Source organism: Dactylosporangium sp. NPDC048998, assembly GCF_043197855.1.
Lineage (GTDB): Bacteria > Actinomycetota > Actinomycetes > Mycobacteriales > Micromonosporaceae > Dactylosporangium.
Genome location: NZ_JBICTV010000006.1, coordinates 165931 through 279193, shown reverse-complemented (window position 1 = coordinate 279193; position 113263 = coordinate 165931). Strand labels below are relative to the sequence as shown.

Genomic DNA, 113263 nt, shown 5'->3' with positions numbered 1-113263 from the left:
ATCGCGCGTAGGCCGAAGTGGACGTTGTCCGGGCACCGGAGACGGCCTCGAGTGATTTGCCGCTGGGTGCCCTTGGCGGGCGTCGGCGCCGACTGGGCGCGGGTCACCGCGACGGGGACCAGGGCGGCTGCTGGGCACAACAGTCGATAGCATGGCCCGTCGTGGACGGATGGCGGCTCGCGATCGACTACGGCTCCTCGCACACGGTGGCGGTCCTCGAACGCCCGGACGGCGGGGTGCGCCCCCTGACCTTCGACGGCTCGCCGCTGCTGCAGTCCGCCGTCTACGCCGAGCCCGGCGGCGCGCTGCTGACGGGCTCCGACGCGGTCGCCGCAGCCCAGGCCGACCCGGCCCGGTTCGAGCCGCACCCCAAGCGGCAGATCGACGCGGGCGCGGTGCTGCTCGGCGACCGGGAGGTGCCGGTCGCCGACATGATCACGGCGACGCTGCGCCGGGTCGCCGAGGAGGCGGCCCGGGTGACCGGCGGCGCCGGCACCGAGACGGTGCTCACCCATCCCGCCGGCTGGGGCCCGCGCGCCGGGCGACGCTGCGCAGCGCCGCCCACGACGCCGGGTTCGCCGCACCGGCGATGCTGGCCGAGCCGGTCGCGGCCGCCAGGTACCACCTCGACGCGGTCACGCCGCCCGGCGCGCCGGCGGTCGTCTTCGACCTCGGCGGCGGCACGTTCGACGTGTGCCTGGTCCGCAGCGGCGGCGAGGAGTTCGAGATCCTGGCCAGCGACGGGCTGGCCGACCTGGGCGGGGTCGACCTGGACGCGATCGTCGTCGACCTCGTCGCGGAGTCCGCGAAGGCCGCCGACCCCGAGGCGTGGGCGCGCCTGCTGGCACCGTCGACGCCGCCGGAGCGCCGGCACTTCCGCGCCCTGTGGGACCGCGCCCGGCAGGCCAAGGAGAGCCTGTCCCGGCGGTCGTCGGTGACCGTCGCGGTGCCGCTGCTGGATCGCGAGGCACCGGTGACCCGCGAGCAGTTCGAACGCGCCGCCGCGCCGATGCTGAGCCTCGCCGTCGACCAGACCCTCGGCCTGCTACGGCGGGCCGGCCTGGACCCCGCCGCGCTGGGCGGCATCTTCCTGGTCGGTGGCGCCACCCGGACCCCGCTCGTCGGCACGTTGCTCCACCGAGCGACGGGCCGGCCCCCGACCGTGCTGGACCAGCCCGAACTGGTCGTGGCGGAGGGAGCGCTGCGGACCGGTCCGCGTCCCGCGGCCGCTCCGCCGGATATTGAACAGCCGTCCCCCGAGCAGGCGCCGTGGCTGTCGGCACAGCCGGCTTCGTCGCAGGGGGAGGACGGGGCGAGACCTGAGGGCGCGCCGGTGCAGGTCCGGTGGCAGAGGTCACGCGGGCGGGCGCTCGCCGGTGCCGCCTTCTGGGCCGCGTTCGTCGTGTGCGGCCTGTGGTACGCCATCGCGAACAGCGGGACGCTGGACCAGCAGACGACGGCAGCCAAGGTCATCGGCATCGGACTGCTGGTCGCGTGCTTCGTGTTCTCGATGGGCGACCTGGCCCGGGCGGCGGCCCCCGACACCCTCGTCGTCGACGGCGACGGCATCCACCTCCAGCGCCTGCGCCCCGGGCGCGGCATCCAGCGCCTCAGCCTGCCGTGGGCGCAGATCGCCGAGGCGTCCGTGGCGCAGGTCGACATGCTGCCGCACCTGGTGGTACGCACCAAGGCCGGTCCGGTCGACGGCGCGGCACTGACCGGCACGCGCTACCGCACGGACGTCTCCGGGTTCGCACTGTGCCGGCTCACCGAGGTCGGCGCCCCGGCGGAGGATCTCCGCAAGGCCCTCGCCGCGTTCAGCGGCGAAACACCCGGCGATACGCCGCCGGCCTGACGCCGGTCGTGCCGGACGAAGCGAGCCGCGCAGCCGACCCGACCGGAGCTGAACCGAGTGTCAGGCGATGGCGTCGGCGAGGACGTTCGCGATCGCCACCCGCGTCGGATCGGGGTTGGCCCAGCTCCAGTTCGGGTGGGCGCGGTTGGTCAGCAGCACGAGCACGAGCCGGCGGCGCGGCTCCACGACCAGCTCGCAGCCGGTGAAACCGGTGTGACCGAACGTGCGCGGCGACGCGAGCCGGCCCATGAACCACGGCTGGTCGAGCTCCAGACCCAGCCCGTGGGTGGCGGTGCGGTTCGGCCGGTCGACGTCGGTGGCGGGCAGCCCGGCGTTGTAGTTGGCGAGCATCCGCTGGACGGTCGCCTCGGAGATGATCCGCTTGCCGTTGGCCTGCCCGCCGCCGAGCAGCATCCGGCCGATCACGGCCAGGTCCGCCGCGGTAGTGAACATCCCGGCCGACCCCGCCACGCCGCCGAGCACGTTGCAGATGTCGTCGTGGACGATACCGCGCAGCAGCCCGCGGGACGTTCGGGCGTCGGTGGCCACGAGCCGGTTGGCCTTGTCGGCCGCGCTGAGCCACCCGAGCGGCTTGAACCCGGTGTCGCGCAGCCCCAGCGGCCCGGTGATCTCGGACTTGACCTGCTGGTCGAGGGGTTTGCCGGTGAGCTTCTCCAGGATCTGCTGGGTGAGCAGCAGGCCCAGGCTGGTGTACCGGAAGAGGCTGCCCGGCGCCACCCCGTCCGCCAGCGGCGTCGACAGGATGTACGCCCACCGCGCCGCGACGTCGGGCTTCTTCGACGTCTCCGGGATCGACGGCCCGACCGGCAGGCCGCTGGTGTGGGTGAGCAGCATCCGCACCGTGACCGCGGACTTGCCCGGCCCGTCGAACGCCGGCAGGTACTGCGCCACCGGTGCGCCGAGGTCCAGCTTCCCCCGGTCGACCTGCTGCATCGCCAGGATCGTGGTGTACACCTTGGTCACCGACGCGACATCGAAGATCGAGTCGGGCCGCATGAGCACCCGCGAACTCTCCGCCAGTTCGACCGGGCCCGAGCCGTAGCGCAGCGCATAGCCCACCGAGGCGTGCGTGGTGACCTTGCCGTCGACGTCCACCAGCACCACGGCGCCGGCGTAGCCCGGGTGCTTCGGGTTGTCGGCCGTCGGCACGAGGTACCGCTTCATGGTCTCGACGAGCTTGGCGCTGTACGGCGCCGCGAGCACCTGCTGCCCCGCCGCCGACGGGCTGGCGCTCGCCGCCCCGAGCGCCGCGGCCCCCTCGTCGCCGGCGACCGCCGGCTCCCCCGCGGCCGGGGCCGAGTCCGTGTCCGAGCCCGACGGTCCACCCGTCGCGGTGGTCCCGGGGTCGCTGCCGCACCCGGCGAGCGCGGCGACGGAGGCGGCGAACCCGGCGCCGAGCACGCCGCGCCGGCCGAGGTGACGATCAAGGGGCATGCGCGACATTCTCACACCTCCGGGTGCTGCCGGAAGACCCGTAACGGGCCGTCCGGCACCGCCACCCGTATCAAGAACGCGTCAAGATCCGGCCGATCGGCGCTAAGGACGCATATGCACCGCGGCCGGGGCCGCCGCCGAGGGGGTTGGATGGCGGCGTGGTCACCTGGCTCAAGCGGCTGGTGGTCGGGCGGCCGCTCCGCAGCGACCGGCTCGGCGAGACGCTGCTGCCCAAGCGGCTCGCGCTGCCGATCTTCGCCAGTGACCCGCTGTCGTCCGTGGCGTACGCGACGCAGGAGATCCTGCTCGTGCTCGCGATCGGCGGGCTGGCCTACCTCTACCTCACCCCCTGGATCGCGCTCGCCGTCTCGGTGCTGCTGGCCGTCGTGACGCTGTCCTACCGGCAGGTCGTGCGGGCGTACCCCAGCGGCGGCGGCTCCTACGAGGTCGCCTCGCGCAACCTCGGGCGCTCCGCCGGCCTGGTCGTCGCCGCGGCCCTGCTGGTGGACTACGTGATGACGGTCGCGGTGTCGGTGGCGGCCGGCGTGGACAACATCATCTCCGCGGCGCCCGGGCTGAACCCGTACCGGGTCGGGCTGAACCTGCTGTTCGTGGCGGCGCTGACCGCGATGAACCTGCGCGGCGTGCGCGAGTCGGGGCGGGCGTTCGCGGTACCGACGTACCTGTTCATCGCCGGCGTGCTGGCGATGGTCGTCGCCGGGCTCGCCGAGGCCGCGCTCGGGCACCGCCCGGTCGCAGAGTCGGCGGGCTGGCAGGTGAGCGCCCAGCACGCCGGGCTGACCGGGCTCGCGGTGCTGCTGCTCGCGCTGCGCGCGTTCGCCTCCGGCTGCACCGCGCTCACCGGCGTCGAGGCGATCTCCAACGGCGTGCCCGCGTTCCGGCCGCCGAAGAGCGAGAACGCCGCCCGGACCCTCGCGGCGATGGGCACGCTGGCGATCACCATGTTCGCCGGGCTGACCGCGGTCGCGCTGATCGCCCGCGTGCACGTGGCGGAGAACACCTGCGACCTGGCCGGCTTCCCCGGCGACTGCGCCACCGGCGCGCAGCGCACCGTCATCGCGCAGGTCGCCGCCGCGGTGTTCGGCGGGCCGCACTCGATCGGCTTCTACTTCGTGCAGGCGACCACAGCGCTGATCCTCATCCTCGCCGCGAACACCGCGTTCAACGGCTTCCCGCTGCTCGGCGCGATCCTCGCCGAGGAGCGGTTCCTGCCGCGGCAGCTGCACACCCGCGGCGACCGGCTCGCCTACTCCAACGGGATCCTGCTGCTGGCGCTGGTGGCGGGCGCGCTGATCTGGGCGTTCGAGGGCTCGGTGACGCGGCTGATCCAGCTGTACATCCTGGGGGTCTTCACCTCCTTCACGCTCAGCCAGGCGGGCATGGTCCGGCACTGGAACCAGCTGCTGGAGCACGAGCGGGACCCGGTCGCGCGCCGCCGGCTGCACCGCGCCCGGGCGATCAACGGCCTCGGCGCGCTCTGCACCGCCGTGGTGCTCGTGGTCGTCCTCGCCACCAAGTTCACCCACGGCGCATACCTCGTGGTCATCGCGATGCCGCTGCTGTACCTCATGATGAGCGCGATCCGCCGGCACTACGACCACGTGAGCGCCGAGCTGGAGCCGGAGCCGCACGGCGAGGTGCTGCCCGCCCGGGTGCACGCGGTCGTCCTCGTCTCCCGCCTGCACCGCCCGGCGCTGCGGGCGCTCGCCTTCGCCCGGGCCGCCCGGCCGGACTCGCTGACCGCGGTGACCGTGGCCACGTCGCCAGACGAGGCGCGGGCGCTGCAGGCCCGCTGGGCGGAGCGCGGCATCCCGGTGCCGCTGGCCGTGCTCGACTCGCCGTACCGGGAGATCACCGGCCCGGTGCTGGAGTACGTCCACGAGCTGCGCGAAGGCGCGCCGCGCGACGCGGTGGCCGTGTACATCCCGGAGTACGTGGTGGGTCACTGGTGGGAGAACCTGCTGCACAACCAGAGCGCGCTGCGGCTCAAGGCGCGGCTGCTCTTCCAGCCCCAGGTGATGGTGATCAGCGTGCCGTGGCAGCTGCGCTCCAGCGCGGGTCACTCCAGGGCCGACACGGAGTCACTCGCTGCGACAATGACGAGGTGAGCGTCGATCACCCCGGCGGCCGGGCGCGGCGCACCCGCACGGGCCTGCTCGTGGCGGCGGCCGGGCTGGCCGCGGCCACCGGCGTGCTGGAGCCGCTGCGCGGGCACCTGTCGCTGGCGTCGGTGACGCTGCTGTTCCTGGTGCCGGTGGCCGTCACGGCGGTCGCGGGCGGGCTGTGGCCCGCGCTCGGCGCCGCCGTGGCCGCCGACGCGCTGGTCAACTTCTTCTTTGTCCCGCCGTACCGCACCCTGCGCGTCGGCAGCGCCGACAACGTGATCGTGCTGGTGGTGTACGTGCTGGTCGCCGCGGCGGTGGCGGTCGCCATGGACGTGGTGGCCCGTCAGCGCGCCGCGGTCGCCCGCCGCGAGGTCGAGTCGTGGCTGCTGGCCCAGATCGGCGCCGCGCCCGCGGCCGGCGACGCGCTGGCCGGGATCCTGGCGCAGGTCCGCGACGCCTACCGGATGGACGCGGTCGCGCTCGTCGACCACGGCGAACGGGTGGCGGCCGTCGGCGAGGTGCCCGGCGGCGATCCCGCGCTCAGCGTCGAGGCCGCCGCGGGGGTACGCCTGGACGCCTGGGGCCCCGCGGTGTTCGCCGAGGACCGCCGCACCCTGGGCCGGCTCGCCGCCGCGGCCGCCCGCCTGCACGAGCGGCAGCACCTCGCCGACGAGGCGGCGCGGGCCCGCGAGCTGGCCGAGGTGGACCGGCTGCGCACCGCGCTGCTCGACGCGGTCAGCCACGACCTGCGCACCCCGCTGGCCGGGATCAAGGCGGCCGCCTCCAGCCTGCGCCAGCACGACGTCCACTGGACCGCCCAGGACCGCGACGACCTGCTCGAGACCGTCGAGGACGCCACCGACCGGATGACCGCGCTGGTGGAAAACCTGCTGTCGCTGAGCCGGCTGCGGGCCGGGGTGCTGTCGGCCACCCCGGAGCCGACCGCGCTGGACGCCGTCGTCGCCGAGGTGATGCTGCACCTGCCCGACCCCGATCACGTGCGGGACCGGGTGGCGGTGGAGGTCCCCGACGACCTGCCGCTCGCGCTGGCCGACCCGGGGCTGCTGGAGCGGGTGGTGGCCAACCTGCTCGCCAACGCGCTGGCCGCCGCGCCGCGGGTGCGCATCACGGGCGAGCCGGCCGGCGGGCGGGTCCGGCTGCTCGTCGCCGACGACGGCCCGGGCGTGCCGGCCGCCGACCGGCCCGGGATGTTCGAGCCGTTCCAGCGCCGCGGCGACCACGGCGGGCAGGGCCTCGGGCTGGGCCTCGCGATCGTGCGCGGCTTCACCGAGGCGATGGGCGGGACGGTGACCCCCTCGGAGAGCCCGGGCGGCGGCCTGACGATGACGGTCGAGCTACCGGTAGCGTGAACGGGAAGCGACAATGACGAAAGTACTGATCGTCGACGACGACGAACCCCTGCTGCGCGCGCTGCGGCTCAACTTCGCCGCGCGCGGCTACCAGGTGCAGACGGCCACGAGCGCCGCCGCCGGCCTCGCCGCGGCCGCGCACCGCCCGCCGGACCTCGTCGTGGTCGACCTCGGCCTGCCCGACATGGACGGTCTGAGCGTGGTGACGGGCATCCGGGGGTACAGCACCGTACCGATCATCGTGCTGTCCGCCCGGCACGGCGGCCCGTCGAAGGTGGCCGCCCTCGACGCCGGCGCCGACGACTACGTCACCAAGCCGTTCGGCATGGACGAGCTGCTGGCCCGCATGCGCGCCGCGCTGCGCCGGGCCGCGCCCGCGCCGGCCGCCCCCGTCGTCGAGGGGTCGTCGTTCCGCCTCGACCTGTCCACGAAACAGGCGACCGGCCCGGACGGCGCGCCCGTGCGGCTCACCCCGACGGAGTGGCACCTGCTCGAGGTCCTCGTCCGGCACGCGGGGAAGCTGGTCGAGCACCGGCAGTTGCTGCGCGAGGTGTGGGGCCCGCGGTACGAGACGGAGACCAACTACCTGCGGGTGCACTTCGCGAACCTGCGCCGCAAGCTGGAGGCCGACCCGTCACGGCCGCGCCACCTCATCACCGAGCCCGGCATCGGCTACCGGCTGCAGGTCACGCCCGGGGAAGGGTCAGCGTCATCGTGAGGCCGCCGCCCGGGGTGGGCTCCGGGACCAGGGTGCCGCCCATGGCCTCGGCCAGGCCGCGGGACAGGGCCAGGCCCAGGCCCACGCCGGTGGCGTTGTCGCGGTCGCCGAGGCGCTGAAAGGGCTGGAAGACCCGGTCGTGGTCCTCGGCCGGGATGCCGGGGCCGTGGTCGACGACGCGGATGTCGACCAGGCCGGCGTGCTCGCTCGCGCCGATCGTCGGCGGTTGGTCCGGCGGGCTGTAGCGCAGCGCGTTGCCGAGCAGGTTGACCAGGATCCGCTCCAGCAGGGCCGGGTCGGCGAGCACCTCGGGCAGCTCCTCGGGCACGCTGACGACGACCGCCGCGTCGAGGTCGTCGGCGGCGCGGGGCAGCGCGTCGGCCAGGTCGACCGCCTGCAGCGTCAGGGCGAGGGCGCCGGCCTGCAGGCGGGACATGTCCAGCAGGTTCTCCACGAGCCGGGTGAGCTTGTCCAGCGACTCCTCCGCGGTGGCCAGCAGCTCGGCCTCGTCCTCGGCGCAGAAGTGCACGTCGGGGCTGCGCAGGCTGCCGACCGCGGCCTTGGCGGAGGCGAGCGGGGTGCGCAGGTCGTGGCTGACCGCGGACAGCAGCGCGGTGCGCAGCCGGTCGACCTCCGCGAGGGTGCCGGCCGCGGCGGCCCGCTCGGCGAGGCGCTGCTGGCGCAGGGCGATCGCGGCGTGCGCGGCGAACGCCTCGACGAGCCGGCGGGCCTCGGCCGGCAGCGGGTGGCCGCGCAGCACCAGCGACACGTTTTCCTCGACCGGCACCTCGGTCTCGCCGTCGGCCGGGGTCATGCACGGCGTGCCGCCGACCGAGGCTGCGGGCCGCCACGGGTCGTGCTCCGAGTCGCGCTCCAGCAGCGTGACGCAGGTGAGGCCGAACGACTCGCGGACCCGCTCCAGCAGCGCGGCGAGGGGGTTGTCGCCGTGCAGGACGCTGCCGGCGAGGGTGGACAGGGTCTGTGCCTCGGCGGAGGCGCGGGCGGCGTCGCGGGCGCGGCGGGCGGCACGGTCGACGACGCTGGCCACGGCGACGGCGACGAAGACGAACGCGACGAGGGCGAAGACGTTCTCGCGTTCGGCGATGGTGAACTGGTCCAGCGGGGGCGTGAAGTACCAGTTGAGCAGCAGGAAGCCGCCGATGGCGCAGATCAGGGCGGGCAGCAGGCCGCCGACGAGCGCGGTGGCGACGGCGAGGACGAGGTAGGCGAGGATGTCGCTGGGCAGCGCCATGTCGGCGCGCGCGGCGTCGAGCCCGAGGGTCAGGGTGGGCAGGCCGGCCAGGGCGAGGGCGAGGCCGGCCAGGCGGCGCTCGGGGGTCAGGGCGGCGGTGCGCCGGGACCGCCACGCGAACCGGCGGGCCTGCTCGTGGGTGACGAGGTGGACGTCGATGGAGCCGGATTCGGCGGTGGTGGTGACGCCGACGCCGGGTGAGAGGATCTGGGCGAGGCGGCCGCGGCGGCTGGCGCCGAGGACCAGCTGGGTGGCGTTGACGCCGCGGGCGAAGTCCAGCAGGGCGCGCGGCACGTCGGCGCCGAGGACCTGGTGGTAGGTGCCGCCGAGGCTCTCCACGAGCAGCCGTTGGCGGGTGAGGTTGGCGGGATCGGCGCCGGCGAGGCCGTCGCCGCGCACGACGTGCACGGCGAGGAGGTCGGCGCCTTTGGTGCGGGCGGCGACGCGGGCGGCGCGGCGGATGAGGGTGTCGCCCTCGGGGCCGCCGGTGAGGGCGACGACGACGCGTTCGCGGGTCTCCCAGGTCTTGTCGATGTCGTGGGCGGCGCGGTAGCGGTCGAGCTGTTCGTCGACCTTGTCGGCCAGCCAGAGCAGGGCGAGTTCGCGCAGGGCGGTGAGGTTGCCGACGCGGAAGTAGTTGCCCAGCGCGGCGTCGATCTTCTCGGGCCGGTAGACGTTGCCGTGGGCCATGCGCCGGCGCAGGGCTTCGGGGGTCATGTCGACGAGCTCGATCTGCTCGGCGCGGCGCACGACGGCGTCGGGGACGGTCTCGCGCTGGGGGACGCCGGTGATGCGTTCGACGACGTCGTTGAGCGACTCCAGGTGCTGGATGTTGACGGTGGTGAGCACGTCGATGCCGGCGTCGAGGAGCACGTCGACGTCCCGCCAGCGCTTGGCGTGCTCGCTGCCGGGCACGTTGGTGTGCGCGAGCTCGTCGACCAGCGCCACCTCGGGGCGGCGGGCGAGCAGCGCGTCGAGGTCGAGTTCGGTGAAGGCGGCGCCGCGGTAGGTCAGGTCCCGGCGGGGTACGACCTCGAGGCCGTCGAGCATGGCCTGGGTGAAGGGGCGGCCGTGGGTCTCGACGAACCCGACAACCACGTCGGTGCCCCGGTCGAGGCGGCGGCGCCCCTCCTCCAGCATCTTGTAGGTCTTGCCGACGCCGGGCGCCGCGCCCAGGTAGACCCGCAGCGTCCCGCGCGTCGTCATGTCAGCTCCGGTCCAGAGCGAGGTTGAGTTCCAGGACGTTGACCGCCGGTTCTCCCACGAAGCCGAGGGTACGGCCGTCGGTGTGTTCCTGGACGAGCCGGCGCACCTGCGCCTGGGACAGGCCGCGGGCCGCGGCGACCCGGGGGATCTGCAGGTCGGCGTAGGCGACGCTGATGTCCGGGTCGAGGCCGCTGGCGCTGGCCGTGACCGCGTCGGCGGGCACCGCCGGCCTGGCCGGGGCGTTGCCGCGCACCGGCGTGGTGACGCCGGTGCTGTAGTTCTCGCCGGGCTTGGCGCACTCGACCGGCCGGCCCTCGTACCGGGTGATGAACGGCGTGGCCGGGCACGCCTCGTTGACGCTGACGGCGTGGTCGGGGTACACGGCCAGGACCGCGCCGACGCCGCCCGGCGTGCAGTAGGGCCGGGCCCCGTCGACGTGCTCGAACTCCCCGATCGCCTTGCTGCGGCCGCAGACCTGGGTCAGCAGGCTGGGCTTGCCGGGCTGGTCGACGATGTTCTCCGGGCCGAGGTTGCTCGCCGACGTGGAGGTCGGGTCGTAGCCCTTGCCGGCCGCGGACGGGCGGGACTGGAAGTACTGCTTGAGGGGGTTGCCCTGGGCGTCGGTGAACGACTGCCCGATGAGGGCACTGCCGACGTGCTTGCCGTCGCGGGCGACGAGCGAGCCGTCGGCGTGCCCGGACAGGCCCGGGATGCGGGCGACGGCGACCATGAGCAGCGGGTAGGCCAGGCCGAGCACGATGGTCAGGACGACCAGGGCGCGCAGGGCGGCGAGGTGCTGGGCGAGCCAGGTGGGCAGACGCATCAGGAGATCCCCGGGATGGACATGATGATGAGGTCGATGATCTTGATGCCGATGAACGGCACGATGATCCCGCCGATGCCGTAGACCAGCAGGTTGCGGCGCAGCATCGACGCCGCGCTGGAGGGCCGGTACCGCACGCCGCGCAGCGCCAGCGGGATCAGCGCCACGATGACCAGGGCGTTGAAGATGACCGCGGACAGGATCGCCGAGGTCGGCGAGTGCAGCCGCATGACGTTCAGCGTGTCCAAGCCCGGGTAGATCGCGGCGAACATCGCCGGGATGATCGCGAAGTACTTGGCGATGTCGTTGGCGATCGAAAACGTGGTCAACGCGCCCCGGGTGATGAGCAGCTGCTTGCCGATCTCGACGATCTCGATCAGCTTCGTCGGGTCGGAGTCCAGGTCGACCATGTTGCCGGCCTCCTTGGCCGCCGACGTGCCGGTGTTCATCGCCACACCCACGTCGGCCTGGGCCAGCGCCGGGGCGTCGTTGGTGCCATCCCCGGTCATCGCGACCAGCTTGCCGCCCTGCTGCTCCTTCTTGATCAGGGCCATCTTGTCCTCGGGCGTGGCCTCGGCCAGGAAGTCGTCGACGCCGGCCTCCTCGGCGATGGCCTTCGCGGTCAGCGGGTTGTCACCGGTGATCATCACGGTGCGGATGCCCATCCGGCGCATCTCGTCGAACCGCTCCCGCATCCCCTGCTTCACCACGTCCTTCAGGTGGATCACGCCCAGGGTCCGGGCCGGCTGCCCCGCCAGGTGCTCGGCCACGACCAGCGGCGTGCCGCCGGAGGACGACACCGCGTCCACGATCGACCCGACCTCCTCGGTCGGGCGGCCGCCGTTGTCGCGGACCCATTTCATGACCGCGATCGCGGCGCCCTTGCGCACCTCCCGCCCGTCGACGTCGACGCCGGACATGCGGGTCTGCGCGGTGAACGGCACCCAGACCGCGCCGGCGACCTCGCGCTCGCGCAGGCCGTGGTGTTCCTTGGCGTACACCACGATGCTGCGCCCCTCCGGGGTGGCGTCGGCCAGGCTGGACAGCTGCGCCGCCTCCGCCAGCTCGTCGACGCTCACCCCCTCGACCGGCATCAGGTTCCCGGCCTGCCGGTTGCCCAGCGTGATGGTGCCGGTCTTGTCCAGCAGCAGGGTGTTGACGTCGCCGGCGGCCTCCACCGCCCGGCCGGACATCGCCAGGACGTTGCGCTGCACCAGCCGGTCCATCCCGGCGATGCCGATCGCCGACAGCAGCGCCCCGATCGTGGTCGGGATGAGACAGACCAGCAGTGACACCAGCACGATCCCGGTGACGCCCTCGGCGTTGAGCGCCGCGCTGTCCGGCGCGAACGCCTGCACCGCCTTCGAGTAGATGGCCAGCGGCTGCAGCGTGGCCACCGCGAGCAGGAAGATGATCGTCAGGCTCGCCAGCAGGATGTTCAGCGCGATCTCGTTCGGGGTCTTCTGCCGGTTGGCCCCCTCGACCAGGGCGATCATCCGGTCGATGAACGACTCCCCCGGCTTCTGCGTGATCCGCACGACGATCCGGTCGGACAACACCCGGGTGCCGCCCGTGACCGCGCTGCGGTCGCCGCCGGACTCGCGGATGACCGGCGCGGACTCGCCGGTGATCGCGGACTCGTCGACCGAGGCGATGCCCTCGATGACGTCACCGTCGCCGGGGATGACCTGGCCGGCCTCGACCACCACGACGTCGCCCAGCTTGAGCTCGCTGGCCTGGACCGTGGTCCCGTCGGCCAGGTATGCCACGGTGTCCTGCTTGGCGCGGCGCAGCGTGGCGGCCTGGGCCTTGCCGCGGCCCTCGGCGACGGCCTCGGCGAGGTTGGCGAACAGCACCGTCAGCCACAGCCACGCGGCGATCGCCCACGCGAACACGGCGGGGTGGATGACGGCGAGGACGGTGGTGAAGACCGAGCCGATCTCCACGATGAACATGACCGGGTTGCGCCACAGCGTGGCCGGGTTGAGCTTGCGCAGCGCGTCGGGAATCGACTTCCACAGCTGCTTGGGATCCAACAGACCCGCGGCAATCATGAGTTGCCGAGTCCTTCCGCGAGAGGGCCGAGCGCGACGGCCGGCAGGTAGGTGAGCAGCACGACGATGACCGTGACGCCCACGACCATGCCGATGAACAGGGGTTGGTACGTCCGCAGCGTCCCCGACGACGCCGGCACCGGCTGCTGCCGGGCAAGCGAGCCGGCCAGGCCCAGGACGAAGATCATGGGCAGGAAGCGGCCCAGCAGCATGCACAGGCCCAGCGCGGTGTTGTAGAACTCCGTGTTGGCGCTGATGCCGGCGAACGCTGAGCCGTTGTTGTTCGGCGTCGAGGTGAAGGCGTAGAGCACCTCCGACAGGCCGTGCGCGCCCGGGTTGGCCATCGACGCCCGCGCCGTGGCCGACCCCATCGCGATCGCCGTGCCGACCAGCACCAGCGCCGGGGTGGTCAGCAGGTACAGCGACGCGAACTTGATCTCCCGCGAGCCGATCTTCTTGCCGAGGTACTCCGGGGTGCGCCCCACCATGAGCCCGGCCACGAAGACCGTGATGATGGCGAGGATGAGCATGCCGTACAGCCCGGAACCCACACCACCGGGCGCGACCTCGCCGAGCATCATGTTCAACATCGTCATCATGCCGCCCAGCGCCGTGTAGGAGTCGTGGGCCGAGTCCACCGCACCGGTCGACGTCAGCGTGGTCGCCGTCGCGAACGTCGCCGACTGCGGCACGCCGAACCGGGTCTCGATGCCCTCGGTGGCGGCGCCGACCGCGGTCGGGACCGTGCCGCCGTGGTGCAGCTGCAGCGCGTTGAGCGCGATCACGCTGCCGATCGCCAGGATCGCCATGATGCCGGCGATCGCCAGGCCCTGGCGCTTGTCGCCGACCATCCGGCCGAACACCCGCGGCAGGCTGAACGGGATGAGCAGGATCAGGAAGACCTGCAGCCAGTTCGTCCAGCTCGTCGGGTTCTCGAACGGATGCGCGCTGTTGGCGTTGTAGAACCCGCCGCCGTTCGTGCCCAGCTCCTTGATCACCTCCTGCGAGGCCACCGGCCCGCCGGTGATGTGCTGCGCCCCACCCGCCAGGGTGGTCACGTCGGTGCCGGCGGACAGGTTCTGCACCATGCCAGCGGCGACGAACACGATCGTGCCCAGCACCGCGATCGGCAGCAGGATCCGCACGCAGACGCGGACCAGGTCGACCCAGAAGTTGCCGAGCTGATCGGTCCTCGACCGGGCGAACCCTCGCACCAGCGCCACCGCCACGGCGACCCCGACGGCCGCGGAGGTGAAGTTCTGCACCGCCAACCCCGCCATCTGCACCAGGTGACCCATCGTCGACTCACCCGAGTACGACTGCCAGTTCGTGTTCGTCACGAAGCTGACCGCGGTGTTCCACGCCTGGTCCGGCTTGACCGGGGCGAACCCGAGGCTGAGCCACAGATGGTTCTGCACCCGCTGGAACAGGTACAACGCCAGGATCGACACCGCCGAGAACGCCAGCACACTGCGCGCGTAGACGCCCCACGACTGCTCGCCGGCGGGGTTGACGCCGACCGCGCGGTAGAGGACCTTCTCCGCGCGCAGGTGGCGGGTCGTGGTGATCGCCCGGTACATGTAGTCGCCGAAGGGGCGATGCACCAGCACCAGCACCACGATCAGCGAGAGGATGAACAGCACACCGGCTGCCGTCTGGCTCATCAGAACCGTTCCGGGAAGAGTAGGGCGACGATCAGGAACGCGGCCAGCGCGATCGCGAGGATGAGGCCGACGAGGTTCTCGACGCTCACAGCCGCTCCACCGCCCGCACCGCCAGGCCGAGGACCGCGAACGCCACGATCGTCAGCAGCACGAAGACCACATCAGCCACCGGAGTGCCTCCTTCAGCTCTGCGGCCCTGCCACCAGGGCCCACGGAAAGTCAAGGTCGACGCCGCAGGACTGCCCAGGCGCGTTGACGAAATCCCTACGCCGCCGCCGCGTTTCTTGACGCGTTCTTCACGCGACTACGCTTCCGGCGTGACCCCGGCGCGCACGCCACCGTGACCGCCGCCGGCCTGCTCGGCTACGCCGCCGCCGCGCTGGACACCGCCGCCGCGCTCGGCGAGGAGACCGGGGTCGTCGGCGTCTCCGCCGGGGCGGTGCTGGCCACGTGGCTGGCCGCCTACCGGCCGGGTGTCGTGCGCCGGCTGCTCGTGCTCGCGCCGCTCTACGGCCCGCACGCCGGGCAGGTGCCCGCCGCGGTGCGGGTGCCGATGCAGGTGCTCTACGGCCTGGGCGCGCTGCCGGACCGGCGCAACGCCCGCGGCTACTCCTATCGCGCCGTCGCGCAGTACCTGCGAATCGTGGCCAACTACCCGGCGGCGTTCCCGGCCGCCGGCCCGCGACGCGTCGCGGCGGTCCTGGCGCCGGGCGACACGACCGTGGACGAGCGACTGGCCTTCGCGGTGCCGGCAAGCCTGGCCCGCGCCGCCGGCGCCTCACTCCACCTCGACACCCTGCCGTCCGACCTGGGGCTGGGGCACGACATCATCTCGCCGCACCGGCTCGGCCCGCACGCGGAGACGCTCAACGAGCGCTACGTCACGCTCTATGAGGGTTCCTGACCGCTCCGCGCCGCCAGCCATGGAAAATCCGTGGTGGTGCGCCGAACCGGGCTGCTATCAACGTCGCGTGAGCGCCGTTGAGCCGTAGTCTGCACACCGATCCGTACCGCCTGCGCGCCGCCCGCCGGGCCGGTGGCCCGGTTGCCGTGCGGGCCCGCCCGCCGCGGCCCGGGTTCGTTCACCCGGCCGAGCCCGCCGACGTCACCCGGGTCCTCGAGTTCTTCGGGCCGGCCGCCACCTACGGGCTGCGCCGCGTCGAGTTGCGCCAGCGGCCGGCCGGCGCCGGGCCGGTCGTGGCGCGCTGCGGGTGCCGGGGGTGATACTGCTGTTCGAGCAGCCGGAGCCGCCGTGGGTGCTGCCCGGCCGGCTCACCGGCGCCGCCGCCCGGCGGCTGGAGCGCGCCGGGGCCCGCGTCGCCGAGGGCGCGGCCGCGACCCGGGTCGACTGGCCGGGCGGGGCGCTGCGCGACTTCGTGCTCTTCGACGGGCTCATGCACGAGATCGGCCATCACGCAGTACAGCACGCCGCGAACAAGCGCACGCCCGCGATGCGCACCGCCGACCACGAGCGGCGCGCCGACGCGTTCGCCGCGCGGGCGCGGGCCTCCTGGGCGGCGCGTTGACTCGGCTGATCGGGGACGGTCTGGAGAACCCGGCCAACGCCCGGGCGCTGATCGCGGCGGCGGAGATGTTCTCGGTACGGTGCGGCTTCCGCGACGGCCGGGGCCTGCCCCTCGGACTGTCCACCGTGGACACTGCTGAGCTGCTCGGCGCACCGCTCGTCGCCGTGGACAACGCGCCGGGGGCCGAGTCGGTGTACCGCGCGGCGCCGGTCCGCGGCGCGGCGTCGGTCGTGGTCGGCAACGAACGCCGCGGCATCCGGCCCGACCTGCTGCGCGCCGCGACCCGCACGGTGCAGATTCCGATGCCGGGGCGCGGGGTGAACACGCTCAACGTCGCCACCGCCGCGGCCGTGGCGCTGTACTACCTGCTCGGCGCGGCCGGGCGGCGCGTCGTGCGCGGGCCGCGGCCGGAGTCGCAGCGACCCGGGGTGCTGCTGGCCGCGCCCGGCGACCACGTCGAGGCCGGCAGCTCGCTGCGCTCGGCGGCCGCGTTCGGCTGGCCGTCCGTCGCTGTCGAGGACCGCGACAAGGTGTGGTTCGGCACCCCGCGGCCGGTGCGGGCCGAGGGGCGCGCCGCCGCCCGCAGCCACCGCAACCCGCTGCGGGTCGTGCCCGCGCCGGGCGGGCCGGATCCGGCGTATACCAGGATCGTCGTCTGCTCGCCGGGCGCGGACGGCCCGCCGGTGCACCGGGCCGACCTCACCGGGGCCGGCACGCTGCTCGTCATCCCCGACACCGGCTGGGAGCCGCCGCCGGGCGCCGAGTTCGCCCGGGTCGACGCGCCGGGCGCGGCCGGCCGGTATCGCTTCGTCACCGGCATCGTGCTCGCCGAGGCGGCCCGTCAGCTCGGCCCGCGCCCGACCGGCGCCGCGCCCCGCCCGCCGCGCCGCGGGCTGTCCTACGGCAGCGGCCTCGTCCTGGACGCACCCGCCGACGCGGACGTGGTCGAGCCGTGGGAGCTGCTGCGGTACTGAACCACGCGCCACCGTGACCCGGCGCCGGGGTGTGACCGAAACCCGGAGCCGTCTGGCCGTCATCAACCAGCTCAGGTCGTCGTCGCTGCTAATCGCGCAGGCGCTGCAGGACGACGGTGCCAAACCACTCGCAGCGCTGCTCGATCATCTCGTCGTAGCCGGAGCGGGCGCAGGCATGCAGGGCCGGCTCGCCCGGGAGCGGGTCGCCGCGGTCGTCGAAGAGCATGTGGCCGAACTCGTGGCCGATGATCTGGGTGCGGCGCAGCGGCGGGGCGGACTCGTCGACGAAGACGTAGTCGGCGGTCTCCCCCATCACCCACAGGCCATGCGGGCCCTCCGGCGGCATCGGGTGGTGGCGGATCTCGATCGGGCGGCCGCGGCGCCGCTCGATCCCCGTGTGCAGCTCGGCGAGCGTGAACGTGCCGGCCAGGCCGAGACCGTCGAGGACCGCCCCGGCCTCCCGGACCAGGGTCAGCACGAGCGCGTCGTCGCTGTACCGGGACATCTCCTGCCTCAGCCGGGAACGTCGTGCGCGCCGGACCTCCGGCGACGCTGGGCCGCCTCGAGCCGGGCCACCTCGTCGATGATGCGGATGACCGCCGCCGCGCCCTCCGGGGACAGCCGCCGCTCGACCATGCGCAGCGCGACCTGCGAGACGCCGGGCTGGCGCAGCGCGGCGGCGAGCGCGGCGCTGTGCTCGTCCGGCGCCGGGGCGTCGCGCCGGCCGCCGGTGACGAAGTGGTCGATCGGCACGCCGAAGAAGCGGGCCAGGGCCTCCATCTCCGACCAGCGCGGGTCGCTGGCCGTGCCGGAGCGCAGCTTGCTGAGGTGGGTGTGGGACAGCCCGCACGCGGCGGCGACGTGCCGGACGCTGTAGGGCTTCCCCGTCTGGGGGCTGCACACCGTCCAGAACAGCTGGTCGAGCCGCTCCGCGAACGAGGCCATGGGCTGAGGCTAGCATGGGAACACATCAATCGGGGGTGAGCTTGGCGCGCATCCGGTCCGGCCGGCGCGAGCTCGGCACCCGGGGCCTGACGATGATCCTCATCAGCGCCTCCGGGCCGATGACCGTGCTCGTCGGCGGCCTGGAGACCACGTTCGCGGTCAGCGGCAACGTCGGCACGCCGCTGGCGTATCCCGTGCTGGCCGCCGTCCTCGCGCTGTTCTCCGCCGGCTACGCCGCGATGAGCCGGCTGGTGCGCAGCGCCGGCGGCTTCTACCCGTACGTCGTGCTGGGCCTCGGCCGCGGCTGGGGCATCGCGGCGTCGTTCGTCGCGGTGGTCGCCTACAGCGCCGTGCAGACCGCGCTGTTCGGCCTCTTCGGCGCCGTCGCCCGCGCGTTCGCCGCCGCGCACCTCGGCGTCGCCCTGCCGTGGTGGGCGTGGTCCGCGGCCGCGCTCGCCGTCATCGGCGCGCTCGGCGTGCGCGGCATCGACCTCAACGCCAGGGTCCTGGCCGTCCTGCTGGGCCTGGAGATCGGCGCGGTACTGCTGTTCGACGCCGCCGCGCTCACCCACCCGGCCGGCGGGGCGGCGAGCCTGGCCGGGCTGGCGCCGCAGCACCTGCTGCAACCGGGCCTCGGCGTCGTGTTCGCCTTCGCCGTCGCCGGCTACCTCGGCTTCGAGCAGGGCGCGGTGTACAGCGAGGAGGTCCGCGACCCCGCCGGCACGGTCGCACGGGCCACCTACCTGGCGCTGGCGGTCACCGGCGTGCTGTACACGATCACGGCCTGGGCGATGACCGTCGGCGCCGGCCCGGACAAGGTGGTGGCGCTCGCCAGCTCCGGCCTGCCGTTCTCGATCATCGCCGCCGCGTTCGGCGACCCGCTCGCGACGGTCGCGAACGGGCTCCTCGTCACCAGCGTCTTCGCGTGCCTGCTGAGCGTCCACAACTGCGTGGCCCGGTACGTGTTCGCGATGGCCCGCGACCGGCTGCTACCCGGCCCGCTCGCGCGCACCGGGCGCCGCTACGCCGCGCCGGCGACCGGGTCGCTGGCGCAGAGCGGGGCGTCGGCGGTGACGCTCGTCGCGTTCGCCGTCTTCGGCCTGGATCCGATGCTCGACCTGTTCGTCTGGCTGTCGTACCTCGGCGCGCTGGGCGTCCTGCTGCTGCTCGCGCTCACCTCGGCCGCGGTGATCGGCTTCTTCCGGCGCCGGCCGGGCGCGCCGCGCTGGAGCACCCGCTTCGCGCCCGCGCTCGCCGTCGCCGGCCTGGCCCCGATCGTCGGCGTCACGGGCGCGGGCGCGGGCGCGGTCTTCGGCGCCGGCCCCGGCTCGCCGGCCACCTGGGTGCTGACCGGGCTGGTGGCGGCGGGCGCCGTGGCCGGGCTCCGCTACGCGACGGCGTTGCGACGGGGCAACCCGGCCGCCTACGCCGATCTCGGTGCCAACGCGCTGCGCCGCGCCGGCGCGGGCGCTCCGCTCGTCGTCGCCGGGGGCACCCGCCCCGACGCCGCCCGCCCGCAACGCCCGATCCGGCTTGGCCGGCTTCGCGACGCCGACCCGGACCGGTCGCCCCGCCCCGCCGGTGACCGGCGGCCGCCGTGCCGGCTGCGGGCGCTCTACACCGTCGCCCGGCTCTGGCCGCTGTGGCGCCGTGTCCGGGCGGCCGTGCCCGAGGTCGCGCTCCTGCCGCGGTACCGCGGACCGGCCGCCCTGCGCTCGCTGGCCCGCCACGCCCCGCTCGCCGCGCTGCGCATGCCGGTGGAGATCCTCGACGCCTGCGCGGTGCTCGCCCCTTGGGTGCCGCCGCGCGCCTGGGCCGTCGCCCGCGACGAGGCGCGGCGGCGCTGCCCACGCCCGGCGGACCGGCCGATCCACGTCGAGGCGGCGGTGCTGGCCGTGGCCCTGCGCGCCCGGACCGGCCCGGTGGCGGCGGCACTGCCCGACGCGCCCGCGGAGCCCCTGTTCCCGGCCGATCTCGCGCCTTCGGCGACGGTGCGGCATCTCGTACTCGTGGCTCGCGCCCTGCGCCGGTCGGGCGTCGTGCGGGCCACCCTGCGCGGGGTAGCCCCCGGGCCGGCCCCGGCCCCCGCGCGGTAGTCGCCGTGCCGCCGCGGCGATCCCTGCACGCCGAGTACTTCCTGCTGGCGCACGACGGGTACTCCGGCCGCCCGCACATCGACGCCGCGCTGCTCGGCGCCGGCGTCGCGGGCGCTCTGCTGGGCGAGCTCACCCTCGCCGGCCACCTCGCGCTCGACGGCGGCGTGCCGCGGGTCACCGGCCTGCCCGCCGACGCGGTCGCAGCGTCCACAGTGGACATCCTGCGCCGCGGCCGGCACGGCGTGGAGCGCTGGATCGAGCTGCTGGCCGGGGCGGCGTACGCGATGGTCGGCGACGACCTGGTCCGCTCGGGCGTGGTCCACCGGCCGCCGGCCGGGCGGCTGGCGCGGCTGGGCCGCGCGCGGGCGCGGTACGTGGCCACGGACGCGCTGGCCGGCGCGGCGCCCCGGGTGCTGCTGCGGCACGCGGCCGACGCGGGGACCACCGACGAGCGCATCGGGACGCTGGCCGCCCTGGCGCTCGCCACCGGCCTCGAGGGTGTGGTCGCCGACGGGGCGAACCGCGCGGCGCTCGGCCGGCTGCGCGCCATGGCGGCCGAGGTGTCGGGCGACGCGGGCACAGTCGTCGAGGCCGTGAGGGCGGCCGCGGCGGCGATCGCCCTGACCCCGCGCCGCGGCCAGTGACGGCCGACGCCTCACCCGCCTCCGCGTGCGGACCAGCTCATCGGATGCTGAACCCGGTCAGCCCCTCCGGCGGCCCGTCGCGCACCTCGACGCCGGTGACGTGGGCCGACTCGGGCCCGCGGCCGGCCCACGCCACGAGCGCGTCAACCGCCTCGTCGTCACCCTCGAACACGGCCTCCACCCGGCCGTCGGGCAGGTTGCGCACCCAGCCGGCGACCCCGCGCGTCTCGGCGGCGCGTCGGCACGTGTCGCGGAAGAACACGCCCTGCACCCGGCCGGAGACGAGCACCCGTTTGCGGATCATTGTCCGACGGTACCGCCGCTAGACTACGCAGGCGTGACGTTCGATGCCGGCCGCGAGGTGCTCTACCGGGACTTCCGCGGCGACGGGGAGCTGGTCCTGGTGATGCCGCAGCGCGTAGTGTCCGACGACGAGCGTGGGCTGCTGACCTGGCGGCCGATCGGCACGCCGTGGCTGTTCCGGCGCACGGCCGACGGCCGCGACCGGCGCGAGGTCCCGTTCCGCGAGCGGCACACCGTCCAGTGGCGGCTCGCGCCGATGGTCTGGGGCGGGCTGCACGTGCTGCACCTGTTCCGGCCGGGTCGCGCGCACTCGGTGTGGTGGATGTTCGACCCGGACTTCATCCTCCGCCGTTGGTACGTCAACCTCGAGGCCCCGCCGGCCCGCTGGGACGACGGCGCGGACGGGACCGCCGGCGTCGACACGTTCGACCACGCCCTCGACATCGTCGTGGAGCCGGACCGCGCGTGGCGGTGGAAGGACGAGGGCGAGTACCTCGAGCGGGTGGGGCACCCCGCCTACTGGACCTCCGCGCAGGCCGCCGGCATCCGCGCCGAGGGCGAGCGGGTCGCCGCGGACGTCGAGGCGGGCGCGTTCCCGTTCGACGGCACGTGGCGCGACTTCCGGCCCGGCCCGTCGTGGCCGGTACCGCGGCTACCGGAGCGCGGCTGGGACCGCAGGCGGGTCCTCACCGGACCGGCGTCCTGACACCGCGGCCCCGCGTGCCCGCGCTTGGCTGCCTGATCAACGATACGGTTCGGGAGTGCTTCCTGGCATCGCGCGACAACCGTTGATCTTCCTCGACGTGGACGGCGTGCTCATCCCGTTCCGGGCCCGGCCGGCCGGCACGGATCGCCCCTCGACCGGGCACGCGACAGACGCCCACGACGGCGCCGGCAATCCTCTCCTCGATCGGCTCGATCCCGGGGATGGACGACACCTCCTCGCCCTGCTGGGCGAACTGGTCTGGGCGACCACGTGGATGGCGGAGGCGAACGACGTTGTTTCGCCGCGGCTCGGTCTTCCGGCACTGCCCGTCGTCGACTGGCCGGACACCGACGAGGAAGCCCCACGCGGCGTGCACTGGAAGACGGTGTCCCTCACTCGATGGGCAGCGGGACGTCCGTTCGTCTGGCTCGACGACGAGACAACCGATGCCGACCGGCGCTGGGTCGCCGCACACCACCCCCAGCCGGCGCTGCTGCACCGCGTCGACCCATATCTGGGACTTACCGACGCAGACTTCTCGGCGGTGCGGCATTGGCTCGCACAGCGCAACGAATCCGCTTGATCAGCTGCGCGCTGATGCCGCGAGTCGCGGGCTGCGAAACGTCATGGCGACGTGCCGAGCCGGCTTGCGGTGGTAGCCGAGGAGAGCGCGGGCGCTGAATACCAGATCCTCCGCTTGCGCGGAGGTCCCGAATCGAACGGAATAGTAGGAAGCGCCCCCATGGCCTCGGCTGTCGCCGCTACGCAGGGATCAGCTCGCTGAGCCGATCCAGTGTATATGCCTCCGATTCGTCCGGCAGGTCCTCGGGCGCCTCGATGCCGATGAACGTGATCGGCTCGTCCGGCAGCCGGCCGTTCCACGTCATCACCTCGGCCCGTGCGCGCCACCGGTCGACAAGGTAGGACACGGTGAGGTAACGCCGCTCCATCAGTGCTCGTACCCGGTCGGCCGTGTTGAACGTGTTCTCCTCCACCCGGTTGAACGACGGCATGCCCCGCAGGTACAGGTGCAGCCACACGGCCTGCCAGCCACGCTCGCCCTTGGCGAACACCATCGGCAGCGCGACCCGGCCCTGGCCGCGCATGTGCGAACGCGCCCGCACGGTCCGTGCGTCGAACGGGGCGCCGCGCTGGTCTCGTGTGCGGGTCTGATACCCGAACATCGACTCGGCGACCTCATCGAACGACTCACCCACATAGATGTAGACCTGCGGAACCACATAGTGCCCGCGGACCGTCAACGGCACGTCGATGAACTCGGTCGCACCGTTCGTCGCGTCGGTGAGGTCGCCGGAGTGCACCACGCCGTCATGGTGATAGTTCGTCCAGGACACCTGGCCCGTGGTGTGGAAGTTGTCGTCGAGCAGCAGCATCGACAGGTCGTAGTCGGTGCGACGACTGGTCTGGCGCCAGTATGTGAAGAAGCGCAGCAGCTCACCGGAGACCGATGTCCGCGAGCCCCTCGGCAGCACCGCAAACCCGCCTTCGCCAGCCTTGCCGGACAGCGGCAGCGCGACATCGAGCACCTCCGGGTCCACCACCAGCGGTCGCTGCGGCTCCGGCAGCCGGGCGCTGATCTCCGCGTCGAGCAGGGCCGACAACTCGGCCACCAGCCCGGCCGGCAGCGGTGGCCGCTCGTCCGGCCCGATCCACGCGCGCCGCGAGCGGTTCGCGTACATCCGGGCCGACGCGGGCGTCAGCCGGTTGTCGACATGCTCCCGCAGCGAGCAGAGCACCCGGCCCGACGCCGAGCCGAGCGCGCCCGTGACTGCTTCCACCACAACGGATCGCTCCGATGCCGACGCCAGCCGCAGCAGCCGGTCCGCTGAGCGCAGGAGCAGACCCGGCGCAGCCGACAGCACCGACGCGGCCGGGCCGACGGCTCCGGCGCGGATCGCCGCCTCCGCGCGGCCGGCGAGGTTGCGTACCCGCCGCTCGCCACGCGCGACTGCGAACACCTCCCGCGCGTGCGGCCACTCGGCGTACTCGTGCGGGTGCAGACGCTCCCCGAGCCGCTTCCACCGCTGCGCGTAACGCACGACGTCACCGAGCTTGTCCGGGCTCGCCCCGACGACCTCGTTCAGCGCGCCCAGCAGGACCCGCCGCTCCCGGCGCCGGAAGGCACGAAATCGCGTGGGCGTCACGAGCGAGGCATCCCCGCCGGAGACCTGGCAGGCAAGGCGCAGCACGTCGGTCGTAGTGTTCACGGCGACCAGCGGCCGGCCGAGGACGAGCCGGACCCCGTTGAGCACGGCACGGTTCTCCCGCATCGGGATCTGCGCCGGCTGCGTGCCGTCCACGCAGGCGACTGCGAGCTGACTGAGGATCGCGAGGTCCGCCTCGCCGTGCGGCGTCGAACTACCGGCCAGGGCCAGATAGAGCCGCTCTGCCTCCACGTCGGCGGTGTCGCCGAGCCGCAGCAGGGTCACCCGGTCACCGGCCGCGGTGATCAGCGCGTCGTGCGCGGCCAGCAGGTCGGCGTAGGTGTGCTGGTAGGTGCCGTAGCCCGGCAAGTCGAGCAGGTTCACCCCGCCCGAGACGACCGCGTCCCGCAGTTGCGCGTCGGTCGCCGTGCCGCCGCCGGTGAGTACGGCCGCACGCAGCCGCTCCGTCCAGAACTCGACGGTGTCCGGCACGTCGTGCGGGAAGCCGATGAAATAGGCGTTGTGCTGAACATGGTCGCCGACCAGCTCGCGCACCGCGGACACGACCGCGGCGGCGAGATCCAGCGCCGGCCCGGGGGCCAGCGCGCCGATGTGTTCCAGCAGAGCCCGCGACGCCGAAAACCCGACATCGAGCAGCGCCGCATCCAATTGCCGGGCCACCGGCGTGCCGTCGCCGGCCGCGCCAGTGCTCGCCGGCACGCGCAATGTCTTCTGGATGATCAGCTTCTCGAGCACACGGTCCTCCGTTTCCGCCGGTTGTGCCCGCGACAAGGGGTCAGGCCGGACGCCGACCCGGGAGTCAGCTCCGGCAGTTGCCGGCTTGCGGCAGCGGCACAGTGGGTCGCCGGGGACTCGAACCCCGAACACTTCGATCCAGAAGGAAGCGCTCCCATGACCGCACAGGCGGGGAGCGGACGCGCTACACAGCCGAATGCTCTACCAGTTGAGCTAGCGACCCACGGGCCGATCATCGCACGGGCCGAATCGACGAGGCTATCGAGTTACGGCGTCGCCGCCGTCATACGCACGATGTTCCGTGCTGGTGAGCAGCTACGACGAGGACAAGAGGTTCGATCTGTGTGTCGAACCGGAAGGCATGTCGTACACCTTCCCGCCTGAGCGGCAGATCGTCTTGCTGTTCGTGGAGGACTCCATGGACTTCGAGGTGAGCCATACCCCGGACGCGCTCGTCATTTGGCGCCCCGCCAACACGGAGGTAAGGGCTGGCCCGGTCGGCGGACCGATGGAGCGGATTGGCGGCCGGCGCGAGAATCCCTCCTGGATGGACGACGGAGGTAGCAAGAGCCTCCGATCTTTGTGCCCTGAAAAGAACTGGTGATCGGGAGTGTCCGCTTGCTCAGCTGACCGCTCATGCCGTGGCCCGCGCGCATGTCACTGCAGCGACGGCGTCAGGTCGTCGGCTGCCGGCCGTCCTCCCACCGGGCGGACGCCCACGCCCGCTCGAACTCGTCGCGGTGTATCTCCTGGTCCGGAAGCTGTGGATCGAAGAGATCTACCAGGGGCGGGTTGAAGGGCCAGTCCTGCGGGTCCGTCTTGATCGCGGTCCCGTCCTCGGCCACCTCCACCTGTCGGATACGGCGGCCGTCAGGCCCGACCTCCGTCAGGTACGTCGCCGGATCGTCGCCGTCCCACTCCTGACGCAGATAGACAACCTGCCGGTCGGCGAGTGCACCGAAGCCGGGGAGGGCGCGCTGGGCGTCGCGCTTGGAGCGTAGCGCGTCCAGGCCGGCGCGCGGCCCGCTCGCGTTTGCGGTCGGCACACCGTGATGTTGATCAGAATTGTCCGGGGCCGGCCATGCGGTAGAAGAAGGGTCCGAGCCCGGCAGAGGCGACGGCTTGGATGAGCGGAAGATGGTCTTCCAGCATGCGGGCGTGCTCCAGGTCCCCGACGAAGACGGGGTCGAAGCCGGCGTCGACGATCAATTGCTCGGCGACCTGCCGGGCGTCTGGGTCGGCAGCGAATAGGTTGCTCGGCCGGACCCGTTGCTGTCCGATCTGGTCGTAGATCACCGCCCAGTTGGTGTTGAAGCTCTTGGCGGTCGGACCACCGATGATGGACTTGACCTCGTGCGCCTGCGACACGAACTGGGCGGAGCGTTGCCCGTAGGCGTTGGTCGCATCGATGGTCACCTTGCCGCCGATGCCGGTCACGTTCGCCAACGCCGCCGCGATTGCCTGCCCGGGCACGGCGACCAGGACCACGTCGGCCGCCGATCCGTCACCGCCGTCACGTCCCAATGTGATGACCTCGTGCCCGGCCTTCGACCAGATCCCGGCCAGCCCGCCGCCGATTCGGCCCCTACCCACCGTGACGATCTTCATGTGTGCCCCTCACTGGTTGCCTGACCACGACCTTGGGCGGTGTTTCAGATCTTTCCACGGTGCCCGCGACCGGAGCACGATACCCGAACGCGAAGCCGTCAGGTCCCGTCGAGGCCAAGGTGGCGGTGTCCAGGTCAAGATTGCGGACGATCTTGCGGCGTCCGAAGCCAAGATCCACCGAATCCGCCAGCAAGACTTGGACACCCGGCACCCGAATCGTCCACGTCTACATGGCGGACTCCTGCTCACGGCTCGCCGAGCTCGTCATCTCTTCTTCCGCGCCCGGCTTCGAGGACGGGCCGCGTCGGCGGCGTTGGAGTTCGGCGACTCGCTGGTGCTGCTGGACGTTGCTGGGCCGGTACCGGCCGAGGCATGGGATTCCTGGATCGAGCTGGCGGTGCCGTCCGACCAGGTCGAGGTCTACCCCCTGTGACCTGTCGTCGGTTGCGGAGGAGGTCGAACTTGGCTCGGCCGTACATCTGCCGCTTGATCATTTTGATGCGGTTGGCGTTGCCCTCGACCGGGCCGGAGCTGAAGGGCAGGCTCAATCCAGCGGTTCCCGCCAGAGCCCTGTTCTCGCGGACGTTACCAGACGTGTCACTCGAACAGGTGCCGGTTGGCGCGGCTCCAGCTGATCCGTTCCGCCGCCGCGTCGAGAACTCCGCTCTCCCGCCACGCGACCTGCGGCTGTCGCCCCTGCGTCGCGAGCTGGCGGGCCCGCTCCCACACTGCCCGCTGCTGAGCGATGACCTCATCGACCAGGCCCGCGGTCGAGCTGAGACCGTACGCCTCGGCGAACAACTCCAATCTGCGTCGCCGGTCCGGCGGTACGGAATATCCCAGCCACCGCAGGCAGGTGCGGTCGTCGCGAAATGGCGCGACGTACTCCAACGCGTAGGCGACATCGTGGATCGGTCGGGCCGGCCAGGCATAGTCCCAGTCCAGGATGCCCACGGGCCGACTGCCGCGCCATACCAGGTTCCACGGACCGAAGTCACCGTGACAGATCAGCTCACCCGCGCCGACGGCGCCGACGTGGGCTGCCCACCCCGCCTCGGCGGCCGGACGGAACCCACGCACCGCCTCGTGGTAATCGCGCAGGAGACGAGCCATCGCCACCAGGCCCTCGTCGTCGACGACCTTGGCCCACCCCTCACGACCGGACTCCCCATCGATGTAACTGAGAACCTCCCGGCCGTCGTCATCGATGCCGAGCAGCCGAGGAGCGTGCCGAAAACCGATCTCCTCGAGATACCGCAGCAGTTCGTGGATGGTCGTGGACGGCGCGGGGTCTCAACGATCTCGTCGCCACCGGGCGTTCTCCCGCATGATCCTGGACCAGGATCGCCGATCGACCCATGTCCTCAGCAGCCAGAGACCGATCACGGCGAGCAGCACGAGGACCGTCTCACGCCACCACCACGTCCACGGAAAGTCCGAGGTGCCGAACACCGTGGGATGCGGACGCCCGGCCAACGCCTCCGACGCCCAGACCAGGCATTCGCTGTTCAGTCGTGACTCGACGACGATCATCGGCGTGATCGCCCCGTTCACGACGAGCCCGGTGCCTGCGGTCTTGGTGTCCCGGTCGTACAGCGACACGACCGGCGTTGACCCCGCCCAGTCGGATCCGCATTCGCTGGTCCAGCCGGGCACCCGGACGGGATCTCCGGTCTGACTGCCGTCGGCAAGCGAGAACCGGCGCAGCCATCTGTCGGCGGTCCCATCCTCACGCACCAGCAGACTCGTCCCGTCCGGCGAGACCGGCCCGATGCCGACCGCGCGGATCTCCTCCCGCCACGGCGAGGACGGCCGCAGGGTCACCGTGCGGGTCACCTGGCCGTCGAGCCGGGTCACCTCGGCTACGACGGGCCCGGCTGGCGGCCCGCCGTCATCCAGCATGCGCAGCCACACCATGCTGTCGGGGCCGGCCCATCCGGCCAGCACCGACCGTTGGCCGGAAGGCTGCTCGACGAAGGTGACCTGCCCGTCGGGCCCGAGCACGGCCGCCCCGCTGTGCGTGGCTCGGATCGTGCCGTCGCGCATGTCGACCCGCTCCGCGGGAAGGCCGAGGCGCAGCCCGTCCGGGGACCAGCGTCCGACCAAGTGGGGGTTGATGCTGTAGTACGAGTAGGACGGGCCGAGCGGGGCATTTTCGAACTGTGGGTACCGCGTTCGTTCGCCGGTGACGAGGTTGTGCACGACGTATGCCGCCCCGGCGTCCGGCTGGTATCCGACCCGACGCCCGTCGGGTGCGAGCACCGGAGTCGGCAGGTTCCCGATGCCGGCGCCGATCGGGAGTCGCCAGCGATGCCCGCTCTCGGTGACGACGTACCACCGTTCCGGGTCGCTGACCAACGCCGCGATCGGGCCGGGTCGATCCGGTAGGTCACGCACCCACCACTGATGGCCGATCCGTTGCGGGCGGCCCGTGACACCGGGACCGTCTTCTGCATGGGACGGGCCGATGCTGGGCACGCCGCCGACCAACGGAACGGCCACGACCGCGCTCACCGCCAGCATGGCCGCGACGATCACGCCGCCGGCCAGACGGCCGCGGATTCGTCGGCGCCGCCCGGCGATCCGTGCCCTGGTCGCGAGATCATTCCGTACGACATGTGGCGCGACCTCGGCGACGAGCTCGTCGAACGCGTCGCGAAGTGAACCCGTCATCGCCCCTCCATCGATGTGTCGACCAGGACCGAACCCAGCTCCGGGGCGAGTTCGCGCAGCCGCGCCAGGGCATGCCTGGTCTGCGATTTGACCGTGTTCACAGAACAGCCGAGCACATCGGCGGCCTGGCTCTCGGTCAGGTCCTCATAGAAGCGCAGGACGAGGACGGCCCGTTGCCGGTGAGTCAGCCGGGCCAGCGCGTCACGCAGGACAAGCCGCCGTGTCACGGTCTCCGCGTCGTCGTCAGCGCCGCGCAGTTCCGGCCGCTGCTCCGTCGCGGTCTGCTCCACCCTGCGCCGGCGAACATGTCTGCGCCAACCGTCCACCGCGCACGTGTACAGCACACGCCGCACATACGGCTCGGGGTCACCGAGCCGCGCCACCGACGCCCACCGCCCGGCGACACGGGCGAGCGCATCCTGGAGCAGGTCCTCGGCCAACTGCCGGTCCCCGGTCAACAAATATGCGGTGCGCGCCAGCGCCGCCGAACGCGCACGCACGAACACCTCGAAGTCATCCACCGACACCTCCCTGCCACGTACACGTTCGCCGGCCCCGGATTGGGTGGAAGCGCAGCAACCGCGTGCGCTCCCTACCGCCCGCGGACGCCCTTGGATCGCGGCGGTGATGGCCTACGGAACGTCACGACGAACTGGATCGCTCAGCTCGCGGACATGCTGATATGAACGGTCAGCGCGCCCGGCCGAGCGTGGTCCATGCGGAGGCGACGATGTCGATAGGCCCCTCCCGGGGAAGCAGCGCCGCCCACCGACCACGCAGCGCATCACGTCGCCTCGCGTCCAGCCCTTTGACGTATTCGCCCGCTGGGCCCACTCCGAGCGTGAACGGCTCCCACCACTCGTCGAAACTCGCGAAACTCGCCCGAACCGTCAGCACAGTGGACTCGATGTCGCGCAACCCGGCCGCGGCGAACAACTCGGCAAGATGCCCCTCCCGGGCGCCGGCGTGTGTTGACTCGTCGCGTGCGTGCGGATCGAGGTCCAGGACAGCTTTCCAGAACGCCGTCAGTGGACCACCGCCACCGGCGTGATCCCACACGCAGGCGGCGACCACATCCCCGCGACGCGTGACCCGGGCCATTTCCCGCAGCCCGGCCACCGGGTCGTCCATGAAGGGCACGACCAATTGAGCAAACGCGTAGCCGAATACACCGTCGGGGAACGGCAGCCGCTCCGCGGCGGCGCGGCGGATGTCGACCGCGGGAAAGCGGGAACGGGCCGCCGTGACAAATGCACCCGACGGGTCGACCGCGGACACGGCTCCGGCCCCGAGGCGCCCGACGAGCTCCGCCGTCAACGCTCCGGTCCCGCAACCGACGTCCAACGCCTGTCGCCCCTCCGTGAGGCGGGCGAATTCCACAAACTTCGCTGCCAACGGCTCGGAATACCGACCCATGAACCGGCCGTAAGCGTCTGCGGCAACCTCGAAGCTCACTCCGCGCATCCTAGTCGTGGCCATTGATCAACCGCTGCGGAGTCCGCTCAGGCGCCGATCGTGCACGCGAGGCCGTGTTACGTTGGTCGATGCAGGGGCGAGGTGATCAGGACGATCAGGGCACCGGCGCTGCCCGCTGACTCGCCGGCCCCGTCATCGGAGACGGAGCTCACCGAGCCGGGCCGGCGTCCAGGTCGGTCACGGGAGCGCCCAGACGAACAGGGCGCCGGCCGCGACGCAGGCCAGGCGGGAGTCCGTGGCGGCGCACCGCGCGTCGCGGTTGAAGTCGTGCGTCCGACCGATCACCCGCACCGTGCCGTCGGCCGGGTCGAGGCGGCCGATCACGGCATCGCCGAGGTTCGTCGTCCGCCAGACGAACGGCCCTGACCCCGTGGAGCCGAAAATCGGGAGCCAGCCCTTCAGGCGCCACCGGACCGCGCCGGTGTCGCCGGCGAACGCCACGAGGCCGTTGGGCGCGTCCCGGGCCTGGGGATGCGCGACGAGCACCAGACCGCCGGCCGGATACAAGACCCCGGAGCCGTAGCCGTCGGCCTGCCACAGCCGGGCGCCCGTCGCCGCGTCGAGCACGTCGGTACCTTCCCCGGTGAGGACGCAGTACCGGCCGTCCAGGCACGGGTACGGCCCGTTGTGGGCCGCGTCGCCCGCCCAGTGCCACAGCAGCCGCCCGGAGACACGGTCGTACACGTCGGCGCCCCGGCCGCCGGCCCGGTACACCACCTGCTGCCCGGACACGCCGTCCTCGTGCCGGGCGACCGGGCCGGACCAGTCCAGCCGGTAGGTGGCCGCGAGCGCACCGGTACGCACGTCATGGACCCGCAGCACACCGCCGGCGTCCAGGTCGGTCAGGCCCGTGAGGACCGGGTAGGTGGTCATGGACAGGCTCGGCACCGTGCCCGGCGGCATCTCGACGGACCACACGACCCGGCCGGTATCCGGCTCGACCGCGACGTACCGCTCGTCATTGGGCACCATCGGCAGCGCCACCGCCGGGTCCTCCGGGTCGCCGTAGGACGTGTCCAGCCCCTCCGCCAGGCTCCGCCACACGCGATCGTTGAGCAGCACCAGGCGTCCGGGCGGGTCAGCCAGCCCGACCACCCACCCCTCCGCCCGCTCCCAGCGCACCGCCCCGGTAGCGGCGTCGAGCGCGAAGATCCGCCGAGTGCCCTCGCCGGCATGCTCCTCCTGCAGCAACACGATTCGGTCGGTGGCCACGACCGGCTCGGCCCGGTCCAGCGACCGGCGCCACAGCAGCCCGCCGCCGGCCGCATCGACCGCCTCGATGACCGTCCCCGCCTCGACGACCGTCCCGTCCCGGCTGAGCTGGGGGCGGACCAGGTAGAGCTGGCCGCCGCCGGCCAGGACGGTGATCACCTGGAGGCCGGGCCCGTACAGCGGTGCCAGGTCGCGCCGCGCGCCGGCCCCGGACAGCAGCCCGACCACGAGCGCCAGCACGACGGCCAGCCGGAGCGGACGCCGCCGACGACGCGGCGGGGGCTGCCCGGGCGGCGGCTCCCAGGGTGTCGTGATGTCGAGCTCGATCATCGCGTCCGGCACGGATCCCTCCCTCACCCGAGAGCATTTCACGACCGGGTCGCCACGCGGCAGACAGACCTTCACCGACGGCCCGCGCGGCTGCCGTAGTGTTCGCCGTCGCCCCCCCGCAGGGCGGTGTCGCGCCACCCCGATCCGTGCTGTAGGGCCAATCTGCCCGGTAAGTCGGCTGACGGGGCTCGGGCAGATGCGTAGGCTTCCGGTCATCTCGCCAATATCTGGAACAGTCGCGGCAGGGTGACGGCCAGGATCGTGCGTCCCGCCGCGATGTCCCAGATGCGCAGGACCCGGTCGGCGCAGCTGGTCGCTACGACAGGATGGCTTCAGTAGCGGCTGGCTTGTCGGTCATTTCACGGCAGACGGCCGAGCGCCTGCTGGGCGCGACGACGGATGGTGTCTCGTTCGTGGTCCAGTAGGCGCTCCAACGCCGGGCGGGCATTGGCGGCCCGAATCCTGCGAACCGCTGAAATCGCGTGCAGCACGACGTCATCGTCGGAGAGTAGGTCGACGAGGATTTCGATTACGGTGCTCCGGTTCGCGCGACCGCCGATGCGCGGCAGCGCATCGACCGGCATCTGGCGGGCAGTGCCGTAGGACGGCTCACGGACAAGGTCGACGACGTCGGCGAACACCGTGCTGTCGGCGACGATGGCGATCGCGTTGCCGACCGCCCAGCGCACGGGGTCGAGGGAGACAGTCCGGAACTGCCGCACCATGAGGGGTCCCGCCACCGGACGGGCGTCACGGGTACTCAGCGAACGGATCAGCCCTTCGCGCAGCCGCTCTCGGGCGTCGTCGGACGGCAGTTCGTCGACCCGGTTCAGCCACGCCATCAGGATCGGTATCGCGGCGGGGTACCGCTCGGTGGTGTTTACCAGGTCCCAGACGTCGCTGATCACAATTCCGGCGTCTTCCAGGTCCTGGACGAGGCCTCGCTCCAGTTCGGGAACCGGACGCCTGCGCGCCAGCCGGCGGTCGATCATGAACCTGGTCACGGCTCGGCCCTCTTTGCGGATGCCGGCAGCGGCACTGTCGTCGTCGACCACGGTGGCGATCATCGCATTTGCGCCACATCCGTTACTCGAATACAGAACGCGGCGTTCATGCCATCCGCTCGGGGCGGATGGCCACGTGCGAGCTTCGCTGTCCTGAGTCAACCGCTCGTCGACTTCGGCCCATGGGTCAGCCGATGATCAGTCTGCCGATGACTCCGGTGGCGGAGAGCAGGCCGATGACTGTCAGCGCGCCGGTTGCCGCCAGGGCGCTGCCGACCCAGGCTCGCCGCGCTCGCCCCGGCCCCAGCGTGATCCAGGCGAGAGCGGCGAAGCCGAGTCCTTCCAGCATGAACCAGGGCTCGTTGAAGAACAGGTCCTGCAGGTCGGCGGTGCGGGTGTCGATCGAGGCCCACACCGCCTCGGGGTAGCGAACGTCGAGCAGTCCGGCCAGGCTGAGCACCCGTTGTACGGCATCGATGATTCCGTGCATGCCGCAGCCGACGGCGATCACCCAGCACACGGCGAGCAGGACGGGTCCCACCCGGCGCCGTGGCCACAGCGGCAGCATCGCGATCGGCAGCACCGCAGCGATGAGCAGAATGATCGTCGCCGCCATGTTGAGCATTCTGAAGGCGCTTGGGTTCGCAGGCCGGCCGGGCAGGAACGCAGTGCCGCCAACCGCGTAGTAGCCCCGGTACAGCGCGTAGCAGAGCCCCCAGCCGGCGACCGCGGCACTGGCCCACGCCAGCCGGGACGGCTTCGCATCGGCACGCGGGCTCGCACCCCGCCGGGTGCGCGCGGCACTGTCCACTGTCGACCCTCCTGATCGGTTGGCGTCCTTCACCGGCCGACCCCGGCGCGGCATCCGCGCGGCGTCGGAACGGGCGCAACGCATCCTAACCAGAGTTGATCAGAGCTGGGTCGTCCAACATCAACAGACCCGCCGCACGGCCCCGTTCGGCCAACTCCTCATCCGCGTCGACAAAACGAGTGGTTGACCCGACGTCGTAATGTCCGTCTGTGACGCGCATCATCGTGCCGCTGCTGGCGACGGTACTGTTCGGTGGACTGGCCGCCCTACTGATATGGGGGCGTCCGCACGGCCGAGCGGAAGAGCGACGCCGTCGGCGCGAGAACGAAAGGCACAAGTCCCCTATCGGGACCGTGTTGGCGACACTGCTTGGTCCGCTTGGTTCACCGGCCTGGTGTGCGCCGCCTGCGCGGTCGCCACACTCATCATGACGGTGGCCGCGATCGTTCGCTGAAGACGGTTGTCACCGTCACCGTGCACCAGGTGGTGCGGGAGTTTGAGATTGACGATGGCGCCGTCGTCGGTGCGGTGCGTGGCGATCGCGACGTGGTTGGCCAGCAGCATGCGCTCGGCGGCTGGATTCAGGTGGCGAGGTATCCGGAGGCTTGGAGTCGGAACAATTCGGCGTAGCGGCCGCCGGCGGCCATGAGCGTGTCGTGGGTGCCGTCTTCGACGATCCGGCCGTGGTGCAGCACGTAGATGTGGTCGGCGTGGCGGACATTGGCCAGCCGGTGGGTGATCAGCAGCGTGGTGGTGCGGCCTTGGCGGTCGCGGATGGCCTGGAACAGGGTGTCCTCGGCACGCGGATCGAGGGCCGAGGAGGGTTCGTCCATGATGAGCAGGTCGGCGGTGCGCAGGAAGCCGCGGGCTGCGGTGATGCGCTGCCACTGCCCGCCGGAGAGGTCCTGACCGTTGGCGAACTGGCGGTCCAGCAGCGTCTCGTAGCCGTGCGGCAGCTCGATGATCATGTCGTGGGCGGCGGCCCGTGCGGCGGCGGCCTCGATACGGGCCCGGTCAGGTTCGGCGGCGCTGTCACCGATGGCGATGTTCGTGGCGGCGGTGAACGGCCACTTGTGGTACTCCTGCGTCACCACCGCGATCCGGGTATGCAGCGCCTCGGGGTCCCATTCGTTGACGGGACGGCCGTTCCAGGCGATGACGCCCATGTCGGGGCTGCGGAGCCCGGCGATCATCGAGGCGAGGGTGGTCTTGCCGGAGCCGTTCTCACCGACGAACGCGACGGTCTGCCCCGCATGGACGGTGAGCGTGACGTTGTCGACCGCGGGGGTGGCGCGTTCGGGGTAGGCGAGGCTGACGCCGCGCACGTCGATTCGCTGTAGCGGTCCGGGCATGTCCCGAGCCGCCGCGTCGGCGGCCGCGGGCAGGTAGTCGGCGGCTCGGGCCATGAAGCCCGTGTAATCACTGAAGTGTTGTCCGTCGGTGTAGATCCGGTCGATCTGCAAGGTCACGGTCGTCAGCGAGCGCTGCGCGGTCTGTACCGCGATGACGCACGTCGCCGCGGCGGCGATCGGGATCTGGCCACGCAGCAGCAGGATGCCGAGCATGGCGTAGACGCCGACGGTGGCCAGGCCGCCGATAACGGAGCCGACGCTCGTGGTCGTGGTGACCCGGCGCGCCAGCGCCAGCTGGATGTCGGTCTCGGCACCCATGACCCGGTCGTACTGGTCGAGCAGGAACCGGCGCAGCCCGTAGGAGCGCAGCTCGGCCGCGGAGTCGCGTTCGGCCATGAGCCGATGCAGCAGCCACAGCCGGCGGCGGCGCACCGACCCGGCGATGAACGTCTGGTAGCGCTGGTGGCCGGCGCGCAGCGACGCCCACGCGTTCGGCAGGGTCGCCACCAGCAACGCCAGCAGGAGCAGCGGGTGGATGATCACGACGGCCGCGGCGACGGCGAGCAGGCCGGCGAGCCCCGCGAGCAGGTTCATCGCGCCCTGCACGAGTCCGACGGCCGAGTCCGTACCGCGGGACGCGCGCTCCATGTCGTCGGCGAACGCGTCCGCGTCGAACGCGTCGAGCCGAACAGCGGTGGTGACCTCGAACAGCGAGCGCTCCACCTCCCGGTCCACCCGCGGGGTGAGGCCGTTCTGCGCGTAGCCACTGGCGATGCCCAGCCCGGCCCGCAGCCCGGTGATCGCGGCGAGCGCCGTGAGCGCGGGCAGCGCCGCGGTGACCCGCTGCGGTGTCGGCCCGCCGGCGAACAGCTCGACCAGGACCTCCCGGGTGGCGAGCAGCCCAAACGAGGCGAGGGCACCGCCGCCGATAGTGGCCACCGTGACGAGCACGGTGCGCGTCCGATCCGCTCGCCAGCTCAGCCGCACGGCCGCGGCAAGGAGCCGTGGCAATTCGGCGAACACGGCGAGCATGCCGGCCTTGGCCCGGGCCCGCACGCCGCTTTCCCACCACATCTCGCGCAGCTCCGGCAGGATCGACTCGGCGTCGCCTGGTTGGCCTTGCCGCGGGATCTTGCGCTCGTTCCTGGTAGTGCTGACCGGCTCGTCGACGCTGGATGTTGCCAACGGGTACGTCCTTTCTCGCACAGTTCTTTCAGGCGGCTGGTCCTGGCGATGGAGTGCGGAGCGGGCTGTCGGCGGGCGGGGTCGGTTCCGGGACAGGCATGACACTCACCCACCCCAGACAGGAAGACACATGGAAATGTATCGGCACATCACGGCCGCGGTCATCGCGGCGGCGGTGCTGGTTCTCGGCGCCGGCTGCGCCGACACCGCCGCGGAGGAGACCGCGGCCGGCGCCTCGGCGTGCGCCGCCGCACTCGAACCCGTCGCCGGTCAGGCGCAAGGCTCGGAGCTGCGCGCCTCGCTCGCGAGCCTCGTCGCCGCGCTCAAGCAGTACAACGCCGGCGACGGCTACGACCACGTCGACACGGTGCTGAAGGCAAGCCGGGAGACGACGGACGCACTGATCAAGTCCTGTCCCTGACGGCTGGCGTGCGGAGTTCCGCACGTCAGGTCAGTGAAGCGGGGCCAGGCCCGGTCGACGACGACCTCCTGGCCCCCCTTCATGCTGGTTTTCCGCGTCGCCCGCCGGGTGCGCCTGTGTAGCCCGGACCACGGCCCGGTTCTCGATGGGTGCTGGTCGCCGCGCACGCGGTCATCGCCGCCCCGGGTAGTTCAGTTGGGACGCGCGTGTGGACCAGGGTTGCGGCGGCGATCAAGAGGCTGAGGGTTTCGCCGACGAGGACGAGCCGGTAGTCGAAGACGGCGATGAGGACGGCACCGAGGGCGAGGCCGGCGGTTTGTGGGCCGGTGGTGCAGACCTCGAGCGCGGCGTAGACGCGTCCTTGGAGGTGTGTGGCTGCCAGCCGCTGCAGGAGCGTGATGATGGCGATGACGATCCAGGGTAGGGCGGCGCCCATGATGAGCTTTCCGGCCAGGACCACGGGCAGCCACGGGGTGGCCAGGCACAGTGGGGCGCCGGCGAGCAGCGCCAGGCCGGCGACAACGGTGCGGATCTCGCCGAAGCGCCGGATCGCCGCGGCCGCGGACAGGCCGCCCACGATGGCGCCGATGCCGTGCGTTATCTGGGTGACGCCGATGAACTGCGGCGCACGGTGCAGACCCTGGCTGACGACGGCATAGCTGGTGGCGTCGCCGGCACCGAGGGCGAAGGCGGCGATGGCGCCGGCGAAGGTCACGCGGCGCAGCGCCGGGAGGCCGGTGAGAAATCGGAAGCCGGCAGTGATCTGGCCGGTGGCGCGGCGTAGTGGGCGGGTTGGGCGCTCGTGCCGGGCTGCGGCGTCGACCGTGTGTGTCTCGCTGATCCGGATGCGTGCGGTGAGGGCGGCCGCGGCGAGGAAGCTGGCCATGTCCAGCGCGGCCACGGCATGTCCGCCGAGGAATGCGAACAGGCCGGCACCGGCGAGCGGGGCGAGCACCCGCAGTCCCTCTTGGACGGTACGCAGTGTGGCGTTGGCGTCGGCGAGCAGGTCCGGGGGGAGCAGCGAGGTGAGCAGGGCGGACTGGGCGGGCGCGATGAGGACGTTGAGCAGGCCGTAGAGCAGCATCACGGTGTAGATGAGCCATACGTCGCGGCGGTGGTGCACCAGCAACAACGGGGTAAGAATGGCAGCCCCGGACAGATTCGCGGCGACCAGGAGCGGACGGCGGCGAACCCGGTCGACGAGCAAGCCGGCCAATGGCGCCAGCAGCGCGGGGGCGGTGAAGAACAGGAAGGTCAGTGCGGCGGCGGTGTCGCTGCCGGTCAGTGTTCTGACCCAGATCCCGCAGGCGAGCCAGAGGGCGCTGTCGCCGAACAGGGACAGGGCCTGTCCGGTCAGGTAGCGGCGGGCCTGCCGGTGCGTCCAGAGCCTGCGGGCGCTCATCGCGGTTGTCCGGGTGGGGCGTCGACCGGGTAGACGCCGATGAACACCTCCACGGGCACAGTGCCGTCCGGTCGCTGCTCGGGGTGGTCGTTGCGGGCAGCCCAACGGTCCCAGAACTGGTTTGCGATCGTGCGGTAGGCGTCTGCCATTTCGGCGGCCTCCGCCGCGGTCAGGTGCAGGATCGAGGTGTGCCCGGCGGCGGCCGCCTGCCACTCGGCGGGGTAGGTGGGCGCGGCGTCGACGAAGCGGCGCATCCGGGCCATGTGCCGGTCGAGGAGCACCCGATCCAGCGCCTGCGCGGCACGGGTGAACTCCGGATCGTCCGGCTGGGCGGGCGCCTTCCAGCCAGTGTGGGTGAGCCGCCAGGGCCGGGCCCTGCCCCGCCCGCCGCCGGTCTCCTCGACGAAGTTGTAGCGGGCCAGCTGACGCAGGTGGAACGAACATGTGGTCGGGGACTCGCCGATCAGCTCGCCGGCCTGCGTGGCGGTGAGCGGTCCGCTGAGCAGGGCTTCCAACAGTGCCAAGCGGACCGGGTGGCTCAGTGCGCGCAGGGTGCGCGCATCGGCAAGGGTGCGTTGGCTGCGCGGTACGGAGTCGTCAGGCACAGTGTCGAGAATATTCTCTCGATAGAAATCTGTCGAGAGAATATTCTCGATAAGTGGTTGACGGGGTGCCCGAGCCCTGGCGGCAAGGGCGCTTTCGGGCCGTGGCACTGGGCCGCGACTGCTCCGCCGCGCCCCCACAGCGAGGGTCAGATCAAATATGCTCGGCCGGCCCCGCTGCCCCCCTCCCCCGGATGAGGCGTCATGACCCAGCCAACCGCCCCACAACCGCATCAGATCCTGACGCCGCCGCCGGCCGCACCCCAACTGCTGCGGTGCCGATTCTGCGGCTGCGTACCGGCGGTGCAGACCACATTCCGCGGCCACCAGGGCATCATCGTGATGATGCGGTTCCTGAGCGTCAAGGGACCGTTCTGCCGCGACTGCGGCATGGCCGCCTTCCGCGACATGACGTCGAAGACCCTGGTCCAGGGCTGGTACAGCTACGGCTCGCTCATCGCGGCGCCGATCACGGTGCTGATCAACCTGTTTCGGCGGGACAAGGTCGCCAGCCTGCCCGCGCCGCAGCCACTGCCGGATGGCAACAGCCGCACGCCGATGGATCCCGGCAAACGCCTGCTGGCCCGTCCAATGACCATCATCGGGCTGTGCATCCCGTTCGCTCTGGTGGCGCTGCTCGTGCTGCTCGCCGGCTTGAACTCCGACGCCTGATGTCGAGCGGGCTGCCGGAGCGTGCAGGCTGCTGCACGCTCTGGCAGTGGAGGCGCAGCGCCTCGGCCGCATCGATCGGAATCGACCGGGTTCGTTGTCGCCGGGCATCGCGGCGGGTCGCGGTACCGTATGGTCTGCGCCGTGCGTCGATCATGGTTCCCAGTCGTTCTCTGCGCGGCCCTGCTGACGGCCGCCTGCACCGATAGCAACCCGAAGCCGGAGGCCGCCGACAGCGCGGCGCCAAGCGTCTCCCCCAGCCCGGCCGGCCCCGACTACAGCGTGTGGGCGGCGGGCCGCTCCACGCCGGTCGCCGATCCGATGTACCCCAACTACGGCAACCCCGGTGTCGACGTGCTGCACTACGGGCTCGACCTCGCCTGGCAGCCGGAGGCGAAGACGCTGACCGGCACGGCGACGCTCCAGCTGCGCGCCGCGGCCGATCTCACCGAGGTGAAGCTCGACTTCTCGAAGGCATACGCGCTCGACGGGATCACGCTGAACGGGGTGGTCGCCACCGGTACCGTCGCGGACACGAAGCTCACGGTCGCCGGAACGGTTGCCAAGGACGCGTTCGCGACACTCGTCGTCAAGTACCACGGCACGCCGACGACGGTGCCGATGCCGTCGCACCGCAGCGACGCCGAGCCGCTCGGGCTGACCGTCACCAAGGACGGCGGCCTGTGGACGATGCAGGAGCCGTACGGCGCGGGCACCTGGTATCCGGTGAACGACCAGCCGTCGGACAAGGCCCTGTACGACATCGCGGTGACCGTGCCGGACGGCTGGTCGGCGATCGCGAACGGCACGCTGAAGAGCCAGGACGGCAACACGTTCAAGTACACCTCGACGGAGCCGGTGGCGAGTTACCTGACGACCCTGGCCGTCGGGCAGTACAAGAAGGAGGCGGCGACCGGTCCGCACGGGATCCCGCTCACCTATTGGTACCGCCAAGGCCCCGACGACAAGGCCCTGCCGTACCTGCGCAAGTCGCCGCAGTATCTGGAGTGGCTGGAGAAGCACTTCGGCCCGTATCCGTTCGACAGCGCGGGCGTCCTCATGGTGCCGTCGGCCTCTGGCATGGAGACCCAGCAGATGATCACCATGGGCCTGCCCGACTACGACACCGACGCCAACTTCAAGAGGGGCTTCGACGCCGACCTGCTCCACGAGTACGCCCACCAGTGGTTCGGCGACGCGGTCACCCCGACGAACTGGAACGACCTTTGGCTCAACGAGGGCTGGGCCAGCTACGCGCAGCACCTGTACACCAACGAGCGCGACAAGGTCACGGCCAAGCAGTGGGAGGACTGGGCCCGCGGCGTCGACGCCCGGTTGCGCCAGCGGCTCGGCCCGCCCGGCAAGCCCAAGGCGGACAGCTTCGCGGAGAGCAACGTCTACATGTGCCCGGCCCTCATGCTGCACCAGATCCACAAGCAGATCGGTGACGCCGCGTTCTTCGCGATGGCGACCGACTGGGCGCAGAAGAACCGCGGCACGACCCAGGACCGGGCCTCGTTCATCGCGTTCGTGAACCAGCACACCGGCAAGGACTTCACGTCCCTCATCAACACCTGGCTGGACTCTCCGACCACGCCGAAGTAAGCCCTGGAAGGGAGCACCCGTTCAGACGGCTTTGCCGTCGGCGGTCGGGCGGGTGCCCCACCGGTCGCGGTGCTCGACGAGGCCGTCGCTCTGTGGACGTCGGTCAGGTTTTTCCTTCGACCGGGCCCCAATGGTCAGTCGGCCTGCAGCTGCAGCAACCGCAGCCGCAGGTCGGCGACCAGACGGTCCTGCCGGTGGAAGCCGTCCAGGAGGAGCGTCGTTCGCACGCCGCCGCGGTCGGCGGCGATACGCGCCCGCCCGGGGCCGGACACGGTCCAGGCGGACTCGTCGACGTCGGCGTCGAGTGGCTCGGCGGTGCCTGAGGGGAGCGAACCGGCGGGAAGCAAGACGGACGACGGGGTGGAAGCTTCGAACGTGACCACGTCGCCGCCGTCGTCCACCTCGACGATCTGCTCGAACCGGACCACCGTGCCGACCACGTCCACGTCCCAATCGGCGTCGGACTCCTCCCAGGTCGGCTTCCGGGCGTCGATGATGCCGCGCTCGTACCGCACGATCCAGCGACCTTCACCGTCTGCCGGGAACAGCAGCGCACCGACCGGGCCGGCGGCCACGAGCCCTGCGCCGTACAGTCCGGCGACGAGGGCCAGGATGCCGACCATCTCGCCCGTGGCGTAGTTGTAGGCGACGGCGGCGAAGTACGCCGGGACCACGCCGGCCGGGACCGCGGCGAACAGGCTCCACGCGAGCCGGCACAGCATCCGAATGTTGCGCCGTTCCAGCCTGTGCACGCTGACCACCGCGCCGAGGTCGTACTTCTCCGCCAAGGGCGCCAAGGATCGAACCGGGAACCACGTCATGCCCCGCTCCAAGTCACGCGTTCCTGTTCCGCTGAGGGTAGCGCCCGTGCGCAATGACCGGGTGTCAGTCTTCGACCCCGTAGCCCACGAACGCATAGACCCCAGGTATCAGCTGTTCGATCTCCGCGCCTACCCGGGCGCCCTCGTTGGCCCAAGCCTCGTCCTGGTCCTTCTGGACCTCTTCAGGCATGAGCCCGTAGCTGTATCCGGAGTACAGAAGTATCCCCAACGCGCCCTTTTCGTATCCGTCGTAGTCGTAGACGCGCGGGTCGGCCGGCTCACGTCGATCATTCTTCAGTCTCAACCTGCCAACGGCAGATCGAACAAGCTGAAGAATCGTCTCCCGCTCGTCCTCCGATACGGCCGCGCCATCCTTCCTCGACACGAACAGGGCTGGACCATAAGCGGACATTTGTTACCTCTGATCTTCGCCGACGACCGACCCAAGACGCCCGCGTATCGCTGGACCTTGTCCGATACCGCGTCGCATCGTCAAGATACGCGCGACTCACAGTCCCGCTGGCGGCCGGTGCAGCGCACGTCAGCCGCCGAAGCCTGCGTACCGGCCTCCGTAGCGGCGCGCAAGCGATGACAGCTGAGCGATACGGGCATGGTGGCTGGGGTCAGGCGGCAGATCTGGGAATGCCGCCGCGATCTGCTGACCGCCCGAACTGCTCCGGTCCTCGATCCGTTGGAGGCTGACCTCACCGCCGAGATCTGTCAGTGCTGCCATGCATGCGTCGACGACTTCTGGCTCGTCCGGGACGTCGACGTAGTAGACGGTTCGACGAGGCTTCGGCGCCGGATAGTCGCCGTACTCCTCCGACATCGCCCAATGCATACGCTGGCACAGGTCAGCCAACAGGGCATTCAGTTCACCGGCCGAAGCGCCCTCAGGCAGCGGTCCATGATCGGTGAGCCGGTCGAGCAGACTACGCACCAGGTCCGGCGCGAGTTCGTCGGCCATGAGATGGGCATGCACCGTGACCAGCACGCCGAAGATCGCCTCAAGGTCCGACACTGGTAGCGCTCGAGGGCGTGACTCCACTCATGCCACGCTACTGGCCTCCCATCAGCGCAACGACCTCCATGTCAGAACAGGCCCAAGATCGGGTGCACGGTCATATCGCCGACGGCGCCTCTGTCACCTTCCGTAAGCCGGCTCCGTCGTCCCGTACCGCCCGGCACACTGGATCATCGTGACGATCAGCATATGGGTGGACAGCTGGCAGCTTCAGTGCTGCGGCGAACCATTTCGCATCGACGCCGGCGTCTCGTGGAGGCTCACCTATGACCGTGACCTCGCATGGTTGGCCGACGTCCTAGCGCCGACGGCGGTCCGCGTGGACGCCGCAGAAGATCACCATGGCGGTATCACCGTGCCGACGAGCGGTACCGTCACGCGGATCAGAGAGCTTCACTGCCGTTTCGATCCGGGTCCGGTACCGGGCTCCGGACAGCTCAGCGATGTCGAGGAGACGGTCAAGTGGGTCGATGATCGCGGCGATCTACGTTTCGCCGGTTTTGTGGTGGAGTTCAAAAGGGATCAGCAAGCATGAGCCAGGCTCGGATCTTCACGTCACCCCAAGATCAGGAGTCCCGATTTCCCGCGATCAGTGCACTACGGAACGTCACGGCAAGCTGGATCGAAGCCCTGGTTCGCGACCGACGTAGGTGTGCTCTTGGGCGTCGCGGTGCTGGTGCACGTCGTCGCCGACCTCATCGCCGGTCCTGGTCGTTTCCTTCATTGAGGCCCGTAGCCAGGGGCCGGCGAGCGCGCCGAGTGGGCAGCTGATCAGACTCCAGCGGCTTTGTGGCGCGCTCACCGGGGTGGTGGTGACAGCCGGGGGATGGTGGGTGATCATAGGTCGTTCACAGCGTCCGGCGTCAGGTTGGAGAGCACCCCCATGGCTCGTCTCGACATCGCCTTTGGCCGACCGGAACTGGCGGCGGTGCGTGACGCCGCCACTCGCGGTGACATACGGGCGCTTGGGACGGCGTTGACGGCCGGACTGACCAGCGCGCACGACAGGCTCGACCGGATACGGATCGCGGTCGACACGTTGACGGCGCGAAACGGCGCCTCGGTACCCGCTGGCCTCGACGAGTGGGTGCGCGCCGAGCCGGCCAACCCGACGGCCCTCGCAGTGCGCGGCGGTGTCGAGGTGGGCCGGGCGTGGGAGATCCGCGACGGCGCCCTGGCCCGCGAAACGCAGGAGCAGCGGCTGCGTGACTTCATCGCCACCCTCGGGCAGGCCGAGGGCTACTGCCGGGCGGCCGCGCAGGGATGCGGTCATCGCACTCGGCCCGATGTGGGGCGGTTCGGTGGAGCTGGCCGTCGACCACATCCGCAAGTGGTTGACCTCGGCCCCGGCCGGCTCGACGCTGCCCGCGCTGTTCTTCGTCGCCCAGTACCAGCGCTTCCTCAGGGAGGGGCGAGGCTTCGTCCGCAACGCGGAGGTCCGCGCTGAGGGCCATCGGGCGGCCGAGCAGCTGCCCACCCGGCCCTGCTCGACCCCGGACGAGTTCCTGGCCCACAATTATGCGGCCGCCTGGTTCGCACTGAGCCGCGAACCCGGCCGCGCCAACGCACACTTCAAGCTTTTGCGTGGCTACGCCACCGAGTACCCGTGGGCATTCCTCGGCGCCGCCGCGGGCCAGCGCGCACTGGCCACCTTCCGTGGCAAGCGTCAGAACGCCCTGCTCCGCCTGCCGCTATGAGCCGGCGTATTCATAGGTCGCGGGTGAAAGGCGGGCGAACGGCCGCTGTCCGACCCCCGTCGCGGCGAGGTCCGCTACGGTACTGCGGTGACTCCGCTGAGTGAAGTTCTGTTTCTTGGAGGCCGGTCGGGCGTCGGCAAGAGCAGCGTCGGCAATGAGATACACATCCAGTTGTCAGCAGCAGGTTTTCGGCATTGCGTGATCGAGGGTGACAACCTCGACTTGGCCTATCCACCGCCGTGGGAGCATGGACTGGGCGAACGGAACCTGGCCGCGATGTGGGCCAACTACCGTTCTTTGGGCTACCGCAGGTTGATCTATACGAACACTGTGAGCGTAAGGTTCATAGACAGCCTTACTCGGGCGATGGGCGACGATCCCAAGGTCACGGCCGTCTTGCTGACTTCTAGCGACGCCACAGCTCGGCAGCGGCTGATCCGACGTGAGATCGGCACCGCGCTGGAGCAACACATCGAACGAAGCGACATCGCCGCGCGGGAACTCGAAAAGGCCGTTCCGCCATGGGTACACCGGGTAGCCACCGACGACCGACCCGTCGATGATATCGCCAAGGAGATCATCAATCTGACGGGCTGGATCACGATGCTCAAGCATCGGACCACACCGGATTGAGTCCACCCTCCGAGTCGTAGAAGAGATACGGCCTTAGCTCGGGCGACGAGATCAGTGTGCAAGAGAGCCTGGACGGGTTGCCCGCAGCGGCAAGGAATGGCTGGGAGCCGAGCAGGTCACGAAGGCCGGAGAACGGCCATGGCGCACCGAGCAGTCGTCGGATCTGGACCAGGATCGCCACGGCGTCCGACGGTATCCGGTCGACATAGATATCGGCTGCGGCCGGCAGATGCCAGCGTGCCATCGAGCTTCTGCGTCGGCAGCCGGGCAGATGCTCAACGGTGGGGCCGGCGGAGCCCACACCGGCCAGGCCGCACCACCAATCCACATCGATCGTCAGCTCACCGGTTTCCAACAGGGCAGGCGTGAACCACTCCAAATCGACGACAGGAGCGACGCCGCGGACAGCAACAGCGGCAACCTCATCCGGTAGGCGGACGCCGTGCTCTTCGACGTAGTGCGCCAAGCCCTCGGGCCACACGAAATGCTCGCCATCAGTCTTCTCGGTACTGCCGTTTGCGGCACCACACAACCGGCAGACGGATACGCCGGCTGCAGCGGCGAAGACCGTGCCGGATCGAAGATACGCGGCAACGGACCGCTGCATCGTGATGTCGGCGTCGGCCCTTACGAAGTCGCAGACATCGGGCATCCCTTCCGGCGCCGCCCGACCATCCCAGTACCCGATCAGCCTGAGAACTTTGGTCATCGTCAACAACCCCACCCTGGATCGAGACCGCCCACGGTAGCAAGACAAACGCGGGAAGCCTCCTCGTCCGGCAATCACGGCTGAGCAGTTCACCGCCACGGAGCGCTCCATCCGCCCTGAAGATCCGAATCACCGACGTAGTTCCGGTGACCGATCGACCGGCTGGACGCGATCCGGATGAGCGGCGAGCTCATGAGCCGCTGGCGCGGTGACCACAGCACGCTGGTCTTGCTCGTCGGCGAACAACTCGGCGCGACCAACCTCGAGGTCGCGGCCGAGGCGGCGACCGTCCTCGGCACCGGTCACGCGATCGCCGAACCCGGCCCGGGAGGCATTGGCCGCGCAGGTCGCCATGCAGCTCGCGGAGCACGGATCGCAGGTGTGGGCGGCACCGCGGCCGCAACTGCGGCGGGCACATCAGAAGGCGGTCCTGGCGCTCGCCCGCCTCGGCGATACGCGGGCCCTGCCCAGCCTGCTGGTGGCGCTCGACAGCGGGGTCGACGCCTTGCTGGCCATCCAGGTCGCCGGGGCGCTGCCCCAGGCCGCCGAGCAGTTGGTGCCGCGGTTGTGCGACCACCTGCGCCGTGTCGACCTGGCCGACCAGTGGCAGGAGACGAGCGCGAACGCGAACCTGCACGCCCTGGCGAAGCTCGGTGACCCCACCGCGTTGACGGCGATCACCGAGGCGCTCGCCGCGGCGGCGCGGCACGAACGCTGGAGTCCGGTGTGCTCCGCTTTGGAGGCGCTCGGGGCGCTCGGCCCCGCAGCGGCGCCCGCCCTCGATGCGATCCGATCGCTGAGCACCGTCGAGAAATTTTGGGTACGGCCCACGGCCGTCGCCGCGCTGTGGGCCGTCAGCGGCGATCGGGAGGAGGTGATGCCGCTGCTGCTCGATCTGCTCAACGGCTACGCGGCTCAGGCGGCGGCCGACGTGCTCGGCCAGATCGGCCCTTCGGCCGCGGCCGCGCTGCCGCGCCTGCGCCATCTGCTGACGGACAAGTACGAGTGGGTCCGCGTCCATTGCGCCGCCGCGCTCTGGGAGGTCGGCGGCGAGCCTGAGGCACCGGCTGTCGTGGACACGCTGCTCCAGGCGTGGACGGAGAACTCGGCGACGGGCAACCAGGTCGTGGCTTGCCTGACCCGGATGATCGAGGCTTGCGCCGACTAGATCAGGCGCCCGAATCGGTCAGCCAGGCTGTGAGGAGCCCGGTGGTGTCGTTCCCGAGCGCTGGGGCTGCTTGATGGGCCAGTTCGGTGAGTTCGGCGTGCTCGGCTGCGGTGACGAGCAGCTCTGGGCGTGGGACGCTGCGCCATGACGGTTGGGCTGCCTCGCGGGCGAGGCGGGTGACGTCCGCCAGTCCGCGCCGGGCCAACCCGGCATCCGGGTCGACGGTGAGGATGAGGGCGGCGCGCAGATGGAGGGCAGTGGGCCGGTCACGCAGGAGGCGGTAGCCGGCCCGGCGCAGCTCGGCGCGCGCCTCGGCCAGCAGTTGCCAGGCCAGGCCGGCCGCCACCCGGCGGGGAAAGGGCCGCAGTGCCGCGGTCGCCTCGCGTACCACCGCCGGGGACGGGTCACGCAGCAGCGGGATCGTCGCGTCGATATCGGCGGCGTTCAGCTGGCCTAGCGCCCGTACCGCCTGGGCGCGGATCGTCCCGGAGTCGTGGGTCAGCAAGGGGCGCAGCAGTGCGGCGTCCGCGGCGGTGCCGGTCTCGGCCAGCCCGGCGATGGCGCCAGCCGGCGGTGCCGGTTCGGTGACCGCGGTGCGGTAGTACCCGAGTACGTCGGCGCCGCAGCGGCGGGCGGCGTCCCGGGCCACCGCGCGCACCAGTGGCGCGTCATCGGCGAGATGGCCGACGACCGTGGTGTCTTCGCCGACGCGTACCAGCCCGGTGAGCGCGAGCGCCCGCACGTCGGCGCGCCGGCTGCGGGCGAGCCGCTCAAGCACCGGCAACCGGCGGGTCCATACCGCCTCGCGGCAGGCCGCCTCGGCGGCCCGGACCCGGATCCACACGTCGTCCGACTCCGCCGCCGCGAGCAGGTCATCCAGACCCAGCCAGCCCTGCGTGCGCGCCACGTCGAACACGAACCGACGCTGGCGCCGCTCAGCAGCACCGGCCAACGCCTCGCGAACCGTCACCGGTGCGGTGATCAACGCGGCGAACGCCTGCGTGTAGGCGAAACCGCCGCGAAGCCGGGGCTCCAGCAGCAGTACGGTGGGCAGCGCGGCGGGCAGATAGGTGCCGGGATCGTCGGCGAACAGCACGGCCAGGCCGCCACGCGCCCGGTCCCGTACCTGCGCCACCCAGTCGCCGGTACGCAGGGCCAGGAAGGGCATCAACTCCGGTGACGGCCGGTCGAGCATCGCCGCGATGGCGCGCTCGCGTACGCGCCCGTCGGTGTGGGTGCTGGCCAACGCGACCGCGATCGGGCCGGCCGGTGTCCCGTCGAGACGGGACGCGAGCCGGTTGAGGGCCGGCGAGTGGTACGACGAGTTCCACAACACCCGCCGAGCGTGCTCATCCAGCCGGACGACCAGTGTCGGCCGGTCGCCGAGTACGCGCAGCGCCGCCCGGGCACAATCTTCGTCGCCGACGGCATCGACGTCCGCCAGCACGTCCACCAGAGCGTCCACGGCCTGCCGACCCCGACTCGCCGCCCCGTCCGCGGCGACCTCGACAGCAGCCAGCCGTGGCTGCGGGTCCGCGGTCGCCGGCCGCCCGCGCCAGCGGTTTCGTCTGAACCAGTTCACCCCGACATGGTGCCGCATCGTACGGGCGACACGGCCCGAGTTCTTATGAAGCGGCGACGGTCGGTTCGAGCTCCCTCGTGTCCGCGGGTTCGTCGGTGACCTTCGACAGGGCGCTCGGCCACCACATGTGGCGGCCGGCGTCGAGGTTGAGGGCGGTCACCAGGACCGAGCGGACGATGATCGTGTCGAGCAGGACGCCGAACGCGACCGCGAAGCCGATCTCGGCGAACGCGGTGAGCGGGAGCGTGGCCAGGACCGCGAACGTGCCGGCCAAAACCAGGCCGGCGCTGGTGATGACGCCGCCCGTCGCGGCCAGGCCGACCAGGGCGGCGCGACGCGTGCCGTGGCGCGGGGACTCCTCGCGGACGCGGGTCATCAGGAAGATGTTGTAGTCGATGCCGAGCGCGACCAGGAACACGAAGACGAACAGCGGGAAGCTGGTGTCCGCGCCGGCGAAGCCAAAGACGTGGCGGAACACCAGGGCGCTGATGCCCATCGCGGCGCCGAAGGACAGTACGACCGTCGCGATGAGCACGAGCGGGGCCACGATCGAGCGCAGCAGCAGTATCAGGATGAGCAGGACGACGGCGAGGACGACCGGGATGATGAGGTCGCGGTCGTACTTCGCGGCGCGCCGCACGTCCAGGTTGATCGCGGTCGTACCGCCGACCTTCGCGTCGGCGCCGGGGATGGCGTGGACGCGGTCGCGGAGGCGGTCGACGGTCGCGTACGCCGCGGCGCTGTCGGGCTCGTCGACGAGGTAGGCGTTGATGTACGCGTGGCCGTTCCGCGCCGGGAACGCGGTGACCGTCGCCGGGTTCAGGCCGCTCGTCCCGGCGACGGCGGCGCGGATCTCGCCGGACTTCGCCGCGGCGCCGATGACGACGACCGGGGTGCCGGCCGCGGCCGCACCGTGCCGGGCGAGGACATCCTCGCCGACGACCGAGTCCTGGGTGCCGCGGAACGACTCCTTGGTCGTCAGCCCGGTCGCGCCGAGCTGGACGATGCCGATCGTGGCGAGCGCGAGGACGGCGGCGGTGACGATCCAGACCGCGCGCGGGCGGCGGCCGATGCGGGCGCCGATGCGGGCCCACAGGCCGGTCGTCGTCGGCTCCGGCGAGCCCAGGCGCGGGCGCAGCGGCCAGAAGATCCAGCGGCCGCAGATGGTCAGCAGCACCGGCAGGAGGGTGAGCATCACGGCCAGGCCGACGGCGATGCCGATCGCGGCGACCGGGCCGAGGCCCTTCGTCGAGTTGGTCTCGGCGAACAGCAGGCACAGCATGCCGAGCACGACCGTCCCGGCGCTGGCCACGATCGCCGGCCCGGCCCGGTGCAGGGCCTCGGTCATCGCCTCGTGGCGGTCGCTGTGGCGGCGCAGTTCCTCGCGGTACCGTGCGATAAGGAGCAACGCGTAGTCGGTGCCGGCGCCGAAGACGAGCACCGTCAGGATGCCGGCGCTCTGCGCGTTGACGATCAGCCCGGCGTGCCTGGCCAGCAGGTAGATCACGCCCTGCGCGACGACGAGCGCGACGCCGGAGGAGATGACCGGCAGCAGCCACAGCAGCGGGCTGCGGTACGTCACCAGCAGGATCACCACGACCACGACGACGGTGCTGGCCAGCAGGTTGGTGTCGATGCCGGCGAATGCCTTGCTCGAGTCGGCGGCGTTGCCCAGCGGGCCGGTGATGTGCACGGTCATGCCGTTCGCGCCGGCCTCGGCAGTGGCGCGCAGCCGCTCGGCGATGTCACCGGCCTTGTGCCAGCCGTTGCCGCCGAGGTTGAGCGGCACGACGATCTGGGCGGCCTGACCGTCGTTCGTCAGCTGCGCGTCGAAGACCTTGCCGTCGAGCTCGGGCATGGCGCCGAACGCCCGGGCGTCCGCCGCGAGCTTGGCCTTGTCCGGGTCGGTGAGGCCGGCGGCGCGCTCGTAGACGACCACGGCCGGGATGGTGTTGGGCGAGGTGAAGCTCGCCTGGATGTCGAGGACCTGCACCGACTCGGCGCCGCCCGGCAGCCACGACTTGGTGTCGTTCTTCTCGGCATCGGAGAGCTTCTGCGACACCGGCAGTGCGAGGGCGACGACGGCCAGCCAGAAGACCACGAAGCCGTACTTCACCCACCGCCCCGCGATGAGTCCCGCGACAGATCTCGTCATGGATCGATGCTGCCCCTCATGTAGGTAGCGACACTACATATTTGACGCGGCACACTGTGCCGGGGCGACGACTCGACGCGGGCCCACGACACCCCGGTCGCGGGGCAGCGCGTCGGTGACTCACGCTAGCCGCAACCGGCCGTCGTCGTGGCCGAAACACCTGGAACCAGGCGCGGATCGCACACGCCCCTGTCACCTTTGAGACGTAGTTCCGATTCGTTCGGATTCGTTCGGATTCGTTCGGATTGTGGACGCACGCCACCGGGCAGGGACCTATGCGCCCCGAAGCGCGATCTGGCGGGCATACCCCACTCCGGTGCACATTTGTGGAATGGCATCGACGTGTGCCGCGAGCGCGACCGAGACGACCGCCGGCCGCCTGGCGTACCTGGACCGCCTGAAGATCCTGTTTGTCGGCGGTGTCATTTTCGGCCACGCATGGGCCGGGTACTCGAATTTCCAGGGTGCGTGGGTCTATACCGACGTACGGGAGGCGACCCTGCGGCCGGCCTCCGCCGCCGTGCTGGAGGCGCTGCTCGGGCCGTTCGCGCTCTTCGCGATGGGCATGTTCTTCCTCATCGCCGGCCTGCTCACGCCCGGGTCGGTCGACCGCAAGGGGCCGGCGCGGTTCGCCCGCGACCGGCTGGTCCGCCTCGGTCTGCCCCTCGCCGTGTTCACGTTCCTGCTGTGGCCGCCGACGGCGTACCTGCTGGACCGGCTCGCCGGCACGCCCACCGGCTCGCTGTGGTCGGCCTTCGCCAGACCCGACCCCGTCCAGCTGTGGTTCGCCGAGGTGCTGCTGGTGTACTCGCTGGGCTACGCGGCGCTGCGGGCCGTCCGGCCGGTCCGGCCGCCGCGCGCGTTACCGGCGGCCACCCGGCTCACCCTGCCGCGGCTGTTCGCGGTGTCGGCCGCCGTCGCCGCGACCTCGTTCCTGATGCGGGGCTGGTTCCCGCTGAACACCGACGGATGGCTGGGCCTGCACCTGTGCCAGTGGGCGCAGTACCTCGCCCTGTTCATCCTCGGCCTGCTCGCGGTCCGGCACGGCTGGCTCGACCCGGTGCCCGACCGCCTGCGCCGCGCCTGCGGCATCGTCGCGATCGCCGGCACCCTGGCGATCGCGGCGTTCGCGCTCATCGTGGCCGAGTCCGGCGCCTCACCCGAAGAGTTCCTCGGCGGGTGGAATCCGGCGGCCCTGGCCACCGCGGCGGCCGAGGGGCTGCTGTCGGTCCACCTCGCCGTCTGGCTGCTCGGCACGGCCCAGCGCCGGCTGACCCGCCCGCCCCGCTCCCCCGCGGCGACGCGCGACGCGTTCGCGGCGTTCCTGGTCCAGGCGCACGTGCTGGTCGTACTGGCGCTGGCCGTGCGGCCGGTGCCGGCACCCGCCGAGGTCAAGGGCCTGGTCGTCAGCCTGGGCGGCGTGGCGCTGTCATTCGCCGTCGGTCACCTGCTGACCGGGCTCGGCTCACGACCTGCCGGCGCAGGCGCAGGGGTCAGCGCCAGCACCGACCCGCCGCCGGTGTAGGGCCGGCCGACGTGCGGGGCCGGGGCCGGCGATTCGACCGGCGGCAGGTCGTCGAGCAGGGTGGAGTCGTCATGCCGGGTGTACGAACGGGGTCACCCCCGATTCGGCAACTCGGACGGCTGCCGCCCAGCCCGTGAGCGGTTGAGCCAGCGCAGCACCTCGTTGGCGTGTGTGGACGGGGCCGGGATCGGGTGGAAGACGTGCTCGACGCGGCCGCCCGCGACGACCAGGGTGAGGCGGCGGTAGAGGGTCATGCCGCCGGCGGTGAACGTGGGCAGTCCGAGCGCGGCGGCCAGGGTGAGCCGGGGGTCCGGGATCAGGGGGTACGGCAGCCTGAGGCGGTGCGCGAGCTCCCGCTGGTAGCCGGCGGACTGCGCGGACAGGCCGTAGACGCGCGCGGCACCAGCGCCGAGCAGCTCGCCGTGGTGGTCGCGGAACCAGCGGGCCTGCTCGGTGCCGCCGCGCGCGCCGGGGATCTCGAGCAGGCCGTCGGGCAGGTCGACGCCGGGGCGGCCGGTCAGCGGGTACACGAACAGCACGGTCCGGCCTTGCCCGAAATTCCGGAAATTTACGGGCTTGCCGTCCGTCGCGAAGATCTCGGCGTCGGGCATGGCGCGGCCGACCAGGTCCGCGGGATCGACGCCGCCCGCCGAGATGTCCGGACTTTTCGTGACGTTGACCAATGCGAGGCGCGCCTCCAGGGCATCGCGCTGCGCGGTCAGATGGCCGATGCGCTCCTGCAGGCCGCCGATGGCGCTGCGGTAGGTGGCCAGGGCCGCCGCGCACACGTCCGACTCGTCGGCGCCGGCGGCGAGGCTCTCCACGAACGGCCGGGTCTCCTCCACGCTGAGCCCGAGCGCGGTCAGTTCGCGGATCTGCACGACCAGCCGCACGGCGATCGGGTCGTACTCACGGTAGCCGTTGCCGAGGCGGCGCGGCACGACCAGGCCCACCGACTCGTAGTACCGCAGCGCCCGTATGGTGGTCCCCGAGCGCCGCGCCAGCTCCCCCACGCGCATTCCTCAGACCCTAAACCCGCACCCCAGGGTGCGGGTCAAGGTGAGCGTCATCGCGTCGCCGAAGCGGTCCTGAGCTGCCAGGATCTGGCTCATGACAGTCATCGAAGAGGTCGTCGCCCGCCAGATCCTCGACAGCCGCGGCAATCCGACCGTCGAGGTCGACGTCCGCCTGAGCGACGGCTCGACCGGCCGGGCCGCGGTGCCCTCCGGCGCGTCGACCGGCGCCGCCGAGGCAGTGGAGCTGCGCGACGGCGACCCGCGGCGCTTCCACGGCAAGGGGGTCGCGACCGCGGTCGCCAACGCCGCCGGGCCGCTCGCCGACGCGGTCCGCGGGCTGCACGCCGAGGAGCAGGCGCAGGTCGACGCCGCCCTCATTGCCGCCGACGGTACGCCGGACAAGAGCCGCCTCGGCGCGAACGCGATCCTCGGGGTGTCCCTGGCCACGGCCAAGGCCGCCGCGGCCGCGAACCGCCGGCCGCTCTACCGCTACCTCGGCGGCGACGGCGCCGCCCGGCTGCCGGTGCCGATGATCAACATCGTGAACGGCGGCGCCCACGCTGGACTTCCAGGAGTTCATGGTCGCGCCGGTCGGCGCGGCGACGTTCTTCGAGGCGGTACGCATGGGCTCGGAGATCTTCCACACGCTGCGCCGCGCGCTGGCCGCGGCCGGGCACAACACCAACGTCGGCGACGAGGGCGGCTTCGCGCCCGCGTTCACCACCGCCGACGAGGCGCTGCGGTTCGTGACCGAGGCGATCGCGGCGAGCGGTTACGAGCCCGGCGGTGACGTCGCGATCTGCCTGGACCCGGCGGCGTCGGAGTTCTACCGTGCCGGCCAGCAGGGCGGCGCGTACGACTACGCCGGCGAAGGCGTCGCCCGGTCGACCGCCGAGCACCTCGACCACCTCTCGGGGCTGCTGCGGCGGTACCCGATCGCCTCCGTCGAGGACCCCATGGCGCAGGACGACATCGACGGCTGGCGCGCGCTGACCGCCCGCGAGGGCGCCGGCACGCAGCTCGTCGGCGACGACGTCTTCTGCACCGACGCGGCCCGGCTCGCCGCCGGCATCGCGGGCGGCTACGCCAACTCGATCCTGGTGAAGGTCAACCAGGTCGGCACGCTGACCGAGACGCTGTCCACTGTGGACACCGCCCGGCGGGCCGGCTACCGGGTCGTGATGTCGCACCGCTCCGGCGAGACCGAGGACACCACGATCGCCGACCTGGCGGTGGCCACGGGCTGCGGGCAGATCAAGACCGGCTCGGTTTCCCGCTCCGACCGCACGGCGAAGTACAACCGGCTGATCCGCATCGAGGAGGAGCTCGGCGCCCGGGCCGAGTTCCCCGGCGCGGCCGCCCTGCGCCCGGCGTAGCCCCGCGAAGGCGCGGCTTGACCTCAAGCGCTGTTGAGGTCGCAGCATGGCCGGCATGACGGACATCGACCGGGCGCTGGTCGTCGGCGCGACCGGCAACATCGGCCGGCACGCGGTGGCCCTGCTGCACGAGCGGGGCGTCGCCGTGCGCGGGATGGCCCGCGACCCGGCCCGTCTGCCCGCCGGCATCGAGCCGGTCCGCGGCGACGTGCGCGACCCCGACGCCCTGGGCCGGGCGCTCGCCGGGGTCGACGCGGCCCTGCTGATCTGGCCGCTCCCGACGGCGGACGGGATCGAGGCGGTCGCCGCCGCGATGGCCGGCGAGGCGCGGCGGGTCGCGTACGTCTCGGCGCTCACCGTCCGTGACGACCGCCCGCCGGCCGAAAGCGGCGTCTGGGGCGAGGTCGAGGACGCGATCCGGCGCACCGGCGTCGCGTGGACGTTCCTGCGGGCGAGCGGGTTTGCCGCCAATACGCGACAATGGGCGGGGAACATCCGGGCTGGGCGGGTGGTGCGGGTCGCCTATCCGGAGGCGGCGCGCTCGCTCATCCATGAGCGTGACATCGCCGAGGTCGCCGCGCGCGTGCTGACCGAGCCCGGACACGCTGGCGCCGCCTACACGCTGACCGGCCCCGCCGCCCTCACCCAGGCCGAGCAGGTCCGCATCCTGGCCGCGGCCGCCGGGCGCCCGGCACGGGTCGAGGCGGCCACGCCGGAGGAGGCGCGGGCGCAGCTGGGCTGGGCCGACCCGGGCTGGGCGGAGGCGATCCTGCGCCATTGGGCCTCGCTCGTCGACTCGCCCGAGCCGGTGACCGGCACGGTGGAGCGGCTGACGGGGACGCCGGCGCGCTCGTTCGCGCAGTGGGCCGCGGAGCACGCCGCCGAGTTCTGATCCTTCCCGGCGCTGCGCCTTCCGCGGCACCGCCCCGCCAACCATCTGACCGCCCCGCGGCGTCCTCTCAGGCAACCAGACTTTAGGAGGATCGATGCGCCGCCAGCTACTCGTGCTCCTCCCGTTCCTGCTCGCGCTGTCCGCCTGCACCGGCACGACCGGGTCGCAGCCCGGCGGCCCGGTCACCCCGTCGTCGATCCCGATCGACATCGGCCCGAGCGCCCAGGTCACCGGCAACACGATGCCGACGGGCATCGTGGTCGACGGCAAGGAGTTGGTGCTGTTCTTCTGGATGGCCTCCAACGTGCCGGTGTTCGCCCAGGCGGTGCGCGACACCAGCACCGGCGCCGTCAGCGAGGACGTCGGTATGTGCCGCGGCGGCACCGGCGCCGAGTCCCAGCCCCCATTCCTCGGCCTGCAGCAATGCGTCGCGTCCGACGGCTCCCTCATCGAGTTCGGCGCCTTCCGAGGCGAGGCGGCGCGAGTCACCAGCGAGGCCGAGGGCACCATCACCGAGGCATTCTTCGCCCGCTGGAACAAGGACACCATCACCGTCTTCTGGCTGCGGCGCCACGGCAAGCCGGCGCCCGCCGCGATCTTCTACCCGGACCGCGGCGAGACGAGCCCAGGGCCGGCGGAGCAATACCCCCTTGTCACCGTCTACAGCACCAAGGGCAAGGCGATCGCGTCCGCCCGGATCCGGCCCGGGATGGCCGAGCAGAAGGGCGGCTGATCCTCAGGCGGCGAAGCGCGGGATGCGGTCGGCTGTCACCTCGATCAGCACCTGCCGGCACGGACGTCCTGCGCCGCGCGGACGACCAGGTCGGGTTGCGCGTAGTGGATGTAGTGGTCGGTGGTGCCGGCGATGAGGAAACAGCCTCGGCTCGACAGTCCGGCGAGCCGGCGTTGTGCATCGAGTGCCGCCGTAGGCTGTCCGGCAGCGGCGACGACGACGATCGGCCGGTCGCCCCAGACGGCGGGGCGGACGGTCGCCCGGACCTGGCGGGCGCTGTCGAGGCTCGCGGCGACCTCGGCGCCGGCGGCGGTGAGCGACCCCGGCCCGTAGACCACCGGCGCGGCCCAGCGGGCCAGGGGCGGCGCGTTGTCCGGGATCAGCAGGTCGCCGAACAGTCGCACGACGCCGAGGCGAGCGGCGGTGCTCTCGGCCGCGAACTGTACGGCGAGCGGCGTCCTGGCGGCGTTCAGGGCCGTGGTGGCGTTCTCGTCGCTCACGTCGAGCAGGACCATGCCGAAGGTGGATTCGGGCCACCGGCCGGCGAACAGGCGCACGACGTGGCCTCCATAGGAATGCGCGACGAAGACGTACGGTCCCGGCTCACCGGCCGCCAGCAGCCGTGGCGGGAGCGGTGCTGAGCCTGACGCTCGTCGGCGTGCCCGTGCTGGTCGCGTTGGCGCTGCTGGGCCTGCCGGTCGCGGCCGTCGAGCGGCGGCGGTTGCTCCTGGTCGACCGGGAGCCGCTCGCGTCGCCGCACCGCGTCCCGCACCGCGCCGGGTTGCGCGGCTGGCTCGGCACCCGGTTCCGGGAACCGGCGACCTGGCGTGAGCTGGCGTACACGCTGCTGCTCGCGGTGCTGCTGCCCCTGGAGCTGCTGGTCACGGTCTACGCGGTGGTGTCGCCGGTGCTGGTGGTGCTGGCCTGGCCGCTGCTGGCCAACAGCCCGCCGGACGCCACGGTCCAGGGCTACCCGGGCTGGGTGATCGCCACGGAACCGCAGGCCTGGCTCGCGCTGCCGATCGGGCTGATGCTCGTCGTCGCCGCGGTGTACCTCCTGCTGGCCACGACCGGCCTGCACGCCGCGCTGGCCCGGGCGTTGCTCGCACCGCGCGAGGAGGAACTGCGGGCGAGGGTGATCGAGCTGACCCGCTCGCGTGCACGGCTGGTGGAGGCGTTCGACGCCGAGCGGCGGCGCATCGAACGCGACCTGCACGACGGCGCCCAGCAGCGGCTCGTGGTCCTCACCATGACACTCGGACTGGCCCGGCTGGAACTGCCGGAGCCGGGCGGTGCGCTCCCCGGCTCCGCCCGCGATCTCGTCGTGCGCGCGCATGACGAGGCGAAACGGGCACTCGGCGAACTGCGGGAGCTGGTGCACGGCATCCATCCCCGGGTGCTGGCCGACCATGGGCTGCCGGCGGCCGTCGAGGAGCTGGCCGACCAGCTGAGCATCCCGGTCGTCGTCGAGCTGCCGGTGCCTCGGCGCCTGCCGTCCGCGGTCGAGGCGGCCGCGTACTTCGTGGTGCGCGAGGCGCTGGCGAACGTCGTCAAGCACAGCGGCGCCCGGCACGCGTCGGTGACCGGGCAGCTCGGCTCCGGCACGCTCGTACTCACCGTGCGGGACGACGGAGTGGGCGGCGCCGACCCGCAGCGGGGCACCGGCATCATGGGACTCGCGGATCGGGTCTCGACGGTCAACGGCCGACTGGTCCTGACGAGCCCGCCGGGCGGCCCGACGACACTCACCGTGGAGATCCCTTGCGATCAGACCGAGACCAGGTAGGTCGCCGAATAGTCCTCGCCGAGGACGGCGTGCTGCTGCGCGAGGGCCTCACCGGCCTGTTGCACCGGTTCGGCCACCAGGTGGTCGCCGCGGTGGGCGACACCGACGCGCTGCAACAGGCCGTCGCGGAGCACGGCCCGGACATGGTGATCACCGACGTGCGAATGCCGCCCGGCTACACCGACGAAGGGCTGCGTGCGGCGCTGTCCGTCCGGCGCGTGCGGCCCGGCTTGGCCGTGCTGGTGCTCAGCCAGTACGTCGAGCAGACCTACGCCGCCCGGCTGCTGGAGTCGGACGGCGCGGGCCTGGGCTACCTGCTCAAGGACCGCATCGGGGACATCGAGGAGTTCGCCGCCGCGGTGCGGCAGGTGGCCGCCGGCGCCACGGTCGTCGATCCCGAGGTCATCCGGCAGCTCCTGCGCAGGCGCAGGGAAAGCTCCCCGCTCGAACGGCTCTCCCCCCGGGAACGTGAGGTCCTCGCGCTCATGGCCCAGGGGCGCTCCAACAGCGCCATCGCCGAAGCACTGGCCGTCAGCGAGGCCGCCGTGACCAAACACATCGGCAACCTCTTCACCAAGCTCGACCTGCCGCCCGCCGATACCGATCACCGACGCGTCCTGGCCGTCCTCGCCTACCTGCGCGGCGGATGACCGCATGCATCACTCGCCCCCCTCCGGCCGGGCGGACTAGGCTCCGGTGTATGTCGCTGCGGGGGACGACGGCCGATGAATACCGGTATTTCGCCTCGGTAATGGCGCGGGGCAGTTCACCGCTCTACGAGCGGCTCGCCCTCGGCGTCGCCGGGGACGCGGAGCTGATCGGCATGCTCGACGGGCTGCCGCCCGCCAAGCGCCAGCCCAATCTGCTCTTCGCCGCGGCACGGCACGTGGGCGGGACCCCGGGCGGATACGCGCAGTTCCGCGACATCGCCCTCGGCCACCGCGACGCGGTCGTGGCCACGATGCTCGCCCGGCGCACGCAGACCAATGAGCCGGGGCGGTGCGCCGCGCTCTACCCGGCCCTCGCCGCGCTGCCGCAGCCGCTGGCGCTGCTGGAGGTCGGCGCCTCCGCGGGGCTGTGCCTGCTGCCCGATCGGTACGCGTACGAGTACACCTGCGACAACGGCACCACGGTCCGGGCCGGCGCGGCGGACGGTGCGCCGCGGCTGCGCTGCCGCGTCGAGGGCGCGCCGCCGGCCGTGGGGACGGACGCGGTGCGCGTCGCGTGGCGGGCCGGCATCGACCTCAACCCGCTCGACGTGACCGACGAGGACGACGTGCGGTGGCTGCGCACGCTGGTCTGGCCCGAGCAGCACGACCGGCTCGCCCGCCTCGACGCGGCGCTCGAGGTCGCCCGCCGCGACCCGCCGCGGGTCGTGGCCGGCGACCTCAACGACCGCCTCGACGAGCTCGTCGCCGAGGCGGGTGCCGAGGTCCGGTCGGGCGCCACGCTCGTGGTCTTCCACACCGCCGTCCTGGACTACGTGCCGGAGCCGGGGCGCGGCGCGTTCGTCGAGCGGGTCCGGCGCCTGGACGGGCACTGGCTCTCGCAGGAGATGCCGGGGGTGTTCGCGCAGATCGACGCGCGGCTGCCGGGGCCGCCGCCCGAGGACACGATCGCGTACGTCGTGTCGCTGGACGAGCGGCCGCTGGCCTTCTCCGCCATGCACGGCGCCTGGCTGCGCCCGCTGGCCGACTACGATCCGGCGACCGATCAGCACTAGGCCATCGGCGCCGGCAGCGCGATCCAGGTGGCGCGGGCGGTCGCCAGGACCGTCCCATCGGGGCTGTACACAGTGGACAGTACGTCGGCCTTGCGGCCACCGCCGCCGATGTGGCGGCCCATCACCACGCACGTGTCGCCCGGCCGTGGCAGGGCGTCGATCCAGGCCGCGAGCCGCCCCAGGACGTACGGGCGGCCGCCCGACGGTGCGATGACCGACCAGCCGCCGGGGCAGTCCAGCGCGGCCCACATCGTCACCTCGGAGACGTCGCCGGGCACGTGCCAGGGTGCCGCGGTGCGGCCGTCCGGCAGAATGCCCGGGTGCAGCGCGAGACCGTCGTCGCGCCCGGTGCCGCAGACGTAGCAGGTCGGGAACGGGTGTGACTGCAGGCCCGGGTAGCGCTTCGCGGCCTCCGCGGCGTCGCTCAGCGGCACCGGCGGCACGGCATCCGCCCGCTGCGCCGGCGCGGGGCGGGCCTCGGCGATCAGCTCGTCGCCGGCCAGCGCCCGGGCCGCGGCGGCGTCACGCACCACGGCGAGGTCGGTCTCCAGCGGCGGCGGGCGGCGCAGCGTCACCTCCGCCGGCCCCAGGCCGAGCTCCGTGGCCAGCAGGCCGGCGCTGTAGCCGCCGTTGCCCGAGCCGGGCGGGCCGTTGTACCGCGCCGCGATGCGCATCCGGTGTCTCCGTTCCTCCGCTGCCGGTCTACAGATGATAGGGAACGCGAATCAGCAGGTCGCGAGGAAGTCCAGGGCGCGCCGCCAGGTCAGCGCGGCCGCGCGGGCGTCGTGGTCGGGCAGGTCGGCGTCGGTGTAGAAGTGGGCCGCGCCCGGGTAGGTGAAGACGCGCACGTCGGCGCCGGCGGCCGTGGCGGCGGAGTGCCAGGCGGCGACATGCTCCGGGGGCGCGAACGGGTCGGGGTCGGCCACGTGCAGTTCGACCGGGAGGTCGAGGGCGGCCGCCGCGGGGATCGCGGCGAGGCCGTGCAGCAGCAGTACCCCGGCGGCGTCGGGCCGGTCGGGCAGCAGCGCCTGGACCACGCCCGCGCCCATCGAGAACCCGGCCAGCACGGCGCCGGCCGGCAGGTCGCGCACGGCCCGGCGGGCCCGCTGCGTGATGGCGTCCCAGCCGATCCGGTCCTTGAGCGCGAACCCTTCCTCGATCGTGGCGCCGGTCCGCCCGGCGTACAGGTCCGGCGCCACGACGTGGTGGCCGGCGGCGCGCAGCCGGTTGGCGGCGCGGCGCTCGACGGACCGCAGCCCGTACACCGAGTGGAAGAGCGCGACGTGGGCCATGCCCATGATTGTGGCTTTGAACGTCTTGTTGAAAACATATCGTTCATCTGCCAGAGTGGTGGGCATGACCGAGCTCTTCACCCGCCCCGATCCGGCGCAGCGGCGCGCGGACCGCGTCCACGGCGCCCTGGCCCACCTCGTCGAGCGGCACGCGGCGAGCCCCGAGCACCGGTCGCGGCAGGTCCACCCGACGTTCGCCGCGCCGCACGAGATGGTGCGCCTGGTCGCCGGGCTGGCCGGCGGCTCGATCCCGGTCGAGTCCGGCGAGCCCGGGCTCGACACGAGCGACCTGCTCGCCGCGCTGACCCTGCTGCCCGACGTCCGCGCGGAGCTCGACGCGATCGAGCTGCAGCTGCTGACCAGGGCCCGCAACGGCGCCATAACCTGGCAGGACATCGCGTGCGGGCTGGGCCTCAACTCGCCGCAGGCGGCGCGGCAGCGCTACGAACGCCTGGAGGCTCGCGCCGACGAGGCGTGATCACCCGCTCTCAAGGGTTCACGCGGCCCCGGGGCGGATGAGGCCGCTCTCGTAGGCGAACGCCACCGCCTGCACCCGGTCACGCAGCCCGAGCTTGGTCAGCATCCGCGACACGTACGTCTTCACCGTCGCCTCGCCGAGGAACAGCGCGGCGGCGATCTCGGCGTTGGACAGCCCGCGGGCCACCAGCCGCAGCACGTCGACCTCCCGCTCGGTGAGCCCGGCCAGCTGCGCCGCGGCGCGCGGGTCGACCGCGGGCGCCCCGGCGTAGGACTCGATGACCCGCAGCGTCACCGCCGGGTCCAGCAGCGCCTGGCCGGCCGCGACCGTGCGCACCGCGTGCACGAGCTGCTCCGGCGGTGCGACCTTCAGCAGAAACCCGCTCACCCCGGCCCGCAGCGCCTGGCGGACCGCCTCGTCCTCGTCGAACGTGGTGAGGATGATCACCTTCGCGGACGACTCGGCGAGGATGTGCCGGGCCGCCTCGATCCCGTCGCCGCGGGGCATGCGCACGTCGAGCAGGACCACGTCGGGCGCGGCCCGGCGGACCTCGGCGCGCGCCTGCTCCCCGTCGGCCGCCTCACCGACGACCTCGATGTCGGCCTGGTGGTCCAGCAGCATCCGCAGCCCGGCCCGGATCATCGCCTCGTCGTCCGCCACGACCACCCGGATCATGCCCGGATTCCCTTCACGGCCCCGGATTCGGTACCGAGGGGAAAGACGGCCCGCACCGTGTACCCGCCCGGCCGCGCCCCAGCGCTCAGCGTGCCGGAGAACGCCGCCACCCGCTCCCGCATGCCGATCAGCCCGTGGCCGCCGGGCGAGGCACCCGCCGTACCGACGCCGGACTCGTTGTCGACCGTGAGCGACACGCGCCCGGGCTCGCGGCGAAGGCACACCGTGGTCGGGGCGGGCCCGGCGTGGCGCAGGACGTTGGTCAGCGCCTCCTGCAGCACGCGGTACGCCGAGATGTCCTGCGCCCGCGGGATCCCGGCTAGGTCGCCGTCGACGGTGAGCGAGACCGGCAGCCCCGCGGCGCGCACCTCGGCGACGAGCTCCTCGGCCCGGGCGAGGGTCGGCTCCGGCGCTCCGCCCGGCGAGATGTCCGGCGAGGTGTCGCGCATGATGCCGACCAGGGCCCGCATCTCCTGCACCGACTCGCGTCCCAGCCGCTCGATGCCCTCCATCATCTCGGCCTGGGGCGTGCCCGCCGGCAGCGTGCTGCGCACGGCGCCGAGCTGCAGGACCATCACGCTGATCGAGTGGGCCACCGCGTCGTGCATGTCGCGGGCGATGCGCTGCCGCTCCCGCGCGACCGCGGCCCGCTCGCGGGCCTCGCGCTCGGCATCCAGCGCGGTGTTGAGCCGCGCCAGCAGGTCCGCGCGGTCGCGCAGCCGGCGGGCGAGCAGGCCGACGCCCCACGCGCCCCAGCACATCAGGCCGAAGAACAGGTTCTCCCACGCCTGCCCGCCGAGCCCGGACACCGTCGAGCCCGCCGCCCGCCCGGCGATCCAGGTGCCCAGGCTCGCCATGAGCTGCAGCGCCAGGGGCGCCGGCCAGGACGCGGCGTTGCGAGAAGAGCCGGCTCGAACGACCCGGTAGCCGGCCCAGGCCGGGGCGGCGAAGAAGCCCAGCACCGCGGCGCCCGTCGGCCCGTGCAGCCCGCCGACGACCGCGATCGGGAACGCGAGCCCCACCACGACCGCCCCGGCGACCGGCCGCCACGCGCCCAGCAGCATCCCGCCGGCGACGGCCGCCAGGGCCGCGGCCGGCGCGGCCGGGGCCGCGGAGAACTGCGCGTCGAGGAGAATCTCGACGGTACCGACGCCGGCCAGCGCGGCGGCGAGCCCCCAGGGCACGGTCAGGCGGTGCATGCCGGCGATCGTAAGCGGCGCCGGTCAGCCGCCGGGTCGGCCGTGCGACGGACAGCGTGACGGCTCCGCGTCCCCCGCGCGGCGGACCGGATTCGAGACGCGCGCGGGCAGAGCCGGGGACCGGTCCGGTCATAGCGTTTCCGGCATGACGAACACCGATTCCCCCGCCAAGCGGGTCATGCAGATAGCCGCCGGAACCGCCCTCGTCGCGGGCGCCGCATCCTTCTTCGCCGGCCTCGCCACGTCGCCGCCGCAGGCCGACGAGTCGAAGGCCACCTATCTCCGCTCGCTCGCCGAGGACCCCTTCACCACCCAGCTGTCCGCGCTGCTGCTGCACTACGGCAACCTGTTCATGGGCGTCGGCCTGCTGGCGGTGCCGCTGCTGGTCCGCGGCCGCCGCGGCGGCGTGCTCACGGTGATCGGCGCGATGCTGGGCGCGCTCGGGCTGATCGAGATGTCCGGCGCCCTGCTGTCCGACTGGTTCCACATGGAGCTCGGGCGCAACCTGCCGGTCGAGCAGGCCGTCGCGATCTCCGACAAGGTCCTGGCCCACCCCGCACAGCAACTCGCGTTCAGCCCCGGACCGCTGGTGTCGCTCGCGCTGCTGCTGACGTTCGCCGGGCTGTCGCGGGCCGGGGTGGTCGGCTGGTGGACCGTGCCGGCCGTGGTGGTGGGCTACGCCGGGCTGCTCTTCATGCCGTACGACACCCCGATCCTGCCGGCCGTGGGCACCCTGCCGATGCTGGCCGCGATGGCCTTCGCCGGCCGGCGGGTGCTCGGCCGGGCCCGCGTCGAGACGCCGGCCTACCCCGCGGCGGCGGCGTCGTAGTTCTCGCGGGCCTGCAGGATCTGCCCGATGTGCGCCTCGGACCAGCTCTTGAGGGCGGACAGGACCGGCACGAGGGTGCGGCCGAGCGGCGTCAGCTCATAGTCGACCCGCACCGGCACCGACGGGGTGACGGTGCGGGTCACCAGTCCGTCGCGCTCCAGCGTCCGCAGCGTCTGGGTGAGCATCTTCTGACTCGCCCCGGCGATGCGGGTGCGCAGCTGCCCGTGCCGGAGTGCCCCGCCGGCGAGGGCGTTGACGACCAGGCCGGCCCACTTGTCCCCGATGGTGGCGAACACCTGCCGGGTCGGGCAGGCCGCCATGAACGCGTCGTAGACGATCCGCTCGTCGGCGCGCCGCTGCTCGGCGGTCTTGGTCACGACTCCTTCGACTCCTCCGGGTTTCATAGGCACTAATAGGTACCTACTTACCAACGGTACCCGACCCGGGGCACGGTGGCGACAGGTCATTGCCGCACCCACCTGGAGGAAGCCATGTTCGTAGTCGAGGTCTCGGAGTTCGGCGACGCCGACCGCCTGCGCGGCGCGCGGCGGCCCGACCCGGCGCCCGTCGCGGGCCGCGTCCCGGTCCGCGTGAGCGCCGCCGTGGTCAACCCCGTCGACGTGTGGACCCGGGCCGGCGCCCTGGCCGCGCTGCTGCCGGACCTTCGGCCGCCGTTCGTGCTCGGCTGGGACTTCGCCGGCGTCACCGACGACGGCACCGCGGTCGCCGGCCTGGTGCCGTGGTTCGCCGACGCCGGCGCCACCGGCACCTACGCCGAGCGCCTGCTCGCCGACCCGGCGTGGCTGGCGCCGATCCCGGCCGGCGTCGACCCGGCCGAGGCGGCGACGCTCGCCCTGAACGGTCTCACCGCCCGGCAGGCCCTCCCGCTGGCGGGGCTGCCGGCCGGCGCGCGGCTGCTCGTCACCGGCGCCAGCGGCGGGGTGGGCGGCTTCGCGGTACAGCTGGCGGTCGCGGCCGGCCTGGACGTGACCGCGATCGCCTCGCCCGGCGACGAGGCGTTCGTCGCCGGCCTGGGCGCCAAGGAGGTCGTCACCCGCGGTGCCGCGCTGCCGGTGGGCGCCTTCGACGCCGCCCTGGACGCGGCCTCGCACGGCGGCGTGCTGCACGCGGTCCGCGACGGCGGCGCGTACGTCGCGGTGACCGGCCCGAGCGCGCCCGCGCCCGAGCGCGGGATCCGGGTCGCCGAGGTGCACGTGGTGCCGTCCGCGGAGGGCCTCGCGGCGCTGCTGGCCGACCTGGCTGCGGGCCGGCTCACGACCCGCATCGCCGGCCGCCTGCCGCTGGCCGAGGCCGCCGAGGCCCACCGCCGCGTGGAGCGGGGCGGCCTGCGCGGCAAGCTGGTCCTGCTCCCCTGACCGGACGGCGGCAGGACCGTCGCCCGGTAGGTGACCGCGGGCACGTCGCGCAGTGGCTCGGGCAGAATCGGGGCGTGCGCCGAACGCTGCCGGCGCGCAGGTCCACTTCGTCGACATGCACGCCGCCCTGACGGTCGCGGACCTGGCCGACGGCGTCCACCCGAGCGCCGCGGGCTACGCGAAGATGGCCACGGCCTGGGCTGCGGCCATCCGCCCGGTGCTGAGCGGTCCGACACCCAGCGCCGGTGGGCCCGGTCCGGCACCCACTGCCGGAGCGCTCCGCAACGGGCCGGCCCGAGCGGCGCGCGTCACGGCGGCGGGGAGGGCTGCGGCAGGCTGACGGTGACGACCGTGCCGCCGCCCGGGTTCTCCGAGATCCCGATGGCGCCGCCGTGACGCTTCGCGCCGCTCCCGCCTGAGACGCAGCTAGGGCCTGTTTGGAGTTGTGATCATGTGGTGGGGTGGAGGCTGCGCATCCAGATGATCGATCCGCGCAGTTGGAGCCCCGCCATGTAGCTGTCGGGCGTCTTGTCGTAGCGCGTGGCCAGACCCCGCCACGCCCGGATCTTGTTGATGCAACGTTCCACCGTGTTGCGTTCCTTGTACTGCTCGGCGTCGTGGGAGACCGGCCGTCCGCCGGCGCTACCACGCTTCTTGCGGTTCGCGGCCTGGTCGGCCTTCTCCGGGATCACCGCCTTGACCTTGCGTCTGCGCAGGTAGGCGCGGTTAGCGCGGGAGGAGTACGCCTTGTCGGCGGCAACCGCGTCGGGCCGGGTGCGCGGACGGCCGACCGGCCCGCGCACCTTGACCTTCTCCAGCACCGCGACAAACCGGGGGCTGTCGGCGGCCTGCCCCGGCGTGAGCACGAACGCCAGCGGACGGCAGCGGCGGTCCGCCGCCAGGTGGACCTTGCTGGTCAGCCCGCCGCGCGAGCGCCCGAGCTCGGCCACCTTGAGTCGGGCACGACGGCGCCGCCGCAGCCGTCGACGCTCGGCCCGGTCCGCCTCCCGCGCCTGCACCTCAGCCGTCACCGGGGTGATTTGCCCGATCTCCGGCGCCCTTCGTCGGGCTCTGGGTCTGGGATCTCAACGGTCACGGACGCCGATCGCTGTCGCCTGCCGGATCCCGCGGGTCGAGGACCGTGTCAACGCCTCGCTGTACGGCGCGTATCTGGCCGGGCTGGCGGCCGCGTTGGATGCGGCGGGATTCGGCCTGCGTCTGGTCGCCGCCGAGTGGGGCGGACAGGAGACAGACGCCTATGTGGATCTGTACCGGCGATCGGAGATCAGCGCCGTCGTCCTCATGGACCCGCAGGCCTGCGACGACCGAGTGACAGTGCTTCGCGGCGCGGGCGTACCGGTGGTCCAGTACGGACGACCGTGGGCGGGCCGCGACGTGGGATGGGTGGATGTCGACGGCGCCGCCGGCGTCGCCCAGGCGGTCAGCTGGTGTGAACAGCGCGGCCACCGCCGCATCGCATTCCTGGGCTGGCCTGAGGAGGATGGCGTCAGCCGCGACCGTGAACGCGGCTGGCGCACGGCCCTCGAACAGCTTGGCCTTCCCTGGGATGACCTACCGCTCTCCTCGCAGATCTGAGCTCGATTCGTCAGCCCGTCAACCAAGCCGCTGAGGCCACCGCAGACCTGGTCGTCGAAGAGATCGCCGACGACGATCATGAGCGTGGCGGCCTGCTGATACCCGCCACACTGGTACGCCGCCTCACCTGACATCAAGCCCTGCCAGAGTGCGGGAACGCGGGGCTTTGCGGATCTGTTCGCGCGATGATCCGGGTGGGTCGGAGGCCTGGGACACGATGGTGATGAAGCACTATTCACCGCAGTTCAAGGCGGATACGGTGGCGCTGCAGCTGCATCCGTCTGGAAGATCGGCGTCGCGGCTGGGCAGATACGGTGCCGGCTGTGGTCGGTGGGGATCATGTCCCGGTGAGGATCGGGACACCGCGCCGATGTGCCCGGGACACCGCCGGCGGCACCGTTTCCATGTTGCCGTGATCCGCGCGGCATTTCGGAAACGGAGACATGATGAGCACCACTGCAACAGCCTCGCCGGCGCCGGTCAAGGCCCGGCCCATCTCACCGGTGACCGGCTGGACGTCTGCCGGTCGCGCGGGGGCGGCGATCACGCTGGTCGCGTCCGGCCTGCTCTGGTTGGTCGGCGACGTGATCGGGTTCGGCCAGGACCACATGGCGTACATGACCTCGCACCCCGCGTTGGGGGGCATCGGGGTGACGGCCGACATCCTCGCGGTCCCGTTCTTGTTGGGCAGTGCTGTCGTGTGGCTGCTGATGGCTCGGCGTGCATCCCCCAAGCTTGCCTGGATCGGTGCGATCCTGTTGGTGCTCGCCTTTACCGCCCAGGCGATGATCGAGGGCGTCGAGACGATCGCTTACTCGGTCGCGCAGAGCGACAGGATCGACCACGCGACGTTCGCGGAGGTCTCGAACCAGCTGCCCGGGCTGCCTGGGGCCGTATTCATGGCCATGTTCTTCATCGGGGGGAGCCTCGGTATCGTTCTCGCGATGGTCGCCGTATGGCGCAGTCGCGCCGTCCCCCGCACCGCCGTCGTGCTGCCTGTCGCGTTCCAGGTCGTAGAGATGGCCGGCGTGCCGTTCCCGGCCACCGTGCTGGTGCTCGTCGGTTTGGTATGGATGGCGGTCGCGGTGCTGCGCACCCCTGGGCGGAGCGTCGAAGCGGTGCCGGTGACGCCGTGACCGGCTCGAACGTGCACCTGGTCGGTGCCGCGCCCGAGGAGGGCGTGGCGCCGGCCGCGGCTGCTTTTCGCGGTGAGCCGAGCGTGCGCGGCCGGGTGGCGATCGCTTTGGCCGTGCTGGCGGTGGCGGCCTCGGTGCTGTGGGGAGTACTCGCGTCCGGCAACGGTCGTACGTTGGCGTGGCTGATCGCTCAGCACGAGCTGGTCGGTGCCGTCGTCGGCGTTTCCTGTGGCGTGGTCGGCGCGGTGGTGATCCTGCATCGGCCCGGCCATGCGTTGGGGTGGTTGCTGGTCGCCGAGGGCCAGCTTCAGGCGGGCAGCACGATGCTCGTCGAGTACGCCGCCCATCGCCCGGCGTTGCCGTTGACTGGTGTCGCGATCTTCATCGGCGGCTATGTGTGGCTGCCCGGTATGGCCATCGCGGCGGGCCTGTTCACGCCACTGTTCCCGGACGGCCGCCCGGCTTCGCGCCGGTGGCGCCCGCTGGTTTGGGCCGCCGCGGCGGCGGTCGCCCTCGCGAGCGGGGCGTTTCTGTTCGTCCGCGACGCGGCGGACCCGCCGGCGATCCCGGTGGCGCTCGCCACGGCCGGCGTCCTTGCGTCCCTCGCCTGCGGAATCATCGGCGCGCTGGGCCTGCTGGTGAGGATGGTCCGCGCCTCCGGTCCGGAACGTCGGCGTGTCGGCTGGTTCTTCACCGCGTTCGCCGTCGTGGTGACCGCGCAGGTGCTGCCGGTCAGTCCGCTCGTGCCCACGGTGGCGGTCGGGCTGGTGCCGGTGGCCCTGGGCGTGGCAATGGTGCGTCACCGGTTGTTCGACGGCGACCGGCTGCTGAACCGGACTCTGGTCTACTCGATCCTGACGGTGCTCGTCGCGGGGGTCTTCGGGCTGACCGTCGGTGTCGCGTCCAACGCGCTGGGCGGTCACGGCACGGGTGCTGTCGTCGCCGCCGTCGTCATCTCCCTCGGCCTGGCCCCGGCGCGTACCGCGGTGCAGCACGTCGTCGACCGCCTGCTGTACGGTCGGCGCCGCGATCCGTACGAGGCACTGACCGGGCTCGGCCGACAGCTGTCCACCGCAATCGCCGCCGACGATCTACTGCCGACGATGGTCTCCACGATCGCCGCCGCGCTGCGGCTGCCCTACGTCGCGATCACCCTGTCCGGTGAGTCCGCACCCGCCGCAACGCACGGTCGTCCGGCCGGTGCCACCGCCGAGGTGGAGTTGCACCACACGGGCGAGGTCGTCGGGCATCTCACCATCGGTCTGCCGCCCGGTCAGCGTTTTCTCGATCCGGGCGACGAGCGGCTCCTGCACGAGGTGGCGCGGCAGGCCGGTGTCGCGGTCGCGGGCGTACGGCTCACCCACGACCTGCGCCGCTCCCGCGACGCGCTGGCCGTCGCCCGTGACGAGGAGCGCCACCGCATCCGACGCGACCTGCATGACGGGCTCGGCCCCACGCTCGCGGGCGTGGCACTGGGCATCGGCGCCGCGCGCCGCTCGGTCGCCGCTACCGCGCCGGACACCGCGGAGCTGCTCGGCCACCTGGAAGCCGAGGTCCGCGACAGTCTCGACGACGTCAAACGGCTCGTCGCCGACCTGCGGCCGACGACGCTCGAACAACTCGGTCTCGTCGAGGCGCTGCGCCAGTACGCCGAGACGGTGACCCGCCGCGCGCAAGGCGCGCTCAAGGTCCACGTCGACGCGGACCCGCTGCCCGCCCTGAGCACAGACGTCGAGATCGCCGCGTACCGCATCGTGCTGGAGGCCGTCACCAACACAACCCGGCACGCACGCGCAGGGCAGTGTCTCATCCACGTGTCAGCCTCCGACGGTCAGCTGCGACTTGCCGTACGCGATGACGGGGTCGGCTTGCACGCCACACCGCAGAGGCCCGGACTGGGCCTGCGCTCGATGGCCGAGCGAGCAACCGAACTCGGCGGCTCGTGCACCGTCAGCGCGGCCGCCACCGGCGGTACCCTCGTCACGGCGCTGCTACCGCTCACGAGGACCGAATGAACGCCATCACCGTGCTCATCGCCGACGACCACCCCGTGTTCCGGCACGGCCTGCGCGCCGCGTTGGCTGACGCGGACGGCATCACCGTCGTCGGAGACGCGACCACCGGAGAGGCGGCAGTCGAACGGGCGGTGGCACTGGGCGCCGACGTGGTGTTGATGGACCTCAACATGCCCGGCATGAACGGGATCGATGCCACCCGCGAACTGGCTGGCGCCGCGCCGCACATCGCGATACTCGTACTCACCATGTTCGACAACGACGAATCCCTCTTCACCGCGATGCGCGCCGGCGCCCGCGGGTATCTCGTCAAGGGCGCCGAACAGGAACAGATCACCCGCGCCATCCACGCGGTCGCCTCCGGCGACGTCGTTTTCGGCGCAGGCGTCGCGAGCCGGGCCCTCGCCTACTTCGCCGGCGCCGGGCCGCACGGCCGGGCGGCGCGCCCGTTTCCCGAGTTGACCGACCGCGAGGTCGAGGTGCTGCGACTGGTCGCGGAGGGATGCAACAACACCGACATCGCACGGCGACTGCACCTGTCCGACAAGACGATCCGCAACAACATCTCGAACATCTTCACCAAGTTGCGCGTCGAGGACCGAGCACAGGCGATCGTACGCGCACGGCGAGCCGGCCTCGGCGAGCCCTCCGCGCATACGCAGTCCTAACTAGACCGGCCATCCGGCCGCTCGCAGGGGCTACGAGGCGGCAGCCCAACTTGCAAACCGTACGTTCGTCTTGTTGAGTTCGACGGCGTGAAACTCCCGCCCCGAGGCACCCCGCGCATCCTGATGGTCGCCACTCTGGTGAACACATTCGGCAACGGGGCGTACCTGACGACGAGCGCGTTGTTCCTGACCCGATCGGTCGGGCTGACGCCGGCTCAGGTCGCCGTCGGGTTGATGATCGCGGCGGTGGCTGGCATGGCGCTGACAACGCCGATGGGCTACCTCGTCGACCGGCGCGGTCCGCGGGGCGTACAGGTCGCTGCGCTGGTGGCGCTGGCGGGAGCGTTCGCGGCGATGACCACGGTGAAGACACTGTGGTCCTTCGCATTACTGGCCTGCGTCATCGCCGTCGGCGACGCGACGGTGAAAGCCGCCAATGGAGCCATGATCGCCGGTGCTGTCCCGGCGCAGGAGCGCGTGCGGACGCGGGCATTCGTGCGGTCGACGAACAACTTGGGCATCGCGCTCGGCACGCTCGCCGGCAGCATCCCGCTGGCGCTCGACAGCCGCAGCGGCTATCTGGCCGTGCTGCTGCTCAACACGGTGACCTTCCTCGGCGCCGCGCTCATCGTCAGCCGGGCAGACCGCGTCGCGCCGGCCACGCCGCCGCCCAGCGGTCCACGCATCGTCGCCCTGCGCGACAAACCCTTCGTCGCCTTCGCGATGGTCGACGGGCTCGTCGCGGCACTCTACAACGAACTGCTCAGCCTCGCCCTGCCGCTCTGGCTCGTGGCGTACACACACGGTCCGGTCACGCTTGTCTCGGCCGCACTGCTCGTCAACACGATCGGCTGCGTGACCCTTCAGGTCTGGGCATCTCGTGGTACGCACACAGCAGCCGATGCGACCGGGGTAACCCGGCGCGGCGCGTTGGTGGTCGCAGCGTCGTGTGTCCTGTTCGGACTTACGTCGGGCGGCTCGCCGTGGCTGGTGGGCGTACTCGTACTCATGGGCGCGGCCGTGCATGTGCTGGGTGAGTTGTGGCTGTCGAGTGCGACCTTCGCGGTGGTCTTCGACCTCGCGCCCGACTGGGCGCAAGGACAGTACCAAGGCGTCCACCAGACGGGCCGCCAGATCGGCAACATGGCCGCCCCGCCGCTGCTGACGGCGCTGGTGATCGGGTGGGGGGCGCCGGGGTGGGCCGGGCTTGCCGCGATCTTCGCGGCTGCCGGATTCCTTTCGCCGCACATCATCCGCTGGTGCTTGCGCCGCAAGTACGCCTTGGCGGCATGAGGGCCTTAGGGCCTGCCGTCCCTGTCATGATCGCCGGTTGCGGCGAACGGCCTGGATGATCGCGCCGACGAAGCCGGTTCCGCCGCCGACGAGCAGGACCCTCCCCACCGTGGTGGCGGTGATGGAGTGGCCGTCCAGCGCGCTCAGGGTGCCCGGCTTCTTGAGCCGCATCGCGTCGACCGCGAGCCCGGGCAGGTTGCCGTCGGGCTGTGCCGTCGCCCCGGTGGTGGTGGTGGCTGCCGCGCCGCCGTCGCCGGACACGTCGTCGGTCGGCGCCGGCTGCGCCGCGATCAGCTGCGCCGGCCGTGTGGGCTGGTCGGTGAGCACCGGCTGGGCCGGCTGCGTCGTGGCGGGCGGCGGCTGCGGCGGCTGCGTCGTGGCGCGCGGCGGCTGCGTGGTGAGCACCGGCTGCGGCGGCTGTGCGGTGTGGACCGGCTGCCCCGTGGTCGGCACCGGTGCGGCCGCCGTGGCCGGTCGCGTCGGCGAGGCGGCCGGTGAGGTGGGCGGTACCGATGCGGATGCCGTTGCCGTCGGCGCGGCCGAGGTCGGCACGATGGCAGAGGCGGACGCGGACGGCCTCGCGGCGGTGGAGCCCGACGGGGTGGGCTTGGGCAGCTGACCGAAGCGAGCGCTGATCACGACGCCGTTCGCGTCGGAAGAGACGGTCACCGGGTTCTTGATCCGCAGCAGCCGGGGGCAGTCGAGCTCGTCGTACGAGCCCTTGAACCGCTGGGCCAGGAACGTGAACAGGCTGTTGGCGGCCTGCGGGTCGGGTGACGCCGCGCGGACGGTCAGCGCCCGGTCGAGCTGGATGCGGTCCGCGCCGACCTGTAGCAGGTTGCGGCAGTACGCGGTCGGTGTCTCGGTGGCCTGGTCGATCGGCGGCTGGCCGACGCCGACGCGGTACAGGTTGGTTTTCGCGACGCTGGGCCGGTTGCCGATCTTCGTCATCGGGTCCGACGTCGGGACCAGCGCGACCGGCGCCTGCTGGTGCGCGGCGGCCTGCAGCTCGTTGAGGGCCAGCGCGGTGGCCGGCGCGCCGGCGTCGGCGAGGTCTGGTGCGCGGTACGGCGTGCAGCCGAGCGCCGGGAAGACGTGCGCGTCGAGCAGCCCGTTGTCGCTGCCGTTGACCTCGACCCGCGCACCGCGCCTGGCCAGCGCGGCCCGGTTCGCGGCGGTGTTCTGCGCGGTCGTGCCGTCGGCGAGCGCGAGGTACGTCGTGGTGACGTTGTCGCTCTGGTCCATGTCGACCAGGCCGAAGTCGCGGGTGGTCGGGCACGGCCGGCCGTCGGTGGCGGTGCCGAGGTCCGGCACGGTGAGCCTGCCGGCGGCGATCGCGGCGTTGGCGGCGTCGAAGACGGCGGGCGCGTTGCAGTACGCGAACTGGCCGAAGATCGAGTTCTGGGCGCCGTTGACGCATTTGCCGGCGGCGAGGCTGCCCCTGTCGTCGGCGAGCCGCAGGTTGTCGCCGTTGAAGCCGAACCACAGGCCCACGACCGCGCCGGCCGGGAGTTTCGGCGCGGCTGGCACGACCGCGGCGCGTTTGCCGTCGTCGACGACCAGCGGGTTGTACACGGAGACGTTGCCGGTGGCGGGGTCGACGATCGTCGCCTGCACGAAGGTGGCCATGCCCGCGTCCGTCTCGTGGCACGGCGCCCTCAGCCGGTACGGGGTGGCGAGGCCGTTCGCGCTCAGCGGGTTGGCGGGTACGACCAGGGTGCAGTTGACTTCGGCTGCGTCCTGACCGGCGTTGGCTTCCTGAGAGGTGAGGATGAACCCGCCCAGCGCCACAACGAACGCGGGCAGGCCCAGCATCAGCAGTGGCCGCCACGCCCAACGGCGACCGGGGTACCGGGCCGATGACCTTCGGTGACCCGGCGTCCATGCCGGGCGGTTGTCGGACACGCTGGACTCCTTGCCATTGACGGAATGTCATCAGCCGTCACTGCTGAACGGATCGGCCAGAATGATCGCGGCTCCTTCAGCGATCCGGCGGCTACGGCTCGACCGTACGTTGCGAATGGGCCGGAAAAGCGTTGCGGAGCAAGGCATAATGGCGATTTAAAGTGATCCTCAAGTGGGCCGCCTGGCGGATTTCCCACGGAAACGCGGAGCGTATTCGGGACCCTACTTTTGGCCGGTTCGGCGCGGTCGGCGGTTCCGTAGTCTGGGAGCCGTGGCGTTGTTGGATCGGACGGTGGACGCGGCGCTCGGGGCCGGCGCGGTGGTGCTGCTCGGCGGCACGGCGGTCGCGCTCGCGGTCAGCTGGGGCGGGGCGTACTGGCTGCCGGGGCTGCTCTGCGGCGCCGCTGTGTGCGCGATCGCCATGCTGCGCCGGCGCGCGCCGCTCGCGGCGGCGGGGGCCGGGCTGGTCGTGGCGGTGGGGGCCGTGCTGGGAGCGCGGGTGGCGGGGCTGCCGGTCGAGCCGCAGCCGGGGCTCGCGCTCGGGCTGGCCGCGCTCGTCGCCGGCGCGGTGCGGCGGCTGGAGCCACGGGTGGCGGGCGCGGTCGCGGGGGCTGCCCTGGCCGTGCTGGCCGCCGGCCCGGTGCTGTCGGCCCAGCGTTCGTCCGGCGGTGCGACCGCGGCCGCGGTCGCCGACGTGCTGGCGTGGGTGTGCGGGGCGGGCGCCGGGCTGTGGCTGCGGCTGCAGGAGCAGCGGCGCCGGGAGATGGCCGATGCCGTACGCCGGGAAGAGCGCCTCGCCCTCGCCCGGGAACTCCACGACGTCGTCGCCCACCACGTCACCGGCATCGTGGTCCAGGCCCAGGCGGCCCGGGTGGTGGCCCGCCGCGCGCCGGAGCACGGGCGGCTCGACGAGGCCGTCGCCGGCATCGAGGCGGCCGGCTCCGAGGCGCTGACCGCGATGCGCCGCATCGTCGGCCTGTTGCGCGACAACGCCGACGCGGCACCCGCCAGCGGCGGCACCGAGCGGCTCGAGACCCTCGTCCGGCGCTTCAGCGAAGCCCCGCGAGAAGGCGAACGCGGGGACGGGCCGCGGGAGGTGCGCGTGGAACTGCCCGACGGCGCCGACGACTGGCCGCCGGAGCTGAACCGCACCGTGTACCGCGTCGTGCAGGAGGCGCTCACCAACGTGGCCCGGCACGCGGGCCGGGCCGAACTGGTCACGGTGCGGGTCACGCGGGACGCCGGGGGCGTGACCGTCGAGGTCACCGACGACGGGCCGCCGCCCGGAAACCGGGGCGGGCCCGGGGGCTTCGGGCTGATCGGGATGCGCGAGCGGGTCGAGGCGCTCGGCGGGCGGCTGTGCGCCGGGCCGGCCGAGCCGCGGGGCTGGTCGGTCGTGGCCCGGCTGCCGCGATGACAACCGGGTGGTGCACATGACGATCCGGGTGCTGATCGCCGACGACCAGGCCATGATCCGCGGTGGGCTGCGGCTGATTCTCGAGGACCAGGACGACATCTCGGTGGTCGCGGAGGCGGCCGACGGGGTCGAGGCGATCGAGGCCGCCCGGCGGCTGCGGCCCGACGTGTGTCTCGTCGACATCCGCATGCCGCGGCTCGACGGGCTGGAGGTCACCCGGGCGCTGGCGGGGCCGGCCGCGGTCGATCCGCTGCGGGTCATCGTGGTCACGACGTTCGACCTCGATGAGTATGTGTACGGCGCGCTGCGCGGCGGGGCGGTCGGGTTCATTCTCAAGGATGCCGGGCCCGCGCTGCTCGTCGAGGCGGTGCGCGCCGCGCACGCGGGGGACGCGCTGGTGTCGCCTTCGATCACGGTACGACTGCTGCGGCACTTGAAGCCTCCGCGCCGGGCGCTGCTGGCCGGCGTGCGGCTGTCCGATCGCGAGACCGAGATCGTGCGGCTCATCGCGCGCGGGCGGACGAACCAGGAGATCGGCGCCGAGCTGTTCATCTCGCTGAGCACCGTGAAGAGCCACGTGTCGACGATCCAGACCAAGCTGGGGCTGCGCAACCGGGTGGAGATCGCGGCGTGGGCCTGGGAGCACGGCGTTGCGGGCGAGGCCCACTGATCCCGCTGGCCCCGTCACGCGCTGTCCCCGGGCGGCGGGCGGGTCGCCCGGGCTCGAAGCCCGACGGCGTGGCGCCCGCGACGCGGAACTCGTACGGGAAGTGGCGAGAAATCCCCAGCAGGCGCACCCGGGCTAATTCGGTACATTTAAAAAGTCGCGAAACTCGGTAGAGTCCCAGGATGACCGTCGATCGTGCGGTGGCCCCCGCCGCCGTTGGGCGGGCCGTGCTGCTCGGCCGGGGTGCCGCCACGCTCGCCGCCGCCGGCACCGGGCTGCGGCTCGCCGCCGACCCGCGCCCGCTGCTGCTCGCCGCGGGCATCGCCGCCGCGACCACGGCCGCCGGGCTCGCCGTGCTGTCCCGCGACCCGTACGTGGTCCGCCGCCCCGTGCCGGTGCTCGCACTCGACGGCCTGCTCGTACTCGGCGTGCTGGCCGTCGACCCCGGCATTGCGTACTTCTGCGCCGCCGCCGGCGCGTCCGCCCTGGCCGGCGTCGTCGTCGGCCTGCGCGCCCTCGTCATCGGCGCCGCGCACGCCGCCCTCGGGTACGCCGTGGCCGCCCGCGTCCTGGCCGGCAATCCCGCACATGCCGAGTTCGTCCTCGCGTTCCCGATCGCCTGCGTCCTGGCCGCGGCCGGCGCCGCGGTCGCCACCGCGGCCCTGCGGCGCCACGTCGAGCTCTCCGTGCGCGTCGTCGCCTCCGCCCAGCGCGCCGCCGCGGCCGGCGAGCGCGCCCGCCTCGCCCGCGAGCTGCACGACTCGGTCGCCAAGACCCTCCGCGGCGTCTCCTTCGCCGCCCTCGCCCTCCCGCAGAGCCTGCGCCGCCACCCCGACCTCGCCGAGCGCCTCGCCGGCACCGTCTCCGAGGGCGCCGCGGCCGCCGCGCGCGAGGCCCGGGACCTGCTCGACGGCCTGCGCTCCGACGAGCCCGACCGCGACTTCCGCGAAGTCCTCGAGTCCCTCTGCGCGCGGTGGCGGCAGTCGACCGGCATCCCCGTCACGTTCGACGCGGCGCCCTGCGACCCGCCGGTCGCGGTCCGCTACGAGCTGTGCCGCATCCTCCAGGAGGCGCTGCGCAACGCCGCCCGCCACTCCGGCGCCACCGCCGTCACCGTGCGCCTCGACGCGCACCCCCGGCACCTCACGCTGCGCATCGGCGACGACGGCCGGGGCTTCCGCATGCCCGCCGACCCGGCCGAGCTGCGCGCGGGGCACCACTACGGCATCCTGGGCATGTCCGAGCGGGCCCGGTCGGCCGGCGGCACCCTGCGCGTTTCCTCAACCCCCGGCGGCGGTACGGCGGTGGAGGCCGCGATCCCACTCCCGTCCCCGGCCACGGCGAGCCGCCCATGATCGGCGTCCTGGTCGTCGACGACAACCCGATCGTGCGCGCCGCCCTTCGCGGCTACCTCGACGCGACGCCCGACGTCACCGTCGTGGCCGAGGCCGCCGACGGCCTGGAGGCGCTGGCCGAGGCCCGCCGCGCCGCGCCCGCCGTCACGCTGCTCGACCACCGCATGCCGATCGCCGACGGCCTCTCCGTGCTCACCGAGCTTGCCCGCCACACCGCCGTGCTCGTGCTCACCAGCGACGCCGACCCCGCCCTCATCGCCCGCATGCTGCACGGCGGCGCGCGCGGCTACCTCATCCACGGCGCCTTCACGCCCGAAGAACTCCAGCGCGCGGTCATCGCGGTGGCCTCCGGGTACGGCTGGCTCTCCCCCGCCGCGGCCGCGGTGGCCACCGCCACCATGCGGGCCCGGCCGGCGGCCCGCCCGCATCCCCGGTACGGCCTGACCCGCCGCGAGCAGGACGTCCTGGACCTGCTGGCGGAGGGCCTCTCCAACGCGGCGATCGCCCACCGCCTGCTGCTGACGGAGAAGACGGTGAAGAACCACCTCCACCGCGTGTACGCCAAGCTCCGCGTCACCAACCGCACCGAGGCCCTGCTCCGCTGGACGGGCCGCACATGACCGGTCCGCAGCGGAGCGGAGGGGCCGGTCATCATGGGCTCAGGTCCAAGTCATGCCGCAGCCGGAGCGAAGCGGAGGTTCCGGCATGACCGGTCCGCAGCGGAGCGGAGGGGCCGGTCATCATGGGCTCAGGTCCAAATCATGCCGCAGCCGGAGCGAAGCGGAGGTTCCGGCATGACCGATCCAGCCGCTGACGCGCACGACCGGTCGCCGGTCATCTGGCGACGGCTCGGATGGGCATCGCTGGCCGCCGCCATCGCCGCGACGATCGCGGTCGTCCCCCCGCTCGTCCTGCCCTCCGCGGCGCCGTCTCCGCCGTCGAAAGGGCCGTCGGGAGCCCCGTCGGAAGCGCCGTCGGCCGCGCACTCGTCCCTGCCGGCAGCGCCGCCCGTGCCGGCCTTCCGGGCCATCAGCCTGCACGCGGCCGACGACGCCAACCTCCGCAAGGGCGCGCGCGTCATCGACTGCCCGTCCTGCGACGGCGGCCGCCGCGTCGGGTACATCGGCGGCCCGAACACCCTGGCCATCCGCGTCGCCGACGTCCCCGCCGCCGGCGACCGGACCCTCGTGATCGTGTACGAGACCCAGGACCCCCGCACGCTGATGGTCACCGTCAACGACGGCCCGGTACACACCATGTCGCTGTCCGGCGCCGGCGACTACCTCATCCCCGCCACGGCCTCCCTCCGTGTGTACCTCCCCGCGGGGACCAGCTGGATCCGCTTCTTCAACGACGCCGGCCCCGCCCCCGACATCAACCGCATCGAACTGCGCTGATGCCGGGGGCGGCCGCCGATCAGAAGTTGCCGGCCGTGTTGCACTTCGCCTTCTGGACGATGCAATTCTTCACCCGATGGCCCTGCGCCGCGTTGTCCCAGGCGAGGAACGCGTCACCGTGGAACGACGACGCCATGCCCGACGACAGCGTGAACCCGTCCGCCGTGCCGCTGGTCGGATACGCGAGCAGGAACGAGATCGACGGGATCGCGACCGGGTATGCCCCGCCGCACGCGCCGTTGTACGTGTACGCGACGTGCGACTTGTGGTCCGGGCTGTCCAGGTGCACGCCGTCCCAGCAGTCCGGGAAGACGAGCTGGAACATCAGCGTGGCGCCCGGCGCGCACAGCGGCCAGTTCCCGTCGGCGCTGCGCCCGGTCTCCCCGCCCGGCCCGGCGCAGTAGAACTGGTTGACCGACCCCGCGGGCGTCGGCTGCTGCAGCTTCGCGTCCCCGGCGATCATCCGGAACCCCTGCGGGAACGGCACCGTCCCGGCCGGGTCCGTCAGCCGCGACCCGTAGTACACGACGACCGCCTTCGGCTCGACCGCGACGCCGTGCTCGTACAGCGTCGGCACCCAGTACGCCGACAGGTCCGGCGCCGGCGCGCAGCTCGTGCCGGCGTTGGCCAGCAGCGTGTCGGCGGTCGAGTTCGCGTCGGTGCCGTGGTTGCCGATGAAGCTGTGCATGTGCGAGGCCCCCGGCAGGCCCGGGAACACGATCGGATCGTCCTTCTTCGAGTGGCTGTACGTGCACGAGGCGTTGAACTCCGACACCCGCACGGCGTTCGCCGGCGCCGGGTCCATGGCCATCGCGTTGAACTCGGCGAGCTGCGCGTTCCACTTCGCGGGGTCGACGCCGACCCACCCCGCCCCGGACGACGGCGTGGCGCTGGGGCTGGCGGCCGCCCCGGCGGCGAACGAAAACCAGTTGATGTTGACGAAGTCGCGGCCTCCCGTGGTGTTGCGCATGACGGCGTAGACGGTCTGGGCCCCGGTCGGATGGCTCGCGGCCGTGGCGGTGAGCGTCACCCAGGCCTGCCAGCCGCCGGTCGGCGCGATCGTGAACTGCACGAGCAACGGCCCGGTCAGCGACCCGGTCCGCAGCTCGACGGTGCCTGTCCCGCCGGTACCGGCCGACGCGACCCGTGCACCGACGCTCAACGCCCCGGCGGCGCCGAGATCGACCCCGTCGTAGCGCAGCCAGTCGCCGTCGGCGAGGTACGCGACGTTCTGCCCGCCGCCGGTGTCGACGGTGTTCTCGACCTGCGCCCCGGACTGCGCGGCGAACGCCTCCGCCTGAACGATCACCGGCGTGGCGGCATCGGCGGTCGTCACCATGGCGGCGGCGACGACAACGAGGGCGGTCGCCGCAACCCCTGCGGCGGCCGTGAGGGCCCTGAGGCCTCTGAGGCCCCTGACGTTTGGCACGAGGATCTCCTTACTGCTTGCGACGTGCGCGAACGATGGCGAGGGCCCGCACACCGTACGGTCGATCCCCTGGGACCGAAGACCCAAGCCGGGGGCCCAATTTGCGGGCCTTACCACCCGCGTACGACCGGCGACGTACGCCGCGGATACACCCCTGGGCCGACGCGCCCGCGGCCCTGATCGAATACGGTCGGAGGCATGAACAGGCAGGCGTGGCGGGATCTCGGGCTGGCGGCGGCGGTGACCGTGCTCGCGCTGGCCGGTGCCGCCACGGCGCCGCAGGCCCGGATGCCGCTGGACGCGACCGGCGTGCTGTTCCTGGCCGTCGCGGGCCTGGCGCTGGCCGGGCTGCGGCGCTTTCCGCGGCTGGTGATGGTGGTCGCCGCCGCGTGTCTGCTGGCGTACCTCGTCCTGGGCTATCCCGGCGTGGGCCCGGCGCTGCCCGTGCTGTTCGCGCTCTACGCGACGGTCCGCATCGGCGCCCGCCGGACGGCGGCGGTCGCGATCGGCGCCATTCTCGTCGGCGGCGTGGCCGGCGAGGTCGCCAGCACCAGCGAGCCACCGCCGGACGTGTTCGAGCGGTGGTTTCTGCTGATCGGCTGGATGGTCGCCGCGAGCGTGTTCGCCGAGGTGACCCGGCATCGCCGCGCCTACCTGGAACAGGTCGAACGGCGCGCCGAGGACGCCGAGCGCACCCGCGAGGAGACGGCCCGCCGCCGCGCCGACGAGGAGCGGCTGCGGATCGCCCGGGAGCTGCACGACTCCCTCACGCACAGCATCTCCATCATCAAGGTGCAGGCCGGCGTGGCCGTGCACCTGGCGCACAAGCGCGGCGAGCCGGTGCCCGAGGCGCTGCTCGCCATCCAGCACGCGAGCGGCGACGCGATGCGCGAGCTGCGCAACACCCTGGAGGTCCTGCGCAGCGAACCCCCGGCCCCACCCGGAGCGGATCCGGTGGAGAGCGGGCTGGAGCGGCTCGATCAGCTCGTCGACGGGGCACGGCGGGCGGGGCTGCCGGTGAGCGTGCACATCGAGGGGCGGCCGCGGGAGCTGCCCGGGGAGGTGGACGGGGCCGCGTACCGGATCGTGCAGGAGGCGCTCACCAACGTGGCCCGGCACGCGGGGCCGGCGAGCGCCGCGGTGTGCATCGGCTACGGCGACCTCGCGCTCACCGTTCGGATCGACGACGACGGGTGTGGGGCGGTGCAGCCGGTGCCCGGGGTCGGGCTGACCGGCATGCGTGAACGGGTGACGGCCCTCGGCGGCGAGCTCCGGGTCGGGCCGCGGGATGCTGGCGGGTTCAGCGTGCGCGCGGAGCTGCCGCTGGCGGTGCCGGCCGACCTGCTGTACGGGGTGCGGGTCGCGGCGCGGGGCGACGCGCTGCTGTCACCGGCGATCACCCGGCGGCTGATCGGGGAGTTCGTGTCCCGGCCGCCGCGGGGACCGCTCCACGGCGCGGTGAACACGCTGACCAACCGGGAGCGCGAGGTGGTCGCCCTCGCCGCGTGGGGCCTGTCGAACGACGAGATAGCCGGACGGATGGTGATCAGCCTGGCCACGGCCAAGACCCACATCAGCCGGGCGATGACGAAGCTGCACGCGCGGGACCGCGCGCAGCTGGTCGTGTTCGCCTACGAGTCGGGCCTGGTCACCGTCTGACCGCCCGCCGCTGGGCGGGGCGGGGCAGGGCGGGGGCGGATCAGCCGGCCAGGTGTCCCCACCGGGACTCGAGTTCGCGCCAGGTGCCCTGAGCCGCCGCCGTGCCGTCCTGCAGGACGACCACGCGGTCGGCCTGGGTCAGGGCCGCTCGCTTCGATGTCGAGCCGATCACCGTCACGCCGTGTTCGCGCAGGGCGCGCCACAGGGCCAGTTCCGTGGTCACGTCCAGGGCCGAGGACACGTCGTCGGCGATGAGCAGCTCCGTGCGCGGGGCCAGGGCTCGGGCCAGGGCCAGGCGTTGCAGCTGGCCGCCGGACAGGCGGGTGCCCTTGTGGCCGATGAGCAGGCCCAGGCCGGCGCCGGCGGTGTTCAGGTCGTGTTCCAGCTGGGCGGTGGAGACGGCGCCGTGGGCGTCGACCTCGTGGCCCAGGCTGATGTTGTCCGCGATCGTGCCGGACAGGACCCTCGGCAGCTGCGCGACGTAACCGATCTGGTTCGGGCGCAGGAACATCTCGGGCTGGGTGACCGGCTCGCCGTTCCACTTGAGCTTGCCCGTGTGGTGCACGATGCCGGCCAGGGCGCGCAGCAGCGACGACTTCCCGGACCCGACCGAGCCCACGACGAGGACGAGCTGGCCGCGCTCGACGGACAGGTCCAGGTCGCGCACGGCGACGGTGCCGTCCTCGTGTACGGCGGTGAAGCCGTCCAGGTCGAGGCGGCGCAGCGGGTGCCTCGGCGCGACGGCGGGCGCGGGGGCGGTGCCGGCGGAGAGGTCGACGCCTGGGACGGCGGCGGCGTACTCGCCGACTCCCGCCATCTCGATGGTGCGGCGGGTCCAGACGCGGGCCGACGGCAGCTGGGAGATGAGCGAGGCGGTGGTCCACGCGAACCAGCGCGCCGAGCCGAGGGTGGAGACCGCGACCAGAGCGGCGCCGGCGGAGAGGCGGCCGGACAGCAGCAGGGCCCAGGCGCCGATCGGCAGCAGGCCGCTGGCGAGGGCCGGCGTGGAGCGGGCCCAGACCTGCACGGAGATCTCGCGGCGCTGGCGCTCGCTGCGGACGCGGTCGAGCCGGGCCAGGTGGGCGAGGACCGGGACTGTGGCGCCGGCGAGCTTCACCGTACGCGCGGCGGACAGCGACGACACGAGGGACGTGGCGAAGGCCGCGCGCGCCGCGACCGTCTTCTGCGCCGAGCGCTTCAGCGACGAGCCGAACAGGGTCGCGGCGAGGCCGGAGAGCACGATCGTGGCCGCCATGAACAGGGCGGGCACGAACGAGCCGGAGACGACCGTCATCGTGACCAGGACCCACAGGCAGATCCACTGGTCGACGAGGTTGTCGGCGAGCACCACGACGCGCTCGGTGTCGCCGCCCTGGGCGACGACCTCGGCAGGGGTGTGCTTGCTGACCCGCCGCGCGGCGGTCTGGCCGTGCACGAGGCGCAGGCTGATGCGCAGCAGCTGGCGTACCCACCACTCGGGGAACCAGCGACCGGTGTAGTACGGCAGCGCCATCGGCACCAGCAGGCCCGCGGCGATCCCCAGCGCCGGCCACAGCGCGTTGCCGGCGCCGTCGACGAGGTCGGCCCACAGCCACGGCAGGACCGAGCCGTCGAGTCCGAGGAGCACCATCAGCGCGAACATCGCCACGGAGACGAGGCCGAAGCGCCAGTCGTTCGTGGCGAGCTTGAAGATGTTCCAGAGCGTGCGCGCCTTGGGCAGCTCGGGCAGCGGCGGCGGGTCGGCCTTGACCGCGGCGGCGGTGACCACCGCCGGGGCCCGCTGGGCGGGCACGGAGGGCGTGACGGCCGCGGACGAGGCGGCCAGCAGCTCGGCGAAGCGGGCCGACGCGGCGAGCGGGCCGGCCTCCACCACGGCGCCGTCGGCGAGGACGACGACCTCGTCGCACTGCTGTACCGAGGACAGCCGGTGCGCGACGATGATGCCGATCCGCCCGGCGAGCAGGCGTGCGGTCGCCCGCTGCACCCGCGCCTCGGTCACCGGGTCCAGTCGCGCGGTGGCCTCGTCGAGGATGACCACCTGCGGGTCGCGGACCACGATGCGGGCGAACGCGACGAGCTGCTCCTGGCCGGCCGAGAGCACGTGGCCGCCGTCGCCGAGGCGGGTCTGGATGCCGTCGGGCAGGTCGGCGACCCAGCCGGTGAGGCCGAGCTCCTCGATCGCGCGCGCGGCCGGCTCCAGCAGGTCGGGGTCGAACAGCGCGATGTTCTCCGCGAGCGTGCCGGCGAGGATCTCGGTTCGCTGCGGCACGACGGCGATCCAGCGGCGCAGCGCCTCCACGTCGATGTCGAGCAGGTCGGTGCCGCCCAGGAAGACGGTGCCGCGGGGCAGCTCGACGGCGCGGGTGAGCACCTTGGCGAGGGTCGACTTGCCCGATCCGGTGCGCCCGATCAGCGCGTAGGAACGGCCCCGGGCGAACGTGAGGCTCACGTCGCGCAGGGCCGGTTTGCGGGCCGACTCGGAGTAGCGGAAGGTCAGGTCGCGTACCTCGAGATCGCCGGCGACGGGCGCCTGCCCGCCGACCGGCTCCTGTTTGGCGTCGCGCAGCAGCTGTACGCGGGCCCAGGCGCCGAGCGCGTATTGCAGCTCGGGCACCATCCGGCTGGTGTGCTCGACGGTCGCGCCGAAGCCGAGCGCGAGCAGCCAGACCGCGCTGAGCCGGGCGACGTCGAGGGTGCCGGCGGCCATGGCCCACACGCCGCCGAGCACGACGAGCGCGATGCCGAGCCGGACGAACCCGGATGCGACGGACGTCACGGCCGCCGAGCGGTTCCACACCCGGCGGCCGCGCTCGAGCACGGTGGCGGCGCGGCGGGCGAAGAGGCGCAGCACGTACGGCCGGGCGAGGGTCGTGCGCACGTCGTCCTGGCCGTGGATGCTCTCCTCCATCACGGCGGCCAGGTCGGACCAGGCCTCCTCCTCGCCCATGCGCGCGGCGGCGATCTTCGCGGTCGGCTTGCGCAGGGCCACGCTCAGCACGACGGTGAGGACGATCATCGCGAGGCCGGCCGGCCACCACACGAACAGCGTGGTCGCCACCGACAGCACGGTGTAGCAGGCCGATTGCGCGATGCGCACGCCGGCGTTGCGCAGCTCGGCGGCGACCTGGTAGACGTCGCCGTCGATCCGGTCGAGCAGTTCGCCGACGGGCGTGGTCTCCAGTGTCGGCAGGTCCTGGCCGAACGCCACGCGACAGAGCCGCCGGCGGACGTCGGCGGCCCAGTCGGCGGTGAGGCGGGCCATGATGAGCCCGACGCCGAGATCGGTGAGCACGGCCGCCGCGAGGGCGGCCGCGAGGACCGCGAACATGGTCCACGATCGATGGATGAGCACCGACCCGCCGACGGCCGACGCCGCGGCCTGCCCCGCCGCGCCGAGCACGATGAGGAAGGCCACGAAGGCGGTTCGGCGCGGCGACGTGGCCCAGAGGTCACGGATCAGGCGCATGGTGTGGTCCCCCGGATGAGTTGGCGCGACTCATCAGCGTGCTCCGCGGACCGGGGGCCGCACAACGCATTTATGCCGCTACACATCCTCCGGCGGAAAGAATTCGAGGACGTTCTCGATCGTGGCCTTGCGGCCCTCCTCCGTGGCGGCCTCGGCCTCGCCGGCGGTCAGCGACGCGCGGGCCGAGGCGTCCAGCGCATCGGTCCACGGGCAGGTCCGGTCGGGGCCGCCGCGCAGGACGTCGGCGGCGGTCAGCAGGGTCAGGGCGCGGGACGGGTCGCCGGCGAGCAGGGCGGCCTCGGCGGCGTCGTTGAGGGCGGAGCCGACGATCAGGGCGTCGAACGCGCCGCGGCCGAGGGTCACGGCCTCGCGGCTGAGCGCCCGGGCGCCCGCGTGGTCGCCCTCGTGGGCCAGGACCAGCGCGCGGCCGCTGTGCAGGAGGCCGAGCATCTGCGGCGAGACGCGCTTCTCGCCGACGATCTCCAGGGCGCGGGCGAAGCGGATGCGGGCCTGGTCGATGTCGCCGGCGCGCAGGGCCCGGTCGCCGTACGCGTACTCGACGAAGGCGATGCTGTCGGGCACGCCGGAGCGCCGGGCGGTGCGGCGGGCCTCGGCGTAGACCTCGTCGGCGCGCTCGGCGTCGCCGATGAGCAGGTACTCCTGCGCCAGCCGCACCTCGGTCACCGGCCGGTCCTCGGTGGCGCCGAGCGCGCGCAGGTAGGTGAGGGCCTCCTCGAAGTACGCGATGGCCTCCCGGTGGCGGCCCTGGCGGGCGACCACCTCGGCGAGCGCGGCGAGCGCGAACGACATGCCCCAGCGCTCGCCGATGCCGCGGAACGCGGCCAGCGACGCCTCGAAGGCGTCGAGGGCCTCGGCGAGGCGGGCGCCGACGTTCATCACGGTGTGGCCGACGAGCAGCAGGCCGAGGCCCGCGATCCACGGTTCGGGGTCGTCGGCCAGGGTGCCGATGCGATCGAGGACCTCGGGGGTCGGTCCCTGCCGGTAGAGGGCGGCGACGACCTGGAAGAGCCGGGACAGGGGGTGGCTGCCGGAGTACCGCATGGCCTCCTGGAACCACCCGTCCAGCATCTCGCTGTCGCTCAGGCCGTCGAAGCCGTTGACGGCGGCGACCCCGCACGCCATGGCGCGGGCCTCGGGGTCGGAGGGGCCGGGCAGCGACAGCGCGGCGTTGGCGAGGGCGGCGCCCTCGACCCGGTGCCCGCCGAGCCACCAGTACCAGCCGACCACCGCGACGAGGCGCACGGCGAGGTCGGAGTCCCCGGCGGCGACGGCCCGGCGCAGGGCGCCGTGCAGGTTGTCGTGCTCGGCGTTGAGCACGGCGAGCGCCTCGAGCTGCGCGCCGGTGCGCATGCTCGGCTCGAGGCGCTCGGCCAGCGCGAGGAACCACGCCCCGTGCCGGCGGCGCAGCTCGTCGGTCTCGCCGTGCTCCTCGAGCCGCTCCAGGCCGTAGGCGCGGATCGTCTCCAGCATCCGGTACCGCAGGTCGTCGCCGACGATCAGCAGCGACTTCTCGACGAGGGTGGCGAGCAGCTCGTCCGGGTCGCCGAGCAGGCCGCCGGGGTCGCACACGGCGGCGGCGGACTCGACGGTCGCGCCGCCGGGGAAGATCGCGAGCCGGCGCAGCATCGCGCGCTCGGGCTCGGCGAGCAGGTCCCAGCTCCAGTCGACGACGGCGCGCAGCGTCTGGTGGCGCGGCAGGGCGGTGCGGCTGCCCCGCGTGAGCAGGCGAAACCGGTCGTCGAGCCGGTCGGCGATCTGCGCCGGGGTGAGCGTGCGGCAGCGCGCGGCGGCGAGCTCGATCGCCAGCGGCATGCCGTCGAGGGCCCGGCAGATGCGCACGGCGGCGTCGACGGTGGCGGCGTCGAGGGCGAAGCCGGGCCGTACCGCCGCCGCCCGGTCCCGGAACAGCCGGAGCGACGGGAACCGCCCGGCGGTCGCTCGGTCGGCGCCGCCGGGCGGCAGGGGCAGCGGTTCGACGCCGTAGAGCGCCTCGCCGGTGATGCCGAGCGGCTCGCGGCTGGTGGCCAGGATGCGCAGGTGCGGCGACTCCCCCAGCAGCCGCTCGGCGAGCGCGGCCGCGGGGCCGATGACGTGCTCGCAGTTGTCGAGGATGAGCAGCTGCCGGCGGTGCGCGATGGCGTTGGCCAGCCGGCGCGGCGCGTCGGCGGCGTCGGTGCCGCCGGTGCGCAGGCCGGGCGTGGGCTTGCCGGCCGGGTCGCGCAGGCCGAGGGCGGCCCAGACGGCCTGGACGACGTCGTCGGCGTCGGTGACCGGGGCCAGCTCGACGAGCCACACGCCGTCGGGAGTCTCCTCACGCAACGTGCGCCCGGCCTCCACGGAAAGTCGCGTCTTGCCGGCGCCGCCCGGGCCGACGAGGGTGACCAGCCGCCCGGCGGCGACCAGGCGGCGGACCGCGCCGAGCTCGGCGTCGCGCCCGACGAAGCTGGTCAGCGCGGCGCGCAGGTTGCCGGCGGCGGGCTCGCGGCGCTCCCGCTCGGCCTCGCCGCGCAGGATCGCCAGGTGTACCTCCACGAGCTGCGCCGACGGGTCGGCGCCGAGCTCCTCGGCGAGGCGGGCCCGGCAGCGCTCGAACGCGGCGAGCGCCTCGGCCCCGCGGCCGGCGTCGTGCAGGGCGCGCATGAGCAGCGCGACGAGCCGCTCCCGCAGCGGGTGCGCGGCGACCAGCGCCTCGAGTTCGGCGACGACCCGCTCGCCGATGCCGAGCTCGGCCTCGATGCGGTCCTCGGTGGCTGCGAAGCGCAGCTCGTCGAGGCGGGCCCGCCACGGCCGGGCGAACGGCGCGTCGGCGGCGTCGGCCAGCGCCGGCCCCCGCCACAGCGCCTCGGCCTGCCGGAACAGCGCCACCGCGGCCGCCGGCTCCGCGGCCGCGCGGGCCAGCCGGACGAACTCCTCGAACCGGACGTGGTCGACGGTGGCCGGGTCGGCGTCGAGCAGGTACCCGGTCGGGCGCGCCTGCAGCACCCCGTCGGGCAGGGCGCGGCGCAGCCGGGACACCAGCGACTGCAGCGCGTTGCCGGCACCGGCGGGCGGGTGCTCGCCCCAGACCCCGTCGACGAGCCGGGCGGCGGTGACGACCCGGCCCGGCTCCAGCGCGAGCAGGGTGACCAGGACCCGCAGGCGCGTGCCGCCGACCTCGACGGGCGCGCCGTCGCCGTCGCGCACCTCGAGGGGTCCCAGCAGGCCGATCCACACGCCCCCGATTGTGCTCTCCCGTCGCGCCGGCTCCGCTCGTGCCTCGCGAGCCTACCGCTGCGGAGCCCGCCGACGTGCTGGTGTTCCGCGGCCCGGGGCTGAAACGCGTGGGGGCGCCGGGCATCGCGCCCGGCGCCCCCTGACGGCGGCGGTCAGCTGCCGTAGACCTGGAACTCCCACAGCGAGTAGCCGTAGGCGGTGGCCCGCTGGGTGCCGTACATCCGCACGTACCGGCCCGAGCCGGTGACGTTGAGCGTCTGGTTGCCGCCCGCGCCCGTCGTCGTGCTGTAGATGCTGGTCCAGTTGGTGCCGTCCGGCGACGTCTGGATCTGGAACGCCGTCGCGTAGGCGGCCTCCCAGTTCAGCGTCACCTTGCTGATGCTGTGCGTGGCGCCGAGGTCGACCTGCAGCCACTGCGGGTCGCTGAACGCGCTCGACCAGCGGGTGCCGGTGTTGCCGTCGGTGGCGTTCGCCGCCGGGGTGCCGGCGTTCTCCGTCGACGATGCGGTGGTCGGGTGGCCCTGCGAGAGCAGGGTGCCGCCGCCGGTGCCGCCGCCCGGGGTGCCGGCGATCTGGAACTCGTACAGCGAGTAGCCGTAGGCGGTGGCCCGCTGGGTGCCGTACATCCGCACGTACCGTCCGGAGCCGGACACGTTGAGCGTCTGGTTGCCGCCCGTGCCCGTCGTCGTGCTGTAGATGCTGGTCCAGTTGGTGCCGTCCGGCGACGTCTGGATCTGGAACGCCTTGGCGTAGGCGGCCTCCCAGTTCAGGGTGACGCTGCTGAGGTTGTACGACTGACCGAGGTCGACCTGCAGCCACTGCGGGTCGCTGAACGCGCTCGACCAGCGGGTGCTCAGGTTGCCGTCGGTCGCGTTGCCCGCGCCGAGGGTGGCGTTCTCGCTGGAGGACGCCGTGGTCGGCTTGCCCTGGGCGATGTTGTTGCCCGGCGGCGGGGTGGTGGTGGTGCCGCCGCCCTTCTTGTTGTAGACGGCCACCCAGTCGATGTTCATCTGCGCGCCGGAGATGGTGCTGGCGTTGGGGCCGCCGCCGAACGCGTCGGGGAAGCCGCCGCCCATCGCCAGGTCGTAGATGATGAAGAACGGGTGGTGCACGGCGTTGTTCCACGTCGTCGCGTCCACGCGGGTGGCGGGCAGCGTGAAGTAGTTGGCGCCGTCGAGGTACCAGCGGATCTCCTCCGGCGACTTGGACCGGTCGATCTCCACGGCGTAGGTGTGGTAGCCGGTCTGGCAGCCCGCGCACGCGCGCTCGCCGCTGCCGAGGCCGGTCGACTCGTTGCAGGGGCCGCCCGGGTTGGTGCCGCAGTGCAGCGTCCCGAACACCGAGCTGCGCCCGTTGATGTCCTCCAGGATGTCGATCTCGCCGCTGGTCGGCCACGTCGTGCCGGTGCGCAGCGTCGAGCCGAGCATCCAGAACGCCGGCCAGTACCCGGCGCCGTTGGCGGTCGTCACGTTGGGCTGCTGGATCGAGGACTCCATGCGCACCACGTCGCCCGCGTCGGCGCCGAACGTGGCCGCCTGGGTCTCGATGCGCCCGGACGTCCAGCCCGCCCGCGGGTCGGTGCCGGAGTGCAGGGCCCGCAGCACCAGGTGCCCGTTGCCGTCCTGGAACACGTTGGCGGTGCTGTTGGTCATGGTTTCGATCTCGCCGGTGCCGAAGCTGCTGCCAGGCCCGGTGTCGTACTTCCACGTGCCGGTGTCCACGCCCGTGCCCGCGGCGCCGTTGAAGTCGTCGCTCCAGGTCAGGGTGAAACCCGGCGGCGGGGCGGCGGCGGCCGCGGCGGCCAGCCTTACGTTCTGTGTGCCGGCCGCGGCCTTGCCGGCGGCGCTGGAGCCGGCGTAGGCGACGGCGGTGATGCCAACCAGGGCGAGCGTCGCGGCGGCTGTGACGCCGGCGGCCCAGCCCTTGGTCCGGCGCCGGGGGCGCCGGTCCTGCTGATCGGGGGTGTTCATGGCTCTCCTCGTGGGCGGGCGCCCGACCGGCCGCACGGTTGACTGGGCCGACGGCGGATCGGCCAGGACCGGGCGGGCGCAGTGAGGGTTCGACATAGAGAGCGCTCTCTCAACCGCACGCTACCAACACCCTCCCCCTCGACGTCAAGGGCGGAGAGCGATTTCCCGCAGGGACCGCCACGCCCGGGCGAGGGTCCGGCTGGGGTATTGCCACATTGACATTCATGAGTGTGTTTCACGATGCTGGCCGCACCTCCCACGAAGGGAATGCAGGATGAGCATCCGCGTCCTGACCGCGCTCACCGCCGCGGTCGCCACCGCCACCGCCGTCGCCGTCGGGGCGTTCGCCCCCGCCGCGCACGCCGCGGTCGACACGACCCGAACCCCGGGTCTGGCCCAGTACACCGTCACGCTCACCAGCGACAGCACCGGCGCCTCATGGACCGGCCACGAGTCGGTCACCTTCACCAACACCTCGCCCACCGCGCTGAGCGAGGTCTACCTGCGGCTGTGGGACAACTACCACGGCACCTGCCCGTCCGGCACGCCGATCACGGTGAGCAACCTGACCGGCGGTACGGCCGGGACACTCACCGTCGGCTGCACCGCCCTCAAGGTCACGCTGCCGGCGTCGCTGGCCCAGAACGCCTCCGCGTCCATCGGGTTCGACCTGGGCATCACGGTGCCGAGCGGGGCCGACCGCTTCGGGCGCGACGGGGCGTACAACTTCATCGGCAACGCCCTGCCCGTGCTGGCCGTGCGCGACGGGGCCGGTTGGCACCTCGACCCCTACACGAACAACGGCGAGTCGTTCTACAGCCTCATCAGCGACTTCGACGTCACGCTCGACCACCCCACCGCGCTGGCCGTGCCGGCGACCGGGACGTCGACCGACACGCCGGGCGCGAGCGGCCGCACTGTCACCCACGCGGTCGCCGCCAAGGTCCGCGACTTCGCCTGGGCCGCCGGCCCGTTCACGAAGATCACCGGCGTCTCCGCCGGCGGTTACCGCGTCAACGTGTACGGCACCAGCGCCATCAGCACCAGCAGCGCCCAGTCGATGCTCACCACGGCGGAGGACGCCCTGGACGCGCACTCGGCAAGGTTCGGCGCCTACCCGTACGGCGAGGCCGACGTCGTGCTGGACAACAACTTCTGGTTCGGCGGCATGGAGTACCCCGGCTTCGTCCTCGACGTCGTCTCCAGCAACGCGCTCGCACACGAGCTCGCCCACCAGTGGTTCTACGGCATCGTCGGCGACGACGAGTACACCACGCCGTGGCTGGACGAGGCTTTCACCGACTACGCCACCGACCTGTACTTCGGCAAGACCGGCACGAACTGCTGGAACTCGGTGACGTGGCAGTCCTCCAGCGAGCGCCTCACCAGCTCGATGGCCTACTGGGACGCCCATTCCAGCCGGTACTCCACCGTCGTCTACGGCTACGGCAAGTGCGCCCTGCACGACCTGCGCCGCACCCTGGGCACCACGACGATGGCCAACCTCTTGAGCTCCTACGCCCAGTCCCACTGGTACGGCGTGTCCACCGTCGCCGACTTCAAGGCCGCCGCCCAGCAGGCCGCTGGCTCGACGAGCCTGGCATCGTTCTGGACCACACACCGCATCGACGGCTGACCACGCCCAACCCCGGGCCGGCGGGAGCGGGCCTTGAGTGCTTGCTCCCGCCCACGCCCGCGGTCATGACGGCGCCGAGCCTCAGTCCGGGGCCGAGAGGAACTCCTCGACCAGCGACGGCAGGGACGGGGCGGCGGTCACGTCGTAGTGCGTGCGGCCGGGCAGGACCGCCAGGAGGTTGGGCCCGCGCTTCGAGGCGTCCCAGTCCGCGTCGCGTAGTCCGCCGCCCAGCAGCGCGTAGAATTCGGCCACGTGGGTCGTCGGGACCGAGTCGGCGTCGGCGTACACCAGCATCGTCCGGGCCGTGATCCGCGCGGCCTCGGCGGACCAGTCGTAGTCGCGGCGCACCAGGTCGCCGATCTTCGTGGCCAGCACCGGCCAGTCCTCGACGCGCGGCGCCACCTTCGAGTACGCGGCGTACAGCGGCGAGCCCTTCATCCCCTCCGCGGCCTGCGGCCCGATCTGCGCCATCCCGGCGAGCACCTCCGGGAACCACCCCGACCGCCGCACCGGCATGGAGACCACGATCAGGCGGCGCACCCGGTCCGGGTGCTGGATCGCCGTGCGCAGCGCCGCGCCGGCGCCCAGCGAATACCCCATCACGTCCGCCCAGGGCAGCCTCAGGTGACGCATCAACGCCGCCACGTCGTCACCAAGCGTCTCGTACCGCAACGGCCGATCGGCGTCCGGCGTGTGCCCGTGCCCCTGCAGCTCGACGGCGATCACCCGCCGCCGGGCCGCCAGCGCCGGCAGCAGCGCCCCGAACATCTCGATGCTCCAGAACCCGCCGTGCAGCAGCACGAGCGGCTCACCCTCGCCGTGCTCCTCGTACCACAGCGAGACCCCGTTCACCTCGGCGTACGTCATGGTCCGACCCTAACGGCGGTGGTGCGCCAGGAAGGCCCGAACGGGCGGGCTATGGTGATGGAGGAGGCGTGCGGGCGGCTGGTGCCCCTCCCGGTCTTCAAAACCGGTGTGGTCCGGAATCCGGGCCAGGCGGGTTCGATTCCCGTCCGCCTCCGCCAACCAGCTCTCTCACCGGCAAACCCCCCGATGACCTCGGCAAATGGAGACCATCGGGGGCCGACACTCGTTCACTCAATCGCAACGGCGCCGGGGCGATCTCAGTGCGCGCGGCAAATCCACGCACAGTGGACAGTCGTGGTCGAAGTTGAGGGTCTGCATCACTACCGCGATACGCTGCGCGTATGCGCTCCATCGCCGCGATCGCTTTCAGCTTGGCGTTCTTTCTCGTCGGCGCGGCCCTGGCCGTCAACTTCCGGGGCTTCACCGCCTGGTTTGCCCGAGAATTGGTGCGCCATTCGCCAAACAGCCTGTTCAACCCGTGGGCCTCGCCGCCCGGCCCGCGGGAGGTCGCCGGACGGGTGCGGGACGCGATGGTGATCGCCCGCATCCTCGGCGTCATCTTTGCCGGGGCCGGCCTGTTCATGCTCAACGGCGCCTTAACCCTGCTGGATGGCTGACCCGCTCCGTTCCGGAGTGTCAACGTCAGCCTGACGCCATAGCTCGATGACGGCGCCCCACGCACGAAATATTCGGTTGGAGCAATGACGAACCCCGGACAACTCTTCCGATCTCTCCTTTGGGACAACCTTCCGGAAGCGCGTGCACCGTAGCCAGCGAGTGTCGAGCGAGCAACGCTGCACGACGTTCGAGTCCCCCGGCACTCAACGCGTGCCACGACAGCGCGCTTGACGTGCAGCAACGTGTCACCAGCCGTCCTGGGGGTCAAGGGCGCGCGGGTTCAAAAAGTCTCGCCACCCGTACAGCGACAACCCACCGTTGACCCGGGAAGTCCCAGGGCAACGGCCTTTCGCCTGGGGCGCGCTCTGCCCGTGTGTGATGAGCTATACCGGTGACACGTACACAGGTGGTCCGGTGGGTCACCCCGGGGAAGGTCGAATGGCTGCTACTGCTGGTGGCCCTGCTTGTCGGTGGGCTCGCCTGGAAAGCGGGTGCGCCGGAGTGGGCCGGCTTGGTCGTGTCGCTGGCTCTTGCCCTGCTGGTCCGATGGGCGCGGCAACGTGGAATCATCGACCGCGCTCTCGTACGGTGGGCCCGGGGTCAGCGCCGCGCCGAATAGCCGCCGAAAGCTTTGGCCTGACTGAGCCCGGCATCTACATATGCGCTGATCACGGCATCACGACCACTTGCGGGCAGCGCCCTCCGGAGGCAGGAGCGTGGGCGCCGCAGGCCCCGCGACGCGGACCACGGCAAATCGGCGGTGTCAACGGTCATCGGGTTTGACTCTGTCGACGATCTTGTGATCGTGGGCATGGTGTGTCATCGGACAGTCTCATGTGGACCGTGGTGGATGATTTCGGTGCGATCTTGCCAGCCTCGATGTGTTGCTGCCGCATCTGGGCAGTGTCGTGGTCGAAGACGTCTACCGAACCGCTGCGGGCGTGCTGTTCGAGGCCCGGGTTGCTGCCACGACGGCGCCATGCCCAGGCTGCGGCACCTCGTGGCGCGGGTGCACGGCAAGTCGAAGAGCTGACCGGACCGCATGCCCGCCACAGCCCGCCGTTGCGCACGGCCCTGATACTCGAAGCGGGCGGCCTGATCAACCTGGCCGCGCAGCGCCCCACTCCCTTCAAAGGTTGATCGATTGTCTGCAATCAATCGGCCGGGGTGGGGCCGTACGGTGCGATATTCCACCGACGTTCCACGGTTCAACCTTCCCCGTGTCAGGTTACGGACAGTCGGCGCGATGCCGTGACGCCGACAGTGTGGGCTTCCCGAACAACCAGGAGGTCCTCATGCGCAGGCACGTCGCCGCGCTGCTCGCACTCGTGTGCGCGGCCGCGGTCGGTTCCACTTCGGCCGCAACCCCGGCGTTGGCCAACTCGGGCAGCGTCACGAGCCCGAGCCTCAACGGTATCGACCTGGAACACGCCACGATCCCCGACCTGCAGCACGCGATGAACCAGGGGCGGCTGTCCGCGGTGCAGCTTACCGCGTACTACCTGCACCGCATCCAGGTGCTCAACCCGACCCTGCACGCCGTCATCGCCACCAACCCCGACGCGTTACGCCTCGCCGCCGCCAGTGACGCCCGCCGGCGGCACCACGCGTTACGCGGGCCCATGGACGGCATCACGGTGCTGTTGAAGGACAACATCGACACGAACGACAAGGAAGGCACCACGGCGGGGTCGTTCGCGCTGGCCGGCTCGCCCGTGGCGCGGGACGCGGGCCTCGTGAGCCGGTTGCGGGACTCGGGGGCGGTGATCCTTGGCAAGGCCAACCTGTCGGAGTGGTCCAGCTTCCGCTCGACCAGTTCGTCCAACGGGTGGAGCGCGGTCGCGGGGCAGACGGCCAACCCGTACGTCCTGGACCGCAACCCGTGCGGTTCGTCGAGCGGGCCGGCCGTGGCCGTGGCCGCGAACCTCGCCACGGTGGCGGTCGGCACCGAGACTGACGGGTCGATCGTGTGCCCGGCCGGCACCAACGGGATCGTCGGCGTGAAGCCGAGCCTCGGGCTGGTCAGTCGCAGCGGGATCGTGCCGATCAGCCACGAACAGGACCAGCCCGGCCCGATCGCGCGCCACGTGGTCGACGCGGCCATCCTGCTCGCCGCCATGAACGGTGCCGACGCGCGCGACCCGCAGTCGGTGACGGCCGGGCGGCACGCGCTCGACGACTACACCCGATTCTTGCGGCCCCAGTCGCTCAAGGGGAAGCGGATCGGCGTGTGGCGCGGCCTGGCCGGGGTGAGCCCCGAGACGGACACGGCGTTCGACCAAGCGCTGGCCCAGGTGCGGCGGCTCGGAGCGTCCACTGTGGACGTCACGCTGCCGTATCAGGACGTGCTCGACAACACCGAGTTCAAAGCGATCCGCAACGAGTTCAAGCACGACCTGAACGCGTACCTCGCCGCCCGCCCGGGGAACCATCCGCAGGACCTGGCCGGGCTCATCCAGTACAACTTGGCCCATCCCGACACCGAGATGCCGTTCTGGACCCAGAACTTGTGGGACAGCGCCCAACTCCAGTCGGGCGACCTGACCGACCCCGCGTACGTGCAGCTGCGCACCGACGCTACGAGCGCCGCCCAGCGCAGCATCGACGAGACGATGGCGACCTACCACCTGGACGCGATCGTGGCGCCGACCAACAACGCGGCCTGGAAGACGGTGCTCGGGCAGGGTGACGGCGCGTTGCTGCTCACCTCGTCGGGGTCGCCGGCCGTGGCCGGGTATCCGAACCTGACGGTGCCGATGGGCTTCGCCGGTCCGCTGCCGCTGGGCATGTCCATCATGGGCGGCCGGTACAGCGAGCCGACGCTGCTCGCCTTCGCCTACGCGTTCGAGCAGCGCACCCAGGTGCGCCGCGCCCCCACCTTCCGGGACAGCATCGGATAGATCCAGCCGACAGTCATGACGCGTGAATGTCGTGGCCACGTTCGCCCTGGCGATCACCGTGCTCGCTTTGGTGGGTGGCGTGGCCGCGGCGTCATGCCGCACTCCGACGCCCTGAAACTGGTGGTGTGGCTCGCTCGGCACACCGAGCGGGGCCACCGGCCACATGACCTCGCGCCCGACGCCTTCGGCGACGGGCTGCCGATCCCATTCGCCACGGCCCGCGCGGCCTGGCGGGCGGCCCTGCAGCGCGTCGTCGTGCCCCGGCGAGCAGCGCTCGCCCGTCCCGGCCGAGCCAGCGAGCGTGGCGAGTGGGCCTGGGACGTCGCCGAGCACGCCGCTGCTGGCAGCGGCACCGCCACGACCGTCATCCCGCGCCGGATGCGCGGGATCGACGAGCGGATCGCCGCATACGGTTGGTCAGCGCACTAGCCCGGCTCGCGCCGCAGGGCGTTGTCGATGTGCCAGCGGACCCAGCGGTCGGTCTCGATCAGCCGGCGGCGCTCCAGCGCGGGCCGCAGGTCGCCGAACGCCAGATAATGGCGGGCGGCCGCGGCGGCCGCCGAGCGTATGCCGCGGTCCGGGTCGTCCAGCAGCCTCTCGAGCCGCGCGGCGACACTGTGCCTCGCGGCCGCGTCCGACCGCACCCAGAAGTGCAGGTCCACCGCCACCCGACGCACAGCCGGGTCCGACGCGTCCAGGCCCGACAGGAGGTCGGCCACGGTCACCTGGTCGATCGTCTGTAGCGCCTCGAGGGCCGCGACGGTGTTCCGGACGCTCTCCGACCGGGCGTAGGCCGCGACCTGGTCCGCTGTCACCGGGCGGACGTCGAGCCGCTTGCTGCGGTACGGCGCCAGGAGCTCCGCGCGCACCCTCGGATCCTGATCCTGCCGCGCGGCCCGGACCAGCGCGGCCCTTGTGGCGGCCCCGAACCGCGGCAGCGCCGCGATCGACCCGGCGGCGCGCGCCCGGCGCTCCGGCGACGGGTCGCCCTCGAGGATCGCCACCAGCTCCTGCTCGCCGCCGGGTAGCTTCTCGCCGAACCAGCCGACGTTGCAGCCCTCGACCACCTCGTCAAGCCACCGCTCGTACCAGGCCAGGAAGTCCGGGTCCTCCACTACATACGGCCCGACACCGTCAACGTCAAGGTTGAACAGCCGCCCACGCGCCGCGCCCGTCACGATCAACCTGGTCTCGAGCGAGCAGCCGTGATCGGCAACCTTCAGCGTGCCGCCGAGCAGCGGACCCTCGTGCGCCTCCGCCCAGCCGTTCGGATACCGCGGCCCCGGCAGGTAGGGGCATGGCGTGGTCAGGTGGCCCACCTCGCACCGCCGTCCGCACGCGTCGGCGAGCGATGGCATCGCGTACCCCGGCCCGCCTCCGCCGTCGCCAATGACGGTAAGGAACGACCGGAACTCCTCCGGCAGTCGCACCCCATGCCGCTCCTCGAACTCAGCCACGACCGACTCGCCCAGCGGCGCCCGCACCCGGAACCGGTGCTCGCCGACTCCGAACGCATCCTGGTACTGCGCCCATCGCGCCGCTGCTGCGGCCAGCTTCGCCGCGATCCGGCCGAGCCGCTCGTCCACGGCCGCCACAGTAGAGCAGCGCCACCCACGCGGTGCGCCGGCCGGCCCGAACCACCACCGCCCAGTTTGGTCGGCCATAGCGGCGGCACCAGCAGCAGCGCACGCTTTCCTGACTCTCATCAGACCTATGGCTGGTCGCGCGACATCGCATTCAGATCGAGCGTACAAACTGGCGCAATGAGGTCGGCCTGGTCATGCCGGGTACCGAGGACGGGAGTACGCCTTGGCGGTGTTCCGTGACGAGATGCATCGCGTCGTTGACGGTGATTGCTTCGTGGCCCCGACCGCCCGGCGACGGCTTCGGGGTGTAGTTGTCGGTCCGGAAGAAGCAATAGATCCGCTCGTTGCTGGGAACGGACCGGGTCACGTGAACCTCGCCCGATGTGTCGGTGATGTCGAATTCCAGGATGTCGTTGTTGTTGCCGGGGTGGTTCGGGTCGTAGACCCAGAGCTGGACCTTCTGTCCGTTCTGTTGGTAGGCGTACCCCGCGACCTGGTGGTTCCTGCCAATGGCAAGGCTGTCGGTCTGAATGAGCGCGACGGGAGAGAGCCGGTTGTGGTCGATGTCGTCGCGGATCTTCGGCCACTCGTCGCGATAGCTCACCCAACTCCGGCCGCGCCACAGCCCGGCTGCCTGTACGAAACCCTTGTCACCGTTGGGATACAGCGGGGACGAATAGGCCAGGTAACGATGCCCGCCGCCGAAGATGTCGAAGCTGTCGATCAGCCGGTCCCGCACGTACCGGAAGATCGGATCGTCGGGCGACACCGGCGCCGACGTCAGCGGCGGCGGGAAGAGACCAGCGTGATAGTAGTCCATGACCGCGTATACCATCCCGCCGCACAGCCCGGCGTCGGCGTGGGTGATCGGAAGGGCGTCCTCGTCCATGCGCAGGATGCTGAGAGCGTCCTCGGCGACCCCCGGAAGTTGCTCGAGCAGCCTGTTGAACACAGCGCCGACCGTCGTGACGGGAAGGTCGGCGCTCCATTTGTTGCTGAAGTGCAGCCCCCGAATGCTCGGCAGGAAGTTTCGCACCCGGTGCCGACTGGAAACGCGTAGTGCCACGTCTAGGCGGGCGTCGTGACCCTGCCCCCCATGGGTCTGCACATCGAATCCCTGCGGAGCCCATACGTGAAAGGTGTTGCCGTACTGGGACTCGACGAGCGGACTGTCAAAATGGATGTACAGCCGGCAGTTCGGGTCACCGCCGACCTGGTACTCGACGCGTCCCTCGGTGCCGGTGGTAGGAGCCAGGAGAAGGTTTCCTTCGGCACGGAACTCGCCCTCGTCGCGGATCATCAGCGGCGGTTGCCAGGGATTCGTCCAGTCGCCGTGATCGAGCGTCGCGCTGACGAGTCGAAGCTCAAGGTTCGTCTCGTTCCTGACATGTACGGCCAATCGTATCCGGTCCATGTCGCCGTCACCTGTTTCGCTTCGGACCGCTGCCGGTCATTGCAGATTCACGAGCACGGGAAGGAGCCCGGTGCCCGACCTCATCGATGCCATGGCCTTGCCGAGAACCGCACCGTACGCACGTCCAGGATCGACCGCTTTCATCGCGTGGCCAGGTGAGGGAGACGTGGTCAGAAGGTCTCCGAGCTCGATCGGACCGAATGTGGCGTCGACCTTGCAGTAGACCCGCCCGACCAGGGCAAGTGGCTGCCTCTTTGGGTCTGCCGGCACCCGGTTGAGCCGGATCGCTGGCCGGAACTCTCCACCGCCCGACACTACGCCAGCGACACATCGGTCGTAGGGGCGAGTGCACGGACCGACGAGGCCCTCGCCACGCAACACCATGACAGTTCCGGGTTCCACCCGCGTCTCCGTGCTGTCGAACTCCTCGGCCAGATCCGCGCCGGCGAGTTGGAGATCGCCTGTCACGATCACATTGCCGACAAACAAGCCCGCGGGTCCCTTGCCCTTGGTCTCGGCGTAGAGTGCAGCCCCCGTGCCGTCTGGATTGAGGTTGAACGCCGCCACTGCAGCGACCGACAGGGCGTGGCTCTCGCCATGAACGGCTTCACCTTGCTCGCTCGATCCCCACACGCCAACGCCTTCCCTGCTGACCCCCTCGACCCCGATTCGGGCGGCACTTCGGCCCAGAACCCCGTTGCCATGCACGCCCTCACCCACCACCCCGGCCCCGGTCGTCGGCGGTGTGAGACCGCTGAACGCGCCGTTGACGCCGCACACGCCATTGCCGTGAGCGCTGCTGCCGAAAACCCCTGTGCCGTCGATTGCGTCACCAACGACGCCGACGCCGACTGGGCTCCAGATACCGCTGGCGCCCTGCTGCTGGCCCAGTACGCCGACGCCACCGGTGACGGAGATTGCCTCCACCGCGAAGCCAGAACCGTCGTCCACGAACTTGGTCATCGTTACTCCTTCCAGGCGACCCGGCGCGACCGACGAGCAGCATGAGGCGCGCGTCGTCGAAGCGAGATCAGCAAGCCGAATTCCACGTCTCTAGCGTCCCGACCGTCGCCCCGGCGGGCACGAGTAGTGCGCCTCGCGGTTCTTCGCCGCCTTTACCTAGCGCCCACCTGATGGACATGGTGTTGGCGATGCGCCGGGTGTCCTTATCGTCTGCGCAACCCAGCATTTCGCACCAGAAGGCCGTGTCACTGAGTGACCCAGGTCGTTGATCCGACAAATGGTCGACAACACGGGACCGATACTTCAGGCATGGACGATCGCACCGTCACCGGCCGAGTCATCGCAGTGCTCGACGCGGTGGCGCAATCTTCCGGTCGGGCGACCCTGGCCGCGCTCACGCGCAGCACCGGCATCCCGAAGCCCACGGTCCGGCGGATCGCTGCGGACCTGGTGACGCGGGGCATGCTCGAGCGCGACGTCGACGGCTACCGACTCGGTGCGCACCTGCTCCAGCTCGGGGCGGAAGCAGCAAAACAGCAGGACGTACGCCGTACCGTGGCGCCTTTCGTCCACGACCTCTTCGCGCGCACCGGAGAAATCGCCTGGATGACCGCGTTCACCGACACGAGCAACACGCTTGTGGAGAGCGCATTCGGAAGCCAACGCATCGACGATATGCGCCACCCGTGGCCAGCGGTCATCCGCAGCGCCTTTTTCCTGACGACCGCCGCCGGGCGCCTTGTCCTGGCACATCGACCCGAACTGATCGAAGACCTGCGATCACGGGCGCTCCCCAGACTTACCCGGTACACGGTCACGAACTGGGGCCAGGTCGCTAATTCCGTCGAGCTCGCTCGGGACAACGGAGTTGCGATTGAGCACGAACAGACCACACTCGGTTACAGCTGCATCGCAGCAGGCATACACGACCGGCACGGCAACCTTGTCGGCGCCATCGGCGTCAGCGGTCGCACGAGCACCTTCCTCGCCGAACGCCTGCGCAGGCCTGTCCGGAGCGCGGCCAACCAATTGAGCCAGCTGGTCGCCGCACCGTATTGAACCCGAGGCACTGCCGCTGGAGCTGAGGCATCGTGTCATCGGCCGGCGGCAGGCCGATGACACGGTCGCCGGCCAGCGGAAAGTGCGCCGAGTCCGCCCGCCGGAGGCTGCGTGCGCAGGCCTCCACCTGGCTCGCATCCCGAGCGTGCCAGGGGACATTCGTAACGCACCTCAGCTCCGCAAGGGCTTGCAGCCTGAGGTCCCAGCGATGAGGCACCGGGCCAGCTGCGGCAGCGCGGCGGGAAGCGCTCCTGCCGCCCGCGGGTCGGGCAGGAGTCGGCAGGCGTCCTGCATCCGCCCTGCAGCCGCGGGTCGATCGTTATCGGCGGGTCTGCTCGACGAGCACGGCGACGAATCCGGCCAGCCCTTCGGCGCCGCGTGGGTCGGACGCCGGCCAACGGGTCATCAGCAGCGGCGCGGCCCGGTCCAGCACCACGCCTTCGCGAGCGAGCACGAAGTACAGCGCGAGCGCCGCCGATCGCGCGTTGCCGTCGACGAACGGGTGAAAGAACAGCACATCGAGGTACACCCGCGCGGCCCGCGACGGCAGCGGTACGGCCGGGTCGGTAGCCTCGGCGAGACACGCCTCGAACGCCTCCGGTAGCTCGTCGCGGTACGCGTACCGCTCGCTGCCGGCCCTCGCCCAGGCGGACGTCGTGCGGAACGGTGCCGTGGCGACGGCGAGCACCTCCCGTTGCCATGCCTCAAGGCGCGCGAACGTGAGCGGGCCGCCCTCGGCCGCGTCCGCGCGCACCAGCTCCAGCGCGGCAAGGACGTGGCCGGCGCCGTACTTTCGTCTCGCGAGGTGCTCGGCGATGCCGTCGCGCGCGGTGTGCGCCGGCCCGGAGACGTGCTCGGCGGTGTGCTCCCACCGGGCCGTCTGCCGGACCTGCCGCCAGGTCGCGAGGGCGTCGGGAACCGCCGGTGGCCCGACCCGCGGCGCCCGCGCGGCGGCGGGCAGCTCGGTGCTGCGCCAACTCGGCCAGTCCTGCGGCCAGGTGTCGGGCCACGCGTCGTCCGCTGGCGGCGTGATGCCGGTGAGCGCCGCCGCCAGGGACTCCGCCGCATCGGCCACCTCCGCACCCTGCGGGGAGACGAAGCTCGAGAACCGCCCGCCGATCGCGGCGTCGACGAGCGCGTCGTGTCCGTCGCCCGGCACCTCGGCGACGGCGAGAAACCACTTCAGGGCCAAGGCGCAGACGGAGTACCAGTCCTCGTCCGCGCCGGACCGCGCCGCCACCGTCGCAACCAGGGTGGCGGCTGTGGCCTCCCAGGCAACGAATGCCGCACGGGGCTCGGCGGGCAGCGGCAGGTGCCGCGCGAAGAGCTCGGCCAGGTCCACGAGGAACATCCGCCAGTCCAGCAGCGCCCCGGCGACGGCGGCGAGCGTATCCTCCGGCGTCGTGATCGAGTCCCGGGCGCCGCTCCACCGCAACGTCAGCGCACCGTCAGCCGTGCGGCCGCCCATCTGGGCGTTCCAGCCGCAGGCCCAGGACCCGTAGTGCTCGACGAGGGCGACGGCCATCGCCCGCTGCCAGTCCCAGCGCGCGTCGTCCGCGGCGCGATCGAAGCCGCGGACGGGGTTGTACCGGTACGGCGCCGGCACACCGCCCGCCGGGGCCACCGCTCGCACAACGTCGAGCACGGTGTCCGGGTCGAACGGGTGCCGATCGGGGTCGACGTCCGCCCAGGTGAGGGTCTCGATCCGCAGCCGCGGGTCGTCAGGCTCGATCGTCATCGCCGGCCATCGTGCCACGGTGCTTGCAAGGAGGGTGACCCTGTTATTGACCAGTGACCCAGAACGGAGGATCTGTCGAAACTGCCGTCTCACGTTTGGCTCCGATCTGACGTCTACAGAGCGCAGGAGAGAAAGGAACCGCGATGAGCACGCAACACATGCTGGTGGAAACATCTCTCGGATCGGTCACGATCGTCGCGAGCGGTGACGCGATCATCGGCCTCTACTTCCGCCATCACATCCGCCGGCCCGCACAGGAAACGTTCGGGCAGGAAGTGACGCCCGCCGAGGATGCGCTGCTTGCCGAGGCAGCTGAGCAGCTGATCGAGTACCTCGCTGGCGGTCGACGTGCGTTCGACCTTCCGTTCGACGCCGCGGGTGATGCGTTCCAGCACGCCGTGTGGAGTGTCGTCGCCGAAATCCCGTTCGGCGAGACCACCACCTACGGGCAGATCGCCGGGCGGCTCGGTGACAAGTCCCTGGCCTACCGTGTCGGTCAGGCGGTCGGAGCGAACCCGTTGTCCATCTTCGTGCCGTGCCACCGCGTCGTCGGCGCGAACGGGAACCTCACTGGCTACGCCGGCGGGCTCAATCGGAAGCAGGCGCTTCTGGAGCTCGAAGAGCCCGTCCAGGTGCGCGCCGGACGCTTGTTCTAGCGGATCTCGCGAAAAGATCACCGTCTTCAATGGGATGAACATGAAACAGCCGTTCGAATCAGTGGTCGCGCAACACAGCGTCACCGTGCTGCGCGTCTGCCGGGCGCTCCTCGGAGTGCAAGATGCGGACGACGCCTGGTCAGAGACCTTCCTTGCCGCGTTGCGCGCCTACCCGGACCTTCCGGAGACCGCGAACGTCGAGGCCTGGCTTGTGACTATCGCCCGCCGCAAGGCGATCGACGTCCACCGGGCTGCAAAGCGCGACCCGCTGCCCGTGGAGACACTGCCGGAAGCGCCGACTTCACTCGGAATCCCCGGCGCCGACGACACCGATCTCTGGGAGTTCGTCGGCCGTCTCCCGGACAAGCAACGGCAGGCGATCACCTTTCGATACCTCGCCGGCATGTCGCATGCGGAAATCGCGGCGATCATCGGCGGAACCGTCGACGCGGCTCGAAGAGCCGCCGCCGACGGACTCAAGAGCCTCAGAACGAACTATCCGGGCGCAAACACGAAAGGAGCAGTCCAATGAGCGACGTCCGCAACGATGACGCCCTCACCGCCCTGTCGGCGCCCATCGACCCCGAGACCCTGGCAAGGCTGCACGCCCGACTCGAGAACGAGGCGCAGGCCGAAGGTCTCATCGACGTCGCGTACACGACCGTTGACAGCCCGGTCGGGAAGTTGCTGCTCGCAGCGACCACGAAGGGCCTGATCCGCGTCGCCTACGCCCGCGAGGACCACGACCGTGTGCTGGAGAACCTGGCCGAGAAGGTCAGCCTCCGCATTCTGCGCGCACCGAAGCGACTCGACGACGCAGCGCGCGAGCTCGATGAGTACTTCGACCGCCGCCGGAAGGTTTTCGACCTGGCGCTCGATCTGTCCCTCTCGCGCGGCTTCCGGCAGCTCGTCCAGCGGCACCTCCCGGAAATCGGATACGGCCAGACCCGCAGCTACCGGGAGGTCGCCGAGCTCGTCGGCAACCCCAAGGCCGTGCGCGCCGTCGGCACCGCTTGCGCGACCAACCCGCTGCCCGTCGTCGTTCCCTGTCACCGTGTGCTCCGCGCCGACGGCTCTCTCGGCGGCTACGTCGGCGGGCTCGATGCCAAGACCGCCCTGCTTGAGCTGGAGGTCGCAGCATGACCACCAAGACGAAGCCCCCCGCGAACCCCTGGCGGCAACGCGCCGAATCCGCGGACTGGGCCGCCGTTGCAGTCGAGATTGACGAGTACGGCGGCGCCTTGCTCCCGCAGCTCCTCGCCCCCGAGGAGACGAAAGAGATCCGCGAACTGTACGACAGCGATGAGCTGTTCCGCAGCACGATCAACATGGGCCGGCATCGCTTCGGCGAAGGGCAGTACCGGTACTTCGCGGCACCGTACCCCCAGCCGATCGAGGCGCTGAAGCAGGCTCTCTACCCAAGGTTGCTGCCGATCGCCCGTGACTGGTGGACCAGGCTCGGCCGGCCTGCCCCTTGGCCGGACACCCTCGATGAGTGGCTGCAGATGTGTCACGACGCCGGGCAGACCAAGTCGTCGGCGATTCTGCTCCGCTACGCCGAGAAGGACTGGAACGCGCTGCACCGCGACCTCTACGGCAACCTCGTCTTTCCCCTCCAGGTCGTGATCAATCTCAACGAGCCCGGAGTTGATCACACCGGCGGCGAGTTCCTCCTGCTGGAACAGCGGCCGCGGGCGCAGTCCCGCGGCACTGCCACACTCCTGCCGCACGGTCACGGGTATGTCTTCACCACTCGCGACCGCCCCGTCCGCTCCGCCCGCGGCTGGTCGGCGGCACCGGTGCGGCACGGGGTCTCCGCGATCCGCTCCGGCGAGCGGCACACGCTCGCCCTCGTCTTCCACGACGCGGCATGAGCACCGCGAAGACCTATTCGCTCATCGGCGCGGACGGGCGCCCCCACCCGTCCCCCGTCAAGGGCGAGTGGGGTGGCCACCGCGGCAACAAGATCTACGGCCGTTTCGACTGCCCCGCCGCGCTCCGAGCGATCGCGCGAGGTGGCTACGTGAAGCACCGCGTCTTCTTTGCGGACGAGGAGACCGCGATCGCCGCCGGCTACCGGCCGTGCGGGACATGCTGCAAAGACCGCTACCAGGTGTGGAAGGTCGCACAGGAGAAAGGCGAACCGTGGACGCCTTGGTGAGCCCGCTCCTTCGCAGTTCGCAGGGAAGCTGCCCCCCACATGCTTCGGCGGCGACGGAGGCGGAGGTCGAGGCGATCACGGCACTCGCCTGGACCCGCGGCGCAACACGGTTAGCCATCGGATCGGGCCGGGCGGACGACGACCTCGCGACGGTACGCGCTGTCGCGACACGGTGGGAAGCGCTCGGCGGCGAGATCGTCTCGACCCTCACCTGGCCGGAGACCGCCGCGTCGTGGTTGCGGCAGGCCACCCGTTTCACCGCTGCTGATCCAGATCTGTGGATCATGACCGGCTCCCCAGTCGGATGGGCCCAGATGACCCGCAGGCTCCTTTGGTCGACCAGTTGGCGGCCGGCTCGAACCATCCTGACGGCGGCGCTGTCCGGGCGGGCGGCGCTCGATCTGGTCGGCCTCGTCAACCTCAATGGAATCACCGGCGTCACCGAATCAGGCGACGCCTGGCGGATCGAGAACGAGGTCGTCACAGCACACCATGTAAGGACTTGACGATGACGCTCTTCACTGCGGACCTCGACCCGGGGGAACGCAGCGAACCCGGTCCCGGTGCGATCCTCATCCCGACCCCGACGGATGCGGCCTGGATACCGGCCGGATCAATATCACCATGCGCACCACCGGACTCACCGACTGACGGAGAAGCACTACAGCAATGAACGAGCCACCCGAAGACCCCGGCGTCGTGATCGGCGAAGACGGCCTGGCCCGACCCGCGTGGGCATCGGTCGATCCGATGCTGCGCGACTATTACGACACCGAATGGGGCATGCCCGTCACCGACGAACGCGGCGTCTACGAGCGGGTCACGCTCGAAGGCTTCCAGGCGGGCCTGTCCTGGGCCACGATCCTCCGCAAACGCCCCGCATTCCGCGCCGCGTTCGACGATTTCGATCCCGACGCGGTCGCCGCCTACACCGAGCGCGATGTCGAACGCCTCCTCGCGGACACCGGGATCGTCCGAAACCGGCAGAAGATCGAGGCCGCGATCCGAAACGCCCAGGCGACGCAGAGGCTCCGCGACGACATCGGACTTTCCGCGCTCATCTGGTCGTCCAAGCCGGCAACGACCCCCCGGCCGCGAACCTTCGCCGACATCCCCACCACCTCGCCCGAATCCGTCGCCCTCTCCAAAGAGCTCCGCAAGCGCGGATTCGCGTTCGTCGGCCCGACGACGATGTTCGCGCTCATGGAGGCGATCGGCATCGTCGACACGCACCTGATCGGCTCGCACCGACGCGGCACCTCCGGCGTCTGGCCCGAATGAGCACGATCCGTCTCGACGCCTCCGGGCCGTTCCATCACGATGCTGCGCTCGCGATGCTCGCGGCGCATGCCGTTCCCGGGGCGGAGAACACCGACCGCGAAGCGTCAACGCATACCAGAGTCCTGCCGAGCACGGGCGGGCCGACCGTCGTCACGATCACCTTCGACGCTGGCGGCGTGTGCGTCGACCTGGACGCCGACGACGCAACGGCCGCCGAGGTGTCGCGGCGAATCCGGTCCTGGCTCGATCTCGACACCGACACCGCGCTGGTGGACCGTACCTTGATCAAGGACGCGCTCCTGGAAACGCTCGTCGCCCGTCGCCCCGGGATACGGCTCGTCGGCTTCCCGGACGAGTTCGAAGCCGTTGCGGCGACGGTCATCGGCCAGCAAGTCTCGCTCGCCGCCGCCCGCACGTTCGCGGGGCGCCTCGTCGCCCGCTACGGCACGCCAATCGACGAGTTCCGCACGTTCCCCAGCGCCGCCGTCCTCGCGGACCGGGACCCCGACGAGCTCCAAGAATGCGCGGGACTGACCCGAGCTCGCGCGAAGACGCTCCACACCGTCGCGACCGAATGGGCGGACGGCGACCGGCTCGCAGGCCTCGCCGCCGACGAAGCACGCCGGATGCTACTCGCAATCCCAGGAGTCGGGCCATGGACCGCGGACTACCTGCTCGTGCGCGCGCTTCAGCATCCCGACACCTTCGCTCCCGGCGATCTCGTCGCACGCCGCGCGCTGGGCCTCGATCAGCAGGAAGCCGGACGCCGAGCGAGCGTCTGGGCGCCCTACCGCTCGTATGCGCTCCTCCATCTGTGGACCGAAGCCGCCTACCTCTGATCGCACGAACCCGGCCGTCGGCACGTCTGCAGGATGTTGGGGCGCTGCTTCGACAGCACCCGCGAGTCGAGAAATCCCGGCGGCCGGTCTCACGAAACACCCGCCAGATGCGTCTTCCCAGTGTCGGCGGCCAGCAACCGGTCGGCGATCACCCACAGGAGAAAAGGGACGACATCATGTCGCTGGAAGAGAACAAGGCTATCGTCGGACGCTGGTTCACCGAGTTTTGGGGCAACCCGTGGAACCCTGCGGTCATCGACGAGCTCGCGCACCCCGACATCCGCTTCGAGTACTCGCTGCACAACCCCATGCGCGGTCGCGACGAAGTGCGGGCGTTCGCCACCAACTTCCGCACCGCGTTCCCGGACCTCAACTTCTGGGGTACCGCCGACCTGATCGCCGAGGGCGACTACGTGGTCGGCCAGTGGGAAGGCGGCGGCACCCACACCGGGCCGATCGTCTTCGACGACGTGCCCATCGGCTCGGTGCCGGCGGCGTCCGGCAAGACGCTCCGCTTCACCGGCACGACCGTCCTCAAGGTCGTCGACGGACTCATCGTCGAAGAGGTCGGACTCGACGACGGCGTGAAGGTCCTCCAGCAGCTCGGCATCATCCCCACCGAGTAGGTCGACGAGTACGCCGTTAAAGCCAGGGAGGGGTCGAGCGACGTGCACGGCCCCTCCCTGCGCAGTTCTTCGGCATCGCCGGACTCACGAGCGTTGTTCACTCATGGACGCATCACGGGCCGCTGGGGGCCGTTACGCCCAGGAGTTCAGGGTGCGGCCGATGCCGTGCGCGGCTACCTTCAACGCCGAGACCAAACGCTGCTTGTCGCGCCTCAAACTGGGCACCACGATGCCTAGAGCGACGATGTCGGTCTCGTTGCGCTGGATCGGCACGGCGACCGAGCACGCGCCAAGCGACATCTCCTCGATGGTGGTGGCGTAGCCGTCGGCAAGCACCGCCGTGAGCTGCGTCTGGAGCCGGGCCGGCTGGGTGATCGTGTACGGCGTGACCCGGGTCAGCGACGATAGCACGACCCGCCGCACCTCCTCAGGCGCGTACGCGAGCAGCACCTTGCCGACGCCCGTCGCGTGCAGCGGCAGACGGGAGCCGACCTTGCTGACCACCGGGACGGAGCGCTTGCCGGACAACCGGTCGAGGTAGAGCACCTCGGTCCCGTCCCGGATCGCGAGGTGCACGGTCGCCAGCGTGGCCGCGTACAAGTCCTGCAGGAACGGCGCGGCCACCTCTCGGACATCGGTCTGCACCGGAGCCAAGAGGCCGATGTCCCACAGCCGTCGCCCGACGACGTAGTCGCCGTCGTCCGTCCGGGCGAGCGCCCCCGCCTTGGTCAGCTCGCCAACGAGCCGGTGGGCGGTGGCAAGCGGCAGGCCTGCGCGTCGGGCCAGTTCTGTCAACGTCAACCGGGGGTGGGCCGCGTCGAACGCGCCGAGCAACGCCACGGTCCTGGACACCACGGTCGCGCCCGATTGGGAGGTGTTGCCAGCCATCGTCGTCCTTCCGCTCAGCGGAAGTCTAGCGTCGACGCGGTCCCCCGCCCGTCCGTAACGTCAGGCCCGTGACCACGACCACGGCTGCAGACGAGGGCCTGGCGACGCAGCGGGCGATCAGCGAGCAGATCGAGAAGATCCACGCCGATGCGCGTGCCGGCGAGACTCAGCCGCGCCTCCGGTTCCCGCCGTACCGCAGCTCGCTGCTGCGCCACCCCACCAAGGACCTCCGGCACGCCGACCCCGAGGGAGCCGAGCTGCTCGCGCCGGTGTTCGGCCGCTCCGACGTGGACCCGCTCGAGTCCGACCTCACGATCCAGACCGGCGGCGACCCGATCGGCGAACGAATCCGGGTGCGGGGGCGAGTCGTGGACGGCGACGGCCGCCCGGTGCGCGGCCAATTGGTCGAGATCTGGCAGGCCAACGCCGCCGGCCGCTACGTGCACAAGCGCGACCAGCACCCGGCGCCCGTCGATCCGCACTTCACCGGTGTCGGCCGGTGCCTGACCGACAGCGACGGCTGCTACTCCTTCACCACGATCAGGCCGGGCCCCTACCCGTGGCGCAACCACCACAACGCGTGGCGGCCGGCGCACATCCACTTCTCCCTGTTCGGCACCGACTTCACCCAGCGGATGATCACCCAGATGTACTTCCCCGGCGACCCGCTGTTCGCGCTCGACCCGATCTACCAGTCGATCACCGACCCCCGGGCGCGCGAGCGACTGCTCGCGACCTACGACCACAACCTGTCCGAGCACGAGTGGCTGCTCGGCTACCGCTGGGACATCGTGCTCACCGGTAGCCACGCCACGCCAATCGAGGACGGTGACCATGCCTGAGCTCGTCGCCACGCCCGGCCAGACGGTCGGCCCGTTCTTCCACTACGCGCTCCCGTTCCCGGGCGACCGGGAACTGGTCCCGCCCGGTTCGGTAGGATCGGTACGCCTGCACGGGCACGTGTACGACGGCGTCGGCGCTGGTGTGCCCGACGCGCTGATCGAGATCCGGCAAGCCGATCCGTCCGGGATCGTCCCCGCAGTGGAGGGCTCGTTGCGCCGAGACGGTGCCGCGTTCACCGGCTGGGGCCGCAGCTCGACCGACCCGACCGGCCGCTACTGGTTCTCCACCCTCGAGCCGGGGCCGGCACACGCTGGTGCCGCTCGGTTCTTCGCGGTGACCGTCTTCGCACGCGGCCTGCTCAACCGGCTCTTCACCCGCGCGTACCTGCCTGCGGACGAGGCGACGATGGCCGGTGACGGCCTGCTCGCGAGCCTCATCCCGGCCGATCGGGGCCGGCTGGTGGTGACCCGCGAGGACGATTCCACGCTGCGATTCGACATCCACCTGCAGGGGCCAGGCGAGACGCCGTTCCTGACGTTCCCGAAGCAGGGTTGACGTGGCTTCCCTGCTCGAACCCGGCTCTCACCGTGCGGCCGACGTTGTCGACGACGGCGCGCTGGTGTCCGCGATGCTGCGGGTGGAGGTCGCCTGGCTGCACGCGCTCGCGGCCTGCGGTGCCGCCACCGCGGAGCAGGTGACCGCCGTCGAGAAGGCGGCCGCGAGCCTGGAGCCGCGGATCGCCCCGCGCGATGTCGAGGACGCCGGCAACCCGGCCCTGCCGCTGGTCCGAGCGCTACGCGCCGCGGTGACCGACCCGGACGCGGCCGCACTCGTCCATCGTGGCCTCACCAGCCAAGACCTTGTCGACACCGCGCTCATGCTGATGGTCCGCGCGGCGCTCGACCGGCTGACAGTCGACCTCGACGCCGCCTGCGACTCGCTCGCCAGTTTGGCCGACACCCATCGCGACTCGGTGATGGCGGGCCGGACGCTGACTCAGCACGCCGTGCCGGTGACGTTCGGGCTCAAGACGGCGCACTGGCTGGTCGGAGTGCTCGACGCCCGCGCCGGCCTGCTCGAAGCGCGCACGGCGCTGCCGGTCCAGTGCGGCGGTGCCGCCGGCACGCTCGCACTCGCCGCCGGGCTGGTCGATGACCCGGTGCGGGCCGCGTCGGCGTTCGCCGACCAGCTCGGGCTGGTGTGGCCGGGACTGCCGTGGCACAGCCGGCGCACGCCGGTCACCCGGCTCGGCGACCTATTCGCCGAGACGACCGGGGCCCTCGCACGCATCGCCAGCGACGTGCTGCTCCTCGGCCGGCCAGAGTTCGCCGAGGTCCGGGAGGCAGCCCACGCCGGCCGCGGCGGGTCATCGACGATGCCCCAGAAACAGAACCCGATGCTCAGCGTCCTTGTGCGCAGCGCCGGCCTCCAGGCCCCCCAGCTGGCCGCCCAGCTGCACCTGTGCGCCGCGAACGGCGTCGACGAGCGACCGCCGGGCGAGTGGCAGGCGGAGTGGCCAGCCCTGCGCCGGCTACTGGAGCTCGCCCTGACGTCCGCCGCCCAGGCCGCAGAACTGGTCGAAAACCTGCAGATCGACGCGTACGCGATGCGCCACCGGGCCGAGACCGAGGCGAGCACGCTGCTCGCCGAGGCGAGTGTCGAGGGCCGCGACCCGATGTCGTACCTGGGCGCCGCCAACACCTTCATCGACGCCGCGATCCAACGCTGGCGGGTAATTCGTGGTTGAACTCGCCGCCACCCGCCTGTCCGGATCACCTGACTCGGAGGCGCTTCTTGTCGTCGGGCCGTCCCTAGGCACCTCGGTCACGGCGCTCTGGGGACGCTGCGCGTCCCTGCTTGAGGGACTCGAGGTCCTCGGCTGGGACCTGCCCGGCCACGGTCGCAGCCCGGCGGCAGCGACTCCGTTCTCGGTAGCCGCCCTTGCCGCTGCCGTCCGCGAGCTGGCGACGGCCGCCGCCAGCGGTCGAGAGACCTGGTACGCCGGTGTGTCGCTCGGGGGCGCGGTCGGCTGGGAGCTGGCCCTCGACCCGGGGCCGTTCGCTGCGGTCGCCGCGCTGGCCTCCGCGCCGAAGATTGGCGAGCCGGGAGCCTGGCGGGACCGAGCGGGGCTGGTCAGGCGAGCCGGCACGCCGGTGATGGTGGCCAGCTCCGTACAGCGGTGGTTCGCACCCGGGTTCACCGACCGGTACCCCGACGACGCCGGTGCACTGCTCATGTCGCTGTCCGACGCCGACGCAGGTTCGTACGCCTTCGCCTGCGAGGCGCTCGCCGCGTTTGACGTCC

General features: G+C 72.0%; 108 protein-coding genes, 2 tRNA genes and 2 pseudogenes (2 of these 112 running past the window's edge). 60 read left to right on the top strand and 52 right to left on the bottom strand.

Features of this window, described 5'->3' with window-relative positions; all coding sequences use genetic code 11:
* On the bottom strand, positions 1–515 hold the 5' end (the start) of the coding sequence (locus ACGFI8_RS18025; RefSeq protein ID WP_392806411.1) for a type IV pilus biogenesis/stability protein PilW. The gene continues 928 nt to the left of window position 1, outside the view; 515 of the gene's 1443 nt are visible here — the first part of the coding sequence; its start codon is at positions 513–515; its stop codon lies beyond the left edge, outside the window.
* 8 nt (positions 516–523) lie between these two features.
* Between ACGFI8_RS18025 and ACGFI8_RS18020 the strand changes: the two genes are divergently transcribed.
* Positions 524–1855, top strand: a complete 1332-nt coding sequence (locus tag ACGFI8_RS18020) for an Hsp70 family protein (protein WP_392806398.1) — start codon at positions 524–526, stop codon at positions 1853–1855.
* 60 nt (positions 1856–1915) lie between these two features.
* Here the strand turns inward: ACGFI8_RS18020 and ACGFI8_RS18015 are convergent, their stop codons facing one another.
* On the bottom strand, positions 1916–3310 hold the full coding sequence (locus ACGFI8_RS18015; protein WP_392806093.1) for a serine hydrolase domain-containing protein: 1395 nt from the start codon (positions 3308–3310) through the stop codon (positions 1916–1918).
* Between the two features lie 158 nt (positions 3311–3468).
* On the opposite strand from ACGFI8_RS18015, the gene ACGFI8_RS18010 reads away from it, so the two are divergent.
* From ACGFI8_RS18010 to ACGFI8_RS18000, 3 genes are read left to right on the top strand one after another with little or no spacing between them, the layout of a single operon-like run.
* Entirely contained in the window at positions 3469–5439 is a 1971-nt protein-coding gene (locus ACGFI8_RS18010; RefSeq protein WP_392806091.1) for an APC family permease, read from the top strand.
* Complete coding sequence (locus ACGFI8_RS18005) at positions 5436–6806, top strand: ATP-binding protein (RefSeq protein WP_392806088.1); 1371 nt, start codon at positions 5436–5438, stop codon at positions 6804–6806. The genes ACGFI8_RS18010 and ACGFI8_RS18005 overlap by 4 nt, the downstream gene beginning before the upstream one ends.
* Positions 6807–6819: 13 nt before the next feature.
* Entirely contained in the window at positions 6820–7524 is a 705-nt protein-coding gene (locus ACGFI8_RS18000) for a response regulator (protein ID WP_392806085.1), read from the top strand.
* Here the strand turns inward: ACGFI8_RS18000 and ACGFI8_RS17995 are convergent.
* From ACGFI8_RS17995 to ACGFI8_RS17970, 6 genes are read right to left on the bottom strand one after another with little or no spacing between them, the layout of a single operon-like run.
* Positions 7493–9982, bottom strand: a complete 2490-nt coding sequence (locus ACGFI8_RS17995; RefSeq protein WP_392806082.1) for an ATP-binding protein — start codon at positions 9980–9982, stop codon at positions 7493–7495. The genes ACGFI8_RS18000 and ACGFI8_RS17995 overlap by 32 nt on opposite strands.
* 1 nt (position 9983) lies before the next feature.
* A complete protein-coding gene (locus ACGFI8_RS17990) occupies positions 9984–10805 on the bottom strand; it encodes a potassium-transporting ATPase subunit C (protein ID WP_392806079.1) in 822 nt (273 codons plus the stop codon).
* The gene (gene kdpB / locus ACGFI8_RS17985; RefSeq protein ID WP_392806076.1) at positions 10805–12859 is read right to left on the bottom strand and encodes a potassium-transporting ATPase subunit KdpB; all 2055 of its coding nucleotides are present in this window, start codon (positions 12857–12859) and stop codon (positions 10805–10807) included. The genes ACGFI8_RS17990 and kdpB overlap by 1 nt, the downstream gene beginning before the upstream one ends.
* Positions 12856–14523 carry a potassium-transporting ATPase subunit KdpA gene (kdpA, locus tag ACGFI8_RS17980; RefSeq protein ID WP_392806073.1) on the bottom strand — a complete coding sequence of 556 codons (1668 nt, stop codon included), beginning with the start codon at positions 14521–14523 and terminating at the stop codon, positions 12856–12858. Before kdpA ends, kdpB begins: the two co-directional genes overlap by 4 nt.
* The gene (gene kdpF / locus ACGFI8_RS17975) at positions 14523–14612 is read right to left on the bottom strand and encodes a K(+)-transporting ATPase subunit F (protein WP_392806070.1); all 90 of its coding nucleotides are present in this window, start codon (positions 14610–14612) and stop codon (positions 14523–14525) included. Before kdpF ends, kdpA begins: the two co-directional genes overlap by 1 nt.
* Positions 14609–14746, bottom strand: coding sequence for a hypothetical protein (locus ACGFI8_RS17970; protein WP_392806067.1), 138 nt, complete (start codon positions 14744–14746; stop codon positions 14609–14611). Before ACGFI8_RS17970 ends, kdpF begins: the two co-directional genes overlap by 4 nt.
* Positions 14747–14863: 117 nt before the next feature.
* Between ACGFI8_RS17970 and ACGFI8_RS17965 the strand changes: the two genes are divergently transcribed.
* The 4 genes from ACGFI8_RS17965 to ACGFI8_RS17950 all read left to right on the top strand — a co-directional run bounded on the left by ACGFI8_RS17965 (position 14864) and on the right by ACGFI8_RS17950 (position 17023).
* Positions 14864–15427 carry a hypothetical protein gene (locus ACGFI8_RS17965; protein WP_392806064.1) on the top strand — a complete coding sequence of 188 codons (564 nt, stop codon included), beginning with the start codon at positions 14864–14866 and terminating at the stop codon, positions 15425–15427.
* A 77-nt stretch (positions 15428–15504) separates the two neighbouring features.
* A complete protein-coding gene (locus tag ACGFI8_RS17960) occupies positions 15505–15747 on the top strand; it encodes a hypothetical protein (RefSeq protein ID WP_392806062.1) in 243 nt (80 codons plus the stop codon).
* Positions 15744–16049 (top strand): hypothetical protein, encoded by a 306-nt coding sequence (locus ACGFI8_RS17955; RefSeq protein ID WP_392806059.1) that lies wholly within the window; start codon positions 15744–15746, stop codon positions 16047–16049. Before ACGFI8_RS17960 ends, ACGFI8_RS17955 begins: the two co-directional genes overlap by 4 nt.
* Positions 16046–17023: a TrmH family RNA methyltransferase gene (locus ACGFI8_RS17950; RefSeq protein ID WP_392806056.1), complete on the top strand. Its 978-nt coding sequence runs from the start codon at positions 16046–16048 to the stop codon at positions 17021–17023. Before ACGFI8_RS17955 ends, ACGFI8_RS17950 begins: the two co-directional genes overlap by 4 nt.
* Before the next feature lie 88 nt (positions 17024–17111).
* On the opposite strand, the gene ACGFI8_RS17945 is transcribed toward ACGFI8_RS17950, so the two are convergent.
* Both ACGFI8_RS17945 and ACGFI8_RS17940 read right to left on the bottom strand, forming a co-directional pair.
* Positions 17112–17528, bottom strand: coding sequence for an ImmA/IrrE family metallo-endopeptidase (locus ACGFI8_RS17945; RefSeq protein ID WP_392806053.1), 417 nt, complete (start codon positions 17526–17528; stop codon positions 17112–17114).
* Positions 17529–17536: 8 nt separating this feature from the next.
* Positions 17537–17968, bottom strand: coding sequence for a helix-turn-helix domain-containing protein (locus ACGFI8_RS17940; protein WP_392806050.1), 432 nt, complete (start codon positions 17966–17968; stop codon positions 17537–17539).
* 35 nt (positions 17969–18003) lie between these two features.
* Here ACGFI8_RS17940 and ACGFI8_RS17935 point away from each other — a divergent pair, with 35 nt between their 5' ends.
* Positions 18004–20064: a DUF6545 domain-containing protein gene (locus ACGFI8_RS17935; protein WP_392806048.1), complete on the top strand. Its 2061-nt coding sequence runs from the start codon at positions 18004–18006 to the stop codon at positions 20062–20064.
* 5 nt (positions 20065–20069) lie between these two features.
* On the top strand, positions 20070–20708 hold the full coding sequence (locus ACGFI8_RS17930; protein WP_392806046.1) for a GPP34 family phosphoprotein: 639 nt from the start codon (positions 20070–20072) through the stop codon (positions 20706–20708).
* Positions 20709–20745: 37 nt separating this feature from the next.
* Here ACGFI8_RS17930 and ACGFI8_RS17925 read toward each other — a convergent pair whose 3' ends face one another.
* Positions 20746–21012 carry an acylphosphatase gene (locus tag ACGFI8_RS17925; RefSeq protein WP_392806043.1) on the bottom strand — a complete coding sequence of 89 codons (267 nt, stop codon included), beginning with the start codon at positions 21010–21012 and terminating at the stop codon, positions 20746–20748.
* Between the two features lie 33 nt (positions 21013–21045).
* Here ACGFI8_RS17925 and ACGFI8_RS17920 point away from each other — a divergent pair, with 33 nt between their 5' ends.
* Both ACGFI8_RS17920 and ACGFI8_RS17915 read left to right on the top strand, forming a co-directional pair.
* Entirely contained in the window at positions 21046–21717 is a 672-nt protein-coding gene (locus tag ACGFI8_RS17920; RefSeq protein WP_392806040.1) for a DUF402 domain-containing protein, read from the top strand.
* An 82-nt stretch (positions 21718–21799) separates the two neighbouring features.
* Entirely contained in the window at positions 21800–22300 is a 501-nt protein-coding gene (locus ACGFI8_RS17915) for an HAD domain-containing protein (RefSeq protein WP_392806037.1), read from the top strand.
* A 178-nt stretch (positions 22301–22478) separates the two neighbouring features.
* Here the strand turns inward: ACGFI8_RS17915 and ACGFI8_RS17910 are convergent, their stop codons facing one another.
* Both ACGFI8_RS17910 and ACGFI8_RS17905 read right to left on the bottom strand, forming a co-directional pair.
* On the bottom strand, positions 22479–24638 hold the full coding sequence (locus ACGFI8_RS17910; RefSeq protein ID WP_392806035.1) for a hypothetical protein: 2160 nt from the start codon (positions 24636–24638) through the stop codon (positions 22479–22481).
* A gap of 102 nt (positions 24639–24740) precedes the next feature.
* Positions 24741–24861 (bottom strand) — tRNA-OTHER (locus tag ACGFI8_RS17905).
* Between the two features lie 84 nt (positions 24862–24945).
* Here ACGFI8_RS17905 and ACGFI8_RS17900 point away from each other — a divergent pair.
* Positions 24946–25242: a hypothetical protein gene (locus ACGFI8_RS17900; protein WP_392806033.1), complete on the top strand. Its 297-nt coding sequence runs from the start codon at positions 24946–24948 to the stop codon at positions 25240–25242.
* Between the two features lie 70 nt (positions 25243–25312).
* Here ACGFI8_RS17900 and ACGFI8_RS17895 read toward each other — a convergent pair whose 3' ends face one another.
* The 11 genes from ACGFI8_RS17895 to ACGFI8_RS17845 all read right to left on the bottom strand — a co-directional run bounded on the left by ACGFI8_RS17895 (position 25313) and on the right by ACGFI8_RS17845 (position 36289).
* Complete coding sequence (locus ACGFI8_RS17895) at positions 25313–25684, bottom strand: hypothetical protein (RefSeq protein ID WP_392806030.1); 372 nt, start codon at positions 25682–25684, stop codon at positions 25313–25315.
* Positions 25685–25697: 13 nt separating this feature from the next.
* A complete protein-coding gene (locus ACGFI8_RS17890; RefSeq protein ID WP_392806028.1) occupies positions 25698–26246 on the bottom strand; it encodes an NADPH-dependent F420 reductase in 549 nt (182 codons plus the stop codon).
* Between the two features lie 597 nt (positions 26247–26843).
* Positions 26844–27359 (bottom strand): phosphotransferase, encoded by a 516-nt coding sequence (locus ACGFI8_RS17885; protein ID WP_392806396.1) that lies wholly within the window; start codon positions 27357–27359, stop codon positions 26844–26846.
* Between the two features lie 180 nt (positions 27360–27539).
* Positions 27540–28919 carry a hypothetical protein gene (locus tag ACGFI8_RS17880; protein WP_392806026.1) on the bottom strand — a complete coding sequence of 460 codons (1380 nt, stop codon included), beginning with the start codon at positions 28917–28919 and terminating at the stop codon, positions 27540–27542.
* On the bottom strand, positions 28916–29440 hold the full coding sequence (locus tag ACGFI8_RS17875; protein ID WP_392806024.1) for a SigE family RNA polymerase sigma factor: 525 nt from the start codon (positions 29438–29440) through the stop codon (positions 28916–28918). The genes ACGFI8_RS17880 and ACGFI8_RS17875 overlap by 4 nt, the downstream gene beginning before the upstream one ends.
* Positions 29441–29609: 169 nt before the next feature.
* A complete protein-coding gene (locus tag ACGFI8_RS17870) occupies positions 29610–30383 on the bottom strand; it encodes a class I SAM-dependent methyltransferase (protein WP_392806395.1) in 774 nt (257 codons plus the stop codon).
* A 189-nt stretch (positions 30384–30572) separates the two neighbouring features.
* Positions 30573–31949, bottom strand: a complete 1377-nt coding sequence (locus ACGFI8_RS17865) for a PQQ-binding-like beta-propeller repeat protein (protein WP_392806021.1) — start codon at positions 31947–31949, stop codon at positions 30573–30575.
* Positions 31950–32296: 347 nt separating this feature from the next.
* Complete coding sequence (locus ACGFI8_RS17860; protein WP_392806019.1) at positions 32297–33004, bottom strand: HEAT repeat domain-containing protein; 708 nt, start codon at positions 33002–33004, stop codon at positions 32297–32299.
* Between the two features lie 124 nt (positions 33005–33128).
* On the bottom strand, positions 33129–33752 hold the full coding sequence (locus tag ACGFI8_RS17855) for a hypothetical protein (RefSeq protein ID WP_392806017.1): 624 nt from the start codon (positions 33750–33752) through the stop codon (positions 33129–33131).
* Between the two features lie 342 nt (positions 33753–34094).
* A complete protein-coding gene (locus ACGFI8_RS17850; RefSeq protein WP_392806015.1) occupies positions 34095–34316 on the bottom strand; it encodes a hypothetical protein in 222 nt (73 codons plus the stop codon).
* A gap of 17 nt (positions 34317–34333) precedes the next feature.
* Entirely contained in the window at positions 34334–36289 is a 1956-nt protein-coding gene (locus ACGFI8_RS17845) for an ABC transporter ATP-binding protein (protein ID WP_392806012.1), read from the bottom strand.
* A 130-nt stretch (positions 36290–36419) separates the two neighbouring features.
* Here ACGFI8_RS17845 and ACGFI8_RS17840 point away from each other — a divergent pair, with 130 nt between their 5' ends.
* Positions 36420–36710: a hypothetical protein gene (locus ACGFI8_RS17840; RefSeq protein ID WP_392806010.1), complete on the top strand. Its 291-nt coding sequence runs from the start codon at positions 36420–36422 to the stop codon at positions 36708–36710.
* Positions 36711–36789: 79 nt separating this feature from the next.
* On the opposite strand, the gene ACGFI8_RS17835 is transcribed toward ACGFI8_RS17840, so the two are convergent.
* Both ACGFI8_RS17835 and ACGFI8_RS17830 read right to left on the bottom strand, forming a co-directional pair.
* Complete coding sequence (locus ACGFI8_RS17835) at positions 36790–38112, bottom strand: MFS transporter (RefSeq protein WP_392806009.1); 1323 nt, start codon at positions 38110–38112, stop codon at positions 36790–36792.
* A complete protein-coding gene (locus ACGFI8_RS17830) occupies positions 38109–38717 on the bottom strand; it encodes an ArsR/SmtB family transcription factor (RefSeq protein WP_392806006.1) in 609 nt (202 codons plus the stop codon). The genes ACGFI8_RS17835 and ACGFI8_RS17830 overlap by 4 nt, the downstream gene beginning before the upstream one ends.
* 201 nt (positions 38718–38918) lie before the next feature.
* Here ACGFI8_RS17830 and ACGFI8_RS17825 point away from each other — a divergent pair, with 201 nt between their 5' ends.
* Positions 38919–39386 carry a hypothetical protein gene (locus ACGFI8_RS17825; RefSeq protein ID WP_392806004.1) on the top strand — a complete coding sequence of 156 codons (468 nt, stop codon included), beginning with the start codon at positions 38919–38921 and terminating at the stop codon, positions 39384–39386.
* A gap of 141 nt (positions 39387–39527) precedes the next feature.
* Complete coding sequence (locus ACGFI8_RS17820) at positions 39528–40988, top strand: M1 family metallopeptidase (RefSeq protein WP_392806001.1); 1461 nt, start codon at positions 39528–39530, stop codon at positions 40986–40988.
* A gap of 134 nt (positions 40989–41122) precedes the next feature.
* Here ACGFI8_RS17820 and ACGFI8_RS17815 read toward each other — a convergent pair whose 3' ends face one another.
* The 3 genes from ACGFI8_RS17815 to ACGFI8_RS17805 all read right to left on the bottom strand — a co-directional run bounded on the left by ACGFI8_RS17815 (position 41123) and on the right by ACGFI8_RS17805 (position 42830).
* Entirely contained in the window at positions 41123–41809 is a 687-nt protein-coding gene (locus ACGFI8_RS17815) for a hypothetical protein (protein ID WP_392805999.1), read from the bottom strand.
* Between the two features lie 64 nt (positions 41810–41873).
* Positions 41874–42194, bottom strand: coding sequence for a hypothetical protein (locus tag ACGFI8_RS17810; protein WP_392805996.1), 321 nt, complete (start codon positions 42192–42194; stop codon positions 41874–41876).
* A gap of 156 nt (positions 42195–42350) precedes the next feature.
* Positions 42351–42830 carry a hypothetical protein gene (locus ACGFI8_RS17805; RefSeq protein WP_392805993.1) on the bottom strand — a complete coding sequence of 160 codons (480 nt, stop codon included), beginning with the start codon at positions 42828–42830 and terminating at the stop codon, positions 42351–42353.
* 178 nt (positions 42831–43008) lie between these two features.
* Between ACGFI8_RS17805 and ACGFI8_RS17800 the strand changes: the two genes are divergently transcribed.
* Positions 43009–43368 (top strand): DUF6578 domain-containing protein, encoded by a 360-nt coding sequence (locus tag ACGFI8_RS17800; RefSeq protein ID WP_392805990.1) that lies wholly within the window; start codon positions 43009–43011, stop codon positions 43366–43368.
* A gap of 72 nt (positions 43369–43440) precedes the next feature.
* Here ACGFI8_RS17800 and ACGFI8_RS17795 read toward each other — a convergent pair whose 3' ends face one another.
* On the bottom strand, positions 43441–44106 hold the full coding sequence (locus ACGFI8_RS17795) for a hypothetical protein (RefSeq protein WP_392805988.1): 666 nt from the start codon (positions 44104–44106) through the stop codon (positions 43441–43443).
* Positions 44107–44119: 13 nt separating this feature from the next.
* Between ACGFI8_RS17795 and ACGFI8_RS17790 the strand changes: the two genes are divergently transcribed.
* Both ACGFI8_RS17790 and ACGFI8_RS17785 read left to right on the top strand, forming a co-directional pair.
* Positions 44120–44530 carry a hypothetical protein gene (locus ACGFI8_RS17790; RefSeq protein WP_392805985.1) on the top strand — a complete coding sequence of 137 codons (411 nt, stop codon included), beginning with the start codon at positions 44120–44122 and terminating at the stop codon, positions 44528–44530.
* 87 nt (positions 44531–44617) lie between these two features.
* A complete protein-coding gene (locus tag ACGFI8_RS17785) occupies positions 44618–45163 on the top strand; it encodes a hypothetical protein (protein WP_392805983.1) in 546 nt (181 codons plus the stop codon).
* Here the strand turns inward: ACGFI8_RS17785 and ACGFI8_RS17780 are convergent.
* The gene (locus tag ACGFI8_RS17780; protein ID WP_392805981.1) at positions 45138–45872 is read right to left on the bottom strand and encodes a hypothetical protein; all 735 of its coding nucleotides are present in this window, start codon (positions 45870–45872) and stop codon (positions 45138–45140) included. The genes ACGFI8_RS17785 and ACGFI8_RS17780 overlap by 26 nt on opposite strands.
* Positions 45873–46224: 352 nt before the next feature.
* Here ACGFI8_RS17780 and ACGFI8_RS17775 point away from each other — a divergent pair, with 352 nt between their 5' ends.
* A complete protein-coding gene (locus tag ACGFI8_RS17775; RefSeq protein ID WP_392805978.1) occupies positions 46225–47040 on the top strand; it encodes a HEAT repeat domain-containing protein in 816 nt (271 codons plus the stop codon).
* 1 nt (position 47041) lies between these two features.
* Here the strand turns inward: ACGFI8_RS17775 and ACGFI8_RS17770 are convergent, their stop codons facing one another.
* Together ACGFI8_RS17770 and ACGFI8_RS17765 are read right to left on the bottom strand one after the other, a co-directional pair.
* Positions 47042–48505: a HEAT repeat domain-containing protein gene (locus ACGFI8_RS17770; RefSeq protein WP_392805975.1), complete on the bottom strand. Its 1464-nt coding sequence runs from the start codon at positions 48503–48505 to the stop codon at positions 47042–47044.
* Between the two features lie 160 nt (positions 48506–48665).
* A complete protein-coding gene (locus ACGFI8_RS17765; RefSeq protein WP_392805974.1) occupies positions 48666–50777 on the bottom strand; it encodes an MMPL family transporter in 2112 nt (703 codons plus the stop codon).
* Positions 50778–51108: 331 nt separating this feature from the next.
* Here ACGFI8_RS17765 and ACGFI8_RS17760 point away from each other — a divergent pair, with 331 nt between their 5' ends.
* On the top strand, positions 51109–52302 hold the full coding sequence (locus tag ACGFI8_RS17760; protein ID WP_392805971.1) for an acyltransferase family protein: 1194 nt from the start codon (positions 51109–51111) through the stop codon (positions 52300–52302).
* Between the two features lie 92 nt (positions 52303–52394).
* Here the strand turns inward: ACGFI8_RS17760 and ACGFI8_RS17755 are convergent, their stop codons facing one another.
* A complete protein-coding gene (locus ACGFI8_RS17755) occupies positions 52395–53321 on the bottom strand; it encodes a MerR family transcriptional regulator (protein ID WP_392805969.1) in 927 nt (308 codons plus the stop codon).
* A gap of 91 nt (positions 53322–53412) precedes the next feature.
* Here ACGFI8_RS17755 and eno point away from each other — a divergent pair.
* From eno to ACGFI8_RS17740, 3 genes and pseudogenes are all read left to right on the top strand, one after another.
* Positions 53413–54694: pseudogene (gene eno, locus ACGFI8_RS17750) on the top strand (phosphopyruvate hydratase).
* A gap of 55 nt (positions 54695–54749) precedes the next feature.
* Complete coding sequence (locus ACGFI8_RS17745) at positions 54750–55586, top strand: NAD(P)H-binding protein (protein ID WP_392805967.1); 837 nt, start codon at positions 54750–54752, stop codon at positions 55584–55586.
* Between the two features lie 94 nt (positions 55587–55680).
* Complete coding sequence (locus ACGFI8_RS17740) at positions 55681–56319, top strand: hypothetical protein (RefSeq protein ID WP_392805964.1); 639 nt, start codon at positions 55681–55683, stop codon at positions 56317–56319.
* Between the two features lie 44 nt (positions 56320–56363).
* Here ACGFI8_RS17740 and ACGFI8_RS17735 read toward each other — a convergent pair whose 3' ends face one another.
* Positions 56364–56876, bottom strand: coding sequence for a hypothetical protein (locus ACGFI8_RS17735; protein ID WP_392805963.1), 513 nt, complete (start codon positions 56874–56876; stop codon positions 56364–56366).
* A 65-nt stretch (positions 56877–56941) separates the two neighbouring features.
* On the opposite strand from ACGFI8_RS17735, the gene ACGFI8_RS17730 reads away from it, so the two are divergent.
* Genes ACGFI8_RS17730 through ACGFI8_RS17720 form a run of 3 tightly spaced genes read left to right on the top strand, consistent with a single transcriptional unit; the run spans position 56942 to position 59828 of the window.
* Positions 56942–58105: a sensor histidine kinase gene (locus ACGFI8_RS17730; RefSeq protein ID WP_392805961.1), complete on the top strand. Its 1164-nt coding sequence runs from the start codon at positions 56942–56944 to the stop codon at positions 58103–58105.
* Positions 58081–58755 (top strand): LuxR C-terminal-related transcriptional regulator, encoded by a 675-nt coding sequence (locus ACGFI8_RS17725; RefSeq protein WP_392805959.1) that lies wholly within the window; start codon positions 58081–58083, stop codon positions 58753–58755. The genes ACGFI8_RS17730 and ACGFI8_RS17725 overlap by 25 nt, the downstream gene beginning before the upstream one ends.
* A gap of 50 nt (positions 58756–58805) precedes the next feature.
* Complete coding sequence (locus tag ACGFI8_RS17720; RefSeq protein ID WP_392805957.1) at positions 58806–59828, top strand: DUF2332 domain-containing protein; 1023 nt, start codon at positions 58806–58808, stop codon at positions 59826–59828.
* Here ACGFI8_RS17720 and ACGFI8_RS17715 read toward each other — a convergent pair.
* Positions 59825–60502: a hypothetical protein gene (locus tag ACGFI8_RS17715; protein ID WP_392805956.1), complete on the bottom strand. Its 678-nt coding sequence runs from the start codon at positions 60500–60502 to the stop codon at positions 59825–59827. The genes ACGFI8_RS17720 and ACGFI8_RS17715 overlap by 4 nt on opposite strands.
* Before the next feature lie 51 nt (positions 60503–60553).
* Positions 60554–61120 (bottom strand): dienelactone hydrolase family protein, encoded by a 567-nt coding sequence (locus tag ACGFI8_RS17710; RefSeq protein ID WP_392805953.1) that lies wholly within the window; start codon positions 61118–61120, stop codon positions 60554–60556.
* Positions 61121–61184: 64 nt separating this feature from the next.
* Here ACGFI8_RS17710 and ACGFI8_RS17705 point away from each other — a divergent pair, with 64 nt between their 5' ends.
* Positions 61185–61598 carry a DNA-binding protein gene (locus ACGFI8_RS17705; RefSeq protein WP_392805951.1) on the top strand — a complete coding sequence of 138 codons (414 nt, stop codon included), beginning with the start codon at positions 61185–61187 and terminating at the stop codon, positions 61596–61598.
* 18 nt (positions 61599–61616) lie between these two features.
* Here ACGFI8_RS17705 and ACGFI8_RS17700 read toward each other — a convergent pair whose 3' ends face one another.
* Positions 61617–62273 (bottom strand): response regulator, encoded by a 657-nt coding sequence (locus tag ACGFI8_RS17700; RefSeq protein WP_392805949.1) that lies wholly within the window; start codon positions 62271–62273, stop codon positions 61617–61619.
* On the bottom strand, positions 62270–63472 hold the full coding sequence (locus ACGFI8_RS17695; RefSeq protein ID WP_392805946.1) for a sensor histidine kinase: 1203 nt from the start codon (positions 63470–63472) through the stop codon (positions 62270–62272). The genes ACGFI8_RS17700 and ACGFI8_RS17695 overlap by 4 nt, the downstream gene beginning before the upstream one ends.
* Positions 63473–63617: 145 nt before the next feature.
* On the opposite strand from ACGFI8_RS17695, the gene ACGFI8_RS17690 reads away from it, so the two are divergent.
* Positions 63618–64301, top strand: a complete 684-nt coding sequence (locus ACGFI8_RS17690) for a hypothetical protein (protein WP_392805944.1) — start codon at positions 63618–63620, stop codon at positions 64299–64301.
* Here the strand turns inward: ACGFI8_RS17690 and ACGFI8_RS17685 are convergent.
* Positions 64277–64678, bottom strand: coding sequence for a winged helix-turn-helix transcriptional regulator (locus tag ACGFI8_RS17685; protein ID WP_392805942.1), 402 nt, complete (start codon positions 64676–64678; stop codon positions 64277–64279). The two genes, ACGFI8_RS17690 and ACGFI8_RS17685, sit on opposite strands and share 25 nt — an antisense overlap.
* A 114-nt stretch (positions 64679–64792) precedes the next feature.
* Between ACGFI8_RS17685 and ACGFI8_RS17680 the strand changes: the two genes are divergently transcribed.
* Entirely contained in the window at positions 64793–65677 is an 885-nt protein-coding gene (locus tag ACGFI8_RS17680; protein ID WP_392805940.1) for an NADP-dependent oxidoreductase, read from the top strand.
* Between the two features lie 449 nt (positions 65678–66126).
* On the opposite strand, the pseudogene ACGFI8_RS17675 reads toward ACGFI8_RS17680, so the two are convergent.
* A pseudogene (locus tag ACGFI8_RS17675) lies at positions 66127–66675 on the bottom strand (IS5 family transposase); the annotation flags it as partial.
* 37 nt (positions 66676–66712) lie between these two features.
* Between ACGFI8_RS17675 and ACGFI8_RS17670 the strand changes: the two are divergent.
* The 5 genes from ACGFI8_RS17670 (at position 66713) to ACGFI8_RS17650 (ending at position 72385) form a co-directional block, all read left to right on the top strand.
* The gene (locus tag ACGFI8_RS17670; RefSeq protein ID WP_392805937.1) at positions 66713–67273 is read left to right on the top strand and encodes a hypothetical protein; all 561 of its coding nucleotides are present in this window, start codon (positions 66713–66715) and stop codon (positions 67271–67273) included.
* Positions 67274–67719: 446 nt separating this feature from the next.
* Positions 67720–68409 carry a hypothetical protein gene (locus ACGFI8_RS17665; protein WP_392805935.1) on the top strand — a complete coding sequence of 230 codons (690 nt, stop codon included), beginning with the start codon at positions 67720–67722 and terminating at the stop codon, positions 68407–68409.
* On the top strand, positions 68406–70424 hold the full coding sequence (locus tag ACGFI8_RS17660; protein ID WP_392805933.1) for a sensor histidine kinase: 2019 nt from the start codon (positions 68406–68408) through the stop codon (positions 70422–70424). The genes ACGFI8_RS17665 and ACGFI8_RS17660 overlap by 4 nt, the downstream gene beginning before the upstream one ends.
* Before the next feature lie 11 nt (positions 70425–70435).
* Positions 70436–71092, top strand: a complete 657-nt coding sequence (locus ACGFI8_RS17655) for a response regulator (protein WP_392805931.1) — start codon at positions 70436–70438, stop codon at positions 71090–71092.
* Between the two features lie 87 nt (positions 71093–71179).
* Positions 71180–72385, top strand: a complete 1206-nt coding sequence (locus ACGFI8_RS17650) for an MFS transporter (RefSeq protein ID WP_392805929.1) — start codon at positions 71180–71182, stop codon at positions 72383–72385.
* A gap of 24 nt (positions 72386–72409) precedes the next feature.
* Here ACGFI8_RS17650 and ACGFI8_RS17645 read toward each other — a convergent pair whose 3' ends face one another.
* Entirely contained in the window at positions 72410–74290 is a 1881-nt protein-coding gene (locus ACGFI8_RS17645; protein ID WP_392805926.1) for a hypothetical protein, read from the bottom strand.
* Positions 74291–74561: 271 nt separating this feature from the next.
* Between ACGFI8_RS17645 and ACGFI8_RS17640 the strand changes: the two genes are divergently transcribed.
* The 5 genes from ACGFI8_RS17640 (at position 74562) to ACGFI8_RS17620 (ending at position 79126) form a co-directional block, all read left to right on the top strand.
* Positions 74562–75707 (top strand): sensor histidine kinase, encoded by a 1146-nt coding sequence (locus ACGFI8_RS17640; protein WP_392805924.1) that lies wholly within the window; start codon positions 74562–74564, stop codon positions 75705–75707.
* Between the two features lie 16 nt (positions 75708–75723).
* Positions 75724–76377: a response regulator gene (locus ACGFI8_RS17635; RefSeq protein ID WP_392805922.1), complete on the top strand. Its 654-nt coding sequence runs from the start codon at positions 75724–75726 to the stop codon at positions 76375–76377.
* 179 nt (positions 76378–76556) lie between these two features.
* The gene (locus ACGFI8_RS17630; RefSeq protein ID WP_392805920.1) at positions 76557–77729 is read left to right on the top strand and encodes a sensor histidine kinase; all 1173 of its coding nucleotides are present in this window, start codon (positions 76557–76559) and stop codon (positions 77727–77729) included.
* Positions 77726–78349, top strand: coding sequence for a response regulator (locus ACGFI8_RS17625; RefSeq protein WP_392805918.1), 624 nt, complete (start codon positions 77726–77728; stop codon positions 78347–78349). The genes ACGFI8_RS17630 and ACGFI8_RS17625 overlap by 4 nt, the downstream gene beginning before the upstream one ends.
* A 174-nt stretch (positions 78350–78523) precedes the next feature.
* Complete coding sequence (locus ACGFI8_RS17620; protein ID WP_392805916.1) at positions 78524–79126, top strand: hypothetical protein; 603 nt, start codon at positions 78524–78526, stop codon at positions 79124–79126.
* A gap of 19 nt (positions 79127–79145) precedes the next feature.
* Here ACGFI8_RS17620 and ACGFI8_RS17615 read toward each other — a convergent pair whose 3' ends face one another.
* Positions 79146–80555, bottom strand: a complete 1410-nt coding sequence (locus tag ACGFI8_RS17615; protein WP_392805914.1) for a DUF1996 domain-containing protein — start codon at positions 80553–80555, stop codon at positions 79146–79148.
* Positions 80556–80753: 198 nt separating this feature from the next.
* Here ACGFI8_RS17615 and ACGFI8_RS17610 point away from each other — a divergent pair, with 198 nt between their 5' ends.
* Positions 80754–82214, top strand: coding sequence for a hybrid sensor histidine kinase/response regulator transcription factor (locus tag ACGFI8_RS17610; protein ID WP_392805912.1), 1461 nt, complete (start codon positions 80754–80756; stop codon positions 82212–82214).
* A 40-nt stretch (positions 82215–82254) separates the two neighbouring features.
* Here the strand turns inward: ACGFI8_RS17610 and ACGFI8_RS17605 are convergent, their stop codons facing one another.
* The 3 genes from ACGFI8_RS17605 to ACGFI8_RS17595 form a co-directional block, all read right to left on the bottom strand.
* Complete coding sequence (locus tag ACGFI8_RS17605; RefSeq protein ID WP_392805910.1) at positions 82255–85680, bottom strand: ATP-binding cassette domain-containing protein; 3426 nt, start codon at positions 85678–85680, stop codon at positions 82255–82257.
* Between the two features lie 78 nt (positions 85681–85758).
* Entirely contained in the window at positions 85759–88914 is a 3156-nt protein-coding gene (locus ACGFI8_RS17600) for a BTAD domain-containing putative transcriptional regulator (protein ID WP_392805908.1), read from the bottom strand.
* 152 nt (positions 88915–89066) lie between these two features.
* Entirely contained in the window at positions 89067–90884 is a 1818-nt protein-coding gene (locus ACGFI8_RS17595) for a discoidin domain-containing protein (RefSeq protein WP_392805905.1), read from the bottom strand.
* 274 nt (positions 90885–91158) lie between these two features.
* Here ACGFI8_RS17595 and ACGFI8_RS17590 point away from each other — a divergent pair, with 274 nt between their 5' ends.
* Entirely contained in the window at positions 91159–92520 is a 1362-nt protein-coding gene (locus ACGFI8_RS17590; RefSeq protein WP_392805903.1) for a M1 family metallopeptidase, read from the top strand.
* An 81-nt stretch (positions 92521–92601) separates the two neighbouring features.
* Here ACGFI8_RS17590 and ACGFI8_RS17585 read toward each other — a convergent pair whose 3' ends face one another.
* Positions 92602–93387: an alpha/beta fold hydrolase gene (locus tag ACGFI8_RS17585; RefSeq protein WP_392805900.1), complete on the bottom strand. Its 786-nt coding sequence runs from the start codon at positions 93385–93387 to the stop codon at positions 92602–92604.
* Between the two features lie 62 nt (positions 93388–93449).
* Between ACGFI8_RS17585 and ACGFI8_RS17580 the strand changes: the two genes are divergently transcribed.
* The 4 genes from ACGFI8_RS17580 (at position 93450) to ACGFI8_RS17565 (ending at position 97334) form a co-directional block, all read left to right on the top strand.
* Positions 93450–93545: transfer RNA gene (locus ACGFI8_RS17580), tRNA-Sec, on the top strand.
* Between the two features lie 183 nt (positions 93546–93728).
* Positions 93729–94004 (top strand): hypothetical protein, encoded by a 276-nt coding sequence (locus ACGFI8_RS17575; protein ID WP_392805898.1) that lies wholly within the window; start codon positions 93729–93731, stop codon positions 94002–94004.
* Between the two features lie 1296 nt (positions 94005–95300).
* Positions 95301–96905, top strand: a complete 1605-nt coding sequence (locus tag ACGFI8_RS17570; protein WP_392805895.1) for an amidase — start codon at positions 95301–95303, stop codon at positions 96903–96905.
* 93 nt (positions 96906–96998) lie between these two features.
* Positions 96999–97334 (top strand): hypothetical protein, encoded by a 336-nt coding sequence (locus ACGFI8_RS17565; protein ID WP_392805892.1) that lies wholly within the window; start codon positions 96999–97001, stop codon positions 97332–97334.
* Here the strand turns inward: ACGFI8_RS17565 and ACGFI8_RS17560 are convergent.
* The 3 genes from ACGFI8_RS17560 to ACGFI8_RS17550 all read right to left on the bottom strand — a co-directional run bounded on the left by ACGFI8_RS17560 (position 97331) and on the right by ACGFI8_RS17550 (position 100868).
* On the bottom strand, positions 97331–98491 hold the full coding sequence (locus ACGFI8_RS17560; protein WP_392805889.1) for a hypothetical protein: 1161 nt from the start codon (positions 98489–98491) through the stop codon (positions 97331–97333). The two genes, ACGFI8_RS17565 and ACGFI8_RS17560, sit on opposite strands and share 4 nt — an antisense overlap.
* Positions 98492–98642: 151 nt before the next feature.
* Complete coding sequence (locus tag ACGFI8_RS17555) at positions 98643–99905, bottom strand: hypothetical protein (RefSeq protein WP_392805886.1); 1263 nt, start codon at positions 99903–99905, stop codon at positions 98643–98645.
* A gap of 36 nt (positions 99906–99941) precedes the next feature.
* Positions 99942–100868 carry a hypothetical protein gene (locus ACGFI8_RS17550; RefSeq protein WP_392805883.1) on the bottom strand — a complete coding sequence of 309 codons (927 nt, stop codon included), beginning with the start codon at positions 100866–100868 and terminating at the stop codon, positions 99942–99944.
* A 309-nt stretch (positions 100869–101177) separates the two neighbouring features.
* Between ACGFI8_RS17550 and ACGFI8_RS17545 the strand changes: the two genes are divergently transcribed.
* Positions 101178–101927, top strand: coding sequence for an IclR family transcriptional regulator (locus ACGFI8_RS17545; RefSeq protein ID WP_392805880.1), 750 nt, complete (start codon positions 101178–101180; stop codon positions 101925–101927).
* Between the two features lie 319 nt (positions 101928–102246).
* Here the strand turns inward: ACGFI8_RS17545 and ACGFI8_RS17540 are convergent, their stop codons facing one another.
* Positions 102247–103665 carry a Fic family protein gene (locus ACGFI8_RS17540; protein ID WP_392805877.1) on the bottom strand — a complete coding sequence of 473 codons (1419 nt, stop codon included), beginning with the start codon at positions 103663–103665 and terminating at the stop codon, positions 102247–102249.
* A gap of 143 nt (positions 103666–103808) precedes the next feature.
* Between ACGFI8_RS17540 and ACGFI8_RS17535 the strand changes: the two genes are divergently transcribed.
* From ACGFI8_RS17535 to ACGFI8_RS17495, 9 genes are all read left to right on the top strand, one after another.
* A complete protein-coding gene (locus ACGFI8_RS17535; RefSeq protein ID WP_392805874.1) occupies positions 103809–104321 on the top strand; it encodes a methylated-DNA--[protein]-cysteine S-methyltransferase in 513 nt (170 codons plus the stop codon).
* Positions 104322–104361: 40 nt separating this feature from the next.
* Positions 104362–104853, top strand: coding sequence for an RNA polymerase sigma factor (locus tag ACGFI8_RS17530; RefSeq protein ID WP_392805871.1), 492 nt, complete (start codon positions 104362–104364; stop codon positions 104851–104853).
* The gene (locus tag ACGFI8_RS17525) at positions 104850–105464 is read left to right on the top strand and encodes a methylated-DNA--[protein]-cysteine S-methyltransferase (RefSeq protein WP_392805869.1); all 615 of its coding nucleotides are present in this window, start codon (positions 104850–104852) and stop codon (positions 105462–105464) included. The genes ACGFI8_RS17530 and ACGFI8_RS17525 overlap by 4 nt, the downstream gene beginning before the upstream one ends.
* Positions 105461–106195, top strand: coding sequence for a 2OG-Fe(II) oxygenase (locus ACGFI8_RS17520; RefSeq protein ID WP_392805866.1), 735 nt, complete (start codon positions 105461–105463; stop codon positions 106193–106195). The genes ACGFI8_RS17525 and ACGFI8_RS17520 overlap by 4 nt, the downstream gene beginning before the upstream one ends.
* Complete coding sequence (locus ACGFI8_RS17515) at positions 106192–106482, top strand: Ada metal-binding domain-containing protein (RefSeq protein WP_392805863.1); 291 nt, start codon at positions 106192–106194, stop codon at positions 106480–106482. Before ACGFI8_RS17520 ends, ACGFI8_RS17515 begins: the two co-directional genes overlap by 4 nt.
* Positions 106467–106988 (top strand): hypothetical protein, encoded by a 522-nt coding sequence (locus tag ACGFI8_RS17510; RefSeq protein WP_392805861.1) that lies wholly within the window; start codon positions 106467–106469, stop codon positions 106986–106988. The genes ACGFI8_RS17515 and ACGFI8_RS17510 overlap by 16 nt, the downstream gene beginning before the upstream one ends.
* 163 nt (positions 106989–107151) lie before the next feature.
* On the top strand, positions 107152–107763 hold the full coding sequence (locus tag ACGFI8_RS17505; RefSeq protein WP_392805858.1) for a DNA-3-methyladenine glycosylase I: 612 nt from the start codon (positions 107152–107154) through the stop codon (positions 107761–107763).
* Complete coding sequence (locus ACGFI8_RS17500) at positions 107760–108602, top strand: DNA-3-methyladenine glycosylase family protein (protein ID WP_392805855.1); 843 nt, start codon at positions 107760–107762, stop codon at positions 108600–108602. The genes ACGFI8_RS17505 and ACGFI8_RS17500 overlap by 4 nt, the downstream gene beginning before the upstream one ends.
* 176 nt (positions 108603–108778) lie before the next feature.
* Positions 108779–109228 carry an ester cyclase gene (locus ACGFI8_RS17495; protein ID WP_392805853.1) on the top strand — a complete coding sequence of 150 codons (450 nt, stop codon included), beginning with the start codon at positions 108779–108781 and terminating at the stop codon, positions 109226–109228.
* A 132-nt stretch (positions 109229–109360) separates the two neighbouring features.
* Here ACGFI8_RS17495 and ACGFI8_RS17490 read toward each other — a convergent pair whose 3' ends face one another.
* Positions 109361–110116, bottom strand: coding sequence for an IclR family transcriptional regulator (locus tag ACGFI8_RS17490; protein WP_392805851.1), 756 nt, complete (start codon positions 110114–110116; stop codon positions 109361–109363).
* Between the two features lie 68 nt (positions 110117–110184).
* On the opposite strand from ACGFI8_RS17490, the gene pcaH reads away from it, so the two are divergent.
* The 4 genes in view from pcaH to ACGFI8_RS17470 are tightly spaced (at most 1 nt apart) and all read left to right on the top strand, a layout consistent with a single transcriptional unit that may run on beyond the window.
* Positions 110185–110958, top strand: a complete 774-nt coding sequence (gene pcaH / locus ACGFI8_RS17485; RefSeq protein ID WP_392805849.1) for a protocatechuate 3,4-dioxygenase subunit beta — start codon at positions 110185–110187, stop codon at positions 110956–110958.
* Positions 110951–111514, top strand: a complete 564-nt coding sequence (pcaG, locus tag ACGFI8_RS17480) for a protocatechuate 3,4-dioxygenase subunit alpha (protein ID WP_392805847.1) — start codon at positions 110951–110953, stop codon at positions 111512–111514. Before pcaH ends, pcaG begins: the two co-directional genes overlap by 8 nt.
* Position 111515: 1 nt before the next feature.
* On the top strand, positions 111516–112706 hold the full coding sequence (locus ACGFI8_RS17475) for a lyase family protein (RefSeq protein ID WP_392805844.1): 1191 nt from the start codon (positions 111516–111518) through the stop codon (positions 112704–112706).
* Positions 112699–113263 carry the 5' portion of an alpha/beta fold hydrolase gene (locus tag ACGFI8_RS17470; RefSeq protein WP_392805842.1) on the top strand. Its footprint extends 209 nt past the window's final position, so 565 of the gene's 774 nt are visible here — the first part of the coding sequence; the start codon lies at positions 112699–112701; the stop codon falls past the right edge of the window. The genes ACGFI8_RS17475 and ACGFI8_RS17470 overlap by 8 nt, the downstream gene beginning before the upstream one ends.

Coding starts and splice junctions, on each gene's coding strand:
- ACGFI8_RS17575 (WP_392805898.1), top strand. CDS start 93,729: ATGCGCTCCATCGCCGCGATCGCTTTCAGCTTGGCGTTCTTTCTCGTC.
- ACGFI8_RS17530 (WP_392805871.1), top strand. CDS start 104,362: ATGAAACAGCCGTTCGAATCAGTGGTCGCGCAACACAGCGTCACCGTG.
- ACGFI8_RS17680 (WP_392805940.1), top strand. CDS start 64,793: ATGTTCGTAGTCGAGGTCTCGGAGTTCGGCGACGCCGACCGCCTGCGC.
- ACGFI8_RS17570 (WP_392805895.1), top strand. CDS start 95,301: ATGCGCAGGCACGTCGCCGCGCTGCTCGCACTCGTGTGCGCGGCCGCG.
- ACGFI8_RS17940 (WP_392806050.1), bottom strand. CDS start 17,968: ATGGCCTCGTTCGCGGAGCGGCTCGACCAGCTGTTCTGGACGGTGTGC.
- ACGFI8_RS17995 (WP_392806082.1), bottom strand. CDS start 9,982: ATGACGACGCGCGGGACGCTGCGGGTCTACCTGGGCGCGGCGCCCGGC.
- ACGFI8_RS17745 (WP_392805967.1), top strand. CDS start 54,750: ATGACGGACATCGACCGGGCGCTGGTCGTCGGCGCGACCGGCAACATC.
- ACGFI8_RS17625 (WP_392805918.1), top strand. CDS start 77,726: ATGATCGGCGTCCTGGTCGTCGACGACAACCCGATCGTGCGCGCCGCC.
- ACGFI8_RS17695 (WP_392805946.1), bottom strand. CDS start 63,472: ATGCACCGCCTGACCGTGCCCTGGGGGCTCGCCGCCGCGCTGGCCGGC.
- ACGFI8_RS17515 (WP_392805863.1), top strand. CDS start 106,192: ATGAGCACCGCGAAGACCTATTCGCTCATCGGCGCGGACGGGCGCCCC.
- ACGFI8_RS17710 (WP_392805953.1), bottom strand. CDS start 61,120: ATGGCCCACGTCGCGCTCTTCCACTCGGTGTACGGGCTGCGGTCCGTC.
- ACGFI8_RS17595 (WP_392805905.1), bottom strand. CDS start 90,884: ATGAACACCCCCGATCAGCAGGACCGGCGCCCCCGGCGCCGGACCAAG.
- ACGFI8_RS18015 (WP_392806093.1), bottom strand. CDS start 3,310: ATGCCCCTTGATCGTCACCTCGGCCGGCGCGGCGTGCTCGGCGCCGGG.
- kdpB (WP_392806076.1), bottom strand. CDS start 12,859: ATGATTGCCGCGGGTCTGTTGGATCCCAAGCAGCTGTGGAAGTCGATT.
- ACGFI8_RS17500 (WP_392805855.1), top strand. CDS start 107,760: ATGAGCACGATCCGTCTCGACGCCTCCGGGCCGTTCCATCACGATGCT.
- ACGFI8_RS17635 (WP_392805922.1), top strand. CDS start 75,724: ATGACGATCCGGGTGCTGATCGCCGACGACCAGGCCATGATCCGCGGT.
- ACGFI8_RS17860 (WP_392806019.1), bottom strand. CDS start 33,004: ATGATCGCCACCGTGGTCGACGACGACAGTGCCGCTGCCGGCATCCGC.
- ACGFI8_RS17605 (WP_392805910.1), bottom strand. CDS start 85,680: ATGCGCCTGATCCGTGACCTCTGGGCCACGTCGCCGCGCCGAACCGCC.
- ACGFI8_RS17665 (WP_392805935.1), top strand. CDS start 67,720: ATGAGCACCACTGCAACAGCCTCGCCGGCGCCGGTCAAGGCCCGGCCC.
- ACGFI8_RS17755 (WP_392805969.1), bottom strand. CDS start 53,321: ATGCGCGTGGGGGAGCTGGCGCGGCGCTCGGGGACCACCATACGGGCG.
- ACGFI8_RS17850 (WP_392806015.1), bottom strand. CDS start 34,316: ATGCTGCTGGCCAACCACGTCGCGATCGCCACGCACCGCACCGACGAC.
- ACGFI8_RS17565 (WP_392805892.1), top strand. CDS start 96,999: ATGCCGCACTCCGACGCCCTGAAACTGGTGGTGTGGCTCGCTCGGCAC.
- ACGFI8_RS17535 (WP_392805874.1), top strand. CDS start 103,809: ATGAGCACGCAACACATGCTGGTGGAAACATCTCTCGGATCGGTCACG.
- ACGFI8_RS17610 (WP_392805912.1), top strand. CDS start 80,754: ATGAACAGGCAGGCGTGGCGGGATCTCGGGCTGGCGGCGGCGGTGACC.
- ACGFI8_RS18000 (WP_392806085.1), top strand. CDS start 6,820: ATGACGAAAGTACTGATCGTCGACGACGACGAACCCCTGCTGCGCGCG.
- ACGFI8_RS17520 (WP_392805866.1), top strand. CDS start 105,461: ATGACCACCAAGACGAAGCCCCCCGCGAACCCCTGGCGGCAACGCGCC.
- ACGFI8_RS17490 (WP_392805851.1), bottom strand. CDS start 110,116: ATGGCTGGCAACACCTCCCAATCGGGCGCGACCGTGGTGTCCAGGACC.
- ACGFI8_RS17690 (WP_392805944.1), top strand. CDS start 63,618: ATGACGAACACCGATTCCCCCGCCAAGCGGGTCATGCAGATAGCCGCC.
- kdpA (WP_392806073.1), bottom strand. CDS start 14,523: ATGAGCCAGACGGCAGCCGGTGTGCTGTTCATCCTCTCGCTGATCGTG.
- ACGFI8_RS17885 (WP_392806396.1), bottom strand. CDS start 27,359: ATGGCTCGTCTCCTGCGCGATTACCACGAGGCGGTGCGTGGGTTCCGT.
- ACGFI8_RS17620 (WP_392805916.1), top strand. CDS start 78,524: ATGACCGATCCAGCCGCTGACGCGCACGACCGGTCGCCGGTCATCTGG.
- ACGFI8_RS17840 (WP_392806010.1), top strand. CDS start 36,420: ATGGAAATGTATCGGCACATCACGGCCGCGGTCATCGCGGCGGCGGTG.
- ACGFI8_RS17870 (WP_392806395.1), bottom strand. CDS start 30,383: ATGCGCGGAGTGAGCTTCGAGGTTGCCGCAGACGCTTACGGCCGGTTC.
- ACGFI8_RS17775 (WP_392805978.1), top strand. CDS start 46,225: ATGCAGCTCGCGGAGCACGGATCGCAGGTGTGGGCGGCACCGCGGCCG.
- ACGFI8_RS17945 (WP_392806053.1), bottom strand. CDS start 17,528: ATGTCCCGGTACAGCGACGACGCGCTCGTGCTGACCCTGGTCCGGGAG.
- ACGFI8_RS17550 (WP_392805883.1), bottom strand. CDS start 100,868: ATGACCAAGTTCGTGGACGACGGTTCTGGCTTCGCGGTGGAGGCAATC.
- ACGFI8_RS17760 (WP_392805971.1), top strand. CDS start 51,109: ATGGCATCGACGTGTGCCGCGAGCGCGACCGAGACGACCGCCGGCCGC.
- ACGFI8_RS17740 (WP_392805964.1), top strand. CDS start 55,681: ATGCGCCGCCAGCTACTCGTGCTCCTCCCGTTCCTGCTCGCGCTGTCC.
- ACGFI8_RS17630 (WP_392805920.1), top strand. CDS start 76,557: ATGACCGTCGATCGTGCGGTGGCCCCCGCCGCCGTTGGGCGGGCCGTG.
- ACGFI8_RS17835 (WP_392806009.1), bottom strand. CDS start 38,112: ATGAGCGCCCGCAGGCTCTGGACGCACCGGCAGGCCCGCCGCTACCTG.
- ACGFI8_RS17795 (WP_392805988.1), bottom strand. CDS start 44,106: ATGACCGCATCCCTGCGCGGCCGCCCGGCAGTAGCCCTCGGCCTGCCC.
- ACGFI8_RS17700 (WP_392805949.1), bottom strand. CDS start 62,273: ATGATCCGGGTGGTCGTGGCGGACGACGAGGCGATGATCCGGGCCGGG.
- ACGFI8_RS17495 (WP_392805853.1), top strand. CDS start 108,779: ATGTCGCTGGAAGAGAACAAGGCTATCGTCGGACGCTGGTTCACCGAG.
- ACGFI8_RS17720 (WP_392805957.1), top strand. CDS start 58,806: ATGTCGCTGCGGGGGACGACGGCCGATGAATACCGGTATTTCGCCTCG.
- ACGFI8_RS17925 (WP_392806043.1), bottom strand. CDS start 21,012: ATGATCCGCAAACGGGTGCTCGTCTCCGGCCGGGTGCAGGGCGTGTTC.
- ACGFI8_RS17890 (WP_392806028.1), bottom strand. CDS start 26,246: ATGAAGATCGTCACGGTGGGTAGGGGCCGAATCGGCGGCGGGCTGGCC.
- ACGFI8_RS17715 (WP_392805956.1), bottom strand. CDS start 60,502: ATGCGCATCGCGGCGCGGTACAACGGCCCGCCCGGCTCGGGCAACGGC.
- ACGFI8_RS17505 (WP_392805858.1), top strand. CDS start 107,152: ATGAACGAGCCACCCGAAGACCCCGGCGTCGTGATCGGCGAAGACGGC.
- ACGFI8_RS17990 (WP_392806079.1), bottom strand. CDS start 10,805: ATGCGTCTGCCCACCTGGCTCGCCCAGCACCTCGCCGCCCTGCGCGCC.
- ACGFI8_RS17815 (WP_392805999.1), bottom strand. CDS start 41,809: ATGACGTGGTTCCCGGTTCGATCCTTGGCGCCCTTGGCGGAGAAGTAC.
- pcaG (WP_392805847.1), top strand. CDS start 110,951: ATGCCTGAGCTCGTCGCCACGCCCGGCCAGACGGTCGGCCCGTTCTTC.
- ACGFI8_RS17825 (WP_392806004.1), top strand. CDS start 38,919: ATGACCCAGCCAACCGCCCCACAACCGCATCAGATCCTGACGCCGCCG.
- ACGFI8_RS17555 (WP_392805886.1), bottom strand. CDS start 99,905: ATGGACCGGATACGATTGGCCGTACATGTCAGGAACGAGACGAACCTT.
- ACGFI8_RS17780 (WP_392805981.1), bottom strand. CDS start 45,872: ATGACCAAAGTTCTCAGGCTGATCGGGTACTGGGATGGTCGGGCGGCG.
- ACGFI8_RS17540 (WP_392805877.1), bottom strand. CDS start 103,665: ATGACGATCGAGCCTGACGACCCGCGGCTGCGGATCGAGACCCTCACC.
- ACGFI8_RS17880 (WP_392806026.1), bottom strand. CDS start 28,919: ATGACGGGTTCACTTCGCGACGCGTTCGACGAGCTCGTCGCCGAGGTC.
- ACGFI8_RS17590 (WP_392805903.1), top strand. CDS start 91,159: ATGAGCATCCGCGTCCTGACCGCGCTCACCGCCGCGGTCGCCACCGCC.
- ACGFI8_RS17545 (WP_392805880.1), top strand. CDS start 101,178: ATGGACGATCGCACCGTCACCGGCCGAGTCATCGCAGTGCTCGACGCG.
- ACGFI8_RS17765 (WP_392805974.1), bottom strand. CDS start 50,777: ATGACGAGATCTGTCGCGGGACTCATCGCGGGGCGGTGGGTGAAGTAC.
- ACGFI8_RS17790 (WP_392805985.1), top strand. CDS start 44,120: ATGTGGGGCGGTTCGGTGGAGCTGGCCGTCGACCACATCCGCAAGTGG.
- ACGFI8_RS17585 (WP_392805900.1), bottom strand. CDS start 93,387: ATGACGTACGCCGAGGTGAACGGGGTCTCGCTGTGGTACGAGGAGCAC.
- ACGFI8_RS17705 (WP_392805951.1), top strand. CDS start 61,185: ATGACCGAGCTCTTCACCCGCCCCGATCCGGCGCAGCGGCGCGCGGAC.
- ACGFI8_RS17525 (WP_392805869.1), top strand. CDS start 104,850: ATGAGCGACGTCCGCAACGATGACGCCCTCACCGCCCTGTCGGCGCCC.